At 47.9% G+C, this 115,343-nt stretch carries 95 protein-coding genes and 1 tRNA gene (1 of these 96 only partly in view); 80 read left to right on the top strand and 16 right to left on the bottom strand.

Going from position 1 to position 115,343, the window contains the following annotated elements; translation table 11 throughout:
- Nucleotides 1–78 precede the first annotated feature (78 nt).
- Nucleotides 79–600, top strand: coding sequence for a ZapG family protein (locus tag DFR28_RS03405; protein WP_170131962.1), 522 nt, complete (start codon nt 79–81; stop codon nt 598–600).
- Here DFR28_RS03405 and DFR28_RS03400 read toward each other — a convergent pair.
- From DFR28_RS03400 to DFR28_RS03390, 3 genes are all read right to left on the bottom strand, one after another.
- Nucleotides 590–1,189 (bottom strand): MarC family protein, encoded by a 600-nt coding sequence (locus DFR28_RS03400; protein WP_113952883.1) that lies wholly within the window; start codon nt 1,187–1,189, stop codon nt 590–592. The two genes, DFR28_RS03405 and DFR28_RS03400, sit on opposite strands and share 11 nt — an antisense overlap.
- 269 nt (nt 1,190–1,458) lie before the next feature.
- Nucleotides 1,459–3,273, bottom strand: coding sequence for a M2 family metallopeptidase (locus DFR28_RS03395; RefSeq protein WP_113952882.1), 1,815 nt, complete (start codon nt 3,271–3,273; stop codon nt 1,459–1,461).
- Nucleotides 3,274–3,307: 34 nt separating this feature from the next.
- On the bottom strand, nt 3,308–4,810 hold the full coding sequence (locus DFR28_RS03390) for a peptide MFS transporter (RefSeq protein WP_113952881.1): 1,503 nt from the start codon (nt 4,808–4,810) through the stop codon (nt 3,308–3,310).
- 1,049 nt (nt 4,811–5,859) lie between these two features.
- Here DFR28_RS03390 and DFR28_RS03385 point away from each other — a divergent pair.
- The 6 genes from DFR28_RS03385 (at nt 5,860) to DFR28_RS03360 (ending at nt 16,674) form a co-directional block, all read left to right on the top strand.
- A complete protein-coding gene (locus DFR28_RS03385) occupies nt 5,860–8,691 on the top strand; it encodes a TonB-dependent receptor plug domain-containing protein (protein ID WP_113952880.1) in 2,832 nt (943 codons plus the stop codon).
- A 205-nt stretch (nt 8,692–8,896) separates the two neighbouring features.
- Nucleotides 8,897–10,747 carry a tetratricopeptide repeat protein gene (locus DFR28_RS03380; protein ID WP_113952879.1) on the top strand — a complete coding sequence of 617 codons (1,851 nt, stop codon included), beginning with the start codon at nt 8,897–8,899 and terminating at the stop codon, nt 10,745–10,747.
- Between the two features lie 91 nt (nt 10,748–10,838).
- Nucleotides 10,839–11,753, top strand: coding sequence for a class I SAM-dependent methyltransferase (locus DFR28_RS03375; RefSeq protein ID WP_113952878.1), 915 nt, complete (start codon nt 10,839–10,841; stop codon nt 11,751–11,753).
- Nucleotides 11,750–13,393 (top strand): tetratricopeptide repeat-containing sulfotransferase family protein, encoded by a 1,644-nt coding sequence (locus DFR28_RS03370; protein WP_170131961.1) that lies wholly within the window; start codon nt 11,750–11,752, stop codon nt 13,391–13,393. The genes DFR28_RS03375 and DFR28_RS03370 overlap by 4 nt, the downstream gene beginning before the upstream one ends.
- Before the next feature lie 270 nt (nt 13,394–13,663).
- Nucleotides 13,664–15,535, top strand: a complete 1,872-nt coding sequence (locus DFR28_RS03365; RefSeq protein WP_113952876.1) for a tetratricopeptide repeat-containing sulfotransferase family protein — start codon at nt 13,664–13,666, stop codon at nt 15,533–15,535.
- A 101-nt stretch (nt 15,536–15,636) separates the two neighbouring features.
- Nucleotides 15,637–16,674 carry a hypothetical protein gene (locus tag DFR28_RS03360; RefSeq protein ID WP_113952875.1) on the top strand — a complete coding sequence of 346 codons (1,038 nt, stop codon included), beginning with the start codon at nt 15,637–15,639 and terminating at the stop codon, nt 16,672–16,674.
- On the opposite strand, the gene DFR28_RS03355 is transcribed toward DFR28_RS03360, so the two are convergent.
- The gene (locus tag DFR28_RS03355) at nt 16,671–17,441 is read right to left on the bottom strand and encodes a 2OG-Fe(II) oxygenase (RefSeq protein ID WP_113952874.1); all 771 of its coding nucleotides are present in this window, start codon (nt 17,439–17,441) and stop codon (nt 16,671–16,673) included. The genes DFR28_RS03360 and DFR28_RS03355 overlap by 4 nt on opposite strands.
- A 349-nt stretch (nt 17,442–17,790) precedes the next feature.
- Between DFR28_RS03355 and DFR28_RS03350 the strand changes: the two genes are divergently transcribed.
- Entirely contained in the window at nt 17,791–18,855 is a 1,065-nt protein-coding gene (locus DFR28_RS03350) for a sulfotransferase domain-containing protein (protein ID WP_113952873.1), read from the top strand.
- Here DFR28_RS03350 and DFR28_RS03345 read toward each other — a convergent pair.
- Nucleotides 18,844–20,043, bottom strand: coding sequence for an aspartyl/asparaginyl beta-hydroxylase domain-containing protein (locus DFR28_RS03345; RefSeq protein ID WP_113952872.1), 1,200 nt, complete (start codon nt 20,041–20,043; stop codon nt 18,844–18,846). The two genes, DFR28_RS03350 and DFR28_RS03345, sit on opposite strands and share 12 nt — an antisense overlap.
- A 10-nt stretch (nt 20,044–20,053) precedes the next feature.
- Nucleotides 20,054–20,842 carry a 2OG-Fe(II) oxygenase gene (locus tag DFR28_RS03340; RefSeq protein WP_170131960.1) on the bottom strand — a complete coding sequence of 263 codons (789 nt, stop codon included), beginning with the start codon at nt 20,840–20,842 and terminating at the stop codon, nt 20,054–20,056.
- A 202-nt stretch (nt 20,843–21,044) separates the two neighbouring features.
- On the opposite strand from DFR28_RS03340, the gene DFR28_RS03335 reads away from it, so the two are divergent.
- The 3 genes from DFR28_RS03335 to DFR28_RS03325 are packed head-to-tail and all read left to right on the top strand — an operon-like array spanning nt 21,045 to nt 22,415.
- A complete protein-coding gene (locus tag DFR28_RS03335) occupies nt 21,045–21,422 on the top strand; it encodes an EF-hand domain-containing protein (protein ID WP_113952870.1) in 378 nt (125 codons plus the stop codon).
- 14 nt (nt 21,423–21,436) lie between these two features.
- A complete protein-coding gene (locus DFR28_RS03330; protein WP_170131959.1) occupies nt 21,437–22,048 on the top strand; it encodes an RNA polymerase sigma factor in 612 nt (203 codons plus the stop codon).
- A 13-nt stretch (nt 22,049–22,061) separates the two neighbouring features.
- Complete coding sequence (locus DFR28_RS03325; protein WP_113952868.1) at nt 22,062–22,415, top strand: hypothetical protein; 354 nt, start codon at nt 22,062–22,064, stop codon at nt 22,413–22,415.
- A 45-nt stretch (nt 22,416–22,460) separates the two neighbouring features.
- Here the strand turns inward: DFR28_RS03325 and DFR28_RS03320 are convergent, their stop codons facing one another.
- Entirely contained in the window at nt 22,461–23,774 is a 1,314-nt protein-coding gene (locus DFR28_RS03320) for a retropepsin-like aspartic protease (protein ID WP_113952867.1), read from the bottom strand.
- 20 nt (nt 23,775–23,794) lie between these two features.
- Between DFR28_RS03320 and bktB the strand changes: the two genes are divergently transcribed.
- Nucleotides 23,795–24,976, top strand: a complete 1,182-nt coding sequence (gene bktB / locus DFR28_RS03315; protein ID WP_113952866.1) for a beta-ketothiolase BktB — start codon at nt 23,795–23,797, stop codon at nt 24,974–24,976.
- A 121-nt stretch (nt 24,977–25,097) separates the two neighbouring features.
- On the top strand, nt 25,098–26,126 hold the full coding sequence (locus DFR28_RS03310; RefSeq protein ID WP_113952865.1) for an acyltransferase family protein: 1,029 nt from the start codon (nt 25,098–25,100) through the stop codon (nt 26,124–26,126).
- Nucleotides 26,127–26,708: 582 nt separating this feature from the next.
- On the opposite strand, the gene DFR28_RS03305 is transcribed toward DFR28_RS03310, so the two are convergent.
- Nucleotides 26,709–27,200: a GreA/GreB family elongation factor gene (locus tag DFR28_RS03305; RefSeq protein ID WP_113952864.1), complete on the bottom strand. Its 492-nt coding sequence runs from the start codon at nt 27,198–27,200 to the stop codon at nt 26,709–26,711.
- Between the two features lie 84 nt (nt 27,201–27,284).
- Here DFR28_RS03305 and recQ point away from each other — a divergent pair, with 84 nt between their 5' ends.
- The 3 genes from recQ (at nt 27,285) to DFR28_RS03290 (ending at nt 31,423) form a co-directional block, all read left to right on the top strand.
- Nucleotides 27,285–29,078 (top strand): DNA helicase RecQ, encoded by a 1,794-nt coding sequence (gene recQ / locus DFR28_RS03300; protein ID WP_113952863.1) that lies wholly within the window; start codon nt 27,285–27,287, stop codon nt 29,076–29,078.
- Between the two features lie 317 nt (nt 29,079–29,395).
- Nucleotides 29,396–30,892 carry a sodium/proline symporter PutP gene (gene putP, locus DFR28_RS03295; RefSeq protein ID WP_113952862.1) on the top strand — a complete coding sequence of 499 codons (1,497 nt, stop codon included), beginning with the start codon at nt 29,396–29,398 and terminating at the stop codon, nt 30,890–30,892.
- 36 nt (nt 30,893–30,928) lie between these two features.
- Nucleotides 30,929–31,423 carry a winged helix-turn-helix transcriptional regulator gene (locus DFR28_RS03290; RefSeq protein WP_281268348.1) on the top strand — a complete coding sequence of 165 codons (495 nt, stop codon included), beginning with the start codon at nt 30,929–30,931 and terminating at the stop codon, nt 31,421–31,423.
- 75 nt (nt 31,424–31,498) lie between these two features.
- Here DFR28_RS03290 and putA read toward each other — a convergent pair whose 3' ends face one another.
- The gene (putA, locus tag DFR28_RS03285) at nt 31,499–35,359 is read right to left on the bottom strand and encodes a bifunctional proline dehydrogenase/L-glutamate gamma-semialdehyde dehydrogenase PutA (protein ID WP_211316832.1); all 3,861 of its coding nucleotides are present in this window, start codon (nt 35,357–35,359) and stop codon (nt 31,499–31,501) included.
- Between the two features lie 214 nt (nt 35,360–35,573).
- On the bottom strand, nt 35,574–36,002 hold the full coding sequence (locus DFR28_RS03280) for an HIT domain-containing protein (RefSeq protein WP_113952861.1): 429 nt from the start codon (nt 36,000–36,002) through the stop codon (nt 35,574–35,576).
- 178 nt (nt 36,003–36,180) lie between these two features.
- Between DFR28_RS03280 and DFR28_RS03275 the strand changes: the two genes are divergently transcribed.
- Entirely contained in the window at nt 36,181–36,708 is a 528-nt protein-coding gene (locus DFR28_RS03275; RefSeq protein WP_170131958.1) for a DUF1285 domain-containing protein, read from the top strand.
- Between the two features lie 6 nt (nt 36,709–36,714).
- On the opposite strand, the gene rsgA is transcribed toward DFR28_RS03275, so the two are convergent.
- Nucleotides 36,715–37,776, bottom strand: coding sequence for a small ribosomal subunit biogenesis GTPase RsgA (gene rsgA / locus DFR28_RS03270; RefSeq protein ID WP_113952859.1), 1,062 nt, complete (start codon nt 37,774–37,776; stop codon nt 36,715–36,717).
- Nucleotides 37,773–38,024: a GIY-YIG nuclease family protein gene (locus DFR28_RS03265; protein ID WP_113952858.1), complete on the bottom strand. Its 252-nt coding sequence runs from the start codon at nt 38,022–38,024 to the stop codon at nt 37,773–37,775. The genes rsgA and DFR28_RS03265 overlap by 4 nt, the downstream gene beginning before the upstream one ends.
- A gap of 471 nt (nt 38,025–38,495) precedes the next feature.
- Between DFR28_RS03265 and DFR28_RS03260 the strand changes: the two genes are divergently transcribed.
- The 60 genes from DFR28_RS03260 (at nt 38,496) to DFR28_RS02960 (ending at nt 110,741) form a co-directional block, all read left to right on the top strand.
- A complete protein-coding gene (locus DFR28_RS03260; protein WP_113952857.1) occupies nt 38,496–38,885 on the top strand; it encodes a response regulator in 390 nt (129 codons plus the stop codon).
- A 70-nt stretch (nt 38,886–38,955) separates the two neighbouring features.
- Nucleotides 38,956–39,324 carry a response regulator gene (locus DFR28_RS03255; protein ID WP_113952856.1) on the top strand — a complete coding sequence of 123 codons (369 nt, stop codon included), beginning with the start codon at nt 38,956–38,958 and terminating at the stop codon, nt 39,322–39,324.
- Nucleotides 39,325–39,347: 23 nt separating this feature from the next.
- The gene (locus tag DFR28_RS03250) at nt 39,348–39,890 is read left to right on the top strand and encodes a chemotaxis protein CheW (RefSeq protein WP_113952855.1); all 543 of its coding nucleotides are present in this window, start codon (nt 39,348–39,350) and stop codon (nt 39,888–39,890) included.
- 92 nt (nt 39,891–39,982) lie between these two features.
- Nucleotides 39,983–42,142 (top strand): methyl-accepting chemotaxis protein, encoded by a 2,160-nt coding sequence (locus DFR28_RS03245; RefSeq protein WP_113952854.1) that lies wholly within the window; start codon nt 39,983–39,985, stop codon nt 42,140–42,142.
- 55 nt (nt 42,143–42,197) lie between these two features.
- On the top strand, nt 42,198–49,772 hold the full coding sequence (locus tag DFR28_RS03240; RefSeq protein ID WP_113952853.1) for an Hpt domain-containing protein: 7,575 nt from the start codon (nt 42,198–42,200) through the stop codon (nt 49,770–49,772).
- Nucleotides 49,773–49,873: 101 nt separating this feature from the next.
- Nucleotides 49,874–50,329 carry a chemotaxis protein CheW gene (locus DFR28_RS03235; protein ID WP_113952852.1) on the top strand — a complete coding sequence of 152 codons (456 nt, stop codon included), beginning with the start codon at nt 49,874–49,876 and terminating at the stop codon, nt 50,327–50,329.
- A gap of 249 nt (nt 50,330–50,578) precedes the next feature.
- On the top strand, nt 50,579–52,579 hold the full coding sequence (gene tkt, locus DFR28_RS03230) for a transketolase (protein ID WP_113952851.1): 2,001 nt from the start codon (nt 50,579–50,581) through the stop codon (nt 52,577–52,579).
- Nucleotides 52,580–52,643: 64 nt separating this feature from the next.
- Nucleotides 52,644–53,819 carry a phosphoglycerate kinase gene (locus DFR28_RS03225; RefSeq protein ID WP_113952850.1) on the top strand — a complete coding sequence of 392 codons (1,176 nt, stop codon included), beginning with the start codon at nt 52,644–52,646 and terminating at the stop codon, nt 53,817–53,819.
- A gap of 7 nt (nt 53,820–53,826) precedes the next feature.
- On the top strand, nt 53,827–54,345 hold the full coding sequence (locus DFR28_RS03220) for a DNA-deoxyinosine glycosylase (RefSeq protein ID WP_113952849.1): 519 nt from the start codon (nt 53,827–53,829) through the stop codon (nt 54,343–54,345).
- Nucleotides 54,346–54,357: 12 nt separating this feature from the next.
- On the top strand, nt 54,358–54,816 hold the full coding sequence (locus tag DFR28_RS03215; RefSeq protein ID WP_113952848.1) for a YcgN family cysteine cluster protein: 459 nt from the start codon (nt 54,358–54,360) through the stop codon (nt 54,814–54,816).
- A gap of 112 nt (nt 54,817–54,928) precedes the next feature.
- Nucleotides 54,929–55,444, top strand: coding sequence for a disulfide bond formation protein B (locus DFR28_RS03210; protein WP_113952847.1), 516 nt, complete (start codon nt 54,929–54,931; stop codon nt 55,442–55,444).
- 153 nt (nt 55,445–55,597) lie between these two features.
- Complete coding sequence (locus DFR28_RS03205) at nt 55,598–57,742, top strand: S8 family serine peptidase (protein WP_113952846.1); 2,145 nt, start codon at nt 55,598–55,600, stop codon at nt 57,740–57,742.
- 193 nt (nt 57,743–57,935) lie between these two features.
- Nucleotides 57,936–59,309 (top strand): cysteine--tRNA ligase, encoded by a 1,374-nt coding sequence (gene cysS / locus DFR28_RS03200; protein ID WP_113952845.1) that lies wholly within the window; start codon nt 57,936–57,938, stop codon nt 59,307–59,309.
- Between the two features lies 1 nt (nt 59,310).
- Nucleotides 59,311–59,724: a SufE family protein gene (locus DFR28_RS03195; RefSeq protein ID WP_113952844.1), complete on the top strand. Its 414-nt coding sequence runs from the start codon at nt 59,311–59,313 to the stop codon at nt 59,722–59,724.
- Between the two features lie 100 nt (nt 59,725–59,824).
- Nucleotides 59,825–62,413, top strand: coding sequence for a leucine--tRNA ligase (gene leuS, locus DFR28_RS03190; RefSeq protein ID WP_113952843.1), 2,589 nt, complete (start codon nt 59,825–59,827; stop codon nt 62,411–62,413).
- A gap of 77 nt (nt 62,414–62,490) precedes the next feature.
- Nucleotides 62,491–63,039, top strand: a complete 549-nt coding sequence (locus DFR28_RS03185; protein ID WP_113952842.1) for an LPS-assembly lipoprotein LptE — start codon at nt 62,491–62,493, stop codon at nt 63,037–63,039.
- 12 nt (nt 63,040–63,051) lie between these two features.
- On the top strand, nt 63,052–64,095 hold the full coding sequence (gene holA / locus DFR28_RS03180) for a DNA polymerase III subunit delta (protein ID WP_113952841.1): 1,044 nt from the start codon (nt 63,052–63,054) through the stop codon (nt 64,093–64,095).
- 154 nt (nt 64,096–64,249) lie between these two features.
- Nucleotides 64,250–65,503 (top strand): glutamate-5-semialdehyde dehydrogenase, encoded by a 1,254-nt coding sequence (locus DFR28_RS03175; protein ID WP_113953393.1) that lies wholly within the window; start codon nt 64,250–64,252, stop codon nt 65,501–65,503.
- The gene (nadD, locus tag DFR28_RS03170) at nt 65,504–66,505 is read left to right on the top strand and encodes a nicotinate-nucleotide adenylyltransferase (RefSeq protein ID WP_113952840.1); all 1,002 of its coding nucleotides are present in this window, start codon (nt 65,504–65,506) and stop codon (nt 66,503–66,505) included.
- A gap of 9 nt (nt 66,506–66,514) precedes the next feature.
- Nucleotides 66,515–66,988 carry a 23S rRNA (pseudouridine(1915)-N(3))-methyltransferase RlmH gene (gene rlmH / locus DFR28_RS03165; protein ID WP_113952839.1) on the top strand — a complete coding sequence of 158 codons (474 nt, stop codon included), beginning with the start codon at nt 66,515–66,517 and terminating at the stop codon, nt 66,986–66,988.
- Between the two features lie 2 nt (nt 66,989–66,990).
- Nucleotides 66,991–67,572 carry a Maf family protein gene (locus DFR28_RS03160; RefSeq protein ID WP_113952838.1) on the top strand — a complete coding sequence of 194 codons (582 nt, stop codon included), beginning with the start codon at nt 66,991–66,993 and terminating at the stop codon, nt 67,570–67,572.
- A gap of 52 nt (nt 67,573–67,624) precedes the next feature.
- A complete protein-coding gene (gene rng, locus DFR28_RS03155) occupies nt 67,625–69,103 on the top strand; it encodes a ribonuclease G (RefSeq protein ID WP_170131957.1) in 1,479 nt (492 codons plus the stop codon).
- A gap of 52 nt (nt 69,104–69,155) precedes the next feature.
- Complete coding sequence (locus DFR28_RS03150; RefSeq protein WP_113952837.1) at nt 69,156–72,995, top strand: YhdP family phospholipid transporter; 3,840 nt, start codon at nt 69,156–69,158, stop codon at nt 72,993–72,995.
- Nucleotides 72,996–73,010: 15 nt separating this feature from the next.
- Complete coding sequence (locus DFR28_RS03145; RefSeq protein ID WP_113952836.1) at nt 73,011–73,856, top strand: carbon-nitrogen hydrolase family protein; 846 nt, start codon at nt 73,011–73,013, stop codon at nt 73,854–73,856.
- Between the two features lie 15 nt (nt 73,857–73,871).
- Nucleotides 73,872–75,320 (top strand): metalloprotease TldD, encoded by a 1,449-nt coding sequence (tldD, locus tag DFR28_RS03140; protein WP_113952835.1) that lies wholly within the window; start codon nt 73,872–73,874, stop codon nt 75,318–75,320.
- Nucleotides 75,317–76,657 carry a metalloprotease PmbA gene (gene pmbA / locus DFR28_RS03135; RefSeq protein ID WP_113952834.1) on the top strand — a complete coding sequence of 447 codons (1,341 nt, stop codon included), beginning with the start codon at nt 75,317–75,319 and terminating at the stop codon, nt 76,655–76,657. Before tldD ends, pmbA begins: the two co-directional genes overlap by 4 nt.
- Nucleotides 76,658–76,736: 79 nt before the next feature.
- Entirely contained in the window at nt 76,737–77,015 is a 279-nt protein-coding gene (locus tag DFR28_RS03130) for an FmdB family zinc ribbon protein (protein ID WP_113952833.1), read from the top strand.
- Between the two features lie 3 nt (nt 77,016–77,018).
- Nucleotides 77,019–77,717 carry a DUF502 domain-containing protein gene (locus tag DFR28_RS03125; protein ID WP_113952832.1) on the top strand — a complete coding sequence of 233 codons (699 nt, stop codon included), beginning with the start codon at nt 77,019–77,021 and terminating at the stop codon, nt 77,715–77,717.
- Nucleotides 77,701–79,524, top strand: coding sequence for an aspartate--tRNA ligase (aspS, locus tag DFR28_RS03120; protein ID WP_113952831.1), 1,824 nt, complete (start codon nt 77,701–77,703; stop codon nt 79,522–79,524). Before DFR28_RS03125 ends, aspS begins: the two co-directional genes overlap by 17 nt.
- A gap of 96 nt (nt 79,525–79,620) precedes the next feature.
- Entirely contained in the window at nt 79,621–80,631 is a 1,011-nt protein-coding gene (murB, locus tag DFR28_RS03115) for a UDP-N-acetylmuramate dehydrogenase (RefSeq protein WP_113952830.1), read from the top strand.
- Between the two features lie 289 nt (nt 80,632–80,920).
- Nucleotides 80,921–82,408: a tetratricopeptide repeat protein gene (locus DFR28_RS03110; protein ID WP_113952829.1), complete on the top strand. Its 1,488-nt coding sequence runs from the start codon at nt 80,921–80,923 to the stop codon at nt 82,406–82,408.
- A 32-nt stretch (nt 82,409–82,440) separates the two neighbouring features.
- A complete protein-coding gene (locus DFR28_RS19555; RefSeq protein WP_170131913.1) occupies nt 82,441–83,445 on the top strand; it encodes a hypothetical protein in 1,005 nt (334 codons plus the stop codon).
- A gap of 16 nt (nt 83,446–83,461) precedes the next feature.
- Nucleotides 83,462–84,730: a hypothetical protein gene (locus DFR28_RS03095; RefSeq protein ID WP_113952826.1), complete on the top strand. Its 1,269-nt coding sequence runs from the start codon at nt 83,462–83,464 to the stop codon at nt 84,728–84,730.
- A gap of 35 nt (nt 84,731–84,765) precedes the next feature.
- Nucleotides 84,766–86,409 carry a tetratricopeptide repeat protein gene (locus DFR28_RS03090; protein WP_113952825.1) on the top strand — a complete coding sequence of 548 codons (1,644 nt, stop codon included), beginning with the start codon at nt 84,766–84,768 and terminating at the stop codon, nt 86,407–86,409.
- A gap of 1 nt (nt 86,410) precedes the next feature.
- A complete protein-coding gene (locus tag DFR28_RS03085; RefSeq protein ID WP_113952824.1) occupies nt 86,411–88,528 on the top strand; it encodes a PEGA domain-containing protein in 2,118 nt (705 codons plus the stop codon).
- A gap of 1 nt (nt 88,529) precedes the next feature.
- Nucleotides 88,530–88,811: a hypothetical protein gene (locus DFR28_RS03080; RefSeq protein ID WP_113952823.1), complete on the top strand. Its 282-nt coding sequence runs from the start codon at nt 88,530–88,532 to the stop codon at nt 88,809–88,811.
- 37 nt (nt 88,812–88,848) lie between these two features.
- Complete coding sequence (locus tag DFR28_RS03075) at nt 88,849–89,652, top strand: MotA/TolQ/ExbB proton channel family protein (RefSeq protein ID WP_113952822.1); 804 nt, start codon at nt 88,849–88,851, stop codon at nt 89,650–89,652.
- A gap of 29 nt (nt 89,653–89,681) precedes the next feature.
- Nucleotides 89,682–90,971 (top strand): hypothetical protein, encoded by a 1,290-nt coding sequence (locus DFR28_RS03070; protein WP_113952821.1) that lies wholly within the window; start codon nt 89,682–89,684, stop codon nt 90,969–90,971.
- A gap of 19 nt (nt 90,972–90,990) precedes the next feature.
- Nucleotides 90,991–92,067, top strand: a complete 1,077-nt coding sequence (locus DFR28_RS03065) for a vWA domain-containing protein (RefSeq protein ID WP_113952820.1) — start codon at nt 90,991–90,993, stop codon at nt 92,065–92,067.
- Nucleotides 92,064–93,065: a vWA domain-containing protein gene (locus DFR28_RS03060; RefSeq protein ID WP_113952819.1), complete on the top strand. Its 1,002-nt coding sequence runs from the start codon at nt 92,064–92,066 to the stop codon at nt 93,063–93,065. Before DFR28_RS03065 ends, DFR28_RS03060 begins: the two co-directional genes overlap by 4 nt.
- Entirely contained in the window at nt 93,055–93,735 is a 681-nt protein-coding gene (locus DFR28_RS03055; protein ID WP_147250913.1) for a hypothetical protein, read from the top strand. The genes DFR28_RS03060 and DFR28_RS03055 overlap by 11 nt, the downstream gene beginning before the upstream one ends.
- Nucleotides 93,732–94,430: a hypothetical protein gene (locus tag DFR28_RS03050; RefSeq protein WP_113952817.1), complete on the top strand. Its 699-nt coding sequence runs from the start codon at nt 93,732–93,734 to the stop codon at nt 94,428–94,430. The genes DFR28_RS03055 and DFR28_RS03050 overlap by 4 nt, the downstream gene beginning before the upstream one ends.
- A 27-nt stretch (nt 94,431–94,457) precedes the next feature.
- Nucleotides 94,458–95,882 (top strand): M48 family metalloprotease, encoded by a 1,425-nt coding sequence (locus tag DFR28_RS03045; RefSeq protein WP_113952816.1) that lies wholly within the window; start codon nt 94,458–94,460, stop codon nt 95,880–95,882.
- A gap of 152 nt (nt 95,883–96,034) precedes the next feature.
- Nucleotides 96,035–96,778, top strand: a complete 744-nt coding sequence (locus DFR28_RS03040; protein WP_113952815.1) for a YebC/PmpR family DNA-binding transcriptional regulator — start codon at nt 96,035–96,037, stop codon at nt 96,776–96,778.
- Nucleotides 96,779–96,811: 33 nt separating this feature from the next.
- Complete coding sequence (gene ruvC, locus DFR28_RS03035) at nt 96,812–97,315, top strand: crossover junction endodeoxyribonuclease RuvC (RefSeq protein WP_113953391.1); 504 nt, start codon at nt 96,812–96,814, stop codon at nt 97,313–97,315.
- Complete coding sequence (gene ruvA, locus DFR28_RS03030; RefSeq protein ID WP_113952814.1) at nt 97,312–97,911, top strand: Holliday junction branch migration protein RuvA; 600 nt, start codon at nt 97,312–97,314, stop codon at nt 97,909–97,911. The genes ruvC and ruvA overlap by 4 nt, the downstream gene beginning before the upstream one ends.
- A gap of 8 nt (nt 97,912–97,919) precedes the next feature.
- Nucleotides 97,920–98,969: a Holliday junction branch migration DNA helicase RuvB gene (gene ruvB, locus DFR28_RS03025; protein ID WP_211316829.1), complete on the top strand. Its 1,050-nt coding sequence runs from the start codon at nt 97,920–97,922 to the stop codon at nt 98,967–98,969.
- Nucleotides 98,962–99,384, top strand: coding sequence for a tol-pal system-associated acyl-CoA thioesterase (gene ybgC, locus DFR28_RS03020; protein WP_113952812.1), 423 nt, complete (start codon nt 98,962–98,964; stop codon nt 99,382–99,384). Before ruvB ends, ybgC begins: the two co-directional genes overlap by 8 nt.
- A gap of 200 nt (nt 99,385–99,584) precedes the next feature.
- Complete coding sequence (gene tolQ / locus DFR28_RS03015; RefSeq protein WP_113953390.1) at nt 99,585–100,271, top strand: protein TolQ; 687 nt, start codon at nt 99,585–99,587, stop codon at nt 100,269–100,271.
- 9 nt (nt 100,272–100,280) lie between these two features.
- The gene (tolR, locus tag DFR28_RS03010) at nt 100,281–100,706 is read left to right on the top strand and encodes a protein TolR (RefSeq protein WP_113952811.1); all 426 of its coding nucleotides are present in this window, start codon (nt 100,281–100,283) and stop codon (nt 100,704–100,706) included.
- 16 nt (nt 100,707–100,722) lie between these two features.
- On the top strand, nt 100,723–101,667 hold the full coding sequence (gene tolA / locus DFR28_RS03005) for a cell envelope integrity protein TolA (RefSeq protein ID WP_113952810.1): 945 nt from the start codon (nt 100,723–100,725) through the stop codon (nt 101,665–101,667).
- Nucleotides 101,668–101,669: 2 nt separating this feature from the next.
- Complete coding sequence (tolB, locus tag DFR28_RS03000; protein WP_113952809.1) at nt 101,670–102,992, top strand: Tol-Pal system beta propeller repeat protein TolB; 1,323 nt, start codon at nt 101,670–101,672, stop codon at nt 102,990–102,992.
- A gap of 40 nt (nt 102,993–103,032) precedes the next feature.
- Nucleotides 103,033–103,554: a peptidoglycan-associated lipoprotein Pal gene (gene pal, locus DFR28_RS02995; protein WP_113952808.1), complete on the top strand. Its 522-nt coding sequence runs from the start codon at nt 103,033–103,035 to the stop codon at nt 103,552–103,554.
- A gap of 95 nt (nt 103,555–103,649) precedes the next feature.
- Nucleotides 103,650–104,897, top strand: a complete 1,248-nt coding sequence (ybgF, locus tag DFR28_RS02990) for a tol-pal system protein YbgF (protein ID WP_113952807.1) — start codon at nt 103,650–103,652, stop codon at nt 104,895–104,897.
- A gap of 37 nt (nt 104,898–104,934) precedes the next feature.
- Nucleotides 104,935–105,573 (top strand): 7-carboxy-7-deazaguanine synthase QueE, encoded by a 639-nt coding sequence (queE, locus tag DFR28_RS02985; protein ID WP_113952806.1) that lies wholly within the window; start codon nt 104,935–104,937, stop codon nt 105,571–105,573.
- A gap of 58 nt (nt 105,574–105,631) precedes the next feature.
- On the top strand, nt 105,632–106,312 hold the full coding sequence (queC, locus tag DFR28_RS02980; protein WP_113952805.1) for a 7-cyano-7-deazaguanine synthase QueC: 681 nt from the start codon (nt 105,632–105,634) through the stop codon (nt 106,310–106,312).
- Complete coding sequence (locus DFR28_RS02975; RefSeq protein WP_113952804.1) at nt 106,313–107,836, top strand: ATP-binding cassette domain-containing protein; 1,524 nt, start codon at nt 106,313–106,315, stop codon at nt 107,834–107,836.
- A 194-nt stretch (nt 107,837–108,030) separates the two neighbouring features.
- A tRNA-Lys gene (locus DFR28_RS02970) sits at nt 108,031–108,106 on the top strand.
- 585 nt (nt 108,107–108,691) lie between these two features.
- Entirely contained in the window at nt 108,692–109,264 is a 573-nt protein-coding gene (locus DFR28_RS19805) for a site-specific integrase (protein ID WP_211316828.1), read from the top strand.
- A 118-nt stretch (nt 109,265–109,382) separates the two neighbouring features.
- Nucleotides 109,383–110,741, top strand: a complete 1,359-nt coding sequence (locus tag DFR28_RS02960; RefSeq protein WP_113952803.1) for a hypothetical protein — start codon at nt 109,383–109,385, stop codon at nt 110,739–110,741.
- A gap of 76 nt (nt 110,742–110,817) precedes the next feature.
- Here DFR28_RS02960 and DFR28_RS02955 read toward each other — a convergent pair whose 3' ends face one another.
- Together DFR28_RS02955 and DFR28_RS02950 are read right to left on the bottom strand one after the other, a co-directional pair.
- Complete coding sequence (locus DFR28_RS02955) at nt 110,818–111,042, bottom strand: type II toxin-antitoxin system RelE/ParE family toxin (protein WP_170131955.1); 225 nt, start codon at nt 111,040–111,042, stop codon at nt 110,818–110,820.
- Nucleotides 111,035–111,223, bottom strand: a complete 189-nt coding sequence (locus tag DFR28_RS02950; protein WP_113952801.1) for a type II toxin-antitoxin system ParD family antitoxin — start codon at nt 111,221–111,223, stop codon at nt 111,035–111,037. The genes DFR28_RS02955 and DFR28_RS02950 overlap by 8 nt, the downstream gene beginning before the upstream one ends.
- 301 nt (nt 111,224–111,524) lie before the next feature.
- Between DFR28_RS02950 and DFR28_RS02945 the strand changes: the two genes are divergently transcribed.
- Nucleotides 111,525–111,812 carry a helix-turn-helix domain-containing protein gene (locus DFR28_RS02945; RefSeq protein WP_113952800.1) on the top strand — a complete coding sequence of 96 codons (288 nt, stop codon included), beginning with the start codon at nt 111,525–111,527 and terminating at the stop codon, nt 111,810–111,812.
- A gap of 116 nt (nt 111,813–111,928) precedes the next feature.
- Here the strand turns inward: DFR28_RS02945 and DFR28_RS02940 are convergent, their stop codons facing one another.
- Nucleotides 111,929–112,138, bottom strand: coding sequence for a hypothetical protein (locus DFR28_RS02940; RefSeq protein WP_147250912.1), 210 nt, complete (start codon nt 112,136–112,138; stop codon nt 111,929–111,931).
- A 36-nt stretch (nt 112,139–112,174) separates the two neighbouring features.
- Here DFR28_RS02940 and DFR28_RS02935 point away from each other — a divergent pair, with 36 nt between their 5' ends.
- Nucleotides 112,175–112,795: a dihydrodipicolinate synthase family protein gene (locus tag DFR28_RS02935; RefSeq protein WP_113952798.1), complete on the top strand. Its 621-nt coding sequence runs from the start codon at nt 112,175–112,177 to the stop codon at nt 112,793–112,795.
- Nucleotides 112,796–112,903: 108 nt separating this feature from the next.
- Here DFR28_RS02935 and DFR28_RS02930 read toward each other — a convergent pair whose 3' ends face one another.
- The gene (locus DFR28_RS02930) at nt 112,904–114,760 is read right to left on the bottom strand and encodes a carbohydrate-binding module family 20 domain-containing protein (protein WP_113952797.1); all 1,857 of its coding nucleotides are present in this window, start codon (nt 114,758–114,760) and stop codon (nt 112,904–112,906) included.
- A 285-nt stretch (nt 114,761–115,045) separates the two neighbouring features.
- On the opposite strand from DFR28_RS02930, the gene DFR28_RS02925 reads away from it, so the two are divergent.
- Nucleotides 115,046–115,343: the 5' portion of a vWA domain-containing protein gene (locus DFR28_RS02925; RefSeq protein ID WP_211316827.1), read on the top strand. Its footprint extends 1,103 nt past the window's final position; the window shows 298 of its 1,401 coding nt (coding positions 1–298); it begins with the start codon at nt 115,046–115,048; its stop codon lies beyond the right edge, outside the window.

The raw sequence follows: 115,343 nt of genomic DNA, 5'->3' as shown, positions 1-115,343 counted from the left end.
GAGGGCGCGTATCTTAATTGGTATTGTTTTCGTACACTTGCTTGCAACTATACTAGTTTTACCCCTTTAGAGATCAAGATGGAATCAGAATTATTACAATTTATTGCTGTATTTGTATTTGGCGTGGTGTTTGGTGTGCTGGTCATGCTGCTAGTCAATAAGATCAGAAGCGGCTCAGCGTCTCCCAAAAACGTTCAACAAGAGTACGATGAGTATCAAGCCGAGGTCGAGCGTCACTTTGAAGAGACCTCAAAAAAGTTCAAGGATATGACAGAGCAGTATCAAGACCTGTATCAGCATCTGTCTATTGGCGCGACATCATTGTGTCGCCCAGACAGCGCAGCGGCGGCATTAGCTGACCAGCGTTCGCCTATGGACAAAACCATAAAGTTAGACGATGCGTCCGGGGTTAAGCCGGCCAATGTTGATTCAGTAGTCGGTACCGCAACAGCTGGTAACGATAAGCCTGCTGAGCAAGTTAAGTCTACTGAGCCAGCCAAGCCGGCGACTGCATCCAAGGCTGCACCGGCCAAAGCGAATGACATTGCGAATAAGGTCGCGGGCGACAAGAACCCGGCGCCAACAAAGCCTAAGGCTTAACGGCTAATACTTCGACAAATTCGGCGATGCCATTCATGAGCATTTGAATGGCAATCGCCACTAAGATCATGCCCATTAATCGCTCGATTGCGATTAAGCCGCGGTTGCGTAAAATGCGAGCCAAGGGACCTGCAGCAAGCAGAATTAAACCCGTTACAACCCACGCGGCAAGTAACGCACCGAGCCAAGTTAGCCATTTTTCGGGTTCGCCGTTCATGATGAGCAGCAATGTGGCTAAGGCGGATGGACCCGCTACGTAAGGAATGGCGAGCGGTACGATAAACGGCTCTTCCTCATTTTTAGGGTCAACTAACGACTCCGGCGGAAAGATCATTTTGATCGCAATCAAAAATAGGATTACCCCACCGGTGGCGGTTAAGGCCGGCTCAGAGATGTGTAGCGCTGATAAAAAGGCCTGGCCTGAGAACAAAAACACCACCATGACCAGTAGTGCAATCAATAGCTCACGCATGATTACCTTTAGTCTACGACGCGGGTCTACGTTTTTAAGGGCCGTGAGGTAAAGCGGAATGTTACCCAGCGGATCCATGACTAGGAACAGCAGCAATGCAGCAGAAATAAAGGTCATAGCGGAGCCCAAAGTTGGCTAGTGACGGCGGTGTCCTAGCGTTTGAATTGCGTTTCAGTGAAAGCGGGAGATTGCCATGAGGGCGACATAAAGACAAGCCTAGTGGTGTGTTTATGTGGCGGTGATGTGCCCAGCGCTGGGGCTCGGCAAGAGAGCTGCTCAGTCTTATGTGCTATTGAGAGCTGTGGGGGTAGGGCGTATTAAATAGTGGCTTATACAAAATAAAAGCCCCCACTCTACGATCTAGAGTGGGGGCTTTATTTAATAACCTACCAGCCGCATTGACGACCTTGATTTTGTTCCTTCAAGTAGGCGTTGAGTGGCGCAAAGTAGTCGATAATTGCGCTTGCATCCATTTTACGTTGACCGGTTAGAGCTTCCATCGCATCAGGCCATGGTTTGCTCTGACCCATTGCTAGCATCTCACCTAATGCTTTGCCTGCATCTTTGTTCTGGTAGATTGAACACTCATGCAGTGGGCCAGTGTGGCCAGCTTTTTCACATAGCGCCTTGTGAAATTGGAACTGCATGATAAAAGACAGGAAGTATCGGGTGTATGGAGTATTGCCCGGAATATGGTATTTGGCGCCGGCATCAAAGTCAGCTTCGCTGCGCTCAACCGGTGCCGCGACGCCTTGATATTCGGTGCGCAAGTCCCACCAACCTTGGTTGTAGTCATCGACGGATATTTCGCCTGAGAACACTTTCCAACGCCACTCATCGATCATTTTACCGAACGGTAAGAAGGCAATTTTCTCGAGTGCCAGCTTCATTTGTTTATTCAGCGTGGCTTCTGGGCTTTCTTCTACCTCGTCGATCAGTCCCTTCGCTTGCAAGTAGCTAGGTGTCATCGATAGTTGAATGGTGTCGCCGATTGCTTCGTGGAAACCATCGTGCGCGCCGCCTTTGAAAATTGGTGGTAGGTCCTTGTACATCAGGTAGTAATAGATATGGCCCAATTCATGGTGCAAAGTGCCAAACTGCTCTTCCGTGACTTCAACGCATTGCTTAATGCGAGGATCATTACCATTATCTAAATCCCATGCACTGGCATGGCATACGACGTTGCGGTCGCGAGGCTTTTTGATCAATGAATTCTTATAGAAGCTCTCGGGTAGTTCTGGCAGTCCTAGCGAGGTGAAAAAGCCTTCTGCGGTCTGTACCATTTTGAGTTCATCATAGCCTTGCTCTTTCAATGCGGCGGTTACGTCTAGTGAAGCAACGCCAGCGTGAGGCTCCATGATCGGATAGATATTTTCCCACGTTTGTGACCACATATTTCCTAGCAAATGTGCTGGAATTGGTTGGTCTAATGGTACTTTGTCGGCACCATATTGCTCACTAAGCTTGGCGCGAACATGGCAATGTAGCTCTTCATAGAACGGTTTTACTTGATCCCATAAGCGCCGTGCTTCAATGGTGAATTCAGCGCCAGTCATATCGTAGTTTGACTTCCATGCTTCAGCTAAGTTGGCAAAGCCGGCATCTTTAGCGCCTTGATTACCAAGCTCGACGAATCGTTGGTAGTCATCGCGATAAGCTGGGGATACCGTGCGCCAACCACGCCAAACATCTAATAGTTCATCATAATCACGTGAGTCAGCTAGCACGGCCTCGAGTTCTTGTAGTTCACGACATTCGCCAGCTTCGTTGCAGTATTTTCCTGAGCCGTAGGCGCCTTCCATATCGGTCAGCACTTGTGCGAGTTCAGACCGAAGTGCGGCGTCGTCTGGCGCCGGAGCCGCAGAACCACGCAGCATCAGTTCGATTGCACGCGCGGTATCTGGGGCCATGTCAGTGCCTTTGTATTGCTTGGCTTGATTGACTACGCGACTCTCAAATGCCAGTGAGCGTTCACCAGCTTTCGCGGCCAACACACCTGTATCACCGGTGATGTAGGTGCTGCGAACCCAGTACGCGGCTTCGACCTCTTTAGCGAGTTCGAGGCCTTCTTTTTCAACGCGGTCGACAAATTCTTTGGCGGATTCCTTGGGTTGTTTATGGTCATCGGCCTGTGCTGCCGTGGTTGCGCAAGCCAAGCTTAGTGCTGTTGCTAGCGCATAGGAATAATGTTTTAAATTCATAATATTCTCCGAGTAAACTGGTCCGAATTAACGACTAGCTTTCAGTCATTTCGACTTCTTTTTCCCATTTCTTGGTAAACATGCCAAGCAATAGAATGACGGCACCAATACCAATGCTGAAGGTGGCGATTTGCATATACAAGCTAGGCATTTCGGCAACATTGTTCGGATCAAAGTTTCCAGCTAACAAGCCCGCGATGATGTTGCCGATCGAATAAGTCAATACGAAGACGCCCATCAGTTGGCCAACAAAGCGGCGTGGAGATAATTTACTTACTGCGCTTAACGCCATTGGGCTCAAGCAAAGCTCGCCAACGGTATGCAGGAAATACACTAAGATTAACCAGAATGGTGCTGCTTTAAGTCCGGCGGCAGCAATCTGCGCAGCGAAAAACATCACAATAAAGCCACTAGCCATAATCATTAGGCCAACCGCACATTTAATACCATAGGCGGGCGACACCATGCGCTTGCCTAGGTTGATCCAAATTGCGGCGAAGAACGGTGTAAGTAGCACGATAAACAGCGCATTTGCCGAACCAAACCATCCGGTCGGAATCTCGAAAGTGCCGATCATGCGGTCGGTGTAGTCTTGTGCAAATAAGTTCAATGTTGAGCCGGCTTGTTCGAATCCTGACCAAAAGCAGGCGGATGCAACGCACACCAATAAGAGCGCTATCATGCCGCGTTTTTCGCGCCCATCCAGCTTGCCCAGAAAATAAATAGCAGCGAAATAAATCGCGAATACCGCAGTGAAAATGATCGCCACGCTTTCAGCGAGTTGGACTGGGTTGAAAACCAGTTTGCCGGTCATCATCAGCCAAGTAACGACGGCTAATACCAACAGAAGTGCACCGATTGTTAGGCGGCTGTTGCGGTCTGCGGTGCTCGACAAACGATCCACCGGTTCAGCGCTTACACCTTCTAGGTTGCCAATAGTCTTTCGGTACTGAATGAGGCCGATTGCCATACCCACGGCCGCGGCGCCAAACGCCCAATGCCAACCGTAGGCGGTAGACAAGTAGCCGCAGACGATGTAGCCAATAAACGAACCTAGGTTGATGCCCATGTAGTAAATGGCATATCCGGCGTCGCGACGCTTGTCCTCTATAGAATAGAGCTGACCAACCACCGCGCTAATGTTCGGTTTTAAGAGCCCTGTGCCGAGCACCACGAAGATCAAACCAATAAAGAACGTTCCTTCAATTGGAATGGCTAAAATAATATGCCCGAGCATAATGATGATGCCGCCATACCAAATTGCTTTTTGCCCGCCTATTAAGCGATCCGCAATCCAGCCTCCGGGTAGGCCCATGAAATAAACCGAGCCAGTATAAAGCCCATATATCGCACCGGCGGCGGCGACAGTTAGTTGTAAGCCGCCTTCTTGCATTGAGGCGGTCATATAAAGCACGAGTAGAACGCGCATTCCGTAGTAACTCATGCGTTCCCACATTTCGGTGAAGAACAGAGTTTGTAATCCCTTTGGGTGGCCAAAGAACGAGGTGTTCAGTGAGCTATTTGCTGGTTGATTCATAGGTTTACCTATTTTTATTTTTAAATTCAAAGCTTTCGCGCATTCAGCAGTCTTCAATTTTCTCGAATAGCAAGTGAGATAAGACCCAGAGCGAAAGCAGGTTAGTACAATCATCGCGAGCCAAAATCGGCGTTGATCGAACCGCAACAGCAAGAAAATATCACAAATCACGCAGTTTGCCGCGTTACTTTCTCTGCGCTCGGGTGCTGGCTTGAGTCAATCCGTCGTGAGATGTGAAATGTGTGTGTTTTTGAATTTGATCAGTGTGAAACCCATAATGGAAATATTAGTTAACGTGGATTGCTGAATGTGTAGTCGGTGGCGATGAGGTTTGCTTGAGGTGCGGCATTCCTTTCGTGGTGCGCATTTGAGTCGTTTTTGCCGGTGCGGATTGGGTGTTGTAATATCAGTTGGGTTGGTGCCACCTTGTTGGTTTGGAATTGGATCGTTCGAGTGGTTTGATTAGTCGGATTGGTGATGATTTGTTGGTGTTATTGTCACCAACTTAATTGAGCGTCGCATCTACTGCGGATATCGCCTGAATAACCGCACATTATTCACTAAATATGGTGTGTTTTCGCAGTAGATTCACGCTCTCGGTTTGTGTTTTTTTGAATGTAATTATCTTTCACGGTTTTACGCCTTGTCAGCGATCATTAGCAAATCACGCAAATGTAAAAATATTGTTTCAATACAATGACTTATTGTGTTCTGTTTGAGGGTGTGGGTAGTAACTGTCAAAGTCGTTTTGGTGTTAGTGTTGGCACAAACAGACAGTCCAGTCTGGCGCGGCAAAAACATTGTCTTATTAACCCGTCTGTAATAAGCTGGTAACAAATTAGGAGAGATTGATGCTTCCACGAGTGTGCTTTCCTAGTTAGGCAATCGACCCGAGCGTACAACGTTGTACTTCGCTTGGGCGCGTGTGTTCTGACTCAATCATCAATACGTGAATAACTTTTCCCATTTCAACGTTTTTGTTCATTGTGGTCTGTGCATGTTTGATTGCGTTAAAAGTCTTACATAAACCTAATTAGAGGAAAGAGTGTATGAATTACAAAAATCCATATAGAAAAAGTGCGATTGCACTAGCGGTCAGTTCAGCGACTATGATGTCTGCCGGCATGAGCAATGTCGCTTTCGCACAGGATGCTGAGACAGCAACGGCACTTGAAGAAGTAATCGTTACTGGTTCACGTATCCGACGTCCTGATTTAGCGTCTGTTACTCCTGTATCAGTCGTTTCTGGCGAAGAGTTCAAAATTTCAGGTAACCTGAACGTTGAGCAAAAATTGGCTGAATTGCCACAAACATTGCCTTCATTCGGACCAAGTTCGAATAACCCAGGTGATGGTACTGCACGTGTTGATTTACGTGGTTTGGGTACCGCTCGAACGCTTGTTCTTGTAAATGGTCGACGTTACATCCCAGCAACGCAAACAGGTGTTGTGGATCTTAACTCTATTCCAGGTTCATTGATCAAGCAGGTTGACGTAACAACTGGTGGTGCATCAGCGGTATACGGTTCTGACGCATTAGCTGGGGTTGTAAACTTCCAACTTATTGATGATTTCGAAGGTGTTGAAATCAGCGGTTTGTATGATGTTGCAAGCGAAGGCGATGCCGAGAAAGTCAATATCGATTTGACCATGGGCGGAAACTTTGATGACGGTCGTGGTAACGCTACTGTTTACACCAGCTTCTCAAAACGTGAGGCGGTTTATCAAGGCGAGCGTGATTTTTCGCAATTTGCTCTAACTGAGAATAGTGACAATACTGCACTAGTTCCTGGTGGTTCTTCTGGTATCCCTGGCACACGTGTCTTCGGTGGTCCAACACTACCAAATGGCCAAACTCTCGGTCGTTTTAATACTGATGGCTCAGGCGCTCCTTATACCTCAAGTGATGCGTTCAACTACGCTCCTGATAACTTTTTACAGTTGCCACAAGAGCGTTATTTGATCAGTGCAATGGCTCACTACGATCTGACTGAATCAGCCAGACTGTACAGTGAGTTAGCATTCTCGCGCAACCAAGTAGATTCAGAGTTGGCTCCAACTCCATGGTTTACTACTTTGCCAGTTAACCCGGATAGCCCATTCTTTGCACCAGATGTACAGTCTGCTTTGAACGGCATTCGTTCTGATACAAATGGCGACGGCGTAATCAACGGTAATGACAATGCGACCCTTTCTTACATTGGTCGTCGTATGGTTGAAGTTGGTTCACGTCAGTCTCTCGATACTCGTGATGGTAACCGTATTTTGGTTGGCTTGAGTGGCGAAATTAACGACGTTTGGAGCTATGACGGTTACTACAGTCGTTCAGTACTAGACCGTATCCAAGTTCAAAACGGTAACATTTCACGTTCACGTTCACTTCAAGCTGCATTAGTGACTGATGATGGTTTGGCTTGTCAAGACCCATCAAATGGTTGTGTGCCACTGAATATTTTCGGTGAAGGCAATATCTCTGCAGCTGCAGCTGATTTCATTCGTATTGGTGCGATTAACGTAACCAGCATTACGCAAGAAGTATGGCAAGGTTCTGTATCAGGCTTAGTTGGATCACTTCCAACCACTGATCAGCAAATCGGTGTTGTTGCTGGTTTGGAATACCGTAAAGATTTCTCTCGTTTCCAACCTGATACAGCTTTATCGTCAGGTGATGTAGCTGGTTTTAACGCTGGTAACCCAACTGTTGGTGGATTCGACGTTACTGAGCTGTTTACTGAGATTCGAGTGCCTCTTACTGACCAAGTTGAAGCGTGGGGCGCATATCGTTATGCGGACTACTCTAACATTGGTGGTGTAAGTTCGTATGCGACTGCATTGTCTTTTGCTCCAACTGACAAAATGCGTTTTCGTGCAGGTTTCCAAAGTGCGGTTCGTGCGCCAAACGTAGCTGAGTTGTTTAGCGGTGGCGGTAATGGCTTCCCAGGTGCAACTGACCCATGTTCAGCTGACGGGTTTGATCCAGCGTCAACTGACGCAGCACTTTGCGCGGCTACTGGTGTAGCGGCGAGCCAAGTTGGCGTGTTCTCTCAAGCAAATACACAGATTCAAGGTTTGTTTGGTGGTAACACTAATCTTTCTGAAGAAGAGTCAGATACATTTACTTTGGGTGCGGTTTTCCAACCTACTGAAAACCTAGACATCACTGTTGATTATTTCGATATTCAAATTGAAAACGCGATCAGCATCTTAGGTGGTAGTGTTAACAACGTATTGGATATCTGTTACAACCAAGTTAAAGATATTAATTCAGCATTCTGTCAAGCGGTTACTCGCCGTGCAGACGGTCAAGTTGGTATTGTTAATGTTCTTAACGAGAACATTTCATCACTTGAAACATCTGGTGTTGACTTGAACATTGGGTGGACTAAAGATCTGGACTTCGGTCTTGGTGGTGAAGGTTCCACTCTAGAAATCAACAGTAAAGCTACTTACTTGCTTGATTTTGACGTGACTCCAGTTGCTGAATTAGCTGGAACTAATGAGTGTGCCGGTAGTTTTGGTAACACTTGTGGCTCTCCGTTGAATGAGCTAATCGTTAATACTCGTGTAACTTGGAATACTGGTCCTTGGGGATTCACTGGTTTGATTCGTTATTTAAGTGCAGTTGACGATGATACTATTGCTACTCAAGATGCAAACCGTGCGGATATTTTAGTTGATAAGCTTGATGCTGAAATTTACTTAGATCTTGCTGCAACGTATGCGTTCAGCGATGACTTCTCAGTGAACTTCGGTGTTAACAACATACTAGACACTGAGCCAACTCAAATTGGTGATCAGCAAGAGCAAGGTAATACGTTCCCATCAACGTATGATTTGCTTGGTCCACGCGTATTCCTAAGTGCTAACTTCCGTTTTCGGTAGTCTTTAGTAGTTAGACGCAGTACTAAGAAGTAACGAGAACGGCGAGCTTAGGCTCGCCGTTTTTGTTTTGATTGAGTAGCAGCGTTGCACGATTCGGAGACGAAGTGCTTGCAATTAAGCTAGTTATTTGACGACATAAGGTAGCTAACATCCAACATGGTTAGCGCAGGATTATGTCGCAACTATTAATTCCCAGGTTTGTGCGATGCAGGATTTACTAAAATCGGCCTATCAAGACCTTCAAAACCAACAGCCACAGCAAGCGATTTCTAAGCTGCAGTCGATAGCAGCGCAGGTTCCTAATAATGCTGATGTGGCACACCTCCTGGCGCTTAGTTACAAAGCGCTTGGCGATAAGGCGCGCGCTAAGCAGCACTTTAAGCAGAGTTTAGAATTGAATGAGCATCAGCCAGAGGTGCTTAACAATCTGGCAAATTTATTGAAATCTGAAGAGAGTTATTCAGATGCCGAAGCGCACTATCGGCGAGCTGTCGAGCTCAATCCAAAATATTTGCAGGCATGGCGCAATCTAGGCATTTGTTTGCAAGCTCAATCCCATTATGAAGCGGCGCTCGAATCGTATCAGCGCGCTCTGGATTTAGCGCCGAACGACTCTTCAGCTCTGATTGGCCTGGCTGATGCGCAGCGTTTAATAGGCGATCTTGAAAAGGCCGAGTCCCTGTATGTGTCCGTGCTTGCGATTGATCCCCAAAAGGTAAATGGTTGGCATAATTTGGGTTTGGTGTTTCATTTGCAGGGAAAATTAACAAAAGCTCTCGAGTGTTACCATAAAGCTTTCGAGTTAGCGGGACCTCGTCCTGAAGTATCTCAAAGTTTAGCTTTGTGCCTCCATGAGGCGGGTAAGACGCAGCAGTCGATTCAAATTTTTGAGCGCGCATTACAGCAGAATCCCGACCATATTGAATTGCATGAGCGATTTAACGCTATGTTATGGGAAAGTGAGTTTGCGAGTGAATTCGGTGAAAGTTATCGTTCGGCCCTTAGTCAGTTATCGGGCAATCTTAGTTTAATTGAGTCCTATGCATCATTGCTATTCCGTGCAGGGCACGTCACACAGGCCAAGCAGGTGCTGGAACGCTATGCCTCTGGCGCTTTAGATAATCACAATCTGCTGGCCTTGCAAGGAACAATTGCCGCAGAGATGGGCGACTTGAGTACGGCCTACCACATGATGACTCGAAGTTTAGAGATCCAGTATGCAAAGGATGTGGCCCAGCAATTAATTAAAATTGATATCTTGCTGTCGCGATATGCTCAAGCGCAAGACTTGCTTAACCAAGCTTTTATCGAGGCGCCGAATTGTCAATTGAACTGGGCATTGCAAAGTTTGATTTGGCGTTTATCCGGCGATAAGCGCTACCATTGGTTGATGCAATATGAGAAGTTTGTTCAAGTCTACAAAATAGCTGTACCCGCTGGCTACGATAACCTAGCGGCATTTTTAACTGACGTCGAAAATGCACTAATACCAATGCATCGAACCGAAAGGGAGCCTTTGTTGCAGACCCTTCGCAATGGCACACAAACCGCATCTCGACTATTGCATAGCCCACATCCTGCGATTAAGGCGTTAAAGGAATGCTTGCAGAAAATTGTTCGAGATTATATTTCTGGCTTACCTGATGACCTCAATCATCCATTTTTGTCGCGCAAACGAGAGCAGTTTGATTTTTCTGGCTCTTGGTCGGTCAAGCTGCGGGCAAATGGGTTTCATGTAAATCATGTCCATCCTGAAGGATGGATTAGCTCGTCCTGCTACATTACAATTCCTCGCGGAATGCATGAGTCCTCTTCGATTGACATAGACCCAGAAACAGAGTCTGTTGACGTTGCGGCCGACAATCAAGGGTGTATTAAGTTCGGTGAAAGTCCGCTGCAGCTCGGTGACCGTGATGTGATTGAAATGTGTGTTCGACCAAAGCCAGGTATGGTGGTGTTATTCCCATCTTATTGTTGGCATGGCACCTTCCCGTTCAGTGGTACAGATTCAGACTACCGTATGACAGCTCCGTTTGATATCCTGCCAGTCGGCTAACAGGTATCGATACCTTGTTAGATTTAAGACCCGAGATCCATACCCATGCAGCCAGTAGTCCTGCCATAAAGAACATCTAAAGAGAGAGAATATGAGTCAAGAACAAAACCCATGGTCACTTTATTGGTCAGCTGACCGATTGCATAGTTGTGTTGCGCAAGCGACCGATCAAGACCAGACGGTTTTGAATGAGTTATGGCGTTCATTTGCTCAGTCGTTAGACTCCGGCGCCAAGGTTTTGGATTTGGCGACTGGTAACGGGGCGGTGGCGAGTGCAATGTTAGCGGTGCGGAGCGACCTAGATATTGACGCGGTGGATAAAGCGAGTATTGATCCAACAAGCTATTTGAGCGGTCAGGAAAATCTAGCTGCGGTTCGTTTTCACGCGGATACTGATCTCTTTGAGATGCCATTCGAGTTATCGACTTTTGACGCCATCACTAGTCAATTCGGTATCGAATATGCTGGCTTCTCAGAAGCTAGTTCGACGGTGCTGTCGTTGCTAAAGCCTGGCGGTCGTTTCCGCTATGTGGTGCATCATTCACAGAGCGATATTATTGCCTCGTCGCGCGTTAAAGTGACCGAACTTGAGCAGCTAACACAAGTTAATGGTTTGCTTGATACCTTAATTAAGGTGCTGCGTCGGGAGACGGATTTTAACGAGTTAGAGCAATTGGGTGCAGCTTACCTAGAGCAAGATATAGTAAGAACTGAAGCTGTATCTGGACAAGTGTTTTTGGGTATAGAGAAAATAGCCAGTGGCTTGCAGCTGCGACCAAAAGAGTCAATCGAGCTCGGCGTTGCTATGAACTTGCGGGTTCGCTCCGAGTTGTCTCGGCTTCAGCAGTTACTTGCCGCCGGCCGCAGTGAGGACGAAATGCTTGCATGGCAGCAAGGTCTGCTGTCTGATGCCGGTATTTCAGCTAGTTTCGAGCCTATCGTTATAGACCGCCAAGAGTCGCTTTATTTACTCGGATGGCTGGTGTCTGGGCAGAAGCCCGCATGAATTTAGATGCTTTATGGGCACAAGCCCAAAGTGCGCATCAAAGTGGTAATTTAGCGCTAGCATATTCGCTCTATCAAGATCTTCTTAAGCAAGGATATCAGCGTGAAGCCGTGTTAAGCCGATTGGCTCATGTATGTATTCAAGCTCAAGATTTGGACGCTGCTGCAAACTATTTAGAGCAGCTGTGCACGCTCTATCCGTCAAAATTAGCATACTATGAAGCCCGTGCAAATTTGTATGTCAAGCAGCAGCGATGGATGCAAGCGGCTGTATGCTACTTGGAATTTTTACGGAGTAACCCGTCTCAAGCTGATGGGTATTACAATGCGGCTTACTACTTAAAGCAGGCTGGCGAATATGCACGCGCAATCGAAAATTATCAGCAGGCATTGGAGCACGGCATAAGTCAACCAGAAGAAGTGTTGACCAATATGGCGGTTATATACTCAGAGCATTTAAGGCAAGAAGATCAAGCAAAAAGTTGTTTGGAGCGCGCACTAAATCAATTGCCATCATATACGCCGGCAATGTTTAACTTAGCAACCTTGTATGAGGAAGAAGGTGATAAGGCCCATGCCGCTAAGCTTTACGAGAAAATTGTAGAGTTTGATCCGAGTAATCATCGCGCACTTGCTCGGCTCGCCGAGGCTCAGCGGATACTTGACCCCAGTGCGCCGATTATTTCCAAGTTGCAAACTGCCTTGGTTGACTCATCAATGGATGATTTTAGCCGCACGAATATTCACTACGCATTGGGTAAGGCTCTAGATGATTGTGGTGAGTTCGATGATGCTTTCAAACACTATGCAGCGGCCAATGATTTGGATCGTTCCAATAACCCCCTTTATAGCAAGGAGCGGCAGGAGCAGATTGTCGACGACAATATTAATTTCTTCACAGAAGATTGGTTTAATCGTCATGCGCCGACTTCTGATGCTAGCCCGATTTTTATTTGTGGCATGTTTCGGTCAGGCTCTACACTTGCTGAGCAAGTATTAGCGTCGCACTCAAGTCTGACGGCTGGTGGTGAGAGAGACTTCTTTTATAAATTAGCGCGTTCCAATATTGATCCTTATCCGGTTGCTCTGGAAAAAATAGAGTTTTCCGCATTACAGGAAATGGCTAATGACTATTTAGCCGACTTGGCGAAGGCCTTTCCGGGAGATGCACGACCTACCGATAAGCGGCCCGATAATTTTTTGCATATTGGCTTAATTAAGACATTGTTTCCACGCGCGAAGTTTATCCAGACTAATCGAAATCCACGCGATAATTGCCTGTCCATCTACTTTCTTAGAACGGCGGCGTCAATGAGTTATGCGGCAAACTTGACCGACATAGCCCATTACTATAAGCAATACTTGCGACTAATGGCGCATTGGAGGAAGTTGTTTCCGGAGAACGTGTATGCCCTCGATTATGATCGACTGGTGGTTGATCCCGAGCCAATCGTTCGAGATCTATTGGCGTTTTTAGATCTGCCATGGGAGCCGCAGTGTCTTGATTTTCATCGTTTGAAAAACAGAGTAAAAACCGCAAGTATTTGGCAAGTGCGCCAACCGTTGTACCAGTCCAGCTCGGGTCGGTGGAAAAATTATCAGAATAATATCGCTGATCTGATAGCGGAATTTGCAGAATAATCTGAGCTCGCCTGAGTGCTTTATTCTTGAGCAGATTGTTCTTGCTTGCGATCATTGATATGGTTGCGCTCTTAGCGGTAAATCGCCTGTGAAGGCTGTATAATATTAGTCTAATTTAGCGCCTTATATTGGCGTTACTTATGGCTTGGCAAGTGCTTATCGCGTTCAATGCCGCATTCACGGTGAGACCGAACAAAATAGTGCCTTGGGCAAACAACCAGATTATTTAGCGAACAGATGCTGATCGCACAATTCGAATAGGAATGTACTGTGGACCAAAACATAGACCAACTTCTTAAAGACGCTGAAGATGCGATTAGAGCCGGAAAGGTTGATCAGGCTGAGCAGTCTTTTCTAGCTGCCGTTGAACTCGAGCCTGACTCCGCATCCGCGCACTATGGTCTTGGCAGCGTTGCAATGCAGCGAGACCGGCTTGACGAAGCATTTAAATCGCTTGGGCGAGCTCAGGAGCTAGAGCCTAACGCGGTCGATATCGCGGTTAATTTAGCGCACTGTTATCATCGTGTCGGAAATCGGCGTCAGGCATTGATCCAACTACAACACGCCACCAAGTTTTGTAAGGATGATCCCGTGTTTTGCTCACGCATTGCAGACTTTCTACTCAGTTTGGGTGAGCCGCCGGCCGCGATCCAATTACTGTCGCGCTTGAAAGTATTGACGCCCGCAGACCAGATTATTTTAGCCCGTGCGCAAGCAGGCGTTTCGAATTGGCGAGAAGCAGTCAATATATTGCGACGACTTAACGACGAGCTTCCTGATGATTCGAGTATCGCTAACAATTTGGCAGTTACTGCCGGAAAGCTACGTGATTTCCCAACTGCAATCAGTGCCTTTGAGCGTTACCTGCGGTTGGTCTCTCCCACTGCCGAGGATTATCTCCGTTTCGCTGATTTACTGTTGATGGCGCAGCAGTCTGAACGTAGCGAGAAAGCGATTAAACACGCAATGGAACTTGGTGAAGATGGTCCGCAGATATTTGTGATGCAGGCTAAAGTCGCGCGGTTGGATGGTGACTATGTAAAGGCTAACGAGTCTTTGGATAAGGCGATCCAACGTATGCCTAATCATGGCGAAGCATGGTCAATGCGTGCTGAGTTGGCGACGGATGAACAGCTCAAGGAATTAATTGAATTGCTTTCCAAGCAACTCGCAAAGCTTGAAGAAATAGCGATGCTGAACCATCAACACAGGGGCTTGTTGAACTACGCTTTGGCACATATGCAAGACCGTATTGGTGACTATCAGCAAGCTGCAAAGTCCTTCAAAGAGGCTAATGAGGTACAGCACCTATTTTTACAAGGAACCAACACCGTCTATCAGCAAGAGCATGTGACGCAGATGGTAGAGCGCATTACTAAGAATTTTGATCGCGATGTGTTCGACCAATCAGATGCTAAGTTAGATAAGGAATCTCGTGCCATACAACCAATTTTCATTGTCGGCATGCCGCGCAGTGGTACCACTTTAGTGGAGCGTATTCTCGGTCAAAATGTTCAAGTATTTAATGCCGGTGAGCAGGAGGCAATGGAGTACGTTGCGGCTGATTTTCATCAGAAAACCATGACCGGAAAATTGGCTGATGCGATAGATGTCACGCCACACCAATGGGCAGAATTGCGTAAATTATATTTGGAAAAATTACCAGAGATTAGCAAGCCGATATTTACCGATAAGTTACCGCATAACTTTCGTCATGTGGGTTTGATACACAAGCTATTTCCTGATGCCCGAGTTATTCAAATGCATCGCGACAAACGAGACGTGTGCTTTTCTATATATTCTCATGCCTTTGCGCCAGGTCACAACTATGCAAATCGTTGGGAAGATCTAAGCCATTTTTATGATGAGTGTGAGCGTATGATGGCTCATTGGTCTAGCATGAACTCACCGCGCTTAATGGATCTTAACTACGAGGACTTGGTGCAAAATCCATCGCATTACGCAAAGCAACTTGTTGAGTTCTGTGGTTTTGAGTGGAATGACTCTTATTTGGATTTTCATCAATCTATTAATAAGAGTTTCACCTTTAGTGAAATGCAAGTTCGACAGCCAATCGCAGACAAACGCATTGGTCGATGGCAGCATTACGCTGAGTATTATCCTGAACTAAATAACGATTAGTTTGCGAATCTGAGGTTCATCAAGCGTCTGTTGTTGAGCCTTGTCTAAACAATGTCTGTCTAGCTATATAGTTGCTAAATGGTCGCTAAGGTACTAAGCGTATGACAACTGCAGCCGATATCGTGCAAAACCCTAATTGGTTTCTGCATGGAATTAATTTAGATGAACGGTCACTGTTGTTTGTAAAGACCGATCACCAGGCGTTAGCGGCATGTAGTTTTTTGGATAATCGTTTTGACACTCGTCAGTTGCCATCGATGGTGCTGCCGTTACAAGACGTTTTACCCTACACGGACTCAATCAACAGTGGTCCGCCACGATTTGTATTTCATACTGCATTTTGTTGTTCAACTTTATTAGCGCGGTGTTTAAATCTTGAGTCGGCGAATGTGTCGCTTAAAGAACCTGCGGTGTTGATGGCGTTAGCAAACTATCAGCGTGTTCAACACCCTTATCTTGCCGACCCAAACCGGGCCTCTACTATTTATCGGCTTGTCTCAAAGTTGCTGTTTCGACCATTTGGCGAAGGACAGTCAGTGCTGGTTAAACCAACCAATACTGTCAACAATATAATGCAGCCGTTGATGGCAACGCACTCTCAGAGCAAAGCACTGCTTTTGCACTCTGACTTAGCTAGCTTTTTGTTATCTACCTTAAAAAAAGGTGAGCAGGGTCGAGGTTTTGCGCGCCATTTGTTCACCATTTTTCGGATGGATTCTGCTGAAGCACAGCACCTTGATGCCACCAAGTTAATGCGCATGACTGATTCACAAGTAACGGCTATTACCTGGCATCTCCAGCTTGAGCGATTTTTCGAAATGTTTGAAAAGATGGATGCTAAGCAGGTGAGTTCGCTTCATTGCGACCGTCTACTCGCCGCCCCTGAGGATTTGCTGACTCGTATAGTTAGTTTTTTTGAGTGTAATGCCTTGCAAGAAAATATTGAAAAAATGCTCGCGCAAGCACCGCTGGCAGCTAATTCTAAAACGCCAGGCCAAACGTTTGACGCTAGTAGCCGAAGTGAAGAGTACTCGTTGGCGCAAACACAATTCTCGGAAAGCCTAGAGGTGATCATTCCTTGGGCCAAGCAATTGCAGTTTAAATACCCTTACTCAGATCAAATAGCTAACCCGCTTTAGTCTCCAAGGTCAGGTCGGCTAATTGTCGGGTCATCGCGTAGCCAGCCGGTAATTGAATAGCGACCATTTGTCGCAAAAGGGGTTACGTAGTTAACGCAGTGTTGTACTGGCACCTCAAAGACCGTTAGCACGTTATAGCCGGGGTTCCAGCTAATCGACTCGACCGCATCGGCGCTGGTGTAAAATGCAGTTTGCCCGCCCCAGTTTGGTGACCAGTGTTTAGTGAAACCGAACACTACGGCAAAACGCCGAGAGCTATGGTCACCAGCTTGGCGCTGGTAGTTCGAGTCATCATGCATAGTTAGAAAGTCGCCGCTCTCGTATAAAGATGCTTGTGGATCCATTTTCACTAACGAGCTGACATCAGTTAATTGTCTAGCAAAACGCATAAATTCTGTGCCGTTAACGAAGCTTGCCATCTGATAGAGCATTGAGTCTATTGCAAGTGTGCCATCTTTAATTGAGTCAATGATGGGGTAGAATTTGTACTTGTATTGATAATGTTCGGCTGCAAGTTGCTGCAGTTTTGTATCGATCTCATCTTTTTGAGCTGTACTCAGCGTCGCTAATTGCTCAGGGTTATACCGCACTGGGAGCCCTTTGGCATCGGAGTGAACCATGTGCCAAGGGGTCGTGTGCTGTAAATTATCAGCAATATACTCGGCTGTCTGCGAAGTGAAAAAATTTTCAATTCTGATTTTTTTCTGCTCAGAAAATTGAGCATGTAGCGATTCAAAATTGAGTGTTGGATTGATTCTAATTGTCATAATTCAGCAGTAATGGTCATGCGCTCAAAGTGGCTAGAGGGTTTACGTCACCGGTTCTTAACAGCGAGTATTGATATAGCGAAACATTTTTGTCGAACATCGATTAAAACAGTTTAGGCTTGGCGGTGCTAGCTCATCCGCTAGGCTAATAAGGTTGCTGCAGGGCAGTCAGCAACCCAACGACCAGCGAAAATTAGCCGCCATTGAGTGTACTATAATTGATCTACAAACGAATCTTGGGTCAAGCAAATTAACGCTTGGGTTCTGGCATAATATCTCATACTAAATTGTCAGCGTTGCTCCTGACCACTGATTCTATGAAGCTGATTGACTAGAGGCCCCCCAAGGTATGACAAGCGTTAGAGATTTAATAGAAGATCCAGGTTATTTCGCCTATAAGTTTAACTTCGATACTGAAGCCGTTGAGTTTGTGTCGATAGCTGATGGCGACCTGTCAAATGCGACTTGGCTTAATCGAGACGCGCTAGACTCGAATCAAGCACCGCTAGCAGTGCCGTTGTCGCAATTACTTAATGCTTTAAACGATCTCGGTGCAACGATACCTAAATCAAAAGTACACTTCATTTTTCATACTGCATATTGTGGGTCCACATTCTTATCGCGATGTCTTGATGTGAAAGGTTTTAGCCAAAGTCTACGTGAACCGCAATTGTTGTTGGATGCGGCCAATGCCAAGCGATTGCAGTGGCAGTCGGCATCGACTAAATTGGATTTCAGACATTTACCCTCTCTCGCTATGCGCTTGCTACAAAAACATGCATTGCCTGACCAAACGTTGATTATTAAACCGATCAATTCGGTCAATAATATTATTCCTGAGTTGCTGCAGGTAAATAGTCGAAGTAAAGCTGTGATGCTTTACACTGACGCTAGAAATTTTTTGCTTTCAACTCTAAAAAAAGGCGAAGATGCACGGCAAACAGTTCGTGCTATGTTTGATCTTTTGCGATGTGATTTCCCGCATTTATCACAGCTAAGGATTACCGATGTAATTCATATGTCTGATCTTAAAGTCACGTTAACGCTGTGGCGTTTGCAGCTAGAGCAAGCCGAGCAAATGCTTAAGCATTTTGTGCCGAGTAATAAGATGGCATCGCTTTATGCAGAAACATTAATCGCCGACCCTGCGGGTGCGTTAGAGGCGGTTAATCAATTTCTGGAGCTAGGTTTGAACGGCGATGTAATGCAAGCTATCGCTACTGACGATGTAAGGTTTCAAGACGCCAAGAATAGCCAGCATCAGTTTAGCAAAGAGAAACGTGATGCGACTTATGAAGCTATTGAGTCATTTTATGGCGCAGATTTGGAAAATGGTTACCGCTGGCTGACAAATAATAACCCTGCCACTTCGTTAACCCCGACGTTGACGGGCGGGTTAAATTTAGTCAGTTAGTGCAAGCAAGGTTTTTATCTGGGATTGTCGTTGATTGAGCCAATCTTGGCGAGCTTGAAAGCATTGCTGAATAGCGGTTTTCTCATTCTCACTTAAGTCTGGGTGCCAGATTGAGAAAATCAAAACTACACGCGTTTGATCGCTGTTATTGTGTGCCGAATGTAAAAAACTATCATCAAATAGAATTAACTCACCGGCTTTCCATTCTCGGTTAATAGTGTCGACCGTCAGGTGACAGTTCGGTGGAATATCCAATGCAAGGTGTGCGGTTAACGCATGATTTGATTGTCCGTAGTGTGGAGCAATCTGTTGTCCCGGCTTTAACAACGAAAAGAAGATCTCGAATGGCTGTGAATCAAGTGTGTAGTGAGGGGCTGACTGCAGGGCTTTTAATGTGGTGGGAAATAGTCCAGCAATTTGGGTGTTGAGTTCGCCATTTTTATATAAATCCATTGCCAGCCAGTTCGCTGAGTTTGCTAGTTCACTTAAGTCTGAATGTTTGGCAAACGCGCCACTTAAATAAGGTCTTAGGCTGTCTTGCGATAGTTTTTGCTCCAAGGCGCGCGTTAATTCTTGCTGGATTTCGGAAGATTTTTCAGTAATCTCTTGGGCCCAATTACAGTCTGCACACTCGTGGAATGGTGTGGCCGCAAGTGACGGAATGTAAAACAGTTCAGGCGCAAAATTCTTCGATTTGAAATGAATAGCTTGGTCGTTTGTTTGTACCCATTTGGCGTCTGCTATTCGTTCCGCATCAATCATTTTAGCGCAAAGATCGCGGTGCTGTTTGCTCAGTACGTGGCGTAGCGTGAGGTTTGCTTCAGAAGAGCGGAGTCTCGCTTGCTCAGATATCTGCTGATGGTGTGCTAGATGTAAGATTGAGGCATCTAGATCTTGAGCAATCGAGTATAGCGCTGCCGCCGCGTTTGTCTGTTGCTGACGTTGCAGCCAATGACCGGCATAAAGGTATCCTAGAGCATTGTTTGGAGCTACTTCAATGCAGCGATAATGCGCCAGCCCAGCTTGAGCTGGCGAGCCTATTTGCTCTTCGACAATGGCTTGACGATGCCAGCTGGCTGCATCGTCAGAATAATGTTTATTAAGCTCACGCAGTAGCGCTAAGCCATCTACTGGTCGACCTTCATCGAACGCGGCGTCGGCTTGCGCTAATAGGGTTGTTCGAGTCATCGCGTTTGGTTTATTTGGCTTCGACCGGTGTATCGCCCAAATCCAAGCGAGTGATATTCGGGTCGTCTCTCAGCCAGCCAGCAATCGCATAGCGACCTTTGGCGGCATATGGCGCTACCATATTGGTTCGGTGTAAGGTTGGTACTTGAAAAAGAGTTAGAGCGTTAAATCCAGGGAAAATACTCTCTGACGTGGTAGGGTTTTGTCCAGGGTAAAACTGCATCTCGCCGCCCCAATTAACTGACCAGTTTTTGGTGAAATCTATTACGACAGCGTACCGTCGAATGCTTTTGTCTCGAGCATCTTTATCATCGCGCATGTCATCATGTAGGTTTTTAAAGTCACCGGGTTCGTACAGCGTTGCATGTGGGTCGATTTTTACCAAGCTGCTATGACCGGTAATCTTGCGAGCTAGGCCAATGAACTCCGCACTGTTTAAGAATTTTGTAACTTCATTGAGGGGCGATTTTTCGGTTACTTGGCCTGTCGTAATAGCCTCAACCATCGGAAAGAACTTATACCAATATTGATAGCTCGAAGTCGCGCGCGCGTAGACTTGTGCATGGGTGGCTTTGATTTGTTCAATAGTTGTTTGCTCTAATTGCTGATTGTTGAGACGCGTTGGGCTGCTGTCTGCATTGCTATAAAGTAACTGCCAAGCTGTTTGATTTTTTAAGCAATCAAGAATAGCTTCGGCAGAGTCAGCGCTTAGGATATTGTCGATACGAAGACGTTTCTTTTGTTGAAAATCGCTCGCCAGTTGGGTGGTGCCGAGGTTTGGGTTCAGTTGAATTTGCATAGTCATTTGTCGCTATATTGTCTGTCTATATGCAATTTTCTCACGTTTCCGGACTAGAGTTTAGTGTTTTCAAGGTTCAAAATAGGGGCGTGGTTGATCTGTGTATTTTGTATTTCTTGGAACTATTTTCAACTTTTTGCGCAGGAAGTACGGAGTTGAGTCGTCTCAATACCATTAGATCAACTGTTATGAGGAATAAATCATGCACAACAAATCATTAATTAGCTTGTTAGCCGCTTTCTCTCTTACTGCTACTGGTATCGCCATTGCTCAAAGCGAGGATTCTCCAAGCGACCGCAGAGGCCATCATAAAGAGTCTCATGACCGTGGTGGCAAAGATAAAAAGCATGAGTACATGCTTAAGCGCATTGATACGAACCAAGATGGTCAGGTGGATCGGGCCGAGTACATGGCGAGTGCCGAAGAGCGTTTTGCCAGCATGGACCTGAATAGCGATGGCTATGTGACGCCTGAAGAGCATCGAGAAGCAGGCAAAATCATGCGCGAAAAGCATCGTGAAATGCGCAAGCAAATGCGTGAAGAGCGCCGCGCCGAACGCGAAGCGAAAGCGGATCAGTAGATTAGATACGCCTAGTGTCAGCTTACGCGACCATTGAAGATCAGCCACTGGTCGACTTAATTAAGGCGGGGAATCATGCTGCATTTGCAGAATTGGTGAACCGCCATACTGACGCATTCTTTGCTTTGGCATTTCGGAGTTTGCAAAACGCTCATGATGCTGAGGATGTAGTACAGAATGCGTTTATCAAGTTCTGGACGAGACCGTCAATGTGGGACCCGCGGCAAGCGAAATTCACCACTTGGTTTTACCGCGTGATCCTGAACGCCTGTCATGACCTGCAACGTCGGTCCAATCGTCAAGTTAATATGGCCAGTGAAGATTTTGATCTACTAGAATCTACGCTGGCTACCTCTGCGACGGTTGAAGCGGAACAGCATTTGAAGTGGCAGCGTCGATACTTGGAGCAAGCAATTAGAAGTTTGCCGACGGCTCAACGCGACGCGCTCAACCTGGCTGTTTATTGCGAGATGCCGCAGCGCGAGGCAGCAGAAATTCTGGGTATTAGTTTGAAGGCGTTTGAGTCATTGCTGGTTCGAGCCAAGCGTCATTTACATCAGTTTGTTACCGCGGCGATAGCCAAACAAGCACGTGATGATTCTTTGGCGTTAGCCTCAAGTAAATAAATCGGAGGGTTCTATGAGTATTGAAACAAACACATCTGTCGTCTGGCATCGAATTCCCCGTGAGCCGGTTCCGGATACTAGTGCTTTGCAAGCTTCGATTTTAGCGGCCACGCAAAATCAGTCGCAACAGTCAGAGCCTCAAGAAGTACGTCGAATTTGGCGTTTCCCGAATTTGATTGCGCAACGATTTGCAGCCGGTTTCGCAGGTCTTGCTGTGCTGTCCGTCGCTTTTACGGTAATGCTACCGTCGGCTACGTTATTGCCGTCAGCTCCAGTTGCCAGCAGCAACGGGCAAATCAGCTTGCATGAGCTGGAAATGCAGGAACTTGCTCTGCTCGAAGACGAGTTGTTGTTCGCCCAACTTTAAGCATGCGTGGCGTGCGATGTGTCTTAGCGGGTTAATAATCGCCAATTAATCTGTCTTCTGGGGCGTGAAGACTAGCGCATTTCGGCGCTGGTCAATGGCATAGTCGAAATCTTGGTTGAACGCACTCAGTGCGTCGGTGCCGAGTAAGCCAGTGAACCTAGAGTTGGAGCCAAGATCAATTTCAGCCACTTCTAAATTGGATAATTGCATTTGGCCAAAACGGATGGTGTCGGCAAAAAACAGCTTTGCTGATCGAGCACCATTGGCGGTATTGATTTGAATCCGGCGGCCTGTAGGTTTCAGGCCGAGTTTTTGAATAGTCTGACTCGATAGCGCTGTTATCGATGCGCCAGTATCTAGCAGCATTGGCGTGGTTTGACCGTTGATAAGCGCGTTGATTAATAAACTGGTTCCGGTTCGAGTTAGGGGAATGAGCACTTCAGTCGAATTGCCTGACTTACGTTTTTCCGTGTCACTCGGAGCGTTGTTCTGTTCTAGTTGTTTGAGCGCTTGAGTCGCTATTGCACCAAATTCGGGGTCGAAACGCAGCGCCGTATAGAGCTTTTCAGCGGCTTCATAGTCTCCTAAGGCGGCTTCGGCGTGAGCCAGTTCCAATTGAAAGCGTGGATACCAAGGATGTGTTTGATGCAGGTCTGAGTACAGCTCGCGAACTCCAATAAAGTCCTGATTCCGCTCTCTGATGGCTTTAAGGTAACTGCTGCTGCGCACCAATGCAGCTAGGCTTTCTTGTAACTCAATTGGTCGGCTTTCTAGTTCACTGACTCGCAATAGCGCGATGTGAGCTATCTCCCAATTCTGTTGAGACACAGCGCTCTGAGCAAGCGCGCTCCAGCTTGACAAGTCGTCGAATAGTTTGGCGGCTGAGTTGAGCCTTTCTAGTGCAGGGGGTTGGCCGTCTTGCGAATTAAGAAACTGGAACTTTAGTTGATCTAATTGCTCGGAAGATAGTGCCGAATAGTGTTCGTTAATATATTCAATTGCTGCATGGAATTGGTTTTTCTCTAATAGTCTTGCGACCCAAATTTGATGCTCGTTTGGGCTGGCTCCGACTGCGTCGCTTACGTTGGTTATTGGGGTTGATGTATTGCTTGCTGTGAGGGATTGGTTTGATTCACTTGAGGTGCTCGGTATTTGTGCACTCATTAATAGCTTATTGATCGCCGGCGTTGGTGGTTGTTGCGTCGTCCATGCCAGTAGGCCAAGAGCCACCATGCTTGAGACCGTGAGTGCGAGCAAAATTTTCATATAGCGAAGATAACATAAACGAATAGCCGGAATGTCGTCGCATTGCTGGTCAGTAAGCAATGTGATTGTTAAGATCGACGCCTTACTGATCATCTTTAATATTGGAGTAATAGATGCTGAACGACGTATTTATAATTAGTGCCACAAGAACCGCTATTGGTAGTTTTGGTGGCGCTTTAAAAGGGGTTTCGCCTGCAGACTTAGGTGTGCATGTGAGTCGAGAAGCTATTCGTCGCTCTGGAATAGACCCACAATCGATTGGCTCTAACGTAGTCGGTCATGTTATTCGAAGCGATATTAAGGATGCTTACATGGCGCGCCGTGTGGCACTGAATTCCGACATGCCGGTGCATACTCAATCACTGACACTAAACCGACTGTGTGGATCGGGTCTTGAAGCGATCACGTTTGCGAGTCAACAGTTGCAGTTAGGTGAGGTTTCGGTAGCGGTAGCCGGTGGCACTGAGTCGATGAGCTCAGCGGCACATTTGCTGACCACTAATCGTTGGGGGCAGCCAATGGGTGATGGCAAGATTCAAGATGAACTGACCGGCAGTCTTACCGATCCTTTCGGCGTTGGACACATGGGCATTACTGCTGAGAACCTAGCTGAGAAGTATGCTATTTCACGCGAGGAGCAAGACGCTTTTGCATTGTTGTCACAACAACGTGCGGTGGCCGCCATCGAAGCCGGTTACTTTGCTGAGCAGATTGTGCCCTATGAAATTAAGTCGCGTAAGGGAAGTACGGTATTTGATACCGATGAGCATCCACGTGCTAGTTCAACGCTAGAACAATTGGCTCGCTTGCGGGCAGTATTTAAGGACGGTGGCTCGGTCACTGCGGGCAATGCCTCTGGGATTAATGATGGCGCAGGTATGGTGGTGCTAGCCACTGAGGACCAAGTAAAACAGCAAAGCTTGAAACCTATGGCACGCGTAGTCTCTTACGGCCGCTGTGGAGTGCCGAATGAAATTATGGGCATTGGTCCGGTCGGCGCGAGTACCATGGCGCTGTCACGCGCAGGACTTAAAGTGTCGGATCTCGATGTTATCGAGTCGAATGAAGCATTTGCAGCCCAAGCTCTGACGGTGGCAAAAGAATTGGAGTTTCCCGACGATAAAACCAATCCAAATGGTGGAGCGATAGCGCTGGGCCATCCGGTGGGAGCAAGCGGCGCAATCATTTTGACCAAGCTGATTTATGAACTACATCGGGTCGGAGGTCGTTATGGTTTGGCCACGCTCTGTATCGGTGGAGGTCAGGGTATTGCGATGATCGTCGAGGCAGTCTAAGGCGAGTTTGATTTATTAGGCAAGCCGTTTACCCGCTATGTTAAGTAGTGGGTAATGCGGTATTAAAGGCTTATGTTTAGGTACAGTTGCGCTTGGCTTGAAGAAAGCAGACAATTGAACAATGACGACACGCCAACCTATCACTGCTCGTAATCCGCGAATTGATTTACTGCGCGGCTGGCTTATATTTTTGGTCGTGGTCGGCCACATTGTTTTGGGGTCAGTGCACGACAATTTTATCCGCTACGCCATCTATTCATTTCATATGCCCTTGTTTATTGGGTTAACCGGTTATTTGGTAAACCCTGACAAGCTTAAAAGCAGCTCGTTGTTTGCTGTTGGTTGGCGCTATTGGTGGCGCGTTGGGTTGCCGTTCATGCTTGCGTTCCTGTTCTTTACTGGTGTGCTTTTGTTGCATGCAAGCCGAGAGGGGCGGCTGGACAATACGCTGGTTATTTCTTACCTTGTCACGCCGTATTACCACCTTTGGTTTGTGCCCACACTAGTCCTTTGGGTTTTGGGTTTCTGGCTTAGCCTTAAGTTGCGCATTCCTATTATTGTATTGCTGTTAGTAATGTTGGCTTTGTCAGCGATTTGGAGTGTCTTCCCCGCGCACCAGTTACCAGCCTATTTAGCTGTGTTACTGAGCAAGAAAGTTGTCTATTTTTTCAGTTTCTTTCTGTTTGGGGCCTGGCTTAGAACGCCGAGTGGTCATCGCTTGTTGCGTGCCGTGATGACGGTAAAAGTTATTCCAATGGCCGTTGTATTAATGACGGCTAGTATTTACTTAGTTCAAATAGGTGTCGACAAGTCGTCGCTTAAAGGCTTAGCCTGGTTGCTCATGAACTGTACATTAGTTGCGATCGGCGTGCAGTGGGCGAAGTCGACCCAGTCTAAGAAACCAGCTAAGCGCGCAGCTGATAATCCCAGTTTGATCAGTAACATTATGATTGTAATGGGGCGCATTTCGCTGCCAATTTATTTGTGGCACGTGGTGCCGATGTTCTTGCTAAAAGGTTGGGACATTCATGAAACTCAACCGCTAATCTACTATGCCGTTAGCATTGCGTCAGTGGCCGCGATTATTGCCTTGTTGATTTGGCTTGAGAATAAGTTTGTGGTAACCAATAAGCTCGTTTATGGCAATTAGGTATCTTTCACGGTCAGTCTCGACATGGCTAGCGCAAGCTATAAATCAACCTTGAGCCAAAGTGCGCTAGGGCGCACGTTATAAATCAGCCTTGAGCCAAAGTGCGCTAGGGCGCACGTTAGTAAGTCAATCTTGAGCCAAAGTGCGCTAAGGCGCACGTTAGTAAGTCAGCCTTGAGCCAAAGTGCGCTAGGGCGCACGTTAGTAAGTCAGCCTTGAGCCAAAGTGCGCTAGGGCGCACGTTATAAATCAGCCTTGAGCCAAAGTGCGCTAGGGCGCACGTTATAAATCAGCCTTGAGCCAAAGTGCGCTAGGGCGCACGTTATAAAAAGTACCTAGGCATAAAAAAAGCGCTTCGGTTTAGGGCCGAAGCGCTTGAAACAAACTAAATAGTGTAGGGGTGGGGTATATTTAGCTTGGTTTTCAAATGAAAAACAACATGTCTAAACGGCTCGTTCATTCCGCTTCGACCCCTTATTTATACCAAAAATATTCTCTTCGCACACGGCTATTTTACACCTGTAACGAAATTTTAATGAAATTTAAGGCGAAAGACCCGATTTCCGGCTGTTGCAGGAAGGTCTCAAGTGTACTCAATGTCTAGGATAAGGTAGGTAACGGGTTGACCTGCGATTGTTACGTTTACTTCGTCATCCACTTGTTTTTTCAGTAGCGCTTTGGCTAACGGCGAGTCAATACTGATGTCGCCAGCTTGGGTGTTGGTTTCGTCGGGACCAACGATTCGGTAGCGATACTCAGTTCCGTCATCAGTCTCTAAAGTCACGGTGGCGCTAAAAAACACCTGTTGTCGATTACCTATGTCTGACACCACGCGTAGGTCGGGCATGCGCTTTTGCAAATAGCGAATCCGGCGATCAATTCCAGCCTGCTCCTTCTTGCGATATATGTATTCAGCATTCTCGCTGCGATCGCCCTCCGCGGCGGCGGCGGCGAGGGCGTCATTGACAATGCGCCGCTTGGCCCACAGTTGCTTTAGTTCTTTCTCGAGGGCAGCGTAGCCGGTCGGCGTGATGATTGCTGTAGATTTTGGTTGAGGGGGGCGCCAACGGCTCATAATTCACCTTGAACGTCACGCTGTCAAACGGCATACTCGATGCCCGATGAGCGCACGTAATTAATATCAGTAATAAGGACCGTTATGATAGACCGCGCAGAAGATATTTTAAAACATACCTTTGGTTATACGCATTTTCGTGGGTCGCAAAAATCTGTGATCGAAACCGCGTTGGCTGGCCAAGATGCGCTGGTGTTGATGCCAACTGGTGGTGGTAAGTCCCTTTGTTATCAAATTCCTGGGTTGGTGCGCGATGGTATGGCGATCGTGGTTTCCCCCTTGATTGCTTTAATGCAAGACCAAGTAGCCGCACTGCAACAATTAGGTATTCGTGCGGCCTATTTGAACTCTACCTTATCTCGCGAAGAGGCTGGAGCAACACTTCGAGCGATTCATGATCATGAATTAGATGTTTTGTATATTGCGCCTGAGCGTTTATTGCAAGATGCCACCTTGGACCGTCTTTGCAGTGTGCCGGTGTCGTTGATTGCGATTGACGAGGCGCATTGTGTGTCGCAATGGGGGCATGATTTTCGCGCTGATTACCTTGGGCTCAATGTATTGCGATATGCCTTTCCGGGTGTTCCGCGACTAGCGCTGACCGCTACCGCTGATGAGCGCTCACGCGAAGAAATCATGATGCGGCTGGATTTGTGCGAGCCAAAGGTGTTCGTCAGTAGTTTTGATCGACCCAATATCCGTTATATTGTTAAAGAAAAGGGCGAGGCTAAGTCTCAGCTGCTCAGTTTTTTGCAAGACTACAAACAACAGGCTGGTATTGTCTATTGCATGTCACGAAGTCGCGTCGATGGCATTGCTGCATGGTTATCGCAACGTGGATATAAAGCGCTGCCATACCATGCTGGCTTACCTGGCGAAGAGCGACAAGAGAATCAACGACGCTTTTTACGTGAAGAAGGCATCGTAATGGTCGCAACTATCGCCTTTGGAATGGGGATCGATAAGCCAGATGTGCGATTTGTGGCGCACCTTGATCTGCCTAAGAGCATTGAGGCCTATTACCAAGAAACCGGCCGTGCGGGTCGTGATGGTCAGCCTAGTGTGGCTTGGATGGTTTACGGGCTACAAGACGTGGTGCGCATTGGTAAAATGGTGCAAGACTCTAATGCGGATGAGCAATTTAAGCGTATGGAGCGTGGCAAGATCGACAGCTTGTTGGCTTGGTGTGAGGCGACTACTTGTCGGCGTCGTGCGTTATTGCGGTACTTCGGTGAAGCAGACGCGGAGGTTTGTGGCAATTGTGATGTTTGCTTGAACCCTCCTAAAACATGGAATGCTACAGAAGCAGCGCAGAAGCTATTGTCGAATATTTACCGAACTGGTCAACGTTTTGGTTCTGGCCATGTAATCGATGTGTTGCGTGGTAAGGAAACCGCTAAGGTCAAACAGTTCGGTCATCATAGTTTAAGTACTTATGGAATTGGCGCAGACGTTAGCGACCAACAATGGCGTTCGGTTATTCGTCAGTTGATTGTGCAGGGTTACTTGTTGGTCAATGAGCAATTATATGGAGCGATTCAATTGACCGAAAAGGCGCGCGCGCTGCTACGTGGAGACGTGTCATTATTTCTGCGGCAAGATTCGGCAGCGGCTAAGCCGGCTCGGGCTAAGCGCACACCGGTCGCTGTGTCGCATGGCGACGAGGCATTGTGGGAGGCTCTCAAGGCGTGTCGGAAATCGCTAGCAGATGAGCTAGGCGTGCCGCCATTTCACGTTTTTCACGATGCGACGTTAATGGAAATGATGCAATACCAACCCGCTGATGCTGACGAATTGCTTACTATCAATGGAGTGGGACAAGTTAAATTGGAAAAATTTGGTGATGCGTTTTTAGAAGTATTGGCTGAATTTAGCTAATACCCACTTGGGGTCATTTTGTATGAGTTTCCGAATTCTAAGGACATTTAATCGCTAATCAACAGCCGAACGCGGCTAGCATCGACGCCTAGCAAGGTGTTGCTCAATAATGACTGATGCAGAGTTAGGCTGGCTAATTATATCGCGCGCGTGTTTCTGGTTCTAGTCGGCACGGCATTTTGCCGGTGATTGCTCAGACGCTTTGATTTCTATTCGTCGCAAAGTATGGGACGATGTGGTTAAGCTAATAAATTGATGCTGCCTGATGTGATTTCTAAGATTGGGTTGGCGGAAAAATAAAATATAGAGAAGCGATTATGCAATTAGGTGTTTATGTGTCGCTCGCCGTGTACTTTGCGGTGATGTTGGGCATTGGTCTTTATTCGTACTTGAAAACCAAGAATGACGTCTCCGGTTTTATGCTGGGCGGACGGAGTTTGAGTCCATCAGTGACGGCGTTGTCGGCAGGTGCGTCGGACATGAGTGGTTGGATGCTAATGGGTCTGCCTGGTGCGATGTATTTATCAGGTCTTGGCAATGTCTGGATCGCTGTCGGCCTATCAGTTGGCGCGTATTTGAACTATTTAACCGTGGCTCCTCGGCTGCGCGTTTACACCGAAGTGGCTGGCGATGCGGTTACAATTCCCGAGTTTTTTGAGCGACGTTTTGAGGACCATAATCATATAATTAGAGTCATTTGTGCGATTGTGATTGTGGTGTTTTTTGCTATCTATACGACGTCTGGCGTGGTCGCTGGCGGTAAGTTGTTTGAAACGTCGTTTGATATGAGCTACCAAGTTGGCGTAATGGTTACCGCTGGCGTGGTTGTCGCGTACAGTGCGTTTGGTGGCTTTCTGGCGGTCAGTACGACCGACTTCGTGCAAGGCTGCATAATGTTTGTTGCGCTAATTTTGGTGCCGTCGGTGGCTCTGTACAATCTAGGTGGTATTGAAGCCACTCAGGCACAAATCATCGCTATCGACCCAAGCTTGTTAAGCTTGGGCGGAGTATCAACTTTGGCAATTATTTCAGCTGCAAGTTGGGGCTTAGGCTACTTCGGTCAGCCGCATATTATTGTGCGTTTTATGGCGATTCGCTCCGTTAAAGAAATGAAGGTGGCGCGCCGAATCGGCATGAGTTGGATGATCGTGTCATTGATCGGTGCGACCATGGTCGGCATTGTCGGCTTAGCCTATATTTCGGCGACAGGTGCTAGCTTAAAAGATCCTGAGGCGGTCTTTATCTTTTTATCTACCACATTGTTTCATCCGCTGATTAGTGGTTTTTTGCTGGCGGCGATATTAGCGGCCATAATGAGCACTATTTCATCGCAGTTATTAGTTACGTCGAGTTCCTTAACTGAGGATCTCTACAAGACGTTTTTACGCAAGTCTGCATCGCCGCAAGAGTTGGTGATGGTGGGGCGGTTGTCGGTAGTGGCGGTAGCGGTTTTGGCAGTCTTATTGGCACAGGATCGGGATAGCAGTATATTGAGCTTGGTGAGTAATGCTTGGGCTGGGTTTGGCTCGGCATTCGGGCCGGTAGTGCTGATCAGTCTGTTTTGGAAGCGTATGACTAGGCAGGGCGCGTTGGCGGGGATTGTAGTTGGAGCAGCCACCGTGCTAATTTGGATCTATGGCCCTTTCACCTATCAAGGGCAAGCGCTTAGTGCGGTGATTTTTGAAATCGTTCCTGGGTTTATACTGTCGGCAGTGGCGATTTTTGTCGTGAGCTTATTGACGCGTCCGCCGTCCGAACAAATGACCTCTACGTTTGAACTAATGAAATCGGAGTTAAAACGTCAGCTGGCCTAACTAGAGTCACAATAGTTACATTTTATGAGGTGAGGTGTGTCAAAGGTAATCAAAAGCCCAACTAAACGGCATCGAAATCTTGATCGTATTGATCGTGCAATTTTGTCGGCATTGCAGGCCGATGGGCGTATGTCTAATGTCGCATTAGCTGAAAAGGTACATTTGAGCCCAAGTCCTTGTTTGGAGCGAGTTAAGCGGCTCGAAGCGGCGGGCTATATTACTGGATATAGTGCGCAACTCGACGCCGATATGTTGGGCTACGGCAAGGTTGCGTTTATTCAAGTTACCTTGGAGCGCACTACCGAAGAGGTATTTCTTGAGTTCAAGAATGAGGTCAAAAAGAGCGACTTCGTTGCCGAATGTCACATGGTGGCCGGGGGCTACGATTATTTGCTTAAGGTTCGTTTTGAAGACATGGAAAACTATCGGTCGGTGCTCGAGCGTATTGTGCGGTTTCCTGGTGTGTCACAGACGCATACGTATATGGTTATTGAGCAAGTGAAAATTGTGACGGATGTGCCGCTCGACTAAATTACTTGTTTAGCTTTTCAATAGGCCCTCAGGACGAGGGCCTATTTGTCTTTCAGGGTGTCTGCCTGTGCTCGCTTAGGCTTCCGTTAAATTAAACAGTTGCGTGTTACCGCCGCGCGCTACGAGGTTGTCGGTCTTGGTGCGTTCATCAATCAAGAAGCTTACATAGTTACTGCTTCTGTTTGGGTTGCTTACGCTTGAGTCAAATTCAATCAGTTGTGTGATTGGCCCCGTGCGGTCAGCTAGCAGCTTTCGCACAGCCTGAATGTCCGGGAAGCTGGTCGAGGCAACAATGGCCGAGATGTCGGTGTGAGCTAACAGCGAGCCTAAATTCTCCGCTTCGCTCAATTGAAGCACGCCGCTAGGCATTGCGGCGCCAATCAACACGCGTATTGATTCAACCATAGCCCGACTTGAGCTGCTGCTAGTATGTAGGAGCACGGTGTTACCGGTCGCAACAATGATGCTGAGCATTGCGGTGAGGTCCGTGGCTGAGAGTGCATCATGTACAGGGATGAGTACAAGTCCGCGGGCACCGCAAAATAATATGTTTTCTTCGCCTGTTGGCCCCGGCAAGATCTGCTGATCATGTAGGTCGGTATTAATGCGCTTAATGATTTTGCTTGCTGTTATCGTTTGTTCAGTGTCAGTTTTAGTCAACGCGGCTAGCAATTTGGCGCAACGTTCATTGCTGGCAAGTCGCGACCATGTTTTCTGTGAAGATAAGGCACGAGCAATAGCCGTTTTGTCGTCCTGATTAGGTTCGACTGCCGAAAAAGCGCGATGAATGTGCGCTAACTTTGCTGGGATATCGCGAGTATCAGTCTGGCGCTGAAATCGGTGCAGGTAGTTGGGGCCGCCGGCTTTGGGGCCGGTGCCAGAAAGCCCTTTACCACCAAACGGATTGACGCCTACCATGGCGCCAATGGTATTTCGATTGATATAAGTGTTGCCTACACGGGTGTTGCGATACACGAAATCTGCGAACGCGCTGATACGGCTATGAACTCCAAGTGTTAAGCCGTAGCCGGTTGCGTTGATTTGCTCAATCACTGAGCTAATGTCTTTGATGTTGTAGCGGATTACATGCAAGACTGGCCCGAACACCTCGTGATCTAATTGATTTAATGAGTCAATTTCAAACACTTGTGGTTGAAAGAATAGGCCTTTTTCTAAAAGCTCTGGACTGACCTCAACTCGATAATGTTGGCGGCTTAATGGCGCGATATAGTCAATATGAGTTTGCAAAGCGGCATACGCTGGTTGGTCAATCACTGGGCCTATATCGGCACTAAGTTTCGCGGGGTCATCGACGCGGACGGCTTGCATTGCGCCTTCTAGCATGGTCAAGACTTTGTCGGCGATTACGTCTTGTAAAAACAGCACTCGCAGCGCTGAGCATCGTTGTCCGGCGCTGTGAAACGCGGACGATATGACATCGTCGACTACTTGCTCCGGTAGCGCGGTGGAGTCGACAATCATGCAATTTTGACCGCCGGTTTCGGCGATAATTGGAATGGTTCCGCCTGAACGAGTGGCGATGGTTTGGTTGATGCGTTGAGCGGTGAGTGTCGATCCGGTAAAGGCTACGCCTTGGATTCGAGGGTCACTGGTTAATAGTCCGCCAACGAAAGCGCCTTCGCCTAGAATCAATTGCAATGCTTGGGGCGGGCATCCGGCCTGTAAAAAGAGCTCGACTGCGCGTGCCGCAACTAGCGGGGTTTGTTCGGCTGGTTTAGCGAGTACACAGTTGCCGGCGACTAGCGCGGCTGAAATCTGGCCAACAAAGATAGCTAACGGAAAATTCCACGGGCTGATACAAAAGAATACTCCGCGTCCCTGCGCATCTGATTGACTCAGCGAGCCTTGAGTTGCTTGCATGGCGTAATAGCGACAGAAGTCGATAGCTTCTCGGACTTCTGAAACGCAATCAGGAATTGTACGGCCTGCTTCCAAGCTGATTATGCCCATCAGTTCGAGCATATTTTGCTCGAGTAAGTCGGCTGTTTTTTCAAGCACAGTTGCTCGTTCTATAGCGGGTTTTGAACGCCAGTCCGGCTGAAATTTGTCAGCACTGGAAAGCGCTGTCTCAATCATTGTCGCGTTGGCATAACTGCTATGGCCGACGACCTGTTTAATGTTGGCAGGATTGAAAATGTTCACCGGTTCTGCCGGTGTTGAACGGCCATTGATGATCGAGTGTGCCTCAATGGTTTGCTGAGCAACTCGCTCCATTGCTTCAGTGACCTGTGACACTGATTGGGCGTCGTCAAGATCGATTCCCCGCGCGTTGATTCGAGCCTCACCAGCGGCAATAAATAAGTTGCTGGGGACGGGGATTTTGCTATGCCGGTATTGCGGATGACTGGCAACATCTTGGTAAACGTCTTGAATTAGCTCGATGACGGGAGTGTCATCGTCTAAAAAGCGGTTTACGAATGAGCTATTGGCACCGTTTTCTAGGAGTCGTCGCACCAAGTACGGCAACAGGTCTTCGTGTTGACCGATCGGTGCATAAACACGCAATGGGATGTCCTTCGCAGCGGACGATTTAAGCAGGTGTTTATAGAGTAATTCGCCCATGCCATGTAAGCGTTGGAACTCGAAGTTACGGTTGCCTGCCGCGTCGGATATGCCGAGAATTGCGACCGCGGTATAAGCATTATGCGTGGCAAATTGAGGAAATATTGTGTCTTTAGCTTCGAGTAGGCTTTTTGCGCAGGTCATATAACACGCATCGGTATTTACTTTTCGAGTGAACACCGGATAGTCGGGCAAGCCTTGCTCTTGCGCGTGCTTTATTTCGGCATCCCAATACGCGCCTTTAACTAAACGAACCATAATTTTCCGGTTAGTGTCTCGACCGATAGCAATGAGCCAGTTAGCGAGAGCTGGTGCGCGCTTTTGGTATGCTTGCATGACAAATCCGAGACCGTCCCATTGCTGTAAATCTGGGTGACGACACAGGGCTTCAAACAGGTCGATCGACATTTCTAGGCGACTTGCTTCCTCGGCATCAATGCTGATGCCAATGTTGTAGTGCTTAGCTTTTCTGCATAGCTCGGTAATTTTTGGCAGGAGCTCATCCATCACTGTTTGATAGTGAGCAAAATGATATTGTGGATGTAAGGCTGAAAGTTTTACTGATATGCCATCCGAGGTGTAAACGTCGGATTGTTTGTTCAGTGCGCCGATACGATCGATTGAGTTGGAATACGCTTGATAATATCTCTCGGCATCATGCTCAGTGCGAGCGGCCTCGCCTAACATATCAAATGAGTAGCGTGTGTCGACTGAGTTATATTTTGCGCCTTTTCGCGCGCCTTCCTCAATGCTGCGACCTAATACATATTGCCCGCCCATAATCCGCATGGCCTGTAGAATTGCGCGGCGCACAACTGGTTCGCTCAAGTTGGAAGACAAGGTCTTGAGCCATGACCCAGGTTGCTGAGTGATTTCTTCGTCAAGCTTGATTAACTTGCCGGTGAGAATCATGCCCCATGTTGCCGCATTAACGAACAGTGATTCTGATCGCCCATTGTGACTACGCCAGTCGCCAGACGTTATTTTTTCAGCGATGAGTCGGTCTGCTGTGGTTTTGTCGGGAACGCGAAGTAGGGCTTCAGCCAAACACATAAGTGCCACGCCCTCTTTATTAGATAGCCCGAATTCTTGTAAAAACGAATCTAATAGTGTTTGGCTATTGGTGTCTTTACGGCAGGCTCGGACCAGTGTTTGAGCATGTTCAGTTACGTTTTTGCGCTGAGCCTCGTTGAGGACCGGCTTATCGATTAAGTCGCTTACAAAGCGGTGCTCATCGACATGTTTAGTTGCGGCAATTGCTTTTCGCAGGGCAGCGAGTTCTGCGGATTGGGTTGGGTCTGTTTGTTCGCGTTCAGCGAGACCATTGCTCATACTCATGGCATTTTTACTCATAACAAGGTTGTGGCTTATAAGAAATCTACAGCTGTGTAAGTCTCATTCTGCCGAGATACGGCAAGAATATCCCCTTGAAAACGCACCAATTGAAGCGCAATATTTTAGTTTAAAGTGATGTTTTCAGCATAATATGCTTCCGGCTAATGACTGAATACCAATGGATATGACGGACGCCACGCAATGGCTAATACTGTTTTTTAAAGGAGTGTGGCTAATGAGGGCGAAATCGCGCTAACTTTTGTTGAATGGAGGTGTGCAGAGTTTGGCGTACTAGTTTGATTTCTTCATGTGTGTAAGGGTGTTCCTCAATGTTGCCCCATACCGGTTTGGGCCACACGGGATCAACTTGATAGCGAATCACGATGTGTATATGCAGTTGCGGCACGATGTTGCCGATCGCGCCTGTGTTCAGCTTGTCGCCTTGGAATATCTGCATGGTCAGTTCCGATATCAGGCTGGTTTCCTGGCACAGTTGAATTTGCTCGTCCTCGGACAATTGATAGGCTTCACTGATGTTTGGACGCTTCGGCACTAAGATTAGCCATGGTACCAACGCATTATTCATCAACCGAAGTTCACATAAATTGAGGTCGCCAATGGCGATGGTGTCGGCTTTTAGTGTTGGGTGTAGTTCATACATGGCAAAAATTCCGGAGTAAGAGGTAAAGTGTCAGATTGCCATGCCTATCGCTGGACTGCAATTAGGTAGTGTGTGCTAGCGGTGCTTGATGAGGTGCCGGAGATCTATTGTGTTGAATGATTTTAACCTCGGCTTATGGTGCAATTGCTGTTTCACTGAGGCTCGTTATACTTGGGTTATGAATCAGCTAGAAAAAATCAGTCAGCAAATTGACGCACGCTCACAACCGCCTGTCGATACGTGGAAGCCTAAGCAACTTGGCGAAATTGATATCACTATTGATAGTGATGGCATTTGGCAACATGAAGGTGCGCCCTTTAAGCGACTGTCGTTGGTTCGTCTTTTTGCAAGCATTCTGTGGTTTGAAAATGATCAATATTTTTTGGTGACGCCGGCAGAGAAGCTACGCATCAAGGTTGCTGATGTTCCATATGTTGTGCAGCAGGTCGAGCGAGTTGATGGTAACTGGGTTGCCACAACCAATACTCAAGAGCAAGTTATTGTGAGTGCCGCGCATCCAGTGCAGTTGCGTAACTACCGAGGGCAGCTGGTACCATATCTGCATGTTAGGTATGACCTATGGGCGCGATTAAATCGAGCTTGTTATCTCACTTGGATCGAAGCGGCTATGGCGGAATCTGACGCTGAGGTGGAGGTCTTGCCTCAACTCTGCAGTGGCACTTATCGCTTTGACGTGGCTGGTTAATGTCGACTAGTAGCTATCCAGATTGAGCCCTCGGGACTGTTGGTCGAGGATTGCTGCTTTGATGCGTTCATAACTTTCGAAGCGTAATGGATGGATTGTTTCTTGCTCGGCGGCTAGTAAGATGGCGCAGCCAGGTTCGTGTTCGTGTTTACAGTCGCGGAAGCGGCATTGGCCAAGCAGCGCGGCAATCTCAATAAATCCTTGTTGCAGTTGTGGTGGGTCAATGTGCCATAGACTGAAGTCTCTAATGCCGGGCGAGTCAATCAGTTGTCCACCGCACGGCAGGTGGAATAGCTTGGCCTGAGTGGTAGTGTGTGTGCCTTCTCTGGTGCTAGTTGATAAGTCACCTACGGCTAAATTGGCTTCCGGTAATAGTGTGTTGATAAACGACGACTTGCCGACTCCCGATTGGCCGACGACAATGCTGGTGCGCTGATCAATCAAGCTTGGTAAATCCGCTAGCTCAGCTGGTTGGTGTCGTGAGCTGATAATTTTTTCGACGTGATAGCCTAATGATTGATAAATTTCCAGCAGGGCATTGAGTTCGCTAGAGTTTTGATCGTTCAGTAAATCGGCTTTATTGAGTACGATGATCGGTCGAACGTGCATTAGCTCGGCGGCGACTAAATAACGGTCAATCAGGTTGATTTGTGGAGTCGGTTCGCAGGCGATCACAATCAGCATCTGGTCAATGTTGGCGGCAACAGGCTTTAACTTTCCGAAATTATCCGGTCGTTCAAGAATGCTACGTCGCTCTAAACGCGCTTCGATGACACCGGTGCCATCACTGCCTGCCCGCCAAGTGACTTGGTCGCCAGCGACAATCGAGCCGAGATTGGTGCGTGCTGTGCATTTATGTATTTCGCCTTGGTCTTGTCCTTCCATGGCTTCGATTTCAAAATGTTTGCTATACCGGCATATCACTAATCCGGTTTGTTCGCTGCTTAGTAAGCCTGACTGAACTTGGCGAGACAGGTTTCGTTCTTCTTTCTGAGAGCGAGCGCTACGTTCGGCCTGGATCTTTTCGGCTCGCCATGCTTGTCGGCGATTTAGTTTGCGTTGGCTCATGAGGCGTTTACCAAGCCTAACTTCTGTGATCGTGATAGTTGCTTAATGGCGTGCTCACGTTGGCTGGCTGAGGCGCGATCTTCGTGAGGTTCTTGGTATACCAGCTTGACGGGGCGGCGCGCGCGCGTGTATTTTGCTCCTTTTTGGTCACACTCATTGTGTTCATAGATGCGTCGTTCAATATCCTTGGTGATGCCAGTGTACAAAGAGTCGTCGGCGCAGCGTAGCACGTACACTACCCAATTCATGAGGTCGCGCCAAGTTGCTTGTCAACTGTGTGGCATAGAGATTGGTTTAAACAACGGGTTGCTAGCATGTGGTGAAGGCCGTATTGGACGATTAAATTAGTGCAAAATGAGTCAAACTGCTTCTGTATTTGCAACAAGTGCTTGTGTTGATCGCCATTATAAGCAAAAGTCTGGACTACACGAAAAAAAAGCAAAATTCATAAGATGCTCATTAAATGTCACTTTTTGATTAACAAAAAAAGTTCAATGATGTATGTTATAGAGTGTAAACGATATTAATAACAATAATTTAAGCCCGTAAGTTGTGAAACTCGCTTAGATTGGCTTTTGTAGAATAGGGGCGATCGTAAAAGTTCACCTATCGCAGCTCCAATGTCCTGCTAATTACTTGACAGCGGTCTGCATTCTACGGGCTTGCCTTAGACCTTCCCTACAAGGTTTAATAACTCATTTTTGGATCAGAGTACATGTATGTCAGAAAGCTCTAGTAAAACCCCAGCTCAACGTCGCGTAATGGTTATCGACGACAGTAATACGATCCGTATGACGGCTGAAACAATATTAAAGAAAGAGGGTTACGAGGTCTTTACAGCAACAAATGGGTTTGAGGCGATGTCGGTGATTACCGATACGCGACCAGATATCATATTTGTTGATATTATGATGCCTAGGCTGGACGGGTATCAGACTTGTAAGTTGATCAAAAACAATAGCTACTTCCGCAATACGCCCGTGATAATGCTGTCGAGTAAAGATAGTTTGTTTGATCGAGCGCGCGGCCGAGTAGCTGGATCTGAGCAACATATTAATAAACCATTCACCAAGAGTGAATTATTAGAAGCGATTAATCGCTATGTTTAAAGATAGGGTTTCAATGCGTCAAAAAATCGCGAAATGCTCTGTTCGATAAAACACTACCAAATAAAAAGCTATGTCTACTAAAACTATTCTCGTTGTTGATGATTCTAAAACTGACTTTCTTTACGTGAAAAATATTCTGGATCACGGTGGCTACAAGGTGGCTTATGCCCCTTCAGGTCAAGATGGAATTGAGATGGCAAAAGATATTAAACCTGACTGCATCTTGATGGATGTGGTTATGCCTGAGATGAACGGCTTCCAAGCGACGCGCGCTATTTCGAGGCAGCTTGAAACTGCTGAAATTCCGATTTTGATGCTTAGCTCGAAATCACAGCAAACTGACAAAGTGTGGGCCGAGCGACAAGGTGCAACGGATTATTTGGTGAAGCCAGCTAATCCTAAGCTTTTACTCAGCAAGCTTAAGTCGCTGCTGGCCTAGATTAATCATAGGTTTATTCCAATATGCAACAAAACGCACCATTCGAGCTACTCAGTCAACTTCGTTCCGAAGCGATTGCGTTAGCGGCGCAGGGTCTAACTTATTCGACTCAATCAGCGGGCACCAAAAACATTGCTTACGTGGTTAATGGTGTGAATTTTTATTGCGAAGCAACCGATGTTAAAGAAGTGTCGGTATGTGAGAACTTAATGATTGTTCCGCAGACTAAGGCGTGGATGCGCGGCTTGGTTAATTCTAAAGGGGTTTTGTATTCGGTTACCGATTTGTCTTTGTTTGCCGGTTATGGCCGAGCAATTCAGGCTAAAAAAGGGCATTTGTTGCTGTTGGCGGAAGAGGCGGTGCAAAGCTCTATCTTGGTAAACCGGGTAATTGGGTTTCGATATTTCAATGAGTCTGACGAAATGTCTAGCCTTGATGATAAACAAGAAGCGCTTGATGGTTTGAGTGCGTTTGTTGATAAAGGGTACCGGGCCGATGGGCAAGACTGGTACCGTTTGAATGTGAGTAAATTGTTAGCATCAGAGCAGTTTCGAGAGGTTCAGTAAGGCACTGAACCTTATCTTTTTTGGGTAAGTAGATAGCGATACATGAACAGGCCGCCGACTAAAAAGAGTGGCGCAAGGTAATAGGTGGAAAAATGAGTGATCCGAAAAGCAATATTGACAATGATATTCTCGACCTCGACGATATTGTAAGTGATGACGATGATTTGCAGAGTCTTTATGATGATGCAGAGTTAGCTGATCTTGATGGGTTGGAAGATCTAGAGTCTGAAGAAGTCATTGCCGTTTCTAAAGAGAGTTCCTCTAGCGAGCGACTGTGGATGATTTTAACGTTGTTGGCATTTGGCCTCGCGTTATTGTCTACGTTGTTGTTATCGCCAGCGGTTTCGTCGCAGAAACAGCGAGTGGATCAGGTTTCCGAGGTGGTGAATAAGATCAACCTCACTACGACTTCTGCAGCGCAAGCACTTACCGAAGTAGGCGGTCGTTACGAGCCCCTAAAAGAAAATATTGCTGGAACCGAAGATGCAATCAATCGCTTAGTGACTCCAGATGGCATGTCCGAGAAGATTGCTGGCGCATTGTTTGGCAATGGTGAAGCAAACAGTGCGGTGACTGAACAGTGGTCAGCCTATAAGGCGGCAACACAACAGTTCTTAGCTAACGAAGGTGATGTTCAAGAGGTTAAGCAGCGGTTGCAGGCTCTAACTGGGCGATTGACCAAAGTGGTTGGTGACTCGGTGGGCTTTGTTGAGGCGGTAGCGCGAGAGGGTCGCAATAAAGATACCGGTGCATCGAAAGACAAATATTTATTTTTGACTTCTGAAGCATCAAACCTGAACGGTATTTTGGGGCGGTTGTCGACTACTTTGCGAGGTTACTTCTTACCTGAATCAAATTTGCCTCAGTTGGCTGATGCGCAGAATGGCTTGATGGTGCGATTACAGGAAACGCTTAATCGAATCGTAAGTAACTCATCTACAGTAGTTGCCACTGCAGCCGAGCCACTACGGGCTCAGTACGCTGACCTCGAAACACGTGTTTTGGAAATCGGCGACAGAGCTGCGGCACTAACCGAATCGAGAGCCTCGTTGCAATCGGTTCGTGATCAAGGGGCAACTCTAGCGCAATCAGTTCAGGCTGCCAGTAATCAAGGCTTGACCGGTCGGTTAAATCAGCTTGCTATCTTGTTACCACTGTTGCTGGCGCTATTTGGTGTGTTCTCTTTATGGCGTTACAGTCAGGCTCAAACCAGTGAATTGGTTGCGCATGACGCGGGCTTAGAAGAAACGCTGGCTGACCAACAAGAATCTATTTTGAAGTTGCTTGACGAAATGAGCGCGCTTGCGGATGGAGATCTAACGGTAGAGGCCGAGGTAACCGACCAGATTACTGGTGCGATTGCTGACTCCGTTAACTTTGCGGTAATCGAGATGCGTGAACTGGTATCTCAAATTAACCGCGCCTCGATTCAGGTGGCGAACGAATCAGAATTGGCGGTAAGTAACGCGCAATCAGTTTCGCAATCGAATATGACTCAGGCTGAGCAAATATCCGCGGCGGCGGCATTGATGCAAGAAGTGACGGCTGGTATGCGTCAAATGTCAGAGCAAGCGAATAGCTCGTCAGACATGGCATCGGAATCATTGAAGGCTGCGGAGCAGGGAGCGCAGGCGGTGCGTGACACTATCTCGGGCATGGAAGACATGCGTGAGCAGATCCAAGATACATCTAAGCGTATCAAGCGACTTGGTGAAAGTTCGCAACGCATTGGAGACATTGTGGCGCTGATTGATGATATTGCTGAACAAACAAATATCTTGTCACTGAACGCGGCGATTCAGGCATCGATGGCCGGTGAGGCTGGTCGCGGTTTCGCGGTTGTATCGGATGAGGTACAAAGTCTGGCGGAACGGTCTACTGAGGCAACAAAGAAAATTGCTGAACTGGTAACCACCATTCAGAACGATACTAATGACGCGGTTCTTTCAATGGAAAAAGCGACGCAACAAGTGGTCAGTGGTACCAAAGTTGCTGACTCGGCCGGTAATGCACTGGCAGAAATTGAGCGAGTGTCGCAAACTTTGTCAGCCCTAGTGCAGGGTATTTCGGCGGGTTCAAACCAGCAGGCGGAAACGGTTACCCGAGTGTCGGAACAAGTGACACAGGTAAGTGACTCCTCTACTGAGACGTCCCGCAAAGCACAAGAATCAGCTAACTCGATTGCGAAATTGTTGGAACTAGCGAAAGACCTAGAAACATCCGTATCACGATTCAAACTGCCAGCAAATTAATTGAAGGCCGTTCAGTTAATCAGATTCAGAAAATGAACGAACACTGAGACCTGATATGTCAATCTATTCGAATATAGATCTTGAGACCTTTAAGTGGGTAAAAGGCGAAGTTGAGCTAACGCTCGACAATGCAAACAAAGAACTTCAGCAATACATCACGACTGATGATAAGGCGAAGTTATTTGGTTTGAGCAACCATTTGCACCAGGTCGTAGGGTCCTTGCAAATGTTAGAAATGAAGTCTCTATCATCGTTGATGATGGAAGGCGAGCTGTTGGTTGAAGACTTCACTTCTGATGATTCAAAAATCGGCAAGTCGACCTTTGTTGTGTTGCTTGAAAGCGGGTTTAATGCGCTTAAAGCTACCTTCGCTCGAATTGAAAAAGGGCTGCCCGAAAATCCGACCGACGTTGTTGAACTGATCAATCAGATCCGTTCGGTTCGTGGCTTGGAAGGGATAGAAATTTCGTCATTGTTTTCACCAATGATCGAAGTATTTCCCGAAATCAACTCGAAGAGTGCCTTGAAAGATAAGGAGTACATAGAGCGTGCAAAAGCGCTGCGTGCCCATTATCAATCATTTTTATTGCAGTGGTTGCGTGGTGTTGATGATACCGCCATTGATAAAATGAAAATGGTTATCGAGAAGCTTTTGCAGATGAGCACGTTTAGTTCTGTTGCTCGACTTTGGTGGGTCGCGTCAGCGTATGCTGATTTTGTTAAGCACAACGACATTACCAATAAGGCTGTGCACGTTCGTATTTTTCGACAAATAGATGATCGTTTTCGTGACCTTGAGTTGCAGGGCGAATCCGCACTGGTGCGTGACCCCGGCGAAGAGCTGGTCAAAATCATGTTGTTCTACACTGGTGTCGGTGAAAAACGAACTGAACGGATGGACGAGATTGTCGATGCGTTTAAATTGCAAGAATATTTCCCTGCTCTTAAATTGCAAACAGAGGCGGTTAGTTTTGAGGCCCTTGAGCTTAGTTTAGAGTCAGTCAAGAATAATTCTGACTTGCCGTTAGCGCTGATTCGACAACTAGTCAGTAATTATTTTGAGACAGAACAATCTGATACGAGCAGCTTGACTGAAATACTCGAGCAGTTGTCATTGGTTGAAGCAGCTTGTGAGAAGCAAGAAGTAGGAATTGTAAAAGAAGTTATTTCATCAGCAGCCGATGTGGTGCGAGGCATACGCTCGGGCGTTATCGAGGCTAACGATGATACCGGTTTTCATCTTGCTTCCGGCTTAATGTTTGTTGAAAGCAGTATTAATCATCCGACTGAAGTGGATCAGAATTGGCTGCAAAATGGCCAGCTTAAGCAGCGCGCTTTATTGGCGTTGGTTAATCAAGAAGATTTGAGTGAATCGATGGATGGCTCAAATCTGACTGGTAGTGAGCGTAAAGCACTGCTGGATGTGGTCGGTAGTGAAGTTGAAGGTAATTTGAAGGAGATCGAGGCAAACTTAGAAGTGTTTGCTAAGAAGCCTGATGACCCTGCGGTTCTGGAAGGTATTAGCGGTAAAATTCGTCAAGTTCGTGGCGCACTGCAGGTGCTTGGAGAGCAGAAGGTTGGTCTTCTATTGAAGATGGCTGAAGAGCAATTTGTGGCGCTTGAAAAGGCCGAAAAAGTGCCGACTTCTGAGTTAGTTGAAGCGCTTGCAATTGCGATTGGAACGATGGAAGAGTATGTCAAAGGGTTGCAAAACAACCGTTCTGGCATGGACTATCTGTTGGATCGCAGTATTACTGATTTAGAAGTTGCGATTGGTAAAAAAGTTTCACGTGATGACGTCGAAGATCTTCTTGATGTTGCGTCGGACTCGCTGTTCTCATGGTTAACCAATCAATCAGACTTCGACTTGTTCACCAATTTGAAATCGAGTCTGCGCGATTTAACCATTTTAGCCAAAAAGACTAAGCTCGCCGAGGTTGAACACTTGGTTCGTGAGCAAGATCGTTTAGTTGATGTGATATCTCAGAACCCTAGTTTTCTGACTGACAATATCACCAATAATCTACAAAACAATATGGCCGGTATTACAGAGCAGATTATTACGCTCTATGGTACTGAGGAGACTCAAGAAGAGTTAGATCAAGATGCCGAGTTGATTTACAAGAAATCGGCGATCGAGTCTCAAGAAGATGATGATGTCCGATTCTTTGATGAAATGGATGTCGCCGAGCTTGGCGAAGACATGCCAGAGGCATCAGAGTCGACGTTATCTTCAACCGAAATCGGTAAACAGCATGCGGTGGATCCGAAAGATGCGCCGGAAGTAGACGAAACAATTTTCGAGGTATTCCTCGAAGAAAGCGTCGAAGTACTTGGTGAGGCCAATATACAGCATGCGCTGTGTGAGTCCAATTTGACGGATCGTACGGCGATTCGCGAATTACGTCGGGCTTTTCACACGCTTAAAGGTAGTGCTCGCATGGTCGGGCTCAATGATGTTGGTGAAGTTGCCTGGTTTAGTGAGTCGCTATTCAACTACGTGTTGGATACCGATAAGCCATTGACCAAGGGCATCTTGTCATTTGCTCGTGAAGCGCTCGATGAGTTTGAAAAGCAAGTGGACCAGCGTTATGCGAATCAGCATCTTTTAGACACGTCTATTTGGGGTCAAAAAACAGAACAAGTATTGGCTGCTTTGGAAGGTAAGGACGAGGAACCCGAGGCCCAAGAAGCTGACACTCAGCAATCACTTAGTAGTGATAAGCCTAGTGTTGAAGAAACTAGTGTTGAAAAGGCGGCGGCTGTTGAGGTCGTTGCGCCAACTGCTGATGCCGAAGACGATCACGAGAGTCTTGATGTCGAAAGCATAGAAATGTCCGGTGAAGAGCATTCAATTGTTGAGATCGATTCAAGCTCTTTAATCCTTGAGGATGAGTTAGACGATTCTGCCGATGAGATCTTGGTTGCAGATACACCGAAGCTCGAAGTCGCTGATTTTTCTCTAGAGGAAATCGAGCTTGAGGACGAAGAAGAATTCGCCGGCGGAGACTACGAAGCACCAAGTGACGAAGAGTTGGCCGATATTCTCGAAATGAGTTCCGAGAGCAGTATTATCGAATTTGCTAGTGAGATGGTGCTTGAAGAAGATTCCGTTATAGAGCTGAGCGATGAAACTTTAGCTGTTGAGGAAGATGATGAGGATGATGCGGATAGCCATTCGTTTTCTATCATCAATAATTCTGAGATGCGTTCGATTTTTTCTCAAGAAGCCATGATCAAGTTAAACAAGGTTGACGAGCTGCTTGAAAGTAAGCCTTTGTATGTGACTGAAGATGATGAGTTGTCGATCTCCTTGCATACGCTATTAGGTAATGCACGCACGCTTGGTCTTAAAGACTTAGCTAAGGCATACAATACTGCCGAACACTTATGTCTATTGAAGGTCGAGAGTGGCAACGAAATTAATGACCACGAGCGAGCCACGATCAGTGAATTGGTCGCGGAAACGCGTCGTGGTGTCGCGAGTGGCACAGATCAGCCGCCGTATTATGACTGGAATCCGCAAGCATGGGCGTCCTTGCAAGCAAACCTTGATAAGGCCTATGAGGAAGAGCAGGCAAGTAGTTTTTTCCATCCGTCGGAAGCCAAAGCAGCAATACCAACGAGTGACCCTATATCGCCAGCAGACACTGATGCGTTAAGTGGCGGCGACGATGACTTGGTTATCGAAATCGACTCCAATGATTTGGAATTTGATGAAGACGATATCGATTTCTCAGAGCACGCTGACTTGGGCCAGGATGATGAATTAGTCATCGATGACGCTGATCTTGAAATGGTCGAGCTAGATGAGTCGCTACTCGATGGTGACACTGATCTTTCAGATGAGTTGTTTGGCGATCAAGATGATGATTCTGGTGACTACACATTAGATTTAGAAGAAGGTGATGATCTAGCTTCTGATGATTCTCCAAGCGCCGGTTCATCACAGCGCGTAGCGCAAGCATTTAGTGAGCTCGATGGGCTCGATGATCTGTTAAGCGAGTCAGGTTCTGATGACGCAGATGTCGTTAGTGTCGAAGGCTCTGATGATTTGTCTGAGTTGGAGGAATCTTTATCGGCTATTAGTTTTGATAAGCGATCAGCACCAGCAGAGAGCTCAATCGTAGACTCTGATGAGCTCGTTGAATTAGTAGATGACGAAATTATATCGTTCGATGAAGAGTTGGTCGTAGAAGAGTCAAAACCAGAACCAGAACCAGAACCAGAACCAGAACCAGAACCAGAACCAGAACCAGAACCAGAACCAGAACCAGAACCAGAACCAATTGAGGAAGAAGATGAGTTATCGCGTGAATTGCGTGAGATTTTTGTCGAAGAGGTTCAAGGTCTGCATCATGAGTTAGACGACGAAGTCGCTAGGCTCTCGAATTTGGGTGAAATGGGGCCAGCAATGGCGAACATTTTGCGTCACTTGCATACCATTAAAGGTAGCTCGTTGATGGCGGAAGCGAATGTCTTAGGTGAGTTAACACATAACACTGAAACATTCCTCGAAACCAATTTCATCCGTGGTGAAGATGATCTGCGTGAGGTTCGAAAAACACTAGAGCTGTATGTTGATGTTTTAGATACAGCCGCCGATTCATACCGTCAGCGACTCGTATTTAAACCGCCGGTTGAGCTGTTGGAGCGTCTCGGTGTTGCTCAAGAGAGTGATTCCGACATTCTTGAAGAGCCCTCAGTTGTGGAATTGATTGGTGAGCCGGTTAATGAGGCGGTTAGCGAAGTTAAACAAGAAGCTGAACTAGTCGTTGAGCCAGAAGCTGAACCAGTTGTTGAGCCAGAAGCCGAACCAGTTGTAGAGCAAAAAGTTGAACCAGTCGTTGAGCCAGAAGCCGAACCAGTTGTAGAGCAAAAAGCTGAACCAGTTGTAGAGCAAAAAGCTGAACCAGTTGTTGAGCAAAAAGCTGAACCAGTTGTTGAGCCAGAAGCTGAACCAGTTGTTGAGCCAGAAGCCGAACCAGTTGTAGAGCCAGAAGCTGAACCAGTTGTTGAGCCAGAAGCTGAACCAGTTGTTGAGCCAGAAGGCGAACCAGTTGTTGAGCCAGAAGCCGAACCAGTTGTAGAGCAAAAAGTTGAACCAGTCGTTGAGCCAGAAGCCGAACCAGTTGTTGAGCAAAAAGCCGAACCAGTTGTTGAGCAAAAAGCCGAACCAGTTGTTGAGCAAAAAGCCGAACCAGTTGTTGAGCAAGAAGCTGACCCCGTTGTTGAGCCAGAAGCTGAACCAGTCGTTGAGCAAAAAGCTGAACCAGTCGTTGAGCAAGAAGCTGACGCGATTAACGTTGGCGAAGAGTTAGCTGCGATTACATCTCAGCTCGGGGAGATTCAAGGCGCTTGGAAATCGGCACCAGATTGGGAAAAAGCACAACCGCAAATGCGCGATCAGCTGACTCTTTTACAGGGTTTAGTTGACGCAGAGCAACCAGTATTAGGCGAGCTTGCAGGTTTGGTGAATCGAACAGCGTCATTTGTCGATGAGCTAAAGCCAAGCAACGAAGCGGCATTTAAGCAGGCCAAGTCTTTGCTCGAAGAAGCGTTAGATGTGATCGTCGATAGTGCTGGTAAGTTAGATAACGGTCAGTCAATTGATGATCATGCTGAATTAATGGAATCGCTCAGCGCTGTGGATGAAGCAGCAGAGCCTAAAACCGCTAGTGATGATGCGCTGGCGAAGGCCTCAACCGTCGAAGCGGCGGTGTTTGTGCCTGGTTCTTCTGAAGTCAGTGCTGAAGATAAAAAAGATTTAGATCGTCGTGAAAAAGCGGCTCGAGACCGAGCGGCTGCATTGAGGATTCGTACCGAAACCCTAGACAGTCTCACTAACTATGTTGGTGACGCCAGCATGAATCGATCGCAAATGCGTGAAGATGTGCTGACTATCAAATCTGTGGTCGAAGAGCTTTACTCAAACGTACAGCGATTTGGTAAGCAGTTGCGTGAACTCGAAATTGAGGCAGATAGTCGCATTACTTCACGTACTAACGAATCAATAGTTACTGGTCGAAGTGATGAGTTTGACCCGCTTGAGTTAGATCGCTATACCAAGTTACAGCAACTTTCGCGTGGTTTGGCCGAAAACTTAGATGAGCTCGGTAATATTCAAACTTCGCTCAGCAACTTTGTATATAAAGCTGAGACCTCGTTGCAGAAACAAGAACGACTTAATCGGGAACTGCAAGATGAAATTATGCAGGTGCGGTTGGTGTCGTTTGGTGGTATTGGTCCGCAACTTCGACAAGTTGTTCGTCGTACTTCACGTGAAGTGGGTAAAGACGTCGAAGTAGAGATCTTAGGCGCTGATGTTCGCTTGGATAAAACCATTTTGGATGGTGTGGTTCCGGCTTTGGAGCACATGCTGCGTAATTCTGTGGATCACGGGGTAGAGGTGCCGGAGAAGCGAATTGCAGCGGGCAAATCTCCTACCGGTAAAGTTACCGTTGAATGTCGTCAGGTGGCGCGTGAAATTGTAATATCGGTTCGCGATGATGGCGTTGGTTTAGACCTCGAAAAAATTCGTAAGAAAGCTATTGAAGATAAGCTGTTGTCCGAGGATCAGCCGCTGAATCCTGAAGATATGTTGATGTATATCTCGCAAAGTGGATTTAGTACCGCCTCTAAGTTGACCCAGATCTCCGGTCGTGGGGTTGGCATGGATGTAGTCCAATCAACTTTGCGACGCATGAGCGGCACCATTGCGTACGACGTAGAGAATGAACAGGTCGGTTCGCACTTTATGATTCGTTTGCCAATTTCATTGGCGGTATCGAGTGCAATGTTTGTTGAGTCGGGCGGAGAAACCTTTGCGATATCGGCTCGCACAATTGAGCGCATCGTCAAGATTCAGGCCGAAGAGCTAATTGGCTATCTAAAGCAGGATAAGCCGAGTATCGAGATTAGCGGGCACCGTTATGGTTTGATCGATTTAGCCGATTATTTGGGTTACGACTCAAAGCTGCCTATGTTGACCGGTAAGCTATCGGTGATTCTGGTAAATGCCGGTGTACAAAACATTGCTGTTATTGTTGAGCAGCTGTTTGATACCCAAGAAATTGTTGTTAAGAACTTGGGCGAACATTTGGGTCGAATCCCGATTTATGCTGGTGCGACCATTCGAGCCAACGGCGCTGTTGTATTGATGCTTGACTTGGTTGGAATATCCTACTACGAATCATTTGTTTCGATCCCAGATCAAGCGGCTAGTTTGTCTCAAGCAATCCCGACTGTAATGGTGGTAGATGACTCGCTAACGGTGCGTAAATCGGCAGAACGTGATATTACCGGTTTGGGTATTAATTCAATCCTTGCGAAGGATGGTCTTGATGCGCAAGTCCAGTTACGTCAAGAAGTGCCTGATATGATCTTGCTGGATATCGAAATGCCTAGAATGGATGGTTTCGAACTACTTGAATGGGTTAAGTCGACTCCAGACTTGAAAGATGTGCCAGTGGTTATGATTTCATCTCGAGCTACTGAGAAGTATATCGACAAAGCTACGTCATTAGGCTGTAGTGCCTTCTTAGGTAAGCCGTATCTGCTAGAGAATTTGGTACAGGTTTTCAATCAATATTTGAAACTTGATGCACCAATTGAGCTAGATAAGAAGTAGGTCTTTGCTGTGCAGCTGATTCAGTTTAGTAATTAGATTGAATCAGCTTGGCATGCTAAATATCAAATGCAACGTGAACCAATAACTTATAAAAGACGCCCATGAGCGAGCAAACTATCGACTGTTATATTCTCCCTTCGACACCTAAGCCGTTACTGCTGCCGGTTGAGTGTATCGCTGAGATTGTGGCTGAGCCTGTGATCGTGAAATTGGCTAAAGCGCCAGCGAGCTGGATGCAGGGTCACGTGAATTGGCAGAATCAACGCCTTCCGGTCATGGAATTTAGTGGTCTGGTAGGTGCTAAAGCTAATGATGCAAGTCAAGAAAAGCCGCATTTAGTGGTGCTGAATCCGATTCCTGGAGCGGCGAGAAAAGCGTATTCCGCCTTGTTGTGCTTTGGCGACGTCAAACGGGTGAGTGTTGAGCCTAATTTAGAGTTCGGTGATGCTCCGTCTGGTGGTGATCGTCGCTATATAGAAGCGGTAATCAAGCTTGGAGAAAAGGAGTTTTTGGTACCCAAGTTGACGGCGCTGGGCGTGGCTTTTTCCTATTTTTAGACAGATTGTGTCGAATCCATCTTGATACTTATAGTTAAAATGACTTTATTTCGATAAAGTGCTAAAAAAAGAGCTTATATTTGGCTCTCTGCGTGAGGCAAGTAAATTCAAATTTGCTATATTACGGCCTCAAATGACGCGACCATGTTGATTGTAGGCTCGGCTATCTAGTTTAATATCCTAGTAGCGAGTGATAGTTAATTAACCAGGTTGTCGTTAACTGTTTTAACTGTTTCATAGGACTCCCTCATGTCTTCGACGAATCGTCAACAACTCGCCAATGCAATCCGCGTACTCAGCGCCGACGCTGTTCAACAAGCTAACTCTGGTCATCCAGGCGCGCCGATGGGAATGGCGGATATCGCTGAAGTTCTGTGGAACGATTTTCTAAGTCATAATCCATCAAACCCCGGTTGGGTAAATCGTGACCGCTTTGTTTTGTCTAACGGGCATGGTTCGATGTTGATTTATTCGTTGTTACACCTATCAGGTTACGACGTTTCCGCTGACGATTTGCGCAATTTCCGACAGCTTCACTCCAAAACACCGGGTCATCCTGAATACGGCTATACCCCTGGTGTTGAAACAACTACAGGGCCGCTCGGTCAAGGCATCGCAAATGCGGTAGGTATGGCTATCGCTGAGCGTACGTTAGCGGCGGAGTTTAATACTGAAGAACATACTATCGTAGACCACAATACCTATGTGTTTATGGGCGACGGCTGCATGATGGAAGGCGTCTCACACGAGGCGGCGTCACTTGCCGGTACGTTGGGGCTGGGTAAACTGGTCGCATTTTGGGATGATAATGGTATCTCGATCGACGGCGAAGTCGAGGGCTGGTTTACTGATGACACACCGGCAAGATTCCGAGCCTATAACTGGAACGTTATCGAGTCGGTAGACGGTCATGATGCGAATGCCCTACAAGCTGCGATTAAACAAGCCACACAGTCTAGCGATAAGCCTACGTTGATTTGTTGTAAAACCGTAATCGGTAAAGGCTCTCCCAACAAGGAAGGTACCGAGGGTTGCCACGGTGCACCTTTAGGCGTCGATGAAATCGCCTTAGTTCGCGAACGTTTAGGTTGGGATGCCAAGCCATTTGAAGTGCCAGCGGATATCAAAGCGTCTTGGGATGGTACGGCGAAAGGTAAAGCGGCCGAAGCTCAGTGGCAATCTATTTTTGACGCATACCAGTCGGCCAATCCTGAGTTGGCAAACGAGTTTCTACGCCGAATGAGTGGAGAACTTCCAGCTAACTGGGCAGCATCAACTGATGCGTTATTGAAGCAAGTTGACGAGGCTGGTGCGACCATTGCATCGCGCAAAGCTAGTCTAAACAGTTTAAATCAACTGGGTCCGTTACTGTCGGAATTGGTTGGTGGCTCGGCTGATCTTGCGGGGTCAAATTATACGATTTGGAGTGGCTCTAAAGGCATTAGTGCGGCTTCTCCTAATGGCAATTACTTGTATTTTGGCGTGCGTGAATTTGCGATGTCCGCGATTAGTAATGGCTTGGCGCTACACGGTGGTTTTAAAGCCTACGCTGGAACCTTTTTAGTATTTGCTGACTATATGCGTAATGGTATGCGTATGTCAGCATTAATGAAGCAGCCGGTGATTTATGTTTTGACGCATGATTCCATTGGTTTAGGTGAGGACGGCCCGACCCATCAGCCGGTAGAGCACGTTGCCAGCCTGCGACTAATACCTAACATGTCGCTATGGCGCCCGTGTGATGCGGTGGAGTCTTTTGTGGCTTGGAAAATGGCTGTTGAAGCCACAGATCAGCCGAGCAGCTTAGTATTTTCTCGCCAAAACTTACCACACCAAACACGAACTGCTGAGCAGTTAGCCAATATTGAAAAAGGTGGCTATATATTGAAGGATTCAGCGGCTACGCCAGATGTGATTTTGATCGCGACTGGGTCTGAAGTTGCGCTGGCGATGCAAGCTGCCGAGCAGTTAGAGTCGTCAGGCACCGCTGTTCGAGTGGTTTCTATGCCGTCGACTGACCATTTTGATGCACAAGATCAGGCTTATAAAGAAAGCGTGTTGCCGAGTTCGGTTACTAAACGCGTTGCTATTGAAGCTGGCATCGCAGACTACTGGTACAAGTACGTCGGTATTCAGGGTGCGGTAGTTGGTATGCGCTCTTTTGGTGAGTCAGCGCCGGCCGAGTTGTTGTTTGAGCACTTTGGTTTTACCGTCGATAATGTGGTGGCGACGGTCAAAGGACTAGCTTAAACCGGCCAAGGCTAATGAGCTCTACTCAATCGCAAAGTTAACTTAACGTTAAACGGAAACCAAGATGACCTATTTACGTATGCAAGACCTCGATCTCTCAGGAAAGCGAGTTCTTATTCGGCAGGACTTAAATGTACCCTTAGCTGACGGTCAGATCAGTAACGACGCACGACTTCGTGCTTCGTTACCGACCATTAAGCTGGCTTTAGAAAAAGGTGCGGCAGTGATGGTTATGTCTCATTTGGGGCGACCGACTGAAGGAGAGTTTGACGCAGAGCTGTCGCTTGCGCCAGTAGCAACTTACCTTGCCGACAAGTTAAGTTGTTCAGTCCGGCTAGAGTCAGGTTGGTTGACCGGCATCGAGGTAGCGCCGGGCGAGCTAGTGTTGTGTGAAAACGTTCGGTTTAATGCCGGTGAAAAATCCAATGATGAGCGCTTGGCTAAACAAATGGCCGCGTTATGTGATGTGTTTGTGATGGATGCCTTTGGCACAGCACACCGCGCTCAAGCGTCTACCGAAGGTGTGGCTAGATACGCTGCCACTGCATGCGCTGGGCCGTTGTTGAGTCAAGAGTTAGATGCGTTGTCAAAGGCGTTGGATAATCCTGCTCGGCCTATCGTTGCTATTGTTGGTGGGTCTAAAGTGTCGACAAAACTTACGGTATTAGACTCTCTAAGTCATAAGGTTGACCAGTTAATTGTTGGTGGTGGTATTGCTAATACCTTCATTGCTTGTGCGGGTTATCCAGTCGGTAAATCGTTGTATGAGCCTGATTTGTTGGATCAGGCAACGGCGTTGGTTGAGAATGCTAAGGCTGCAAATGGCGACATTCCAATTCCTACTGATGTGGTGTGTGCCAAAGAGTTTTCTGCTTCCGCTATTGCCGAAACTAAGTTGGTGTCTGATGTGAGTGATTCTGACCTGATTTTTGATATAGGCCCAGAGACCGCAGAGCGTTTTGCCTCGTACTTAAAGAATGCAGGCACTATCGTTTGGAATGGTCCAGTTGGCGTGTTTGAATTTGATCAATTCGGTAAAGGTACGGAAACCTTGGCGCATGCGATTGCCGAATCCTCAGCTTTTTCGATTGCTGGTGGTGGTGACACGGTGGCGGCCATTGATAAATACGGCGTGGCTGATCGCATATCCTACATTTCTACCGGGGGCGGCGCTTTTCTGGAGTTCTTAGAAGGTAAGGTATTGCCCGCTGTTGCCATTTTAGAGGAGCGCGCTAAGTAGTCGACTTATGCCGGCGTTTGAACCGCTTCTTGGGCCAGCGCCTAAGTACTTAATTTTGGGCTCGATGCCGGGCCAAGTATCGCTGTCGGCTCGGCAGTACTATGCGCATCCTCGTAATAGTTTTTGGTGGATCATGTCTCAGTTGTTCAGCTTCGAATTGTCTGACGATTATGCACAACGAGTTGAGTTGCTCCGCGAGCATCGCGTGGCTGTCTGGGACGTGCTCTCTGAATGTGAACGCCCGGGTAGTTTGGATAGTAATATTGTGCGTGCTACTGAGGTGCCGAATGACTTTGGGTCTTTTTTCCGCGCGCAGCCGTCAATCTCTATCGTTGGTTTTAATGGTGCTGCGTCTGCGGCGCTGTTTAAGCGACATTGTGGCTCGTTGATGCAGCGCTATCCAAATATTAGATGGATTAAATTGCCGTCTACTAGCCCTGCATATGCTAGCCTCGGGCGAGAAGATAAATTGCAGGCTTGGCAAGCTTTATTTGAGCCGAGCCAGGCTGAACCCGGTTTCATTTGAATTTAAAGACCAATGAATAACTCGACGCCATATTGGGAAACTAAATCTCTTTTTGAGATGTCACTGCAGGAATGGGAGTCTTTGTGCGATGGATGCGCAAAATGCTGTCTTTCTCAGTTGCAGGATGATGAAACCGAGCAACTGGTATTTACTGATGTTGCTTGCGATTTGTTGGATGACAATACTTGTCGCTGTACTGACTATGAGAACCGTTCGGTTCGAGTCCCTCGTTGTGTGACGATGACCCCCGATAATGTGCATGAAGCCGCCGAATTTGCGCCACCAAGTTGTGCTTATCGCTTAGTCTTGCAGGGTCAGCCGCTAGCTGATTGGCATCACTTGGTAAGTGGTTCTGTAGCGACTGTGCATGAGCGCGGTAAATCCGTACGCCATAGGGTTCGGTTCGAACGAGAGGTCGACGAAGACAGCTTGCAAGATTACATAGTCGAATGGCCGGCTGAAGCGAGTTAATGGTATTTCTTCAACGCATGCTGAATAGTTGTCGATTGCTGGCTTGCAGAAACCGCCTAGCCTTGGTGTATACTGTTGCTCTCATTAAACAGGCGGGTTTGGAGCAAATTAGGTGATAGCAACGCGTTGGTACTGGATTGGACTATTGGCCTGTGGCGGTTTATTAGCCGTGGCGTATTTCTATTTTCAACTACAGCTTGGGCTGCCTCCTTGTCCGCTGTGTATGTTTCAACGGGCTTGTTTGGTAGGTGTGGCGTTCTTTTGCTTGTTAGGGATTATTTTTAAGCCCAAGAAGGTTGTCGCCAAGCTATTTGTATTTGGTAGTTTAGTATTTTCTGCATTAGGCTTAGCAATTGCTGGGCGTCAGGTGTGGTTGCAGAACTTGCCGGCGGATCAAGTTCCTGAGTGCGGACCTGATTTGGATTTTATGCTTGAGGCGTTCCCTCTGATGCAGACCATTCAAACGGTCTTGGCCGGTAGTGGTGAGTGCGCTGAAATACAGTGGCAATTGCTTGGTTTGAGTATGCCTGCTTGGATGGTTGTGGTTTTCTCAGTAATGGTTCTAATCTGCATTAAGCTACTATTTACCAAGGAACGGAATTATTTCTCAGGTGCATTGGGGCGTTAATGTCGGCTTCAGCAAAGTGAGTCAGACCTAGGTGACAAATTTACGCAATCGTAAACTTGCCCTATAATCGTCAGTATCTAACGCAGAATTTACATCACCAGCAGCGGTGTGGAATACACGGCTCCCGGTAAACTTAGCAGGCAGGTGCCACATATGCTGAACAATAAGCCTTTAAGAAAAACCAAACTCAGTCAAATAATTGCCGCTTCGGTGGGAATGCTAGGCGTTGTGGTGGGTAATGCTCACGCGCAGCAAATTGCATTACTCGATTCAGGCGTAGACCCTGCACGTAATTTTAATACGGCTCCGGGGTTTAACTATTACACCAATAGTGATGATACGAGCGATGTGTCTGATCGTGAAGGTGAAGGTCATGGAACGGTTTCGGTGCGGGTTGCCTCCGAAGCGTTCTCTGGTGATATTGTCCCGTTTGTAGTGACCGACGGCGATTTAACTCGTTCCAATGAGGGGCAAGTTCGGGTTGCGCGTGATAACGCCATTTCAGATATTTTGGGGCGCAATAGTATTCGAGTTGTTGGTTTTACTTGGGGTACTGAGGGCGTGAGCGCGTCGGCGGCACCATTAATGTCTGATCTATCTCGCGCTGGAAAAGTCATTGCCATATTAGCTGGCAATGAATTTGCAGCACAACCAAATGCCTTATCGACTTCTAGTTTCAATCTACCTGGGGTAATTATTGTTGGTGCCACCGATACCGAAGGGGTATTGCTGGCAACATCTAACCGTGCGGGCACTACTGCCGAACGATATGTTGCGGCGATTGGTCTACCAAATTCTGAGGCGACCAATGGTGGAACGTCGTGGGCAACTGCGCGTATTTCCGGTATAGCCGGAGCGGTGTTTCTGCAAAATCCGGATCTTACCGCTCAAGAAGTTGTCGATGTAATTTTGCAATCAGCTGAAGATCGTGGTGCGCAAGGGACTGACCCAGTCTATGGTCGCGGTGTGATTTTATCTGCTGAACAAGTGTTAAATAATGTGATTGGCCCAGTCGTCGTGCCGACTGAACCGGTCACGCCCCCTACTAACTCTGGCGGCGGCGGTGGTGGTGGCGGTGGCGCAATACTGTTGGTCGGAGGCGCTTTAGCCGGCGCATTGCTGCTATCCAAGAAATCCAAGACGAAACTTGAGAAGACCCTAGTGTTAGATTCCTATGGTCGAGGCTTTCAAGTGGATTTGAATGACCACATCGAGATTAACGATGGTGTGTTGCATATGAGTGAATTTTTTAATTCGCTAGAAAATAAATCTATCGGTAATCAGTTCGCCATACCGTCAATAAATACTGATGTGGCGTTTGCTGCCACCGCTTTGGCAGATCCTCGCGTGGATTTTGTCGAATATTTCTCGACTCCGGGGGATCGTGGAATTGAAGATAGATACACCAACTTGTCAGTCGCGATGTCGAGCAAGTTAAGTGAGTCGCTATCGTTGAGCGCGGGATATCAAGTTAGCCCGAGTCTAGAGTTGGGCGCGGTCCGAGACTTAGACACGCATGCACAATTTGGCTCGAGCTCGTTTGTTTCCGGCCAGTCGTTCGATTCGGTGCTTTCAGGTTTTAGCTCGCAAGCGAATACTTTGAGCTTTCGATATGCGCCGAGCGCCGCAAACACCTCAGTCAAGCTAGGGTTTGTGTCAATCGATGAGTCGGGGCTTTATAAGCAGCAGTCGTTATCCACCGTTTTGCAGGGCTCATATCAATTCGCAGATATGGGTGGTGTGTCGGTCAAATTTGGTCAGCTTGATGAGCTGGGCAGTGTGCTTGGCGGCGGTGCTGCAGGCGTGCTTGGTGTTGAGAATTCGGTCACTTATGCGTTGGATATTTCTGGCAATATCAAGGCGACCAACAAGGTGTCTTTGGTGGCAAATTATGGTGTAGGCCGAACCAAGGTAGAGGCTTCTGAATCGAGTCTGTTGAATGATTTTTCAACCCTGAGCAGTGATTGGTACAGTCTTGGTTTAGTCGGGAATAATGTGTTCCGCGCCAAAGATCAAATGGGCATCGCCGTGTCGCAACCGATCAAGATTCGTTCTGGGGCAGTTAATTATTCTGTACCCGACAGTCGCTTGATAAACGGTGATATTGGATTTAATACGGAGCGTATTAATTTGTCTGACACTAATGCCACCGAGCGGAATATTGAAGCTTACTATCGCACCATGATTAATTCCAAGATGGAGCTTGGCGGCTTTGTCTCGTATCGGCAAAATCCGAATCATATAAGTGATTTCGGAGATGACGCCATTGTCATGGCAACAGTGCGTTGGTGGCAGTAGGTGTCCTTTGAGTGTCGACCGGAGTTGAATTTTAGCTTAGGTCGCCGCTCTCAAGGCTGTAGATGAGGTTGCTAGCCTCGCTGGCAGTATTTGCCATGGCTTGGTAGCCAATACATCACCTATTTATGGCATAGGTTTGTGGCATAGATGCTACAATTCGCGGTTTGAAACGTCAGTCTGAGCTTGCCTCGTCGTGAAACTTTATAATACCGAAACCAAATCAAAGCAAGAGTTTGTGCCGCTGAACCCGCAGCATGTCACTATGTATGTGTGTGGTCCAACGGTCTACAATTTTTGCCACATTGGCAATTTTCGTCCAGCCGTGGTGTTTGACGTGTTGGCTAGGTTGTTGCGTCGCAATTACCCCAAGCTGACTTATGTGCGAAACATCACTGATATTGATGACAAAATCAACGCCGCCGCAGAACAGCTTGGTGTGCCAATTTCGGATATTACGACCCGCTACACGGCTGCGTATCACTCTGATTTAGCGGCCTTAGGTGTGCTGGCACCCGATGTGGAGCCTAAAGTTACTGAACATGTCGCCGAAATTCATCATGAAATTCAAGCTCTTATTGAACGCGGCCATGCTTATGTAGAGCAGGGTCATGTGTTGTTTAGCGTTTCATCTTTTGCCGGATATGGAGAGTTGTCTAAGCGCGACCCCGAAGAGCTATTGGCTGGCGCGCGAGTTGATGTTGCCGCTTACAAGCGTAGTGCTGGAGATTTCGTGTTATGGAAACCTTCTAGTGACGATCAGCCAGGCTGGGATAGCCCATGGGGTCGTGGTCGACCTGGTTGGCATATAGAATGTACCGCGATGGCGGCTCGGCATTTGGGGGCAACCATGGATATACATGGCGGCGGTCACGACCTGATTTTTCCACACCATGAGAACGAGCGAGCGCAGTCTGTGTGTGCACATGATGCGCCATTCGTGCGCTACTGGTTGCATAATGGGTTTGTAAACGTTAATCGTGAGAAGATGTCTAAATCGATTGGCAATGTGTTATTAGTGAAAGATCTGCTAACGCAATATTCCGGAGAAGCCATTCGTTATGTGTTGCTCGCCGCGCATTATCGTGCGCCGCTGGACTGGAGCGATGATGTGATTGAGCAAGCGAACAGCAGTCTCGATCGCCTGTATGGTGCGTTACGCAAACTACAAGATATTGAAGCCGCTAGTGATAAAGACAGTTATTTACCGCCCCTGTTTATCGATGCTTTAGAGGACGACCTAAATACTCCGAAAGCGTTGGCGGAGTTGTTTTCATTGGCTAAGCAAGCAAATATTAGTGACGATATTGCAGAACAGCAGCGCATCAAAGCTGCTTTGCTGGAGGCGGGCTCTTTACTCGGCCTGTTGCAGGAAGATCCTGAAAGCTGGTTCTCTGGTGATACTAGCGCAGTAGATGCGCAAGTCATTGAGCAACTGATTAGCGATCGCGCGCAAGCCAAGGCGGATAAGAATTGGGCGCGTGCGGATGAAATACGCGATGAACTGAATCAACGCAACGTTGTGCTCGAAGACGGCCCGGCTGGCACAATATGGCGAATAGAGAATTAACATGAGTACGATTGCTAATATTCAAGCTGACTTGGTTGAAGAGTTCGCTATGTTTGATGACTGGATGTCGCGGTATGAATACGTGATTGATCTGGGGCGACAACTCGCTGAGTTCCCTGAAGAGTGGAAGACCGAAGCGAATAAAATTCAAGGTTGTCAGTCGCAAGTTTGGTTAAATATGCAATTGCAAGATGGCAAGCTGCATATTGATGGTTCCAGTGACGCGGCTATTGTGTCTGGCTTGGTAGCGATTGTGCTCCGAGTTTATTCTGATCAGACGCCGGCGGATATCTTGGCGGCCAAGCCTGATTTTATTAAAGATATTGGATTTACTGACCATTTAAGTCCTACGCGGAGTAATGGTCTGCATTCCATGTTGAGAGCTATTTACCAGCGCGCTGGTGCCTATCTATAGTAGTGAGTTGTGGGCTGGTTGGTAGTTTGAGCCTAGACCTTCAACCCTTTTTAATCCATTTCTGCCTGACCTGAAGGTTGGGCTAATAACGTAGACCGACATGCATCAAGAATACGACCCTCAATCGATAGAAGTTGCCATTCAAAAAGCCTGGGCAGAGCAGGACGTTTATCGTGCTGACGAACTTAGCGATAAAGAAAAATTTTACTGTTTAGAGATGTTTCCGTATCCATCTGGCAAGCTGCATATGGGGCACGTCAGAAACTACACGATTGGTGATGTCATTAGTCGCTATCAACGTATGTTGGGTAAGAACGTTTTGCATCCTATGGGTTGGGATGCTTTCGGTTTGCCAGCTGAGAACGCAGCTATTCAAAACAAAACGGCGCCGGCCAGTTGGACCAAGCAAAACATCGCTAACATGCGTGACCAGCTCAAGCGTTTGGGTTTTAGCTATGATTGGAATCGTGAATTTGCAACCTGTGAGCCTGACTATTACCGTTGGGAGCAATGGTTTTTTACGCAATTATATGAGCGCGGATTAGTCTATAAAAAAGAGGCTGAAGTTAATTGGGATCCAGTGGATCAAACTGTGTTGGCAAATGAGCAAGTTGTCGATGGTCGCGGTTGGCGTTCTGGTGCCTTGGTCGAAAAGAAAAAAATACCGCAGTGGTTCATTAAAATCACAGCTTATGCTGAAGAGCTATTAAGCAGTTTGGATGATCTTGATGGTTGGCCTGATGCGGTAAAAACCATGCAGCGCAACTGGATTGGTAAATCGGTTGGTGCTGAAGTCGCTTTCGCGGTAGACGGTGCGGAGCCATTGCGCGTTTTCACAACTCGACCGGACACTATCTTCGGCGTGACTTATCTCGCGGTGGCGGCAGACCATCCGCTAGCGATTCGCGCTGCCGAGTCAAGTACGGCGATCAGTCAGTTTCGCAGTGAGTGTGCGCAAACGTCGACGGCTGAAGCCGATCTTGAGACTATGGAGAAAAAAGGCATAGCGCTAGGCATTAACGCACAGCATCCGATTACCGGTGATTCAGTGCCTGTATGGTGCGCCAATTTTGTCTTAATGAATTATGGTACTGGCGCTGTGATGGCGGTGCCCGCGCACGATCAACGAGATTTTGAGTTCGCCACCAAGTACGGCATTGGTATTCGCCCGGTAATCGCACCGCTTGAAGGTGAGGCTGATGTGAGTGAAGCGGCTTTTACCGAGTTGGGTCGATTGATTAACTCAGGTGATTTTGATGGCTTGAGTTCTGAGCAAGCCAAGTCGGCAATCACGGCTTGGTTGGCTGAGCGTGAGTTGGGCGAAGAGCAAGTTAACTATCGGTTGCGTGACTGGGGCGTGTCGCGCCAGCGGTATTGGGGCTGTCCGATTCCGTTCGTCTACGACGCCGAGGGCAATGCCTCGCCAGCCACAGAGTTTCCGGTGGAATTGCCAACAGACGTGATAATGGATGGGGTCGGTTCACCGATTAAGAAAATGGCATCGTTTATTGACATCGTGCATCCGCAGACCGGTGAGCCAGCAACTCGCGAAACCGACACCTTCGATACTTTCTTTGAATCGTCGTGGTATTACGCACGATATTGCTGCCCTGATTTAGACACTGCGATGCTTGATGAACGTGCCAATCATTGGTTGCCGGTCGATCAATATATAGGTGGCATCGAACACGCGGTAATGCATTTATTGTATGCGCGCTTTTTCCATAAATTGATGCGCGATGTTGGTTTGATTGATTCCGATGAGCCATTCACTCGGTTGTTAACTCAAGGCATGGTCACCGCTGACACATTTTATCGGCGCGTCGGTGATGGCAAGGAAGAATTTTACGAGGCCAGTGAAGTCTCGATTAGTCGTGATGATCGTGGTTCCATTACTGGAGCGACGTTGATCGCTGATGGCAAGCCGGTGGTAATCACCACCGAAAAGATGGGCAAGTCGAAGAAAAACGGAGTCGATCCGCAGAGTATGATAGATCGATTCGGCGCTGACACTGTGCGTTTGTTCACGATGTTTGCTTCGCCGCCCGATCAGTCGTTGGAGTGGAATGATGATGCGATTGCTGGCGGGTCACGATTTCTGCGTCGGGTTTGGAACTGGTTTGATAAGCACTCCGCAGCGCTGCAGTCGAGTAGACTCAAGCCGGTTGCGGGCGTGGACAGCTCAAATTCAAGCATCAAAGCGCTGCGCCTTACGCTACATACGATTATTAAACGCGTTGTATTTGATTACGAGCGCCAACAGTTTAATACCGTTGTTGCCGCGGCAATGGAGTTGATGAACGCCGCAGAGAAAGCGGACTGGGATTCAATGGGTGACGATGCGGATGCGATCAAAGCGGAAGTCGGGCATGCTGTGGTGAAAATACTGGCCCCCGTGACGCCGCATTTGTGCGATTACCTCTGGCAGCAGTATGGTGATCAGCGTTGGCTATTTGATGCTGACTTCTTGACTGTTGATGAGGCGGCATTGGTGCAGGATGAGATCACCTATGTTGTGCAGGTGAACGGTAAGTTGCGCGGTAAAATCAATGTCTCAGCCTCGGCCGATAAAGCCTCCGTTGAAGCTGATGCGCTTAATGAAGAGAATGTGCAGCGCTTTTTGGACGGTCTTACAGTTCGGAAAGTGATTGTTGTGCCCAATAAGCTAGTGAATATTGTGGCAAATTAATCCCGCGAGTGGCTTCGCATACGCTAAAATCAACGTATGCCCGTCACTCTAATAAGAAACGAATTAAGGTTCAGAATATGCTGAAAAATCCGCTTTTCCATCGTTCCAAACGTGCGCTGCGCTTAGTTGCCGTCGCAGTTCTTGTCGTGGCTGTTAGCGCCTGTGGGTTTCATTTGCGCGGTAACATTCCGTTATCCGACGGGATAAAAAATATGTACGTGATAGCGCCTGAAGGCTCGTTCAAGGACGAGTTGCAGGAGTTGCTAACTAAAGCTGGTGCCGAGTTGGCAAGTTCTAAAGGCGCCGCTGATGTGGTGTTGAACGTCAGCGAGGCTGGCTCGAAGCGAAGTGTTGGAACCATCGATGAGCGTGGTAAGGCAAACAGCTATAACCTTACGTTTAAAGTTGTTTATACGCTTGAAGGCTTAGAAGGCGAGTTGTTGCGTGAACGTACCGTTGTTAGTGAATTTAGGCGTTATAACTTTGATCCAGAGTTAGTGATTGAGTCCGAGTCTGAGGAAGAAGAGTTGCTCGAAAGCATGGAGCAGGATGCGGTTCTGCGTATTTTGCGACAGCTTTCGACTATTACCGACTACCAGCCCGGCCAATCAAGCCCGTCGAATTAGTCGACCACGCTCATGCGAGTGGCGCTGGATGACTTGGCTGGCCGACTGGCCGCCAATGCAAGTAAACTGCCGAAGCTGATTTTATTAAATGGCAATGAGCCGCTGCTTATTGAGGAAGCTTTAGACGGCGCGCGCGCAGCCCTCAGAGAGCTAGGGTTTAGTGAGCGAATCAAGTATCAATTAGAAGCTGGCTTTGATTGGTCAGCGTTGATGGGCGCAGGGCAGTCTATGTCGCTCTTTTCCGAGCGCCGAATTATTGAGTTGCGAGTTCCTAAATCATTAGGCGCTCCCGGCACCAAAGCAATTACCGAGTATTGTGGCCATCCGAGCGAAGATGATGTGCTTATTGTGATGATGCCGGCGCTGGATAAACGTCAACGCAGTGCAAAATGGGTAAGTGCTATAGAGTCTATTGGTTGGGTCGTTGACGGACCAGATGTTGGCGCGCAGCAATTTCCAGCTTGGCTGAAAAAAAGACTTCAGAGCCGTTCATTGCGTGTCGAAAGTGGTGTGGTTGAAATGATGACCGCTCAGCTGGAGGGCAATGTGCTTGCGGCTGCCCAAGAGGTAGATAAACTGCAGGTTTTGGCTCCAGATGGTGCAGTTACACTGAAATTGGTCACGGAGAGTTTGGCTGATCAGGCGAGGTTTGATGTTTATGCGTTGACTGATAGCTGTTTGGCTGGTGATTTGAATCGGGCGCTACGGATTCAGCAGCGCTTACAGTCAGAAGGTGTAGAGCCAGTGATTGTGGTTTGGTCATTGGTGCGAGAAATACGTTTGCATGCCGTTTTAGCGGCAGGTCTTGCGTCTGGCGAGAGCCGCAGCATGTTGTTTAAGCAGAATCGGGTTTGGAGTAAACGTGAACCGATCGTAAATGCCGCATTGGCGCGTCTTGGGTCAAATCAATGGTACGACTTGCTGGAGCGGGCGGCGCATTTGGATCAAACGGTCAAGGGGCAGCGGTATCAAGAGGTTGGCACTCTGTGGTTTCAGATTGAGCAGTTATGCGCCAGACTTTGCGGGGTAGAGCTTTCGCTAAAGGCTAAAGCGTAATGTGCGTCACATTGCAGCGACTGATGTTTTCGCGAGTATCGACGTCGTCGCTTCGAGTAGTAATCGATAGTAGTAATCGATTAAAGTAGACAGTTAATAAAGGTAGGCAGTCCGGCGCAAAACCGGCGACCGTGAATACATGGACAAAACAGCAGTGAATGTAACAGAATATATGCAAGCCATGGGCGCGCGCGCGCGCGCTGCTGCACGGCATATGGCCGCAGCTACTTGCGGGCAAAAGAATGCGGCGTTGCTGGCTATCGCCGAGCAGCTAGAGCAATCACGTGAAAGTCTTCAGAGCGCTAACGCTATCGATATGCAGCAGGGCCAGCAGCGTGGTTTAGATGCCCCAACGCTGGATCGACTCGAGTTGACTGACGATCGAATTAACGCCATGGCCGATGGTTGTCGCCAAGTTGCAACACTAGCCGATCCAATTGGCGAAGTTACCGACTTGGCATACCGTCCGAGTGGGATTCAAGTTGGTCAGATGCGGGTTCCATTAGGTGTTATTGGCATTATTTATGAGTCGCGACCTAATGTAACTGTCGATGCGGCGATTTTGTGTATCAAATCCGGCAATGCCACGATACTCAGAGGTGGTTCCGAGTCGATCAATTCAAACAAAGCGGTGGCGGCATGTATATCTCGTGGTCTCGAACAAGCTGGTTTGTCCGCAGATTCGGTGCAAGTAGTAGAAACCACTGACCGGCAGGCGGTGGGCGAATTAATTACCATGTCGGAGTATGTCGATGTGATCGTCCCGCGCGGCGGAAAGAGTCTAATTGAGCGAATCAGCAATGAGTCCCGCGTGCCAGTGATTAAACACCTGGATGGCATCTGTCATGTGTATATTGACCGTGATGCCGACTTGGAGAAAGCGATAAACATTGCGTTTAATGCAAAAACTCATCGGTACGGGGTATGTAACGCCATGGAGACCTTGTTGCTCCATAAAGACATTGCGAATGAGTTGCTTCCGAGTTTGGTTGAGCGTTATGTCGCGCACGGTGTTGAGTTGCGTGGTTGTGAAAAAACTCGAGCGATCATCGCTATGAATGCAGCGACTGACGAGGATTGGTCAACCGAATACCTAGGTCCTATTTTATCGATTAAAACCGTTGATAGTTTTGATCAAGCGGTGGAACATATCGCGCGTTATAGCTCGGCCCACACCGAGAGTATCGTGACTGAGAGTTATACGCGAGGTCGATCTTTTATGCGGCAGGTGGATTCAAGTTCCGTAATGATCAATGCATCAACGCGTTTTGCTGACGGATTTGAGTACGGCTTAGGTGCTGAAATTGGCATTAGTACCGATAAGCTGCATGCCCGTGGCCCGGTTGGCCTTGAAGGCTTAACTTCTCAAAAATACGTAGTGTTTGGTGACGGACATGTGCGGAGCTAAATGTCTGAGTTGATCGGGCTTTTTGGGGGCACGTTCGACCCGGTACACAATGGTCATTTGGGTGCGGTCGAACAAGCCGCCAGTCACCTGCCATTTAGTCAAATTCATTGGCTGCTAAGTGCTCGACCACCACATAAGACTTCAGTCAACACCGATGTTGAACATCGGTTCGCTATGCTGCAGCTGGCACTAGCCGGGCACCAACAGTTCGTGGCCGATGATCATGAAGTGCAGCGACCGAACAAGTCTTATACTGTGGATACTGTTGAGTTTTTTAAGCAACAATTTCCACGAGCATCGCTAATTGTAATTATTGGTGCTGATAGTTTGATGAGTTTACCAAGTTGGCATCGGTATCCTGAGCTGCTGGATATGAGCAATTGGCTAGTATTACGTCGCCCAGGTTACCCAATTGAGGTGCCATCTGAGCTTAGTGATCGATTTGTCTCGTCAGCGGATGAGTTATTGCAATACAATGCGGGCCGGATTTGGTGCTTTGAACACACCGATATCAATATTTCCTCTACGCGATTGCGGCATGAGCTTGAAACCGCTCCGGGGCCGCTGGCACATGATTTTTTGCCGAGTGCTGTTTTGGCCTATATTCGCGAACATCAACTGTATAAAATACCCAATATGAATCCAGAACAAATTAAAGACCAGGTTGTTGAGGCGCTTGAGAATATCAAGGCGCAAGACATCAAGGTAATAGACATTGCCGATATCTCAGACTTCGCAGACTACATGGTGGTCGCGAGTGGCACCTCAGATACACACGTAAAAGCATTGGCGCGTGAAGCGTCCGACTCGCTACGTCGACAAGGAGTAAAACCCTTGAACGAAGATGGTGCCGATGTTGGCGAATGGGTATTAGTTGACTTTGGTGATGTGGTCTTGCATGTCATGCGTCCAGAGGTCCGACAGTATTATGATCTTGAAAAACTTTGGGATGAAGACGTTCGCGCATTGGTGAAGAAGCATCGCGAACAAGAAGATGCTTAGCACTTAATTATGCGGATCAAGCTGTTGGCAGTTGGCACTAAAATGCCAGCTTGGGTTGAGCAGGGCTATCGCGAATACGCGCAGCGTATGCCTGCCCTATGTCAACTGGAGTTGCATGAAATCGCTGCTAAAAAGCGTGGTAAAAATGCAGACACGGCCAGAATTCTTCGTGATGAGGCTGCGCTGCTTACAGCGGCTATTCCTGAATCGTATTTGACAATAGCACTGGATCGTCGCGGCAAGCATATTGACACTGAAGGTCTCGCAACTCATTTGCAGTCGTGGATTGATGATAGTCAAGACATCGCGATATTGATTGGTGGTCCTGAGGGGATTGATCCGAACTATCTGCAACAAGTAAGGTTAAAGTGGTCTTTGTCAGCAATGACATTTGCGCATCCGGTGGTGCGAGTCATGCTAGCTGAACAGCTCTATCGTGCGTGGAGTATTAACGCCAACTTACCCTATCATAGAGGCGATTAGCCATGACAGATATTCAACTGATTCTTGCTTCTGGGTCTCCACGTCGCAGTGACCTGCTCAATACCATGGGAGTACCGTTTACGGTTCATGTGCCTGATATCGATGAGAGCCGTCGAGAGGAAGAGCTGGCAGAAGACTATGTCACCCGGATGGCGCGAGAAAAAGCCCGTGCCGCCTACGCTGAGCTCGATCCTGCTAAGTATGCAATATTGGCGGCTGATACTGTCGTGGTTCAAGGTGAGCGAATTTACGCTAAGCCTCGTGATTTCGAGCACGCCCAGCAGATATGGCAAAGCTTAGGCGCGGCTAAACATCAGGTAATGACTGCGGTTTGCTTAATGGTTCATGATAAACTGAGTGTCAAGTTGGGGCTCACCGACGTCGAATTCGCAACCATCACGGATGCGCAGATGCACGCCTACTGGAAAAGTGGCGAACCGCAAGATAAAGCCGGTGCGTACGCGATCCAAGGGCTTGCTTCAGCTTGGGTTAAATCGATTCAGGGTAGTTATAGCAATGTGGTGGGGTTACCGTTGCGAGAGGTTAATGAGCTACTAGGCACTATTGAAATGAACTGGCTGTAACGGCGTCTATGGCGGTCGCTGCAGCCGAGAACCGATCAGGCAGTTAAACCAGTTGGCCAGCAAAGAAGAAATACTTATCAATGTTACACCGCGTGAGACGCGTGTAGCGGTAGTCGAAAACGGTGTGCTGCAAGAACTGCACATTGAACGAACCTTATCGCGTGGGCTGGTCGGGAGTATCTATAAAGGCAAAGTGGTGCGTGTATTGCCTGGTATGCAGGCTGCTTTTGTCGATATTGGTTTGGACAAAAATGGATTTTTACACGCTGCGGATATCGCTCGAAATGACCCCGCGTTTAGTGGCGCTGCAATGCGCGATATTCCACCAATTCAAGAGTTAGTGCATGAAGGCAAGCATATTTATGTGCAGGTGCTCAAAGATCCCATTGGTAGTAAAGGCGCACGGTTAACCACTGAGTTGAGCATGCCTTCGAGGAACTTGGTGTACTTACCGAATGGCAACGAGATCGGGATCTCACAAAAAATAGAATGTGCTGACGAGCGGGAACGCTTGCGTGATGTAGTGCAACGACAAATTGAACAGCATGATTTAACTGGTGGTTTTATCATCCGTACCCTTGCTGAATCAGTGACTGAAGCCGATATCGCCAATGATATGCTGTTTCAACAGCGTCTGTGGTTGCACGTGAGTAGCAAACTCAAAGGTGCGCAGCCAGCCACCTTAATTCACGAAGACGTGCCGCTGTCACTTAGGACCATGCGAGACCTGGTTCACGATCACGTAGAGAAAATCCGCATAGATTCACGCGAGAGCTATGAAAAGGCGCGTGATTTTGCTCGCGACTTTATGCCAGAGTTAGTCGATAAGCTTGAGTATTATCCTGGCGAGCAGCCATTATTTGGACTTTACTCGATCGAGCAAGAAATTGAGAACGCTATGCAGCGTAAGGTTAAACTAAAATCTGGCGGTGATTTGATTATCGATCAGACTGAGGCGATGACTACGATTGATGTGAATACGGGGTCGTACGTCGGTCGGCATAGTCAGGAAGAGACCCTATTTAAGACTAACTTGGAAGCCGCAACCGAGATCGCCCATCAACTGCGGTTGCGTAATTTAGGTGGAATTATTATTGTCGATTTTATCGATATGCAGAGTCAAAACCACAAGAAACAAGTGCTGGCGGCGCTCGATGCGGTTTTTGCCAAAGATCGAGTTAAGATAAACATTACGGATATCTCGCCATTGGGCTTGGTTGAAATCACGCGAAAGCGCACACGGGAGAGTTTAGAGCAGATACTGTGTGAGGCCTGTCCTACCTGTGAAGGGCGCGGCACGGTTAAAACCATACAAACAGTTTGTTATGAGATTCTGCGAGAGATTTTGCGCGAAGATCGACAATATAAGGCTCAAGCGTATACGATTGTCGCAGCACCTCGAGTGGTCGAGTTGTTACTTGACGAAGAGGCGAGCAGCCTTGCAGACTTGCAAGAATTTATTGACCGCCCAATCAGCCTACAAGCTGATCCATTGTTGTCACAACAAGATTACGATATCGCGCTGGCATGAGACAAGTGATTATCCAATCAGGCCTGCCTAAATTTTGGCAAAGGGTAATTTCATGAAGTTTCTGAGAAACTTTCTGTTAACTTTGGGCTTTTTGTATTTGCTGTTTTGGGGCAGTTTGGCCGCGTATTTTAGTTATGCTGAATCACATAAAGACCTATTAGAAGCTAATCTTTCTTCTTTGTTTGATCGAGCCGTTAGTGTTGGCTCGGTACGCACTGATTGGCAAGGGTTTACGCCGCATGTGCAGATTAGTAATTTGAGTGTGGCCGGTGATCTACCTAATCAACCCGCTTTAGCGTTTAACTCGTTGTCGGCCGCTGTGAGCCCCGGTTCGTTGCTTAAGTTCTGGCCGAAGTTTACTGAGTTTGCGGTTGAAAAACCGATGCTGGAGATTGTTTCCTTGCCTAGCGGGCAACTGCAAGTGGCGGGTATTGCCTTGTCGTCTAGCTCGGATGGGCCGGCTACGCCGAAGCGATTGCTGTCGTGGCTGCTTGATCAAAAAGCGGCAGCATGGCATGACGGAGAGTTGCTGTGGCGTGGCCAAGCTGACCAACTAAAGCGTTATCGAAATATTTCTTTTGTCTATCAACGAGTGGAACAGGTTCGTACCATTCAAGCTGCCATTACCACCTCCAAAGGCCCGCTGGCGTTTACGGCTACTGCGACAGGCAACATGCTTTCTGACAAGCTTTGGGATGCTTCGTTAGAGGTGCTAGGTGATCAGAAGCAGCGGTTGCTGCGCGCGCAAGATATCTCGCTGGAAGTCGAGAATGGCGTGGGTCAACTGCAGCTAACGCAACTCGATGTTGAGCGGATTCGAGACTTTATTCGTTTAGCTGGGTTGTCGCGTGAAGCTGGTTGGATACTGGACGCAAACCTAAATGGTCGGTTGCATGATGTTGAGTTTGAGTTCTCGGGACCTTTGTTGGCGATCGAGCAGTGGGAGTTACGTGCGGCTGCGTCCGATGTGAGCTTTAAATCAACCGGTGATGCACCTGGAATGAATCGCTTGAGCGGGCAGTTGTCAGCATCCAAGCAGGGCGGCGTGTTTGAGTTTTACACCGAAGGAGCGCAGTTTGATTGGCCGCGCTGGTATCAGCAGCCATTCCCTGTGGAGCGAGCCACGGGCGAATTTACTTGGCGCATTAATACCAATGGCAACATAACCATCGCCCTGATTGAAGGTGAGTTTGTTGATGAAACTTTGAGCATTTCTGGTTTGAATGCAACCTGTCGGTTAGATAGTAAAGTTCGTGAGGTGGCGAGTTTTGGCGAACTGTTTACTATTGACTCGGTGAGTGAACTCAGTTTTGAGGGCGGTGATTTAGTGCGCAATCCAGCCAGTTCAGATGCGAGTCCGCTAATGCTCAATGCGAGCGCTGAGTTCAGCGTGTCAGATGTGAGTCAGATAATTAATTATCTGCCGTTAGATGATCGACTGGATAAGTTTCGAGACTGGTCGGTCAATGCATTTAAAAGTGGCGAGTTTACTAATGGTCGAGTCAGCTATCGAGGTGAAGTTTCGCGGAACGCATTGAAGGTTGGTAAAGCTCAGTTAGAAGCGCGCGCGCGTTTTAATGATGTGCTTGTCGACTATGGTTATCAGCGTGATTGGCCAGCCGCAGAACGTGGGCGTGGCACGGCAACTATTCGCAATGAACTGCTCAGTATTGTTCCTGATGAGCTGTGGTTGAATGGCGACGAGGTGACCGATGGCCAGCTGCAGATATCTAAGCTTTTTCAAACTGATCGAACCTTAACGGTGAATGGTAAAACCAGTACCTCATTGGTCAAGGGCTTGGACTTTTTGTTCAAAGGGCCGCTAATCAATCCAGCGGATCAATTAGACGAGTTGCCGGTTCAAGCTACTAATGGGCAAGTTGATATTGATATCGCGGTAAGCATTCCGTTGAACAAGATCGAAGACGCCGCAGTGCAAGGTACTGCGATTGTGCGCAATGGTCGAGGTTTGCTGCCGGAGGGAGTGCCGATTTCAAAAATTAACGGTACTGTTGAATTCACCGAGCGAAGCGTTACGTCCTCCGATATTAATGCGTTCTTTTTGGGCGGGCCCACAAGCGGTAAGTTGATTACGGTCGCCGAAGCTCAGCCACCGGTTATGAAGTTGCTGGCAACTGGACGGCTTGCCGCGGATGCACTCGAGCCTTGGCTTGGTGAGCACATGTTAACGTGGTTTGACGGCAACGCCGCTTGGCAGGGCGATTTGCTGATTGATGGTCCCGAAGTGACTATTTCTGGGGTTTCTGATCTTAAGGGTATTGCTGTTTCGGCGCCAGCGCCACTGGGCAAGTCGGCCGATGCAGAAACTAACATGCGGTTATCGATGACCTTGGGCGGTAAGTCCACGGTGCCTTCCATGGCGATAAGCCTGCAAGAGGATATGCAGGTGCGACTTGAGGGAAATACTGCGAGTGCCTCGTCGTCACTATTTGATAAGGCGCTGATCAGCCTTGGAGCAGATGCGTCATTGCCGCTGAAATCGGGTGTTCATTTCGTGATTGAAAATGATGATATTAATCTCGATGACTGGTTGTCAGCGATCATAGACTTAGCAAGCTTCGAGCCGCGCAAAGTTTCCGAAAATACTGCTTTTCTCGACGCGATGCGGTCGTTATCGATCCGTGCTGCGAACCCAGTTTTATTGGGTCGTGAATTTGGCCCTCTGCAGGTCTCGGCGGTCTCCGTTGATGGTTTTAACTGGGTTGGGACATTAGATGGAGATAATGTCAAAGGCACTATGCAAATGCAGCCGCGTGCTGAACTCGGGTCGTATACATTTAATTTAGCGTATGTGGATATCGTTGAAGCGCCCGATGGAATAAGTGAGCCAGCGCCAATAGACTATAGTTTACAGCCTGCCGATTACCCCGCAATATCGTTGACTGCAGACACATTCAAATTGAGCGGGAAGAATTTAGGTAAATTAGTGTTTAGCGGTAAACCTAAGGGCAGTGAGTGGCTGACTGAGGAGTTTTTGCTAGAGCAAAATGGCATCCGTACCGTGGCGCGTGGTGGTTGGCGAAATACGGATGCCGCTGGATCCATATCCTCATTTGACTTCAATACCGTGATCGATGAGGCCGAAGGTGCTCTTACCGATATGAGTTTCGATGGCATCATTAAGCGCGGCACTGGCACCTTGAGTGGCAATGTGAACTGGATTGGTGCGCCACATGAATTTGACTATGCGCGATTAAATGGTGAATTTGATCTGCGGATCCGAGATGGGGAGTTGGTTCAGGTTGAGCCTGGGTCAGGAAAGCTGCTTGGTCTGCTTAACTTTAATGCAATCGCGCGACGTTTGATCTTTGATTTTCGAGATGTGTTTGCATCGGGTTTGAGATTCGATCGTATGCGCTACACCGGTCTGCTGGCAGACGGAGAGGCGATTTTCCGTGAGGCTTATATATTTACTCCCGCGGTATTTGTGCGAATGGAAGGTAAGCTTGATTTAGCGCAGGAACTAATTGATATGGAAGTTCATCTGTCGCCCGAGCTTGGCGGTAATCTGGCACTTTTAAGTGCGCTGGCCAACCCTACTGCTGGAGCGGTGGTGTTTATTACGCAGCGGTTATTCAAAGATGAAATGCGTGAGTCTAGTTTCAGAAGCTACCGCGCGCTCGGAAGCTGGGAGGACTTCGAGATGGTGGAGATGAAGAGTAATGAGCCAGAGCCGCTGACTAGTGCGCCAGAGCCTGATAAGTCCATGCAAAATCTCGCGTTAGCGCGTGACGACACAATTCAACAAGAGCCCTCTGACTCGTTATTGGTGCCGCTCGATGACACGAAGCTCGACACTCAGTTAGAATCGGCTGAATTGGAGAGAGCTTCAGAAGCGCAAGAGCTTGAGTCTCCGGCGCTGGATCGGTGAGCGTCGGCAAACCTTATGCCTAAAACAATGTTGCGCATCGGTTGCTTGGAAATGAGTTCAGGTCCGGATGTGCAAGAAAACCTGAATGTAATCGCCGCTGCCGTTGATGCGAGTCCTCTATTGGATCTACTGGTGTTGCCAGAGAATGCCGTGCAAATGCCTTCTAGTAAGGCGTTGCAATATGTCGAGTTGGCGAGCGGAGGCATAGTCCAATCGGCTTTGTCTGAGTTAGCGGCTAGCAAGCAGATGGCGATTTTACTAGGCTCACTCGCTGTCGTTGAGAGTGATGGGGCTAATAGGACTAAGCCGTATGCTCGTTCGTTATTGTTTGATCCCTTAGGTAAATTGGTTGCGGCGTATGATAAGTTGCATCTGTTCGATGTGGACACACAGCCCGGGGCGTCGCACCAGTATCGAGAATCCGACACCTATCGAGCAGGTGTTGTGTCGATTGAGCAAACCTCTCCGAAACAGTTGGTCTTCAATGATTTGCCTCTGCAGCTTGGACTAACAATTTGTTATGATCTGCGCTTTCCCGAGCTGTATCGACTTTTGGCTCAGCGTGGTGCTCAGTTGATCTGCGTGCCTGCAGCATTTACCTATGAGACCGGTAAAGCGCATTGGGAGACCATGCTTCGTTGTCGAGCTATAGAGAATCAAGTGTTTATCGCGGCCGCCGCACAGGTTGGAAAACACGCAAGTGGCCGCCGCACGTGGGGGCACAGCATGATAATCGACCCTTGGGGCGAAATTATTACCGAGCAAACTGATGGTCAGGGCTTGGTTTTTGCCGAAATCGACCTCACAAAGATAGAATCCCTCAAAGAGCGCTTCCCCGTGCATTTGCACCGGCGGCTCTAACTTACAAAGAATACTATGAATCAAAACCATTTTGAGATCGCCCAAGCAACCTTGCTTGAGCCCACCGGTTTGTCGAATGCGGATATTAGTTCGACCATGAGTCGCCTCACCAATGTTGCGGGCTGTGATTTCGCCGACCTGTATTTCCAATACTCCAAACATGAGAGCTGGTCACTGGATGAGGGCGTGGTTAAAAGTGGTAGCTTCAACATAGATCAAGGGGTTGGTTTACGCTCTGTATGTGGCGAGAAAACGGCTTTTGCTTACAGCGAGGACTTGCATGCTCCCGCTATTTTAGCGGCTGCCGATGTGGTCGGAGCGATTGGTCGACAAGGTCGGGATGCACAGCAAACTCGGCAATGGCGCCCGCAAGGCATCAAACCCTTGTATCAGCAGGCCGATCCGATAGCGGCACTTGGCGATGCCCAAAAGGTGTCTATTTTGGAGCATGCCGATCGTGCGGCTCGCAGTCACGACTCTCGTGTCGTCGAAGTCATGGCGAGCCTGTCTGGTGAATACGAAGTGGTATTAATTGTTACCAGCGATGGCCGGCAAATCCCAGATGTTCGTCCGCTGGTTCGCCTCAATGTATCGGTGATTGTTGAACAGAACGGTAAGCGTGAACGCGGCTCTATGGGCGGTGGTGGTCGTTTTGGTTTCGATTATTTTGATCATCAAACTATTGAACATTATGCGCATGAAGCGGTTCGCCAAGCATTGGTAAGTTTAGAAGCAATTGATTCTCCTGCCGGTACTATGCCTGTTGTGCTTGGACCTGGTTGGCCCGGTATCTTGTTGCACGAGGCGGTTGGTCACGGCCTTGAAGGCGATTTCAATCGGAAGGGTACCTCTGCGTTTTCAGGTCGTATCGGGGAAAAAGTCGCCAGTGAGTTATGCACTGTGGTCGATGATGGCACAATCGCCGATCGCCGTGGTTCATTGAGTGTTGACGATGAAGGTAATCAAACACAGAACACCGTGCTGATCGAAAAAGGCATTCTTAAAGGTTATATGCAAGACGAACATAACGCGCGGTTAATGGGGATGTCAGTAACTGGCAATGGTCGACGCGAATCGTTTGCGCATTTGCCTATGCCGCGTATGACCAATACTTATATGCATGCTGGTGAGCATGATCCTGAAGAAATTATTCGCAGCGTTAAAAAAGGCTTATATGCGGTGAACTTTGGTGGTGGTCAGGTTGATATTACGTCTGGTAAGTTCGTATTTTCATCGAGTGAAGCGTATCTCATTGAAGACGGTAAGATCACCGCGCCGGTTAAAGGCGCGACGCTCATTGGTAGTGGTCCTGAAGCGATGCAAACGATTAGCATGGTCGGCACTGATATGTCGCTCGACTCGGGCGTCGGTGTTTGTGGTAAAGATGGCCAAAGTGTGCCGGTTGGAGTAGGTCAGCCAACATTGAAAATGGACGCGTTAACCGTTGGCGGAGTGCAATTATGAGTAAGTTAAACACCGGCGTGGGAGTTAATTTGACCGACGCAGCACAATTCGCCTTGGAATACGCGAAGCAGTCAGGCGCTGATCAATCTGAGGTGTCGTTACATTTAGGCACCGGTGTCTCGGTGACCGCTCGCCAGCGCGAGTTAGAGACAGTAGAGAAGCATAACGACGCACAACTGGTGGTGAGTGTTTATCGAGAGCATAAGACTGGTTCGGCTAGTAGTGCGGATCTGAGTGAGTCGGGTATAAAAGCATCGGTAGATGCGGCTATGTCGATCGCACGCTATACCGGGGCCGATGATTGTCTTGGTCTAGCCGATGCCGATGGCATGGCAACTAAGCCACTCGATCTTGATTTATATCATCCGTGGACTGACGATGTTAGTCAGTTAGCCGATATCGCGTTGCAGTGTGAGTCGGCAGCGCTGGATGCAGACAGTCGAATTAGTAACACTGAGGGAGCGTCAGTGAACTCTTACAGTGGGTGTGCGGTCTACGCTAATTCCCATGGCTTTTTGAGTGAGACGTCAAGTAGTCAACATAGTATTTCGTGTTCAGTTATTGGCGGCAAAGATGACTCAATGCAGCGCGACTATTGGTATGACAGCAATCGAAACCCCCTAAAATTACAGACCGCAGAAGAAATCGGTTTAACTGCTGCGCGACGCACCGTTGAACGCTTAGGTGCAAAGCAGATTGGTTCATGCCAAGCGCCAGTTATGTTTGATCCTTCGTCAGCTAAATCGCTTATTGGCCATCTTATTGGTGCCTTAAAAGGCGGCGCAATCTATAAAAAGGCTAGTTTTATGTTAGATAAAGTCGGTCAACAAGTGTTGCCAGACTTTGTCTCGATTACCGAAAACCCTCATATTCTTGGCGCTGCTGGCAGTGCCTACCATGATGGTGAGGGCACCGCGACACAGGCGCAGCGTAGCTTAGTCAGCGGCGGTGTCTTACAGGGCTACGTCTTGGCCTCATATACCGCTCGCAAGCTGGGTTTGCAGTCAACCGCTAATTCTGGTGGAGTGCGCAACCTTAGAGTCTCGAACACGGGTCAAGATTTTGCTGAGTTATTGAGTCAAATGACTACAGGCTTACTGGTGACAGAACTCATTGGCTCGGGCATCAATATGGTTACGGGCGACTACTCGCGCGGCGCTGCCGGTTACTGGGTTGAGAACGGTGTGATTCAGTATCCGGTTGAAGAAATCACCATTGCGGGCAATTTGCTGGACATGTATCAGCATATGGTGGCGCTGGGCAATGACTACGATACACGCGGAAATACCGAATGTGGGTCAATTGTCATTGAAAATATGACGATCGCCGGCAGTTAGCGGTATAATGCGCGGCCTAGTTATAGGCTGCAGGAATGCGGGCGACAAGCCTATTTTAGAAATCTACGAGTAATTTTCCATGCCAATCTATCTATATCGCTGTGCTGACTGTGGTCATTCCTTGGAAGCGTTGCAAAAAATGAGTGACGCAAAACTGACGGATTGCCCTGAGTGTCAGGCTCCAGCCTTGCAAAAACAGATCACCGCTGCCGCGTTCAAGCTAAAAGGAACCGGTTGGTACGAGACTGATTTTAAAAATTCGGGTAAGCCTGCGGCCGCTAAGGCGGCCGGATCTGAGGCTTCCTCAGATACCAAGTCGAGCTCTTCTGCAGGTCCTGCTAGCGCCGGAGCCGAGTAAGTCATGATGATTTGGCTGCGTCGTTATTTTGTTGCAGGCCTATTGGTCTGGTTGCCATTGGTGGCGACCTATGTCGTATTGTCATTTGCGATTCGTTTGATCGACCGCAGTTTATTGTTACTGCCGCATTCGCTGCGACCTGAGACGCTGATTGGTTTTCAGATTCCAGGGCTTGGCGTTATTCTAACCCTGGCGTTGGTGATTGTTACTGGCTTGATCGTGGCCAACTTCTTTGGTCGTCGACTGATTAGCGCTTGGGAGTCTGTGCTCGCTCGAATCCCGCTGGTGCGCACGGTATATGGTGCAGTAAAACAAATTACTGCAAGCTTATTCGCGGATGCAAGCCAATCATTTAGAGAAGTGGTGTTGGTAGAGTATCCGCGGCGTGGTTTGTGGATGCTGGCGTTTGTAACGGGAGATACACCGAAAAAATTTCAGCAGGTTGTGGGTAAAGATTTGATCAACATTTATGTACCTACTACGCCAAACCCTACATCAGGATTTTATATTATGGTGCCTCCGTCTGAAGTGATGCGCCTCAATGTGCCGGTGGAAGTCGGATTAAAAATGATTTTGTCAGCCGGTGTGGTTAACCCGCTTGACGACCCGGTTGAAGCCAAGAAAATGGCTGATGAACTACAACGTACCAAAGCAAAGCAAGCTGCAAAAGCTAAACGAGAGAAGAATGAAAGCACTACGTAGTCACCGCTGTGGCGAAGTTAATGAATCCCTAATTGATACTGTTGTTAGCGTCTCTGGATGGGCTCAAAAACGCCGTGATCATGGTGGCGTGATCTTTATCGACTTGCGCGACGCGTCGGGTCTATTGCAAGTGGTCGTCGACCCAGATGCGGTGGACGCCTTTGCAGTGGCAGACACAGTGCGCAATGAGCATGTGCTGCAAGTCACGGCTAAGGTACGCGCGCGTCCAGAAGGTACGACCAATAGTGATTTGCCAACTGGTATGGTGGAAGTCTACGCGACTGAAATTAATGTGTTAAATCGCTCTGACCCGATTCCTTTTCAGTTAGACGAAGATGATGTTAGTGAGGCGGTTCGCTTAAAGTACCGCTACTTAGATTTACGACGTGAGCAAATGCAGAAGATTTTCCGTTTGCGGAGTCGCGTCACTAAGTATTTTCGAGATTTTCTTGAAGCTGAAAATTTTGTTGATATAGAAACTCCGATTTTGACCAAATCCACACCTGAAGGTGCGCGTGATTATTTGGTGCCAAGCCGCGTTCATGCTGGTGAGTTTTTTGCCTTGCCGCAATCTCCGCAACTGTTTAAGCAGCTGTTAATGGTTGCTGGATTTGAGCGCTATTATCAGATCGCACGCTGTTTTCGTGATGAGGATTTACGTGCTGATCGTCAACCTGAGTTTACTCAGTTGGATATTGAAACGTCGTTCATGAATGAAGACGAAATCATGGACATGATGGAAACCATGATTCGTGATCTATTCAAAATCACCTTAGATGTTGAGTTGCCAGCCGAGTTTCCGCGCATGACCTATGCTGATGCGATAGAGCAATACGGTATTGACCGCCCAGATCTGCGTAACCCGCTGAAACTGGTATCGGTTACTGATTTGGTTAAAGAAGAGGATTTTAAAGTGTTCTCTGGGCCCGCTAATTCTGGTCATGGGCGAGTGGCTGCATTGCGAGTACCTAAAGGTTCTTCTCGACTTAGCCGCAAGGAAATCGATAATTACGCAGACTTTGTTGGTAATTATGGTGCTAAAGGGTTGGCGTATATCAAGGTCAATGATTTGGAGGCTGGCCGTGATGGTCTGCAGTCGCCTATCGTCAAGAACTTATCAGATGCTGCGCTTAACGACATAATGTTGCGCGTTGAAGCGCAAGACGGAGACTTAGTGTTCTTTGGTGCTGACACGGCAAAAGTGGTTAATGACTCATTAGCCGCCTTACGCAATAAATTAGGCGAAGATCTGAGTTTGCTGAAAGGCACTTGGGCGCCGATGTGGGTTATCGACTTTCCGATGTTTGAGAAAGACAGTACTAGTGGACGTTGGACGTCGCTACACCATCCATTTACAGCGCCTAAGCTTGATCAGCTCGACGAGTTATCGAGCAATCCTGGCAACGTATTATCACGAGCGTATGACATGGTGTTGAATGGCACTGAGCTTGGTGGTGGTTCCATTCGTATTCATCAGACTGACGTGCAAAAGCAAGCGTTTACCGCGCTAGGTATTGATGACCAAGAAGCCGAAGAGAAATTTGGATTCTTGTTAGACGCTCTGCGTTACGGTGCTCCGCCACACGGTGGTATTGCGTTCGGCATAGACCGAATTGTCGCGATGATGTCTGGCGTTGATTCTATTCGCGATGTTATTGCGTTTCCAAAAACACAAAAAGCGTCGTGTCTGCTGACTGACGCGCCAAGCGGTGTAGATAAAACGCAATTGCGTGATTTGCATATCCGCCTAAGTGCTTCCGCCCAAGCAGCGCAAAACGCTACGCAGGAAGAGGGAGAGTCCAGTTAGTTTGGACTCCCATGCATAAGTGTTCGACACCAACCCAGAGTTCAGTGCACACTGCTCTGGGTTTTTTATCGGCTGTGATATCTCATTGGAGTGGGTATGGGGCAATTGAAGATCATTAGAAATGCGGAGCTGCAAACCTATAACAGTTTGGCAGTGCCGGCTCAGGCAACTCATCTCGCAGCGGTAGGCAGTCTCGCTGAACTTAAGCAAGCGTTGGTATTTGCTGGTGAACATCAGTTGCCGATATTGGTATTAGGTGAAGGCAGCAATACTGTACTAAGTAAGGATTTTTCAGGGTTGGTGATTCTGAATCGCTTGCGAGGAATCGATGTTGTTAGTGACATGGAGGAGTTTGTCGAGCTGGTCGTTGCGGCAGGAGAAAACTGGCATACCTTGGTTGCTTATACAGTTGAGCATGGCTGGAGTGGCCTTGAAAATCTGGCCTTAATACCAGGTCTGGTCGGGGCTGCGCCAATCCAAAATATTGGAGCCTATGGCGTTGAAGTTAAAGATACCATTGTTGCGGTAGAGTGCCTCGACCGCGCTACTGGTGAACCGGTCTCGTTGACTAATGATGAGTGTGAATTTGCTTATCGAGATAGCATTTTTAAGCGCTCACTCAACGACAAGCTAGTAATTACAGCGGTTAGATTCCGCTTGTCGAAAAACACGGCATGCAATTTGAGTTACCCAGCATTGGCCGCTGAAGTCGGTGAGGCGAAAAGCCCTCTAGATGTGTTCAAAGCAGTCTGTGACATTCGGGCTCGTAAACTGCCCAGCCCGAAACAAACTCCTAATGTCGGTAGTTTTTTCAAGAATCCGGTAGTGAGCGCTGAGCAGCATAAAAAGTTGCGCGACGAATTTCCTGAGCTTGTAAGTTTCGCGGTTGACGGTTCATACAAGTTGGCCGCGGCATGGCTTATCGACAAAGCTGGATGGAAGCAAAAGGCGGTGAACGGTGTGCAGGTGCATCAAAAACAAGCACTCGTTATTTGCAATCCGCAGAGGCGTAGTGGTTCAGCCATACTCAACTATGCAAAGCAGATACAAGCCGATATTTTGTCGAAATTTGGCGTTGAGTTGGAAATTGAGCCTAGAATATACTAATTCACAAATGGCTGAAAAATCAGTTTTACTTACAAACTTAGCTATAGTGCTCAATACGCTGTATCGAAACATTTATCAGTATAAGCTGTGCTGACATTTAGCTCACCGTAAGTCAGTTACCGTATTTAGTACCGAGTCATTAGATAGAATAAACCGAGTAAGGGTTTTGTTTTTCCACTATTAAAATCTGATGTTGAGAAATCGGCGTGCTAATTCTTGCGAATACGCGGTCATTATTAATGTTAGACAACCTTGGGTAAAAGATTCAAGCTATAGATTACAGGAGACCATGATCAGAAAAATCGAGAATGCGGACTTATTGTTATGTCGGCTTGCGGTCAGTCGCGCGACACGCCGGCTTTGTTTTGGCGTGCTGTTAATTTCTATCGCTAGTGTTATCCGGCCGGTATTTGCTCAGCAAGTACAAGGCGCATGGACGATTGATGCTTCAGAGTCGCAAACTAATGCTGTTGACGGCGAAATCGAGCGACCAGAGCCAGAGCCAGAGACGGAGCCGCCACTTGCCAGTCAACTAGGTGTGGACTCAACGGTTGATGGCGACAAAGACAATTCGCCAAGTGTTGATCTACCTACTCGCGAAAAAAATGTTCCTTCCAAGCCAATAGTCGATTTGACCCCTGAGGTAAGTCTGAACCTTGAGATCCTATTTAAACGAATTCTCGAGTTGCAAGATAGTGAAGATGCTTTTAGTGCCAACCTTGGCGAGGCTTATCTAAGTTACGGTCAAGCCTTGATGAGCGCGGGTAGACTTGACGAGGCGCGTAAGATGTTCGCGAATGCGTTACACCTTAGCAAAATCAATCATGGTGTTAACAGTCTGGAGCAGCGCCCGATTCTCGGTGCGATGTTTGAGCTGGCGTCTGCAAAAGGGAATCTAGAGGCAGCACAAGACAGTATTAATCGAATTATTTGGCTTGAAGGCCAGTCAGAGCAGGAAAGGGATGCCCTAGCGTTTGACATGGTGGTAAGGTTGGGTAACGAATTTATTAATCGTTTTGAATATCGCCCCAATGCCGGTGAAGCTGGATTAATGTATCTTGAGCAAGCAGAAAAGTATCTTAAGTACGCAATAAAAAAGTATGAGAAAGAGCCGCTCAATCGTTATGTAATGCCTTACGGTGAATTGGCTTTAGTGTATTTTTTGAGGAGTACGATTAAAGTAGACACCGCGACCGAGCGATATAGGTTGCCGGCTGAATGGCAGGAGCGAAAGCTTGATTTTCCACAGAAGAAAATTATTTCCGTACCCAACGGCTTTGCAAATGCCGAGCGATATTTACTAAGGTACTTAGAAAAGGCCAATGCTGAGGGAGCGACAGAGCACGCAGTGAAGGCGCTGATAAATTTAGGTGACTTAAGCCTGTTATATAGTCATCGTGATAGTGCCGCGTTGTACTATCAGTCAGCATGGGAATCGGCTCAAGAGCTGCCAGTTAGCCACCAGCTCTTTGCAAGTTTTCAGAATCCAATACTGCTGCCAGATTTTTATTATTCCCGCACTAGGCCGCCGGTTGAAGACCGGTTTCCGACGGTTTTGGTGCCGCTGAAGTTTAAGCTTGGGAAGTTCGGACGTGTGCGCAGTTTCGGCGAAATTGAAGAGGCGCATCCTTATCCAGACCTGATCAAGCGCGCCAAGAGAGCCGTTAAGCGCTTACGATATCGACCGCTAATAGATCGTGGTCATATGATTGCTAGTGACGAGTTGTCACGTAATATTAAGGTGCGGGCCCCACGTAGCAAATCGGAAAAGGGCTGATTTAAATCCATGCAGATGAGAGTGTTTGACTAATGAATAAATGTTTCGTTTCACACACCAAGGTAGCGCGGTTATGCGTCAGCGTATCGCTTGTATTGTTAGTAGCTGCATGCGCTAAGCCGATCAATAGTGGTGGTGGGGCCGGCGGCCCGAGTGGTCCCTCGCTGCCATTGCCTCCGACTGCTGGCGGAGGAGGGGCGGGTTCCCCATCTGCTCCATCGTTGCCACAACCTCCGTCGCTGCCACAACCTCCGTCGTTGCCACAACCTCCGTCGCTGCCGGGCCAGCCGTCTTCGCCATCCCAATCTTCAGAGGGCGGTGACACAGAAGGCGCAAAAGGGGAGGCTGGAGAGCCGGGTTCTGACGCAGAGTCAGAGCAGCAAGGCGCTAGCAATGGTACTCAGGGTGCCGAGCCACCGGATGAATGGGAAAGCGACGAGGCGGACGGCGATGAAGCCGAGCCAACAGTAACCGATGGTGTTACCTTTGACGAGCCTGAGCCGATTGCCGCCGGTGAGTTCGAGGAGCCAGAGTTTGATAGTCGTGGTGGTCTCAGTGAACAAGAGCTCGAGGAGCTAGAAAAGGAGTTGGAAGAAACGTTAGGTGACTTCGATGAAGAAATTGCGAGAGAAAAGCAATATGCCGAAGATCGCGCAAACGAAAACACTGATGATCAACTTGGCGGGGTAGGCGAATTCGAGGAGTACGATGAGTCGCGCGAGTCCAAATCATCTAAAAAGTCACCAGCGCCTTCGGCTTCATCTAGTTCAAACCAACAAGGCAATGCGACGGCTAGTGATTCGAGCGCTGGCGGTGAGTCGTCTGAAACCGGCAGCACCGAGTCAACATCGAGCGGCCAAGACCCGCAACAAGCCGAGTCAGGCGATGACGCTGATAAGCTTGACGATAGGCAGTCTGATTTACGCAAAAATGACGATATTGTTGCGCGCCAGATCCGCGAAGCCGCTGAACAAGAAACCGACCCAGAATTAAAGAAGAAGCTCTGGGAAGAGTATTACAATTACAAGAGTAACTAGAGGTCGGTTGAACGATATGCTTGAGCTAGCGATGTGGCAATCAAATACAAACATGAGTTCGGTTGTTGGAAAGCTGCTGTGCGGCATCTTTGTTGCTTTGCTGGCGAGTGCTTGTTCAACGTTCGAGTATCATGAAACTAAGTCGGTCAAAATAGCTCGCGTCGATGAAGCGCAAGAGCAACTTATTGATGAATCAACTTTGTTAGATGTAGGCATTGTTCTATTTCATCCGGGTGAGGTCGATCTTGATGCTGATGACTTAGCGTATTCCAGTGTCCGGCAGAGTGAATCGGTATGGTTTACTTCTCAGTTAAAGGAGACTCTCGAGCAGAGTAATGCGTGGGGCATCGTTAGAGCACTACCAAAGCGGACTTTGCCGATGGACGTTATTGTCACAGGCAAACTGATCGAGTCGAACGGCGAGTTTGTTAAAATCAAGGTCAAGGCAGAAGACAGTAGCGGGCGTGTTTGGTTGGATCAAGCATTTGAGCAGCAAGCTAGTTCCTACGCTTATCATCCTGAAATTGACCTTCCTGGCGATCCCTTTCAAGCTACTTTTAGTGAAATAGCCAACGCGTTGTTTAATTATCAGGCGTCATTGTCAGCGGATGAATTACGTCAAATTCGAACTATCACTAAAGTCCTGTTTGCGCGTGATTTTGTGCCTGATGCTTTCAGTGAATATTTGGCTGAGACCGATGACGGTCGTATTTCGTTGTTGCGTGTTCCGGCTAATTCGGACCCAATGATGCAACGAGTCGAAAGGGTCAGAGCTCGCAATGACTTGTTTGTGGATGTCATTCAAGACTACTACCGCACCTTTAACCGTCAGATGGAGGGTCCATACCAAGAGTGGCGTAAGTTAAGCTACAAGCAAGTTTTGTATGCTCGGCAACTGGATGCGCAAGCGCGCAAGCAAAAGGCGGCGAGCGTTTTAGCGATTGCCGGTGGCGTTTTGGCTGCGGTTGAAGGTGATCGGGGTACTACCAGGTTTGCCGGTCACATGGGGATTTTTGCCGGTGCAAATTTGTTTAGATTGAGTCTTTTAAAGTCTGATGAGGCCTTGTCTCATAGTGATGCGTTACGCGAGCTGGGCGAGTCGCTAGAGTCGCAACTGGCGCCGAGCATTGTCGACCTTCAGGACCGAAGCGTGACGCTCACTGGTACCGTCGAGGATCAATTTGGTGAGTGGCGACGCATTTTAGGGGAAATGTTCATCCTTGAAGAGGGGGCGCTTTCAGAGACTGTAAATGATGCTTCCGGCGTTAACCAAGAGGATGACTAGTAAATCGGCGATAGGTGATCATCGCAGCGTGACATATGAATGATTTAGATACCGATTCGGTCAAGCTTGGCACTGCCATTAAACCTGCTGCGTATTCCGCGCCGGGCGAACTTTTGAGTAAACCACGCGAAGGCTTGGAAGGCAAAGGTTCGGGTATCGAGTTACGCGTGACTTCGCGATGGTGGCATTCTGAGTTTAACCTTATGTTGGCGGCATTTGGCTTGCTAGCCGTTGCCGCTGTTCTGTTTGTAATGCTGACGCCAACGCCGGAGTCAACTCAAGCTAAAGTGAGTAAGCTTGTTCAGCTGGATGGAACGAGTCAAGTTGAACAAGCTGTCATTGACGTCGTCGCACCATGGGACGAGAGCCAAGGAGCTGAGGCTCGAGCCGATGCGCAAGATATTTTAGCCGATGTATTAACGCTTAAAAAAAACTTAGAAAGTAAAGATGTTAGGGAATGGGCGGACGACCGCTTTTCGAGTGCGTTAGGCAGCGCTACGTCGGGAGATGAGTTCTATAAGCGGCAACAATTTGCGGAGGCGATCCAAGCGTATCAAACTTCACGTTCGAGTTTGGAGGCTTTGCTTGGATTGGTCCCCGAAGTATTAGACGCAAAATTAGCCGCCGGTGAGGACGCGATTAGCCTCGGCAAAACAGACTTGGCTCGTGGTCTATTTGAGCAAGCACTGAGGCTCGAACGAAATAACATTGAGGCCCTTAAAGGTCTAGACCGAGCAAAGACACTCGATCAAGTCTTGCTAATCGTAAGTCAAGCTAAGGATGTGGAAGAGCGATTCAAACACAATGATGAGTTGACTACGGCGCTGCAAGCGCAGTCTAGATATGAAGAGGCGCTCGCGCTTGATGCCGCTTACGAGCCGGCACTGGTTGGTTTGGACCGAGTGAAGCAAGATATTGTTGATAAGCGTTACCGTGATGCCATGACTGCGGGTTTCAACTCATTGTTTGCGGCTCAGTATACGGCCGCGAAAAACGCTTTTTCGTCAGCGTTGACAATACGCCCAAATGACCCGACTGCCGCTGCTGCTTATCGGCAATCATTAGCATCCGATAAGCGCTCATCACTGAGTGCTCTGTTAAGTTCGGCGAAACAGCTTGAAGCTAACGAGCAATGGCGCAGTGCATTATCAAATTATCAAGTTGTTCTGCAGCGTGACCCCAATCAAATCACGGCTAAATTAGGGAAAATCCGAGCAAGTGCTCGTGCGCAACTGCAAGCTGAAATAGAAAGTGTTTTAAGTGATCAACTCGCTCTGGCTCGCGAGGCGCAACGTCGACACGCGGAAACGGTCTTGGCTGATGCCAAAGCGATACGATCACCGGGGCCGAGCTTGCTTGCTCAAATTACGCAAATAGAGTCTGCGTTTCAACGCATCGACACCAACTTAAAGGTTGCGTTGACGTCGGATTCAGCGACGTCGGTTACGCTGGTTCGAGATGGCTCCAAGCCGCTAGTGCTTGGTCGATTTACGCAAAAGAATCTAGCATTAAAGCCTGGTCGGTATTTGGTCTCCGGCGAACGTTTGGGGTTTCATGATGTGCGTCGTGAGCTGGAGTTGCATGCCGGTGGTGATGACATCATCAAGATATCTATTGTATGTACGCAGCCGATAGTCGGCAATGTAACCTCCGCTGAGAGTAAACAAGCGCAACGTTAATATGACAAAGTTAGATACATCTGAAAATCGCATTATTGCGCCGGTTGATTTTCAAGCGCCTACGGGGGAGACGTCGCGAGCAAGGTTTAAGATGACAGGTACACACTGGGCATTAATCGTTATCGGATTTTTTAGTTTGCTGTTTATTACCTTCATCTCTTTGGCCAAAAGTATTGAGTTACGTGCAATCTCGGCCTCGTTAAATAGTCCTGAAAAATTCAACCGTGTGGCGGCAAACATCTCGATCAGCGCATATATTAAGTTGCCATTGGGTAATCGAATGCTGGTGCTGCCGGGCACCTATCAAGTGGCTGTGTCTGCCGATGGCTATGCGCCAGTATCGCAGTCCATAGACGTGTCCGAGCAACGGCATCAACAATTCGAATTGGTTCTACAGAGACTCCCTGGCGCGCTCGAAATAGTATTGCCCGAGCAGCTCGAAGCTAAGGTGTTGGTGGACGGCGAGCTGGCTGGGTCGATACCTGGGGTAATCACTGGTATCCCCGCTGGCAAACGACAAATCACCGTGGATGCACCATTATTCAGACCCTCGACTCAGAGTATTCTTGTGCGCGGTAAGGGCGAAACTCAAACGCTCTCTATGGCATTAGTGCCTGCCTGGGCTGAATATTCTTTCACCTCCGAGCCATCTGGCGCAGCGGTTATTGTTGATGGTGAATTGCTTGGTGAGACACCGATTGCTACCAAGCTAGAAGAAGGGACCCATGAGCTGGTAATTGAGGCCGCGAAATATAAACCGTTTTCACAAACTATAGCTGTGGTGGCGGAGCAAGGCTTGGTGATCCCCACTATTAGCCTGGAGCCGGCTGACGGCATACTGGAGTTAAGCAGCGAGCCAACTGGGGCTGCGGTGGTATTAAATCAGCAGTTCAAAGGTGTTACGCCATTAAGCCTCAGCGTGCGACCGCATGCAGAGCAATCAGTCAAAGTGTACAAGGCCGGTTTTAAGCTGGCAGATCAAGTGTTGCTGCTCGAACCAAATCAAAAGCAAGTGTCTAACGTGGCGCTGGAGCCGGATATTATCAATGTTCGATTAAGTGTTTCGCCGGCCGATGCCACCGTGTTGGTTGATGGGGCAGTACGCGGCAGTGGGTCTCAGACTCTTGCGTTAAACACATTGCCGCACACAATTAGCGTGCGTAAGCCTGGCTACCGTTCGCAAACTCTAGAGGTGGTTCCAACCCGAACGAATCAGCAGCTTATTAGTATTAACCTGTTGACTGAAGAACAGCACTATTGGGCTCAAGTTCCGGCCGAATATACCAATCGAGTCGGCCATCAAATGAAATTGTTTAAAACCTTGGGCTTGGTCAAGATGGGCTCGTCACGACGAGAAAATGGGCGTCGCTCGAATGAGGTCGAATACCAGGCCGAATTAACCAAGCCATTCTATGTGGCTGTGCATGAAACCACTAACAAGCAGTTTAGAGCATTCAAGAAAACCCATAATTCGGGGAACTACAAAGGCAAGAGCCTAGATGCTAACAAAGCTCCCGCAGTTAATATTAGCTGGCAAGAAGCGGCGCTATATTGTAATTGGTTAAGCGAACTAGAGGGGTTTGATCCATTTTATCAAACCGTGTCTGGATATGTTTCAGGGCTTAATCCCGCAGCGAATGGATATCGACTTTTGACCGAGGTTGAATGGGCATGGCTAGCACGCAACAAGAGTGATGGTTTGTTAGTGTATCCATGGGGGGCGAGCAACACGCCAGCTACAAAAGTAGCCAATTTTGCAGATCAAAAAGCGGCCGAATTATTGGCTTTTACCTTGGCTGATTATGATGATGGCTATCGCGGGCCAAGTCCGGTCGGCCGATTCCCTGAAAATCATCGTGGTTTGCATGACTTGGCGGGCAACGCTGCCGAGTGGGTAAATGATTGGTATTCGGCTAGAGGTAATACTGAGCTCGGCAGCGCCATTCTTAAAGACCCATTGGGACCAAGTATTGGCGAGTTCCATGTGATTCGCGGAGCCAGCTGGGCCAAAGGCTATCTACCCCAGCTTCGTTTGGCGTATCGTGACTATGGCGCTAAAGGCAAGTTTGATGTTGGCTTCCGTGTTGCCCGTTACGCTGGGCTTAATAAGAGTAACTAGTATGCGAGTGGCGATAAATAATTTTGCAATGGTTTTACTGTTAGCGGGCTGTGTTTTACTAGCCTCGCCAGAAACAAGTAGGGCACAGGTGCAAGCCAGCGATAATCCGGTCGCTGAGGGCGTGGAAGATCAAGAGCAACGTATAGAGATACCTGCAGACCCAGCGTCGATAAAAAAAGCCAAGCAGCAGGCACGAGACGCATCGCGACAAAACGATGAGGACTTTATTCCCTCTGAAGAAATTTCCGAAGATCTGCCCGTACCATTCCCGGTCGATATTTGACTGAGATGAACCAATAATAATAGTGAAATCAATCAATATGAAGCTTCAAAAATCTGAGTTCTTTTATCAAGTTGTGGCATTAGTCCTCTCGTTTGTGGTTGTGCACACAATTTATGTGGGCTTGGTTAGGCCAAATGCTGATGCGGTTTTGGAGGCTGAAAGGCAGGCCATCGCGGCACAAACTGAGTCCGGAGAAATAGCTAAGATCGAGCGGTCGGCATGGGTTGTGCTGAAAGACTACGAGCAGGAAACATGTTTCATTCTGATGCTTTGGGTTATGGCGATTATGGGCTTGAAAGCGCAAGCCGTGGTAGCGCAGCGACGATTATTAAACCAATCCTTAATTAGTATTGAAGAGGGGCGACGTGTACTGCCTGAGGATGCGCGTAAGTTGTCTAGGCCGCTGGAAGCGTTGCCACTACCGGAACGAAAATTTTTATTACCGAGAGCACTGAGGGCAGCCTTGAATCGATACGGATCAACCGCCTCCGTTGCCGATGTTTCGACTGTGGTGCGAGACATTTGTGATACCGAGGCGGATCGCTTGGATTCTGAATTGTCGATGGTGCGGTACATTACTTGGGCGATTCCGTCGATCGGCTTTATTGGCACGGTGCGCGGCATCGGAACTGCGCTCGGGAACGCTCATGAAGCGGTTGCCGGCAATATTGCTGCGGTGACGGCGAGTTTGGGCGTGGCGTTTAACTCTACGTTCGTCGCCTTGCTTATTAGCATTGTGATTATGTTTTTAACTCATCAGCTTACGCTAATGCAGGAGCGTATGGTGATGGAGACTCAAGACCATTGTGACCATAGTTTGATCAGGCACCTACAAAGCTAACCTACGACCGAGGCCCAAGATAAATAAGCATGCACACAATTCTGCATATTAACGATAATAATATTTTGCTTCAGACTGATTCAGTGGTTCAGGCTGGGCCGGGTTACGCCTGGTTGAAAGGCGATTCAGTAGTGTTTGATTCTGACTCGAGTTTGCGCCCAATCGCTCATTGTCGGCTCGCGCCGCAAGAAATCAATCAGCGCTACTGGTTGCAGTGTGATCAAAGTGCAATCCCCGCTAACCAGGCTGGTATGCGCCATGCAGGTGACCTTATTTGGAGCCACTTGACCGAGCTGCGTGGGACTCATCAACTTGAGACTTTGGTGGTATCCGTGCCCCCGCATTATCGTGATGCTAATCTGCAGTTGCTGTTGGGGATTGCTGAGTCGTGCGGTCTAAATGTATCAGGACTCGTTAATAAAGCGGTCTTAGCCGCGGCGGGGCTGGCGTCGAAGCACGGTGAGTATCTGCATATTGATCTCCAATTACATCAAACGGTGCTCTCAAGACTACGATGTCAAGATGGCCAAGTATCGCTCATTGAATTTGATGTTTTGCAAGATGTCGGGATACATTTGATGCAAGAAGCCTTACTTAAAGGCTTGCAGTCACGCTTTATACAAAGTGATCGTTTTGATCCGCTACATGATGCGAGTTCCGAGCAGCAGCTATTTGATCAACTCGCCGATGTGGCCAAACAAATTGAGGAGTTTGGTAAGGCTAAGGTTACCGTCCAGCATCATGCGCAGTTGCACAGTATTAGTATTGAGGCGAAAGATTGGCATGACCTACTTGCCCCGTTTTTTGAGCGTGTTGTTGAGCGGAGTCAAGAACGTGCTTTTGCTGATGTTTACATTGATTTAAATGCGCTATTCGATGGAGTTGTTCCAACGCAGTTGTCCAAGTCAAGACTAGCGGTAATTGGGTCGCCAGATCCAGCTCCAGCAGTGTTGTCTGAATTAGTGGATACCGATGTGGCTCGCTATATCACCACGCTACCGATTGCTAATCAGCCGTCCGGTGCTTCGACGCTGGAGGTTTCGCGCTCAGCGCCAAGCCGCAACGTAAGTGCTGAGACGAGCCCCAATGCGGCTACTCATGTGCTGTTTGCGGGCACCGCAATTGCAATCGAGCAGGCCCATATCGCGGCAACTTCGAATAGTCTTGTGGTGAGCCAAGGTGAGCCGAATCTAAAGCGACTTATTAGCAACGGCAAGATTTTTATTTTGAATGATGAAGCACGTCAGAGTTTGCGTCCTAACGATCGTCTAGCGTCGCACGTGGCAGACGGAGTGCTCACTGTGATTAGAGTGATTTAGACCGGTTTGACTGAATAATATGGCGCGCAAAAGAATCCGCAACACCTCAACATTCAGCCTGTCTTTTTTGGATATTATGTCCTGTGGCTTAGGTGCTGCGGTGCTTATTTTTTTATTGCTAAAGCACGTCACAGATGCGCCGGTGAATACACTAGAGCCGCAGTTGATGTCAGAGCTTAACCTCTTGGAGGAGGAGATCTTGCAAGGTGAAGCGAACTTGGCACGTATTCGCAACACAATTAGTGATGTCAGTGATGAATCGGTAGTCGCGCAAGGTCTAGCACGCAAAATTGAGGACGACATCAATCAGTTGAAGAGTCTACTAGAGGAGATTCAGCCTGACTCGGCGGTGGATGTGCCGGGCTTAAAAAAGCAAATTGCTAAGCTAGAACGGCAAAAACAAGCCCTCGAAAATGAAATTCCAGCAGGCAATAAAGCGTATCAGTTCACTGGCGATGGTGAGCGGCAATATCTTACCGGAGTCCGCTTAGGCGGTGAGAAGGTTCTGATTCTAGTCGATGCCTCGGCGAGCATGTTGGATGAGAGCATTGTGAACATATTGCGTCGTCGAAACATGAGTAAAGAGATGAAGCTACGCTCGCAGAAGTGGGGGCGAACCTTGGATATTACGCAATGGATTGTGGCTAACTTGCCGTTGTCGAGTGACTTTCAAGTATTGACCTTCAATGAGGATGTGAGTGCGGTATTTGGCGATGAAATTAATTCTTGGTATCAAGTAGCGGACCGTCTCTCCATCGCCTCGGCGGTGCAAGGTATGAACTCAGTCGTGCCTGAAAATGGCACCAATATGCATCGAGTGTTTGAGGCTGCTATGGCTATGCAGCCACGACCGGATAATATCTTTTTGATCACCGACGGCCTTCCGACCCAAGGCGGTAATGCGCCCACTAGCGGGAGCATTACAGGGTATCAGCGACTACGTGTTTTTAGTGATGCTGTTCGGATACTAGAAGACGTTTCTGTGAACACCTTTTTACTACCCTTGGAAGGTGATCCTTACGCAGCCGCGGCATTTTGGCGTTTGGCTGTTCGTTCTCGGGGCTCTTTTGTGACCCCTGCGAGGGATTGGCCATGAGTCGTCGAGTCCGCCGTCGCAGCGAAGATGCGAACATTTCATTTCTCGATATTATTTGTTGTGGTTTTGGTGCCATCATTCTGCTGCTGGTTATTGTTAAGCCTAGTCAGCCAACAGTGCTGGAGGAGTCGATCATTCAAGACAAAGGGCTGGTGCGGGCGCTACAGGAGCGGCTCTTTGAGATTCGTGGGCAGGTGGCTTATTTAGAAACCGAGTTGAATGCTAAACAGCAGCAGCTTGGTAAAGATCAGCGTCGAGTCGCTATTTTGCGTAGTGAATTCGACGTGTTGAATTCGCGTCAAGCCAGTGTGGACGATAACGGTGCCGATGACGCATCCCAACTTGAAGATTTGCAAATCGCATTGCAGTCACTTAGCCGAGAAATGCAGCGTCTATTAAAAGGGCGCAAAAAGCTCAATGAATACGTGGCCGGCGTGCCAGTTGATTCTGAGTACATTATTTTTATTATTGATAGCTCAGGCAGTATGAAGACGTCGGCTTGGCCAAAGTTGGTGCGTGAGGTGCAAAGCACACTGACGATCTATCCTAAAGTGAAAGGTATACAGGTTATGAATAATGAGGGCATCTATATGTTTCCACAATATCGTGACCGCTTCATGCCTGACACACCAGCGCGGCGGCGCGACATTATTCGTAAGCTTAATGATTGGTCGGCATTTAGTGCCTCCACGCCAGTCGGCGGAATTACGCGTGCAATCAAGCAACATTTTGATAAGAATAAGAAAATAAGTCTGTACGTAATGGGCGATGACTACCAAGGGCGTTCAGTGGCGCGCGTGGTCAAAGCCGTTGCAGAACTCAATGAAGCGAATGCGCAGGGCGAGACGTTAGTGCGTATTCATGGAGTTGGTTTTCCGGTGTTAGTTAACTCTGCGACGGGGCCGAATAGCTCTGCCACGCGATACGCGAATTTGATGCGTCAGTTGGCTGAACAAAATAATGGAACGTTTATAGGTTTGAATAGCAATGTCAGATAAACACCACAGTCGACTCAATTCAATGCGGTATCTTCTGATGTTGTTGGCTTTGTTGCTGAGCGGCTGCGCCAGTAACGTAGTAGTTAAAAGTAATATTCCGACGCCCCTAATCGAACGTTTGCCAATCGTTGGGGCGATTAGGTACACCGATGATTTTGAAAATTACCGATATACCGAAACCGAGAAGAAGCGTGCCTTACAAACGCTGGATTTCACCGATGCGCAAAGGGTGATGTTCAATCAGATTTTTGGCAGTTTGATGACTGTGGTTCCGCTTGATAGCCCAGATCGTCAACTGGTAATTGAACCCGAAATTTTAGATATGCAGTACACTGCGCCGCGTGAGACTAAGTTGAACCAATATGAAATTTGGATCAAATATCGAATAAAGCTGGTGGATGCTGATGAACAAAAAATAGCGGACTGGATTATTAAGGGGTATGGAAAAACGCCTACTGCAATGCTGGGTTCAAGTGGGGCAGGTTTTAGTTCGGCGGCCAATATTGCATTGCGCGATGTCGGTGCTCAGCTTTCTATTGGGTTTGCTCGTCAAGCTAGAATTAGGGCGCTAGTGAAGCGTAATGCAGAGTCTAGTTCAAGTATTGAGTTAGCAACCCAGTCGCAAGCTGAGCTCAACACCAAAGCACAAGATGAAGAGGTGGAAGAATGATACAAATAAGTTTGCCTCGTGTTTGTGGCGCATTGCTATTATCGGTATTGGCATCAGCGTGTACCACAATTAATGTCGACCAGGTACGGTTGCGAGACAATGTTGAGCTCAATCAAGGCGATGCAATGGTAGTGTTAGGGCGTCACCAAACAGCCGAGGTTCAAACTGAGTCGTCGCTAATTGCGTGTATTGGCAATAAGCTAGCTCGAGGCACCGACAGAGTGAGAATTATCGGTGAGCCTGAATTCGTTGATGCATTTTATCCTTGGTTTGAAGCCAGAACTGCGCCATTGCGACCCGCCAAGTTAAAACAGGTGCTAGACCAGCCGTTAGTTGCAGCAAAAATCGAAGCCATGAAAATCCGCTATTTCGTGTGGGTTGAAGGCTCGACTGAGCGCACTGACGGGGCTGGCAGCATGAGTTGTTCAATCGGACCTGGTGGTGGAGGTTGCTTCGGGTTTAGCACTTGGGAAGATACGAGTGATTACGAGACTACAATTTGGGACATAGCGAGCTTCACCGAGGTGGGGCGAGTTAGCACTGAAGCCGTTGGCACGTCTTACATGCCGGCGTTTGTGATTCCGATTCCATTTTTGGCTCAAGTTCAAGGAGATGCTTGCGAGGGGATGGGGAGTCAACTAGTCCGGTTCTTTTCTCAAACAGATGAGACTGAATTGAATATGAGAGCTAACTAATGTTGGCTGATTGCCCGGAGCGTTTTAATGAATTCTAACCGTTTACTGCTCAAGCAACTGATGCTGCTGGTCGCTCTAAGTTTGCTGACAAGTGATTTATGGGGCGCGGTTCCAACTGCAGGGATTGACCTAAAGCGGCACCTTGCTCTGATGGCTGAAGGCCCGGAGTATGATGATCCCGAACTGAATGAATATGTGACTAAGGTCGGTAACCGAGTGTTGGCACAAAGCGAGCAGGCGGATAAAAACTACACCTTCATTATTCAAGATATTCCAATCCCTAATGCGCGAGTAGCGGGTTATGAGGTCGTGTATATCAATCGCGGCTTACTTAATGTATTGAATTCTGAGGCCGAACTTGCTGGCGTAATGGCGCATGAGTTAGGTCACAACATCGCGGGGCATGTTAAAGAGTCGGTTGCTCGCGATCGGCGCAATCGATTTTTCGCGACTGTAGCCAGTATTTTGGTAGGCAACAGTAGTTTAGGGGACGCGATGATGGCGCAAAGCGATGTCAATAGGTTCAAATATTCCAGGCTTGCAGAGCTTGAGGCTGACTCCTTTGCATCAAAATACTTGTACGCCGCGGGTTACGAGCCGAGTCAGCTGATTGGAGCTTTATCGCAATTGGCAGATTTTGGGACTTTTTTTGCGCAAGTCTCAAATCAAGCGCCATCACATCATGGTCTAGCCGCGACCCATCCGCGTACTGACCAACGTTTGCGTAAGGTTGTTGAAGACGCTGGTGTTTTGCCGCCGGGCGAAGGGTATGTCGGCCGAGATGAATATCGCGAGGCTGTTTCTGGAATCGTATACGGGCCGAATTACCGGCGAACCGCGCCCAAAGGTTATAAGCGCTATAGCAATGAGAACCTCAACATCACTTTTTTATACCCTGATACCTGGAGCTTTGATCTTAAGGGGGCGAAAATTGTTTTGAAAGATGCGCAAAAGACCGCGCAGCTGAAGATAAGTATCGAGCCGACACTCGACATAAAAGTAACGAGTGAGGAAGCCATAAAAGCCAAGTACCCCGACGATTTGGTTGACCTGCAAAAAATCCATCCGGACGCGACTCGAGACTTAGGAATGATCGGCGCGCGCCCAGCGCAGCGTGTGGCACTTGCTATGGTTGCGCGAAATACATTTCACTTTCTAGGGATCGCTAAGAATAATCAAATTACCGCTGAGCAAGATCGTGAATTTGTCGAAATTATAAGGTCATTTAGGCGGATGACGGCTAAGGATCGCACTGACGATTATGTCACCGAGATCTACTATGAACGACTCAAGCCAGGTGAGACGTTTGAGTCGCTGGCACGTGACGCTAAGCTCAATGCGGCTACTGCAGAAATGGAGTTGCGCGTGCTGAATGGTTACTACCCGACTGGTGAAGCTGAGCCCGGCACGTGGATCAAGAAGCTACGAAAAGTCAAAATAGACATGGATTGATATCGGCAGTCGATGCTTAGTTAAGTATGATTCGTTCAGTCCAATGAGTAAGCTTCGCAATAAGATTTTATTAATCCGCGGTGAATTCCCCTGCGAATGGGGCTGAGCCAATGTTAGAATACGCGTTTGAGTAACATCTAGACGGTATCATCATGGCAGGACATAGTAAGTGGGCTAATATTAAGCACCGCAAGGCCGCTCAAGACGCAAAGCGTGGCAAAGTATTTACCAAGCATATTCGTGAAATCACAGTGGCTGCCCGTGAAGGTGGTGGTGACGTTGACGCGAACCCAAGCTTGAGAATCGCTGTCGACAAAGCACTCGGCGCGAATATGACGCGTGACACGGTTGAGCGGGCGATTAAGCGGGGCACTGGAGATTTAGACGGTGTTAGCTATGAAGATATTCGTTACGAGGGCTATGCGCCATCGGGTATCGCGGTGTTAGTCGAGTGTTCCACCGACAATAAAAATCGCACAGTAGCTGAAGTTCGACATGCGTTCAGCAAATACAATGGCAATATGGGTACCGAAGGCTCGGTTGCGTATATGTTTGACAAGGTCGGCGTGATTCTGTTGCCTGAAGGTGCTGATGAAGAAGCGGTGATGGATGTTGCGTTAGAAGCTGGGGCAGAAGACATTGTGCCGCATGATGATGGCACTATTGAGATCACATCGCCGCCGGAGCAGCATACTAAAGTCGAAGGCGCCTTGATTGAGGCTGGCATTGAAATAGAGTCCGCTGAAGTAATTCAACGTGCGGCTAATGAAATCAGTCTTTCGCAGGACGATGCTGAGAAGGTCATGCGATTGATCGATGCTTTGGAAGACCTTGATGATGTGCAAGATGTATATAGCAATGCTGATTTTCCTGAATCGATGTTCGAGCAAGAATAAGGCCTTGCATCGAGTGTGAATAATCGGAGTCCCATCACCATCTTAGGGATTGATCCTGGTTCCAGAATTACTGGGGTTGGGGTCATCACTGCGCGAGGCTCCGATCTGAAATACGTGTACTCTGAATCGCTGAAGTTACCGAAAGGTGAGTTGGCCATTCGATTGCATGATATCTACGCGAGATTGCAGCACATTATTGAGCAGACTAAGCCAGACATGGTGGCAATTGAACGTGTGTTTTTGGCGAAGAACCCGCAGTCGGCATTGGTGCTTGGGCATGCGCGCGGCGCGGCGATGTTAGCTGCGGTCAATAATTCGTTACCAATTGTGGAATACAGTGCGACCGAAATCAAAAAAACGGTAGTTGGTCGCGGCCGAGCCGATAAAGCTCAAGTCCAGCACATGATGCGTGTTCTTCTGGGGCTGCGGACTGCGCCAGAAGAAGATGCTTCGGATGCACTGGCTGCCGCCGTGTGTCATGCGCACCATCAACAAATCAATACTACCGTCCGCGAGGCAGGGTATAAAATATTATGATTGGATGGATACAAGGGCTTCTAATGGAAAAGCAGCCTCCGGCTTTAATGATTAACGTAAACGGTATCGGCTACGAGCTTGAAGCGCCGATGACCACCTTTTTTGATCTCCCCGCCACCGGCGAAGCGGTGACCTTATTCGTACATATGGTGGTCCGCGAAGATGCTCAGTTATTGTTTGGCTTTTCCAGTAAACAGCAGCGCGAGTTGTTTCGCAGTCTCATTAAAGTGAATGGTGTTGGCCCTAAAGTAGCGCTAGCCGTGCTCTCAACCCTGTCGGCTGAGGAGCTTGTGCAGTGTATGGTTAATGACGACGTCACGCAGCTGTGCAAAGTGCCGGGAATTGGCAAAAAAACTGCGCAGCGTCTATTGGTGGAGATGAAAGATCGGCTAACCAAAGAATTTGGTGATGTCGTGCTCGAGTCGAATCGTCCTGACGGTGCGCCAAGTCAGGAGCAAGACGCAATTGCAGCATTAGTCTCGCTCGGTTATCGACCTATCGATGCATCAAGAGTAGTTAAGTCGTTGGACAAAGACCTCAGTAGCGAGGACTTGATTCGTCAGGCGCTGCGCCATCTTTCGGGTAACGTTTTATAAGGCCTATGATGGAAGAGAATCCAATTAATCCTGATTTACAGCTTGGCGAAGACGATGTGGTTGATCGCGCGCTACGCCCTGAGTACTTAGTTGATTTTGTCGGTCAGCCAAAGTTAAAGGAGCAGCTGTCGATCTTCATTCAAGCGGCGCGAACTCGCAAAGAGTCACTAGATCATGTGTTGTTATTTGGTCCGCCGGGGCTAGGTAAGACTACGTTATCGAACATTATCGCGCGTGAATTGAAGGCGCGAGTCCGTCAAACCTCGGGGCCAGTGCTTGAGCGCGCCGGCGATTTGGCTGCGGTGTTAACCAATCTCGAGCCATATGATGTTTTGTTTATCGATGAGATCCATCGATTGAGCCCAGTGGTAGAAGAAATTTTGTATCCAGCAATGGAAGACTTTGAGTTGGATATTGTTATTGGCGAAGGGCCTGCAGCGCGCACCGTGAAGCTGTCATTGCCCCCATTCACATTAATCGGTGCCACTACTCGTGCCGGTTTGCTAACGTCGCCTTTACGAGATCGCTTCGGCATTGTGCAGCGGCTTGAATATTACAATTCTGATGATCTAGCTAAAATCGTGCAGCGTTCATCAGACATATTGGGTGTTCCCACTGAAGTTGATGGTGTGCAAACGATTGCCGATCGCGCTCGTGGTACTCCCCGAATTGCTAACCGCTTGTTGCGCCGAGTACGTGATTACGCCGAGGTAAAAGGCAACGGTAAATTGACCGAAGACATGGCTCGTGGAGCCTTGGATATGATGGAAGTTGATCCGCAAGGGCTGGATTGGATGGACCGTCAATTGTTAACCGCGATTATGGAAAAATTCGATGGGGGGCCGGTTGGCATCGACAGTTTGGCTGCTGCCATCGGCGAGGAACGTGGCACTATCGAAGATGTGATTGAGCCGTTTTTGATTCAGCAGGGCTTTATGATGCGAACGCCACGCGGACGCATGGTAACCAAACGCTCGTGGGCATACTTCGGATTACAAGCGCCGGCGAACTTAGAGCCAACGGTCAGTCCGCAAGCTAAGTTGTTTGGCGATGCTTGAGTCTGCTGAGTCAGAGTTGGCGAGTTTTGAGTTTCGCCAACGAGTCTATTATGAGGATACCGATGCCGGTGGCGTGGTATATCACTCTAAATATCTAAATTTTATGGAGCGTTGTCGTTGCGAGTGGCTAAATTCGCTTGGCTTCGATGTCGCTGATTTGCAAAACAACGATGGCATTATGTTCGTTGTGCGTCACGCTGAGCTTAGTTTTGACAAGCCAGCCAAGTTGTTCGATGAGCTGATAATCACGGCTGCTGTATTGCATGTGGGTAAGGTTAAGCTGGAGTTGCAGCAGAAAATCTATAATCAATCGCAATTACTGTGTAAAGCCACTATAAAGTTAGCGACTTTAGACAGCGCTTCGTTTAAATTAACCGCCATGCCTGATCCGCTGAGAATAGCGCTCTCGTTGTAACTCTCGGTAGGGCCGTCGCGCAACGTTGCGTTGGTTGGCTCATCAACGGTCAGTAAAAGGGTATAAATCCGAATTGAATATATGTCCGAGCTACTTAGTGTGGCTCGGTCCTTGAGGAATAGTTAATGGGTATTGAAAACCAAGGCTTACAGCCTGAATCGCTTAATGGTGAAGCTGCTACTGCGGTAGTCGAAGTGGCGATGCAAGATAATATGTCGATCATGTCGCTCATGTTAGAGGCAAGCCTCACTGTGCAGTTAGTGATGTTGATGCTGTTTCTGGCATCATTGGTCTCGTGGTCAATTATCTTTTCCAAGTTTTTGATGTTGCGCCGTGAACGTCGTTTGACTAAGCAGTTTGAGCGCGAGTTTTGGTCCGGCGGTAGTATGCAGTCGCTCTACAATCAGTGGGGCGCTGAGACCAAGCGCGCTTCCGGCATGTCCGAGATTTTTGTTGCTGGGTATCGAGAGTATCAGCGTCTTACGGAGCGTGGTTATGCCAATAATAATGATTTGCTGGACGCGGTTCAGCGTGCGATGCGAGTCGAGCTTAGTCGCGAGATTGATCACTTGGAGTCGCAGATACCTTTTCTAGCGACGGTTGGTTCCACCAGCCCGTACGTCGGCTTATTTGGCACGGTATGGGGCATTATGAATTCTTTTAGAGCGCTCGGTTTATCTACTAAACAGGCTACCGTCTCAAGTGTTGCACCAGGTATTGCCGAAGCGCTGATTGCTACAGCAATGGGTTTATTTGCTGCGATTCCAGCGGTTATTGCCTACAACCGTTTTTCATATCATGTTGAAAAATTGGTCGGTCAGTATGAGATCTTCATGGAAGAGTTCATCAGTATCGTTAATCGCCAATTGGCGATAGAGAAAGACTAGGCGCTAATTATGAGTAGCTATCGAGACCGTAAACGCAAGCCAATTGCCGAGATTAATGTAGTGCCATACATTGATGTGATGTTGGTGTTGCTAATTATTTTCATGGTCACGGCACCGTTGCTTACCGAAGGGGTGAAAATTGATTTGCCACAAACCGACGGGAGTCCGGTTGAGGCGAATTCTGAAGCACCAGAGCCAGTCATTTTGACGGTTGATGCGAGTGGTCAGCTGTTTATTGATGATCAAGCTAAAAGCTCTGAAGAAGTATTGCGCTATGCTCGCGCAGTGCACAGTCTAAAGCCCAAAACTGATTTTTTAGTACGTGGCGCTAAGCAAGCGATATACGATGACATAATTAAAGCGATGGTGTTGCTTAAACAAGCGGGCGTAGAAACCGTTAGTTTGGTGACCGAACCGATTCCAGACAAAAAGTAGGCGATAAGATATAGCGATGAGTGATCGACGCAAACGAGTAGGGGCAACCAATAAAATGCTGGCATATATTGCTGCTGGCGTTATCCATCTAGTGGTGATCGGCTTGGTGGTGTTTAATTACACCGCTAAGCGTGATGTGGTTGAGTCATTTGACGCTGAAAAGGTGGATACAATCAATGCTAGTGTTATTGATGACCGCAAGCTCGAGGAACAAAAAGAAGAAATTCTCAAGAACGAGCAGCGTAAACGAGATGCAGAGCGGCTTGAGCGAGAGCGCTTAGAGAAACTTAAGCGTGAAGCGAAGCTAGAAGAGCAGCGTATTGCTGATCTGAAAAACAAGCAAAAGCAGGAACAAGTAAAAACCGAGCAGCTTGAGGAACAGCGCAAAGCAATTGCATTGCAACGTAAAAAAGAACAGGACAAGGCGCTGGAAGAAGAAAAGCAGCGCATTGAAGCGGAAAAGCGACGTAAAGCCGAAAAGGAAAAACAGTTAGCCCAAGAAGAGGCTAACCGAAAAAAAGCAGCGGCTGAACGCAAACGTTTGGATGAAGAGCGGGCTCAGCGCGAGCTTGAAGAGGCTGACCGTAAACGGCTAGCCGACATGTTGGAAGCCGAAGAACAAGCAGCAAAACGAATTCAAGCTGATCGTCGAGCCGGAGAGCGAACCGCGACGGTGCAAAGCAAATATGCAGATTTGATTAAAAGTGCGATTAAAGCAAAGTGGCGCGTCGCTCCTGGTACCGAACGTTGGCGTTCAGCGGTGGTCAATATTAAACTATCTCCACGTGGCGAAGTTGAAGGCACGCGTATCGTAAAATCTAGCGGCCTTCAGAGTTTTGATGAAAGTATCGAAACTGCAGTGCTGCAGGCTAATCCGCTACCCTTTCCCACGCCTGAAGAAGATCAAACGGCTCACGTCAAATTGCAAAACATCAATCTCACTATCGATTTAAAAGAGTAGGAATGAGTAATCTTATGAAACCAGCACAGAGTTTGAAAAACCTTCTTTTGTTCGTGCTCTTGGCCGCCGCGTTCCAAGTATCTACTGCATTTGCACAGGTAGATATCAGTATTTCGGGCGCTAAGGTAAAAGGGATTCCGATTGCTGTTGTGCCTTTCAAGGTGCTCGATGGGCGTGTGCTAGAGCATAATATTCATGAGATTGTGGCGTTTGATTTAAACGCCACTGGCAAATTTGAAACTGTTCCAGTTGACCGTTATCCCAGTTTTCCATCGCGTTATGAAGAGGTTAGTTTTAAAGACTGGCGGTTTGTTGACGCCGAGGTTTTAGTTATCGGCGAAGTCTGGGTCTTGGATGGCGGTAAATATGAAGTGCAGTTTCGTATGTTCGATGTTGCTCGTCAGCAAGAGATCGGCAATGGTAAGCGCATATCAAATCTAAGTGAACGTGAATTACGCACCGCGGCGCATGTTGTTTCTGACACGGTCTATCAAGCATTTACCGGAGGGTCTGGTGCGTTTCAGTCAAGCATGGCCTATGTGACTCGCACCGAGATTGAATACCAACGGTTTCGCTTTCGTTTAATGGTAGCCGATTGGGATGGTTTTGGAGCTCGTGAAGTTTACGGGTCTTGGAAACCGATATTGTCGCCAAGTTGGTCGCCAGACAGCTCCAAGCTTGCATTTGTGTCGTTTTCTGATCGTGGCCCAGTGGTGCAAATGGTCGATTTGCAATCAGGCACGAGTAAGACTATTGCTAGTTTTAAAGGGGTTAACTCAGCTCCGGCTTGGTCGCCTGACGGCACTAAAATTGCTTATAGCACGTCGCGTCATGGTAGCCCCGACGTGTATATTTACGAGCTTGCCAGCGAGCAGCATGAGCGCGTAACAACGCATTATGGTATCGACACTGAACCAGCTTGGTCGCCGCGAGGAGATAGTGTTTTATTTACCTCTAGCCGTAGCGGAAAGCCACAAATTTATAGTTATAGCCTGTATGATAAATCGGTGTCTCGAATGACATTTGAGGGCGACGAAAATGCAAATGCATCATATAATGCGAGCGGAACGCATATGACCATGGTGCATGAGGGCGGGCAAATCATAGTAATGCGTGAGGAAGACGGTCAAACGACTTGGCTCACCAATGCAAAATATGATGAAAGTCCTAGTTTTTCTCCGAATGGAGACATGGTATTGTATAAGACAGAGCAGGGCTACGAGCCAGCTTTAGTCGTGGCCTCGTCAGATGGTCGCGTTCGAACAAGATTGGAATTAGTAAGTGGTGACGTACGTGAGCCGGCGTGGTCGCCATTACGCAAGTAAAATAACACGGCAAAATAACAAATCATTCTTGGAGTGAAATATGAATCGTAAATTAGGTCTGCTTTTGACCATCGTGCTGGCACTTACTGTTTCTGCTTGCGGTAATAAGAAAGACTCAGGCGCCGTTAGTGACACAACAACTACTGCGCCAGTTTCAGAAGATACTAGCAATCAAACGCTATTTAACACTGGTTTGACTGCGCAAGAACTGCGTGACTTGGGAATTGAAGGCGATCCTTTGAACTACAAAGTATTGTATTTTGAATACAATAGTTCAGCTATCGACCGTCGTTCAACTGTGATTGCTAAGCGTCATGCACAATATTTGGGTGCTAATGGCGGAGCGCGTGTAACCTTAGAAGGTCATGCCGATGAGCGTGGCACACGTGACTACAACTTAGCGTTAGGTGAGCGTCGTGCACAAGCGGTTGCTGAGTTCATGAACTCAGAAGGTGCGCAAAGCACAATTCAAACAATTTCTTACGGCGAAGAGCGTCCTGCTGATCCAGCTCATACTGAAGCAGCTTGGCAGCAAAATCGTCGCGTCGAAATTAAGTACTAATTAACTATCGCTCACCTTCGGGTGAGCCAGCAGTGCTAAGGGATTAGAGTATTGTTATCCCTTAGCCTGTTGAGTTGATTTAGGTAGATCATTTTATGCGAAGAGTAACAACGTTATTAAAATTCATCGGGGTAACACTGTGTGTTGCCCCGATTTTGTCTGTGGCTTATGCGCAGCAAGGTAGTTCGCAAGGCGATCTATTATTGGAAATGCAGGAGATGCGTCGTGAGATTGCAGAACTGCGAGACATGGTAGAGCGTCAGCAATTTCAGTTGCGTAAACTACAGCGTAGTTCAACCACAGCACCATCGACTGATCGACAGTCCGCGGGCTTAGTTCGCCCTGCGGCGAATCAGGTTGGCGCTGGTTCTATGTCCTCTACATCGAATGTTCCTAACAGTACTGGTGTTGGACAACAGTCGTCGCGCTTCCCTAATAGTAATGAGGGAGGTAGCGAATTAAATCCGATGCCTTCGGATTTAACTTCCAGTGAAACTAGTGCTGGTGCCGAGTATCCTGCTTCTGACCAAGTTGAGGAGCGCATAATAACTGCGCCGGCTTTGTCTAATGGCACAGTTAATTCGTCGAGCCAAGGCTATCCGCCGGTGATTGACCGAAGTATTGGCGCGAGCCCCGGACAACCAGCAGGCAATAATTCAGCCGATAGTAATAATGTCAATCGCGGTGGTGCGGTTGCGGGTATTCCTAACGGCTCTGATGTTGCGCAAGCGCAACCTAATCAGAACGTGTATCAACAGACACAACCTAACCCAATTTATCAGCAGCGTACCGAGCAGGCTAATCAAGCTTCGCAGCCGGCAGCGCAGGTCGCGCGCCCAGGCGGCGTGGTATCAATTCCACCTGTTAGCACTTTGCCTGCAAGTCGGGAGTCCGAGTACGGCCGTGATTACGGTAGCAAAGACGTGGCAACTGCCGATTCGAGTTCGGTTGATGGCATTCCTACGGCATTGAGCGAAAGCGATTATTACCGCCAAGGTTTTGACTTGATGAAGCAATCAAAGTTTGACGATGCGGTCAGTGTATTTGAAAAGCAACTTGCGGCTTATCCTCGTGGAGAATCGGCTGATGATGCCCATTATTGGATTGCCGAAGCGATGTACGTTAGCCGAAACCTTGATGTGGCTAAGAAGCATTTACGTACTTTAATTCAAGAATACCCACGAAGTCGACGTGTGCCTGATGCCATGTTGAAAACGGCGTACATTGAACAACAGCAGGGTAATCAAATAGAAGCCCGTATATTGTTTCAAGAGATCGTGAACTTCTTTCCGAAATCCGATGCGGCCATCGCGGCTAAAAATCGACTCGCCGACAGCGACTAACTCATGCTAAAGGCTCCAACCGGAGCCTTTCTTCATTGTGACTATTCGAATTACCGAAATTTTTTATTCTATTCAGGGCGAATCCGGCACTATCGGTTATCCGACTGTGTTTGTGCGTTTGACTGGATGTCCGATGCGCTGTAGCTATTGTGATACAGCGTATGCATTTCACGGTGGCAACAAAATGGAGCTTGCTGACATTGTTGTCGAGGTTGGCAAATATCAGGTAAAGCACGTGTGTGTGACTGGTGGTGAGCCGCTAGCGCAACCTGAGTGTCACGATTTAATGCGAACCCTTTGCGATGCAGGTTATAAGGTTTCAGTTGAAACCGGCGGGGCGATTGATATTAGCCAAGTCGATAAGCGTGTTTACATTGTGTTAGATATCAAAACGCCAGCGTCTAACGAAGAACCAAATAACAAGTACGGAAACTTAGATCACATCAAAGCATCTGATTGCTTAAAGTTTGTGATCTGTGACGACAATGATTATCAATGGGCTAAAGATTTCGTCGACCAACGTGGTCTAACCGAGAAGTGTGACGTATTCTTTTCGCCGTCAGCCGACCAGCTGTCCGCTACTCAGTTAGCCGATTGGATCATTCGCGATCAGCTTGCGGTGCGCATGCAAGTTCAGCTACACAAAATTCTTTGGAATAACGAAGCCGGGCGATAAGGTTAGGCGTAGACCGCTAGCAGATCGACCCTAGTCAGCAACTAGATTATTTTACGTTATGAGCAAATCAAACAAAGCCGTGGTACTCGTCTCTGGCGGATTAGATTCGGCCACCGTTCTCGCCATGGCACGAGACTTGGGTTATCAGTGTTACGCATTGAGCATGGATTATGGTCAGCGTCATCGCATTGAATTGGACCGTGCCAAGAAGGTAGCACTTACCAATGGTGCGACTGAGCATCGGGTTGTGCGAATCGATATAGGAAATTTTGGCGGTTCGGCATTAACCGATCGTGACATCTCGGTACCGACCGAGGAGACTGCAGATATTCCGATCACCTATGTGCCGGCACGCAACACAGTGTTTTTGTCAGTCGCGCTAGGTTGGGCCGAGGTGTTAGAGGCGCAAGCGATTTTTATCGGTGCCAACGCGGTCGATTATTCAGGTTACCCAGATTGTCGTCCTGAGTATATTGATGCGTTTCAGCAGCTAGCAAACTTGGCCACCAAAACCGGTGTCGGTGGTCATACTATCCGTATCGAAGCGCCCATTATCCAACTCACCAAAGCAGAGATTATTAGGGAGGGGATGCGTCTTGGAGTCGACTACTCTCAGACTATCTCTTGTTACAATCCGCGCACCGATGGCAAGGTATGTGGCGAATGCGATTCTTGTCGTATACGCGCAGCTGGTTTTGCTGCTGCTGGAATGCCGGATCCTGCGCTAGCCGCAGACTAAATGCTCGAAATTAGATCTCTTAGTTATCGGCTAGGCGATGGACTATTGTTTGACGCGCTTGATTTAGTTGTCGAGCGCGGCGAGCACTGCGTTATTGTTGGTGGTAGCGGTAGTGGCAAGTCAACATTATTGACGCTTATAGCTGAGCAGCGGTTAGCTGAGATTAGCGTGCCCAGCGGCTCGGTAGTCGCTATGGTGCTGCAGCAAGGCGCATTGCTTGATCACCTAAGCGTGCGTGCCAACCTAGAATTGGTGGCTCGGTATAACCCTGACCGCTACGACCCCACCAGCATCGATAGCTTGCTCTCGCGACTTAACATTGGGCCGGAACTGCACAATGCACGCATTAGCCAGTTAAGTGGTGGCCAACAGCGACGAGTTAGTATTGCTCGTGCTTTGCTGACGCAGCCTGATCTAATAATATTTGATGAGCCTGATGCAGGGTTGGATATTCACAATTTAAGCGCTTTAGCGATGCTGGTCGCTGAGTTGGCGGAAGAGTACCAGTGCGCCTGCCTTACTGTTTCGCACAACCCGATTTATATTGCTGGCGTCGCCTCTAAGGTGTTCAGACTTAAAACTGGAAAGCTAGAATCGCTTGCAGATTGGGGCGGTTCAGCCGGTGATGCGTCTATGCTTCACGACCGACAACAATCGCTATTGTCGCAGCTCAGCACTTCGCAACATTTGAACACGAACGCTAATACGAACACGGGTCAGTCATCGTCGGCTAAGCCTTCAAATAGGGCCCTATCTAAAATCAGGTCTAAGCAATTAGTATTTATTGTATGGCTCAAACAAGTGATTCTTACGTGGTTGAGCGTGTGGCACTGGCCGCGGTCGCTGCGTGATGAGATGCGCATAGCCGCTTACACGGTGTACCTGTCGTTCGTGTCAGGCATTTTATTCTTTGCGCTGGTTGGTTTGATGCTCGGAACCACCACGGTAGCGGTAGTGCAGATGTTGTCAGACACAGCGCTTACCGGACTCATTCGCTTGTTCATTAAGCCAGACGACTTGATTCAATTGATGGGCGGCCGCTACGTGCTGTATTTAGCTCCGGCGATTGGCGGCATGCTGTTTGCTGCGCGATCGGGCAGTATTATGAGCAACTGGCTCGGCGAGTTAGTGCGAGGTAAGCAGACACAGGCGCTGAAATTGTTGGGCGTACCACCTAGTCAATATTTAACTGCACCGGCACTTATCGGTTTATTTGTGTCGATGATTGCGGCTATTGTTTGGTTTGCAGTTTGTGTGTGGTTCGGCGGGGTTATAGCAACGCAGCATTTATTCGGGATCGCTGATCCGGCAGCCGTTATGTCTGTCAGCGCCGTGGATGTCACCCTGAGTAGCTTTTGGTTTAAGACGTTTTGTTACTCGCTAATCGTTGCGTCTACGGTGGTTGCGCTAGGTTTAGCGCCTAAACAATCGTCTCATCAAGTCAATATTCACACGACCAAGACTATAATTTATTCCACTCTATCAATCGCTCTTTTGGAGCTGCTGATTATTCTGAGCCGTTAAACAAGGAAAAACTCCTAAATTAGGTAAAAGAAAGTGCCAAAAGGGGTTGACCGAACATACCTAAGACAAGATAATCACGCCTCGTTTGTGCAGCGCCAAATTCGTTTTTGATGTTGCTTTTATAAGCAAGCGACGAGCAACAAAATTTTGCTTGGCAAGAGTGTAGAAATACATAGATTGCGTATTTTTGAGAGGGGGCGTTAGCTCAGCTGGTAGAGCATCTGACTTTTAATCAGGTGGTCGCGCGTTCGAACCGCGCACGCCCCACCACTCAAACATATTTAAGAAACAATGACTTAAAGGGATTTTTTAGTTCGTTCGTTTCTCTCCATTTGCCTAGTAAGGAAGCAAAAAGTACAATTTAAGTACACTTCTGAGATTTTTGAGGTACACATAGCAACTCTCACCTAAACCGATTCTGGACGTTGGAAAGCGATTATCCGTCGCAAAGGGGCGCCTATTGTCTCAAAAACATTTCGAATCAAGCGCGATGCCGAAGACTGGGCACGAACAACAGACGACGAAATTGTTCGAGGCGTCTATATTCAACGCAGTGATTCAGAGAAACTACTCATCTCCTCAGCCCTAGTAAGATACCTAGAAGAAGTTACCCCTACTAAGAAAACCTCCACACAAGCGGGTGATAGAGCCTGCGCAAAACTCCTAACTGCCCACTTCGGTCGCTACAGCTTAGCCAGTTTAACTGCCGATAAAATAGCCGCGTTTAGAGATAGGCACATAAAAGCCGGCAAGGGCAATAACACCGTAAGGTTAGACCTCGCGCTACTCAGTCATTTATACAATACCGCTATTAGAGAATGGGGCATTGGCTTAGCAGTGAACCCAGTAAGCAACGTGAGAAAGCCTAAGGCCGGTGAAGGCCGAAACAGGCGCTTAGAAGGTGATGAGGAAGAGCGGCCAATTGCTGCCTGTAACGCGCACCCAAACCCGTTCTTAGGGTGGATTGTAAGGCTGGCCTTGTACACAGGCATGCGGCGCGGAGAAATCATTAACCTAACGCGCAAAGACATCAATATGTCTAAGCGAACCATCACGCTAAAAGACACCAAGAACCATTCGATTAGAACAGTGCCGTTAACTGAAAAAGCTCATAAGACACTAAGGGAAGCGCTAAAGTTTAAGATTAGTCCAGCTGATACTAAGCAAATTTTTAACGGGGGTCATGAGTGCACAGGAGAGCGCAAGCCTTACACGATTAACAGAGTTTGTTCGCAAGCTTTAAAGAGAGCAGAGATTGAAAACTTAAAGTTTCATGATCTCTGTCATGAGGCGACAAGCCGGTTCGTAGAGGCGGGCTTGTCGGATCAGCAAGTTGCATCGATAACTGGGCATAAGTCGATGCAGATGCTTCGAAGGTATACTCACCTTAGGAGCGAGGATCTGGTAAGTCAGATAAAGAATATTTAGTCATAAAAAGAATATTTAGTCATAAAAAGAATATTTAGTCATAAAAAGAAGAGGGGTATTCAGCTTGGAATGCCTGTCGGGATTTTAAAAGCGAGTAATTTAACCTTAAGGGGGTGATATGGATACCATTCTAAATAATCGAGAGATAGCGAGCCTAATATGGCTAGCTATCATTGGCATTCTTTTCCTATACAAGCCAGAAGTTAGAAAGATTGTCTTTGGTCTAGTTAAGCTTGCGTTCGGGCCAACATCGCTAAAGCTAATCCTAATCTTGGCGAGCTACGTAGGGTCTGTAGTGTATGGGTTAAAGCTACTTAACTTTTGGGGCATATCTGATTTGAAGCTAACGATGATGTGGTTCGCTTTGGTTGCGATACCAGCCATATACGTCGCCAGTTCACAAGAGCATACAAGCTTTGCTGCGAGCGTTACCAGTTGGATAAAATCAAATTTACGCTTCTTGGTTATCTTAGAGTTTCTGGTAGGTCTCCAAACCTTTTCACTGGTAGGGGAATTCATTTTTATACTTATTGTTTCGGTACTAGCCATAATATCCGTCGTGGCCGATATAGAAGAGAAGACACAAAAAGTAAAAATCTTACTCGATTGGGTATTAGCGATAATTGGCGTGTTTTTAGTTGTACGTGCAATGAGCTACGTTGGGGATAATATCGAGAAACTAACTAACCAGCGAACATTCAAAGACTTTGTGCTTGGCCCTTGCTTATCATTGTTCCTATTACCCTTTAGTTACGCCATTCACCTATTTGTTAAGTACAACAATATCTTTAGCCGGATTGACCGGTTTTGTCCGAAGCCTCTGGTCTTCAGGGCGAAATGTATTTCAGCAATAACGTTTCGAGAGAACACAAAATTGGCATCAGAGTGGGTAAATTGTTTTCTCAGGTCGACTATAGATACAAAAAAAGCACTAAGAGACTCAATTAGGTTGTATTCAAATTTGCCAAGACGATTTGATAATCCCGCGCCGGTTTTAAAGGAGCTGGGCTGGTCGCCGTATATCACACTGAATCTATTGGAACGCTACGGTCTTAACCCTTTCATCTATCAGCCAATCTTAGAAAATGATTGGGGTGGTGAAACCAACAGGCTTAAATTCGGGGATCGTTCGCTTGCCAATGCCGTAACTTTTCGCGTCGACGGTAATGAAGATGTGGCTAGCTATCTCAAACTCAGTCTAGAAATAAATTATCAGCAGGATAATGCCGATGATCTTCTTGAGCTATATCGAGAGATGGGAAATGCGCTCGCTAATGAAGTTATGGGCATTGACCTTCCGAATGCGCTCGATCAAGCCATTAAAAATGTGGAAAAGGCAGAATACGAAGATGAGTTTTATCGCCTTGAAGTTGATGTGGACGACTACAGAGACAAGTCTGCCGGGTTTTCAGTTTTCTTAAAGATGTACCACTTGAAAGCGTATCAGGCGTACACCGCACGCGAGCCTGTTTACTAGGATTGAGCATTAGTAAGATGGCGAGCGGGTTCCATTGATTGATGCAATATATCAATAATTTCAATTTGCTCGGCTTTTACCCGTAGTAAATTGTGTGAGAACCAACAAAGTAGCTAAACCAATCAATATTGAGTTCAGGCCGGTGCATTCCCCGTTGTGGGTTTTCAGAGACAAACTCTAAACGGTCTAACAAGCTTTCCAAATAGCGTATAGCTTGTTTAGGCCCAGATTGTTTAGCAGTATAGGTATCGATCTCAGCAATACTTCTTGCCGCTTCTGGCGATAGTACGTAGTTAGCCACGTTTGGCAATTAGCTTATTAATAAAGTCATCACCATTTACAAACTCGCCTCGATCAAGTTGAGCTTCGCCCATAGCTAGCTTTGAGCGTATTGCAGTCAGTTTAGCTTCGTCTTCTTCGATTTTACTGTCGATAAAGCTGGAAAAGTGTTCACCAATTGTGACGCTGGTATTTCTAGGCATAATTATTCCTCAACACAATATGTATTACATATTAATACCCTTTATATTGTTAATCAAAATAGCTGGACGGGGTTTTAGTTGTGAAGCGCGCAGCGCGAGCTGCTTAAATCCCGATGGGCGCAAACACACGCAAGGAGGCAACGGAATAGTCCTAAGCCAAAATAGATTCTGCTGCTGTGCTGCGTTTAGAGTTTATTTTGAGCTTACCGTAGGCTTGGGGATTATAGTGAACGGGCAGCAAGGCCATTCATGTGACTCGCGCTTAATTTGATTGAATGTACCAAAAAAGGTACAGTTATCTATGGCTAAGAAGAATGCACACATCGGTTCATCGTTTGATGACTTATTTGAAGAAACGGCTGATCTTACTGAAGCTAGCGCGGTGGCGATTAAACGTGTTGTCGCTTGGCAAGTTTCTCAGAAAATGGAAAACGAAAATATTTCAAAAACGCGCATGGCACAGCTAATGGATACCAGTCGTTCAGCGCTTGATCGTCTACTAGATCCGACAAACACTTCGGTGACTCTCCACACATTAGACAATGCTGCTAAGGCTCTTGGTAAGACGTTACACGTCGAACTGGTTTAAGAATTTTGTGAACTGAAGTCGTGCGCCAAGTTACTAGCAAGCTAAGAACGAGGCGCGCTGACGTTTCAGCAGCTAAGCTATTGGTAACCGAGAATATCTTCGGACTTGTGAGCGTACTAGATACTTAAATCAAGAAGGTTGTAGTCTCTTAACGGCATAGTGTTGTCACTATCCCATTTCAGCTGAATGTTTTTGTCCGCTAATGGCTTGTAACGATAAGAAGTCTCATCTGGAAACCGTTGTCGTCGAGCGTCGATAGCATAGCCAATGGCATGAGCACGTTGTTCGATCAGTGCTTCTGTATACACCACGGACTCGCTGTGCATGCCTGCTCCTTTAACATCGAGCACCGATGATCGTTTGTGGAATCCGAAGTTGACTGTCACGCGCGGCGCTCGTCGTTACCTATTATTTATTACCACTTTCCTCAGGTATCCGATATTTGGTTAAACCCAGAGCAACTCATAGCGTTGATGGAGATCGACAATGTTGTTGGGATCAAGGATAGTTCTTTGAACAATTATGCGGCAAAGAAAGTATTGGCGAGTGGGCGGTGTGATAACTATTTCACCGCGCTAAGCCTGTTTCTACCGCGTCTTTTTTCGCACGGAGCGCGCAGGGCTATTTGTCCACTCGCGGCTGTCCATCCGAGTTCTGCGTACAACCTATATCAAGCGTGTGATGAGAATACGTCGGGTCTAGAAAGCTCGGCCGAGTTCCGTAGTTTGTTAGAGCTGCTACCTATTGTGAGCAACCCGACTAAAAGCACCGATACCTTGTGGAGGCTCCTAAAGCTAGCTTCCAGTCTTCCGTACCCTGTGCTTAAAGCGGCTGCGAGCCCTCATTCAGCAAGCAAAGAAGCACTCAAGTTGCAGGGCATTCCGATTCAGTCAACGGTCAGAGCCCCTTTGCCTGAGATTACATTGAATGCATCAAATGCAATTAAAATGGCGCTCCAACGAGCAGGTATTTCGGTTGTATAAATGTTTAGTGGCGTCTCAGATTACCGTGATGTACTGGCTTATGTGTATGGCCGACCTGCGTGCAATCATAGGTCGGCCATCGTTTGACGTTACGTTAAGTTGCTTAGCTTAGAATGAGCCCGACGTGCTGGTCGATGCGGAACCTAACTGATTGTTTGAGCCGTTTTGCCATTGCACGCCGCCACCAGACTCTAGCCGCTTGATACATTTCCACTCCATTGCTTGGTTAGCTGGGAGTGAGATCGTAGCACTCCAAGTTGGATACGCTGTTGGGTCTAATTTAATTGCGCTGTTTGGACTCCAGTTGCCGAGCTGTGCTGAGTCGCCTACCACATACACGCTCGTGCCCAGATTCGTCGAACCATTATTGCAGGTGAAGCTGACTTGACGATTACTGCCGCTTCCGCCGCCAATTTTGGCCCCGGTGTGAATTGCCATTGCACTATTGCGATTCGGCAGGTTGACGCTAACTTGGCCAGAGCTCACGGTGATGATGTCTCCAGTGCAGCTGTTATTTACAAAATCGCCCGACAGTATGTCGCAATACTGGCCATCCGCCATGCCGGTCTGAAGTTGTTGTACTAGCGGATATGACTCGTGGTTGATTGCTATGAACCCGGCGCCATTGCGCCCAAAGGCAATCTGGTTGGCGCCATTACTCCACCAGTTGGTCAGCGCTTGGTTTTCAGCCGTTTTGCGGAACGCTACCATGTTGGCTAAGCCGGTCCAACGATGTTCGCAGACCCAACCTTCACTACCGCCTCGATTTGGCCCGTAGGGTGCTTCGCAGCCGCCAGTTGGCGAGTTGGTCGGCACGGTCGGGCGACTTACTGAGCGGTCTTCGTTGGCATTAAAGTAATAGCTCGACATTATTTTGGGGTACCCATAAGGCTGCGCCATTTGGTAAGCCTCGGCAATGAAGTTGAGCCCGAACTCATCATTGTAATCGACAATGGCAAAGCGCCCGTCGCCGCGTTGATCATCGTGGTTGGAAACAAATATTACCGCTTTGTCGCTCGGCAGCATTCCCCATGCTGGAGAGCCAATTGTTTCTAAGTCTGCTAATTTTCCATTTTGACCGAAGCTGGGTTCGAATAGTCCTTGAAATTTACGACCTATATTGTCCGCCCATTGGAACTCGGTGACATCAGCGATGCTTGTATACTCGCTGGCGGTAATGGCTTCTTGGCCCGGGCTTTTGTCGATCACTTCTTGGAACACATAGACCGGTGTATTGGTGCCGGCGATTGGATTTAACCGCGAAACGATGTTTTGAATATCGGCTGGTGCCATATGTTTAGCCGCATCGATTCGGTAGCCTTTGACGCCCATGGCAGTGAGTCCATTAAGAAAACCGATGATTTTAGAGCGAACGTTCTCAGACTCTGTTTTTAAGTCGTCGAGCCTCACTAAGTCACAATTACGCACGTTTGCTGCATTGTTTTGATAGTCGCTACCATCGATCTCTGGTTTTCCGCAATTATGAAAGTCGGCCGCGGAGTAGGGAACGTCGGGATAGTTGTTCTGTGATGCGTAACGCCCCATGCTGCTTACCGTTCCATCACCACCGTCGCCGGCCATATGGTTGATAACGGCATCAACGTAAATGTCTACCCCGGCTTGGTTGCACTCGCTTACCATGTCGCGAAACTGTTGCTCGGTGCCGCTGCGACTATTGCCAATCGAGTAACTCATGGGCTGATAACGAACCCACCATGCGTCTTCGTCTAGTGCTCCATAGTCTTTTGCGCGGTGTTCTTGTGGTGGGGGTACTTGCACTGCTTTAAAGCCTTTGGGGCCCAAAAACTCAGTGCATTCCCGGCCGATATCAGTCCAGTTCCATTCGAATAAGTGGACAAACGTGTCGCCATTGGATTGAGCGTTGGCGGTCAAGCTGACGCTGGTCAATATGGCTAGTGCAAGAGATTTGCGCCATCTGCGCGATTTGGTGTAGGGTCGGTTCAAGGGAAGCTCCTTTCATAGTCTCTGTGGTTATGAGGTTGATAACTCTAGACTATGTCGTGTGGGCTTGGCTCATTCTGCATACGTATTCAGCGCAAAATACGGTGATGAATACGTATGCAGCTTGTCTGTGAGGATCTATATAGTCTGTCAGTTATTGATGCTCGACCAACTTTTTTACAAATCTTTTACACTCTTATTAGATTTGTTTGACCATTTAAATGTGCATCGTCATTACCATGATTCAACATTAAATAGTTCAATATGAGGAATGCAATGATGTACCAGATGATGAATAACAAAGCGACTAGCCTAAGGCTGTTGGCGACGCTGATGGTGACCTTTAGTTGCGGCATTAGCCAGGCAACCCAAGCTCGTCCTAATACCAATGAAAACCAGAAGGTGCGAGTAGAGAGCGGCTTGGCGACGCCAGTGATGGAAGCTGGCCGAATGCAGAATGCGTATATTCGAGTCTCGTTAACAGGTTATGAAATGCCGGACTTAGCGGCACGTGCGCCACTCAATGTGGCGTTGGTGCTAGACCAGTCTAGCTCCATGAGCGGCGACAAAATTCAGCGTGCCAAGG

It is taken from the genome of Arenicella xantha (assembly GCF_003315245.1).
Lineage (GTDB): Bacteria > Pseudomonadota > Gammaproteobacteria > Arenicellales > Arenicellaceae > Arenicella > Arenicella xantha.
Note: the sequence above shows the minus strand (reverse complement) of the source record. Positions and strands in the feature narration are given on the sequence as shown.

Bases quoted from the DNA above. Each gene is read 5' to 3' on its own strand.
- DFR28_RS03405 (WP_170131962.1), top strand. From the start codon at position 79: ATGGAATCAGAATTATTACAATTTATTGCTGTATTTGTATTTGGCGTG.
- DFR28_RS03400 (WP_113952883.1), bottom strand. From the start codon at position 1,189: ATGACCTTTATTTCTGCTGCATTGCTGCTGTTCCTAGTCATGGATCCG.
- DFR28_RS03395 (WP_113952882.1), bottom strand. From the start codon at position 3,273: ATGAATTTAAAACATTATTCCTATGCGCTAGCAACAGCACTAAGCTTG.
- DFR28_RS03390 (WP_113952881.1), bottom strand. From the start codon at position 4,810: ATGAATCAACCAGCAAATAGCTCACTGAACACCTCGTTCTTTGGCCAC.
- DFR28_RS03385 (WP_113952880.1), top strand. From the start codon at position 5,860: ATGAATTACAAAAATCCATATAGAAAAAGTGCGATTGCACTAGCGGTC.
- DFR28_RS03380 (WP_113952879.1), top strand. From the start codon at position 8,897: ATGCAGGATTTACTAAAATCGGCCTATCAAGACCTTCAAAACCAACAG.
- DFR28_RS03375 (WP_113952878.1), top strand. From the start codon at position 10,839: ATGAGTCAAGAACAAAACCCATGGTCACTTTATTGGTCAGCTGACCGA.
- DFR28_RS03370 (WP_170131961.1), top strand. From the start codon at position 11,750: ATGAATTTAGATGCTTTATGGGCACAAGCCCAAAGTGCGCATCAAAGT.
- DFR28_RS03360 (WP_113952875.1), top strand. From the start codon at position 15,637: ATGACAACTGCAGCCGATATCGTGCAAAACCCTAATTGGTTTCTGCAT.
- DFR28_RS03355 (WP_113952874.1), bottom strand. From the start codon at position 17,441: ATGACAATTAGAATCAATCCAACACTCAATTTTGAATCGCTACATGCT.
- DFR28_RS03350 (WP_113952873.1), top strand. From the start codon at position 17,791: ATGACAAGCGTTAGAGATTTAATAGAAGATCCAGGTTATTTCGCCTAT.
- DFR28_RS03345 (WP_113952872.1), bottom strand. From the start codon at position 20,043: ATGACTCGAACAACCCTATTAGCGCAAGCCGACGCCGCGTTCGATGAA.
- DFR28_RS03340 (WP_170131960.1), bottom strand. From the start codon at position 20,842: ATGCAAATTCAACTGAACCCAAACCTCGGCACCACCCAACTGGCGAGC.
- DFR28_RS03335 (WP_113952870.1), top strand. From the start codon at position 21,045: ATGCACAACAAATCATTAATTAGCTTGTTAGCCGCTTTCTCTCTTACT.
- DFR28_RS03325 (WP_113952868.1), top strand. From the start codon at position 22,062: ATGAGTATTGAAACAAACACATCTGTCGTCTGGCATCGAATTCCCCGT.
- DFR28_RS03320 (WP_113952867.1), bottom strand. From the start codon at position 23,774: ATGATCAGTAAGGCGTCGATCTTAACAATCACATTGCTTACTGACCAG.
- bktB (WP_113952866.1), top strand. From the start codon at position 23,795: ATGCTGAACGACGTATTTATAATTAGTGCCACAAGAACCGCTATTGGT.
- DFR28_RS03310 (WP_113952865.1), top strand. From the start codon at position 25,098: ATGACGACACGCCAACCTATCACTGCTCGTAATCCGCGAATTGATTTA.
- DFR28_RS03305 (WP_113952864.1), bottom strand. From the start codon at position 27,200: ATGAGCCGTTGGCGCCCCCCTCAACCAAAATCTACAGCAATCATCACG.
- recQ (WP_113952863.1), top strand. From the start codon at position 27,285: ATGATAGACCGCGCAGAAGATATTTTAAAACATACCTTTGGTTATACG.
- putP (WP_113952862.1), top strand. From the start codon at position 29,396: ATGCAATTAGGTGTTTATGTGTCGCTCGCCGTGTACTTTGCGGTGATG.
- putA (WP_211316832.1), bottom strand. From the start codon at position 35,359: ATGAGTAAAAATGCCATGAGTATGAGCAATGGTCTCGCTGAACGCGAA.
- DFR28_RS03280 (WP_113952861.1), bottom strand. From the start codon at position 36,002: ATGTATGAACTACACCCAACACTAAAAGCCGACACCATCGCCATTGGC.
- DFR28_RS03275 (WP_170131958.1), top strand. From the start codon at position 36,181: ATGAATCAGCTAGAAAAAATCAGTCAGCAAATTGACGCACGCTCACAA.
- rsgA (WP_113952859.1), bottom strand. From the start codon at position 37,776: ATGAGCCAACGCAAACTAAATCGCCGACAAGCATGGCGAGCCGAAAAG.
- DFR28_RS03265 (WP_113952858.1), bottom strand. From the start codon at position 38,024: ATGAATTGGGTAGTGTACGTGCTACGCTGCGCCGACGACTCTTTGTAC.
- DFR28_RS03260 (WP_113952857.1), top strand. From the start codon at position 38,496: ATGTCAGAAAGCTCTAGTAAAACCCCAGCTCAACGTCGCGTAATGGTT.
- DFR28_RS03255 (WP_113952856.1), top strand. From the start codon at position 38,956: ATGTCTACTAAAACTATTCTCGTTGTTGATGATTCTAAAACTGACTTT.
- DFR28_RS03250 (WP_113952855.1), top strand. From the start codon at position 39,348: ATGCAACAAAACGCACCATTCGAGCTACTCAGTCAACTTCGTTCCGAA.
- DFR28_RS03245 (WP_113952854.1), top strand. From the start codon at position 39,983: ATGAGTGATCCGAAAAGCAATATTGACAATGATATTCTCGACCTCGAC.
- DFR28_RS03240 (WP_113952853.1), top strand. From the start codon at position 42,198: ATGTCAATCTATTCGAATATAGATCTTGAGACCTTTAAGTGGGTAAAA.
- DFR28_RS03235 (WP_113952852.1), top strand. From the start codon at position 49,874: ATGAGCGAGCAAACTATCGACTGTTATATTCTCCCTTCGACACCTAAG.
- tkt (WP_113952851.1), top strand. From the start codon at position 50,579: ATGTCTTCGACGAATCGTCAACAACTCGCCAATGCAATCCGCGTACTC.
- DFR28_RS03225 (WP_113952850.1), top strand. From the start codon at position 52,644: ATGACCTATTTACGTATGCAAGACCTCGATCTCTCAGGAAAGCGAGTT.
- DFR28_RS03220 (WP_113952849.1), top strand. From the start codon at position 53,827: ATGCCGGCGTTTGAACCGCTTCTTGGGCCAGCGCCTAAGTACTTAATT.
- DFR28_RS03215 (WP_113952848.1), top strand. From the start codon at position 54,358: ATGAATAACTCGACGCCATATTGGGAAACTAAATCTCTTTTTGAGATG.
- DFR28_RS03205 (WP_113952846.1), top strand. From the start codon at position 55,598: ATGCTGAACAATAAGCCTTTAAGAAAAACCAAACTCAGTCAAATAATT.
- DFR28_RS03195 (WP_113952844.1), top strand. From the start codon at position 59,311: ATGAGTACGATTGCTAATATTCAAGCTGACTTGGTTGAAGAGTTCGCT.
- leuS (WP_113952843.1), top strand. From the start codon at position 59,825: ATGCATCAAGAATACGACCCTCAATCGATAGAAGTTGCCATTCAAAAA.
- DFR28_RS03185 (WP_113952842.1), top strand. From the start codon at position 62,491: ATGCTGAAAAATCCGCTTTTCCATCGTTCCAAACGTGCGCTGCGCTTA.
- holA (WP_113952841.1), top strand. From the start codon at position 63,052: ATGCGAGTGGCGCTGGATGACTTGGCTGGCCGACTGGCCGCCAATGCA.
- nadD (WP_113952840.1), top strand. From the start codon at position 65,504: ATGTCTGAGTTGATCGGGCTTTTTGGGGGCACGTTCGACCCGGTACAC.
- rlmH (WP_113952839.1), top strand. From the start codon at position 66,515: ATGCGGATCAAGCTGTTGGCAGTTGGCACTAAAATGCCAGCTTGGGTT.
- DFR28_RS03160 (WP_113952838.1), top strand. From the start codon at position 66,991: ATGACAGATATTCAACTGATTCTTGCTTCTGGGTCTCCACGTCGCAGT.
- DFR28_RS03150 (WP_113952837.1), top strand. From the start codon at position 69,156: ATGAAGTTTCTGAGAAACTTTCTGTTAACTTTGGGCTTTTTGTATTTG.
- DFR28_RS03145 (WP_113952836.1), top strand. From the start codon at position 73,011: ATGCCTAAAACAATGTTGCGCATCGGTTGCTTGGAAATGAGTTCAGGT.
- tldD (WP_113952835.1), top strand. From the start codon at position 73,872: ATGAATCAAAACCATTTTGAGATCGCCCAAGCAACCTTGCTTGAGCCC.
- pmbA (WP_113952834.1), top strand. From the start codon at position 75,317: ATGAGTAAGTTAAACACCGGCGTGGGAGTTAATTTGACCGACGCAGCA.
- DFR28_RS03130 (WP_113952833.1), top strand. From the start codon at position 76,737: ATGCCAATCTATCTATATCGCTGTGCTGACTGTGGTCATTCCTTGGAA.
- DFR28_RS03125 (WP_113952832.1), top strand. From the start codon at position 77,019: ATGATGATTTGGCTGCGTCGTTATTTTGTTGCAGGCCTATTGGTCTGG.
- aspS (WP_113952831.1), top strand. From the start codon at position 77,701: ATGAAAGCACTACGTAGTCACCGCTGTGGCGAAGTTAATGAATCCCTA.
- murB (WP_113952830.1), top strand. From the start codon at position 79,621: ATGGGGCAATTGAAGATCATTAGAAATGCGGAGCTGCAAACCTATAAC.
- DFR28_RS03110 (WP_113952829.1), top strand. From the start codon at position 80,921: ATGATCAGAAAAATCGAGAATGCGGACTTATTGTTATGTCGGCTTGCG.
- DFR28_RS19555 (WP_170131913.1), top strand. From the start codon at position 82,441: ATGAATAAATGTTTCGTTTCACACACCAAGGTAGCGCGGTTATGCGTC.
- DFR28_RS03095 (WP_113952826.1), top strand. From the start codon at position 83,462: ATGCTTGAGCTAGCGATGTGGCAATCAAATACAAACATGAGTTCGGTT.
- DFR28_RS03090 (WP_113952825.1), top strand. From the start codon at position 84,766: ATGAATGATTTAGATACCGATTCGGTCAAGCTTGGCACTGCCATTAAA.
- DFR28_RS03085 (WP_113952824.1), top strand. From the start codon at position 86,411: ATGACAAAGTTAGATACATCTGAAAATCGCATTATTGCGCCGGTTGAT.
- DFR28_RS03080 (WP_113952823.1), top strand. From the start codon at position 88,530: ATGCGAGTGGCGATAAATAATTTTGCAATGGTTTTACTGTTAGCGGGC.
- DFR28_RS03075 (WP_113952822.1), top strand. From the start codon at position 88,849: ATGAAGCTTCAAAAATCTGAGTTCTTTTATCAAGTTGTGGCATTAGTC.
- DFR28_RS03070 (WP_113952821.1), top strand. From the start codon at position 89,682: ATGCACACAATTCTGCATATTAACGATAATAATATTTTGCTTCAGACT.
- DFR28_RS03065 (WP_113952820.1), top strand. From the start codon at position 90,991: ATGGCGCGCAAAAGAATCCGCAACACCTCAACATTCAGCCTGTCTTTT.
- DFR28_RS03060 (WP_113952819.1), top strand. From the start codon at position 92,064: ATGAGTCGTCGAGTCCGCCGTCGCAGCGAAGATGCGAACATTTCATTT.
- DFR28_RS03055 (WP_147250913.1), top strand. From the start codon at position 93,055: ATGTCAGATAAACACCACAGTCGACTCAATTCAATGCGGTATCTTCTG.
- DFR28_RS03050 (WP_113952817.1), top strand. From the start codon at position 93,732: ATGATACAAATAAGTTTGCCTCGTGTTTGTGGCGCATTGCTATTATCG.
- DFR28_RS03045 (WP_113952816.1), top strand. From the start codon at position 94,458: ATGAATTCTAACCGTTTACTGCTCAAGCAACTGATGCTGCTGGTCGCT.
- DFR28_RS03040 (WP_113952815.1), top strand. From the start codon at position 96,035: ATGGCAGGACATAGTAAGTGGGCTAATATTAAGCACCGCAAGGCCGCT.
- ruvA (WP_113952814.1), top strand. From the start codon at position 97,312: ATGATTGGATGGATACAAGGGCTTCTAATGGAAAAGCAGCCTCCGGCT.
- ruvB (WP_211316829.1), top strand. From the start codon at position 97,920: ATGGAAGAGAATCCAATTAATCCTGATTTACAGCTTGGCGAAGACGAT.
- ybgC (WP_113952812.1), top strand. From the start codon at position 98,962: ATGCTTGAGTCTGCTGAGTCAGAGTTGGCGAGTTTTGAGTTTCGCCAA.
- tolQ (WP_113953390.1), top strand. From the start codon at position 99,585: ATGCAAGATAATATGTCGATCATGTCGCTCATGTTAGAGGCAAGCCTC.
- tolR (WP_113952811.1), top strand. From the start codon at position 100,281: ATGAGTAGCTATCGAGACCGTAAACGCAAGCCAATTGCCGAGATTAAT.
- tolA (WP_113952810.1), top strand. From the start codon at position 100,723: ATGAGTGATCGACGCAAACGAGTAGGGGCAACCAATAAAATGCTGGCA.
- tolB (WP_113952809.1), top strand. From the start codon at position 101,670: ATGAGTAATCTTATGAAACCAGCACAGAGTTTGAAAAACCTTCTTTTG.
- pal (WP_113952808.1), top strand. From the start codon at position 103,033: ATGAATCGTAAATTAGGTCTGCTTTTGACCATCGTGCTGGCACTTACT.
- ybgF (WP_113952807.1), top strand. From the start codon at position 103,650: ATGCGAAGAGTAACAACGTTATTAAAATTCATCGGGGTAACACTGTGT.
- queC (WP_113952805.1), top strand. From the start codon at position 105,632: ATGAGCAAATCAAACAAAGCCGTGGTACTCGTCTCTGGCGGATTAGAT.
- DFR28_RS02975 (WP_113952804.1), top strand. From the start codon at position 106,313: ATGCTCGAAATTAGATCTCTTAGTTATCGGCTAGGCGATGGACTATTG.
- DFR28_RS02960 (WP_113952803.1), top strand. From the start codon at position 109,383: ATGGATACCATTCTAAATAATCGAGAGATAGCGAGCCTAATATGGCTA.
- DFR28_RS02950 (WP_113952801.1), bottom strand. From the start codon at position 111,223: ATGCCTAGAAATACCAGCGTCACAATTGGTGAACACTTTTCCAGCTTT.
- DFR28_RS02945 (WP_113952800.1), top strand. From the start codon at position 111,525: ATGGCTAAGAAGAATGCACACATCGGTTCATCGTTTGATGACTTATTT.
- DFR28_RS02940 (WP_147250912.1), bottom strand. From the start codon at position 112,138: ATGCACAGCGAGTCCGTGGTGTATACAGAAGCACTGATCGAACAACGT.